At 70.8% G+C, this 115,343-nt stretch carries 89 protein-coding genes and 4 pseudogenes (2 of these 93 cut by a window edge); 57 read left to right on the top strand and 36 right to left on the bottom strand.

Annotated features, from left to right (window positions below; genetic code table 11):
* Window positions 1-836, bottom strand: partial view of a restriction system modified-DNA reader domain-containing protein gene (locus FB453_RS23910; RefSeq protein ID WP_186718487.1) — the 5' portion only. The gene continues 553 nt to the left of window position 1, outside the view; the window shows 836 of its 1,389 coding nt (coding positions 1-836); it begins with the start codon at window positions 834-836; the stop codon falls past the left edge of the window.
* Window positions 837-960: 124 nt separating this feature from the next.
* On the opposite strand from FB453_RS23910, the gene FB453_RS23915 reads away from it, so the two are divergent.
* The 6 genes from FB453_RS23915 (at window position 961) to FB453_RS35030 (ending at window position 12,784) form a co-directional block, all read left to right on the top strand.
* Window positions 961-7,389: a DEAD/DEAH box helicase gene (locus FB453_RS23915; protein ID WP_145793592.1), complete on the top strand. Its 6,429-nt coding sequence runs from the start codon at window positions 961-963 to the stop codon at window positions 7,387-7,389.
* Entirely contained in the window at window positions 7,386-9,566 is a 2,181-nt protein-coding gene (locus tag FB453_RS23920) for a UvrD-helicase domain-containing protein (protein WP_145793596.1), read from the top strand. The genes FB453_RS23915 and FB453_RS23920 overlap by 4 nt, the downstream gene beginning before the upstream one ends.
* Window positions 9,567-9,677: 111 nt before the next feature.
* Window positions 9,678-10,889 carry a serine/threonine-protein kinase gene (locus tag FB453_RS23925; protein WP_486480410.1) on the top strand — a complete coding sequence of 404 codons (1,212 nt, stop codon included), beginning with the start codon at window positions 9,678-9,680 and terminating at the stop codon, window positions 10,887-10,889.
* A gap of 397 nt (window positions 10,890-11,286) precedes the next feature.
* Window positions 11,287-11,595 (top strand): DivIVA domain-containing protein, encoded by a 309-nt coding sequence (locus FB453_RS23930; RefSeq protein WP_145793603.1) that lies wholly within the window; start codon window positions 11,287-11,289, stop codon window positions 11,593-11,595.
* The gene (locus FB453_RS23935) at window positions 11,592-11,843 is read left to right on the top strand and encodes a hypothetical protein (RefSeq protein ID WP_145793606.1); all 252 of its coding nucleotides are present in this window, start codon (window positions 11,592-11,594) and stop codon (window positions 11,841-11,843) included. Before FB453_RS23930 ends, FB453_RS23935 begins: the two co-directional genes overlap by 4 nt.
* 95 nt (window positions 11,844-11,938) lie before the next feature.
* A complete protein-coding gene (locus tag FB453_RS35030; protein WP_486480411.1) occupies window positions 11,939-12,784 on the top strand; it encodes a hypothetical protein in 846 nt (281 codons plus the stop codon).
* Window positions 12,785-12,865: 81 nt separating this feature from the next.
* Here FB453_RS35030 and FB453_RS23945 read toward each other — a convergent pair whose 3' ends face one another.
* Window positions 12,866-13,354, bottom strand: a complete 489-nt coding sequence (locus tag FB453_RS23945; RefSeq protein ID WP_145793609.1) for a hypothetical protein — start codon at window positions 13,352-13,354, stop codon at window positions 12,866-12,868.
* Window positions 13,355-13,473: 119 nt separating this feature from the next.
* On the opposite strand from FB453_RS23945, the gene proA reads away from it, so the two are divergent.
* Complete coding sequence (gene proA / locus FB453_RS23950; RefSeq protein WP_145793611.1) at window positions 13,474-19,464, top strand: anti-phage protein ProA; 5,991 nt, start codon at window positions 13,474-13,476, stop codon at window positions 19,462-19,464.
* An 8-nt stretch (window positions 19,465-19,472) separates the two neighbouring features.
* Here the strand turns inward: proA and FB453_RS23955 are convergent, their stop codons facing one another.
* From FB453_RS23955 to FB453_RS23965, 3 genes are read right to left on the bottom strand one after another with little or no spacing between them, the layout of a single operon-like run.
* The gene (locus tag FB453_RS23955; RefSeq protein WP_145793614.1) at window positions 19,473-20,243 is read right to left on the bottom strand and encodes a hypothetical protein; all 771 of its coding nucleotides are present in this window, start codon (window positions 20,241-20,243) and stop codon (window positions 19,473-19,475) included.
* A gap of 36 nt (window positions 20,244-20,279) precedes the next feature.
* Window positions 20,280-21,608 (bottom strand): HEXXH motif domain-containing protein, encoded by a 1,329-nt coding sequence (locus tag FB453_RS23960; RefSeq protein WP_186718489.1) that lies wholly within the window; start codon window positions 21,606-21,608, stop codon window positions 20,280-20,282.
* Complete coding sequence (locus FB453_RS23965) at window positions 21,605-22,723, bottom strand: FxsB family cyclophane-forming radical SAM/SPASM peptide maturase (protein ID WP_486480412.1); 1,119 nt, start codon at window positions 22,721-22,723, stop codon at window positions 21,605-21,607. The genes FB453_RS23960 and FB453_RS23965 overlap by 4 nt, the downstream gene beginning before the upstream one ends.
* 359 nt (window positions 22,724-23,082) lie before the next feature.
* Between FB453_RS23965 and fxsA the strand changes: the two genes are divergently transcribed.
* From fxsA to FB453_RS23985, 4 genes are all read left to right on the top strand, one after another.
* Window positions 23,083-23,262: an FxSxx-COOH cyclophane-containing RiPP peptide gene (gene fxsA / locus FB453_RS23970; protein ID WP_145793623.1), complete on the top strand. Its 180-nt coding sequence runs from the start codon at window positions 23,083-23,085 to the stop codon at window positions 23,260-23,262.
* Between the two features lie 60 nt (window positions 23,263-23,322).
* Entirely contained in the window at window positions 23,323-27,150 is a 3,828-nt protein-coding gene (fxsT, locus tag FB453_RS23975) for an FxSxx-COOH system tetratricopeptide repeat protein (RefSeq protein ID WP_145793626.1), read from the top strand.
* A 12-nt stretch (window positions 27,151-27,162) separates the two neighbouring features.
* On the top strand, window positions 27,163-28,164 hold the full coding sequence (locus FB453_RS23980; RefSeq protein ID WP_145793629.1) for a hypothetical protein: 1,002 nt from the start codon (window positions 27,163-27,165) through the stop codon (window positions 28,162-28,164).
* Between the two features lie 94 nt (window positions 28,165-28,258).
* Window positions 28,259-29,437: a hypothetical protein gene (locus tag FB453_RS23985; RefSeq protein ID WP_145793631.1), complete on the top strand. Its 1,179-nt coding sequence runs from the start codon at window positions 28,259-28,261 to the stop codon at window positions 29,435-29,437.
* 15 nt (window positions 29,438-29,452) lie between these two features.
* Here the strand turns inward: FB453_RS23985 and FB453_RS23990 are convergent, their stop codons facing one another.
* On the bottom strand, window positions 29,453-31,609 hold the full coding sequence (locus tag FB453_RS23990; RefSeq protein ID WP_145793634.1) for an AAA family ATPase: 2,157 nt from the start codon (window positions 31,607-31,609) through the stop codon (window positions 29,453-29,455).
* Between the two features lie 344 nt (window positions 31,610-31,953).
* On the opposite strand from FB453_RS23990, the gene FB453_RS23995 reads away from it, so the two are divergent.
* Both FB453_RS23995 and FB453_RS24000 read left to right on the top strand, forming a co-directional pair.
* Window positions 31,954-33,783 (top strand): NAD-binding protein, encoded by a 1,830-nt coding sequence (locus FB453_RS23995; RefSeq protein ID WP_145793637.1) that lies wholly within the window; start codon window positions 31,954-31,956, stop codon window positions 33,781-33,783.
* A 45-nt stretch (window positions 33,784-33,828) separates the two neighbouring features.
* Window positions 33,829-34,341, top strand: a complete 513-nt coding sequence (locus FB453_RS24000; protein ID WP_145793640.1) for a hypothetical protein — start codon at window positions 33,829-33,831, stop codon at window positions 34,339-34,341.
* A gap of 57 nt (window positions 34,342-34,398) precedes the next feature.
* On the opposite strand, the gene FB453_RS35035 is transcribed toward FB453_RS24000, so the two are convergent.
* Window positions 34,399-34,596, bottom strand: a complete 198-nt coding sequence (locus FB453_RS35035) for a DUF397 domain-containing protein (RefSeq protein ID WP_486480420.1) — start codon at window positions 34,594-34,596, stop codon at window positions 34,399-34,401.
* Between FB453_RS35035 and FB453_RS35040 the strand changes: the two are divergent.
* Window positions 34,527-34,721 (top strand): annotated as a pseudogene (locus tag FB453_RS35040) (hypothetical protein); the annotation flags it as partial. The gene FB453_RS35035 and the pseudogene FB453_RS35040 overlap by 70 nt on opposite strands.
* 66 nt (window positions 34,722-34,787) lie before the next feature.
* On the opposite strand, the gene FB453_RS34350 reads toward FB453_RS35040, so the two are convergent.
* Window positions 34,788-35,018 (bottom strand): DUF4926 domain-containing protein, encoded by a 231-nt coding sequence (locus tag FB453_RS34350; protein WP_186718491.1) that lies wholly within the window; start codon window positions 35,016-35,018, stop codon window positions 34,788-34,790.
* Window positions 34,949-35,227 carry a hypothetical protein gene (locus FB453_RS34355; protein ID WP_186718503.1) on the bottom strand — a complete coding sequence of 93 codons (279 nt, stop codon included), beginning with the start codon at window positions 35,225-35,227 and terminating at the stop codon, window positions 34,949-34,951. The genes FB453_RS34350 and FB453_RS34355 overlap by 70 nt, the downstream gene beginning before the upstream one ends.
* Between FB453_RS34355 and FB453_RS24015 the strand changes: the two genes are divergently transcribed.
* On the top strand, window positions 35,211-37,145 hold the full coding sequence (locus FB453_RS24015; protein ID WP_145793648.1) for a Na+/H+ antiporter NhaA: 1,935 nt from the start codon (window positions 35,211-35,213) through the stop codon (window positions 37,143-37,145). The two genes, FB453_RS34355 and FB453_RS24015, sit on opposite strands and share 17 nt — an antisense overlap.
* A 638-nt stretch (window positions 37,146-37,783) precedes the next feature.
* Window positions 37,784-41,818 carry a discoidin domain-containing protein gene (locus FB453_RS24020; protein WP_145793651.1) on the top strand — a complete coding sequence of 1,345 codons (4,035 nt, stop codon included), beginning with the start codon at window positions 37,784-37,786 and terminating at the stop codon, window positions 41,816-41,818.
* 61 nt (window positions 41,819-41,879) lie between these two features.
* Here the strand turns inward: FB453_RS24020 and FB453_RS24025 are convergent, their stop codons facing one another.
* Entirely contained in the window at window positions 41,880-42,575 is a 696-nt protein-coding gene (locus FB453_RS24025; RefSeq protein WP_145793654.1) for an NAD(P)H-binding protein, read from the bottom strand.
* A gap of 65 nt (window positions 42,576-42,640) precedes the next feature.
* Here FB453_RS24025 and FB453_RS24030 point away from each other — a divergent pair, with 65 nt between their 5' ends.
* The 8 genes from FB453_RS24030 to FB453_RS24065 all read left to right on the top strand — a co-directional run bounded on the left by FB453_RS24030 (window position 42,641) and on the right by FB453_RS24065 (window position 52,024).
* Entirely contained in the window at window positions 42,641-43,222 is a 582-nt protein-coding gene (locus FB453_RS24030; RefSeq protein WP_145793657.1) for a TetR family transcriptional regulator, read from the top strand.
* A 151-nt stretch (window positions 43,223-43,373) separates the two neighbouring features.
* Window positions 43,374-44,585: an MFS transporter gene (locus tag FB453_RS24035; RefSeq protein WP_145793661.1), complete on the top strand. Its 1,212-nt coding sequence runs from the start codon at window positions 43,374-43,376 to the stop codon at window positions 44,583-44,585.
* 117 nt (window positions 44,586-44,702) lie between these two features.
* A complete protein-coding gene (locus tag FB453_RS24040; protein WP_145793664.1) occupies window positions 44,703-46,379 on the top strand; it encodes an ABC transporter substrate-binding protein in 1,677 nt (558 codons plus the stop codon).
* Between the two features lie 6 nt (window positions 46,380-46,385).
* Entirely contained in the window at window positions 46,386-47,342 is a 957-nt protein-coding gene (locus tag FB453_RS24045) for an ABC transporter permease (RefSeq protein WP_145793667.1), read from the top strand.
* Complete coding sequence (locus tag FB453_RS24050) at window positions 47,339-48,226, top strand: ABC transporter permease (protein WP_145793670.1); 888 nt, start codon at window positions 47,339-47,341, stop codon at window positions 48,224-48,226. The genes FB453_RS24045 and FB453_RS24050 overlap by 4 nt, the downstream gene beginning before the upstream one ends.
* A complete protein-coding gene (locus FB453_RS24055) occupies window positions 48,223-49,239 on the top strand; it encodes an ABC transporter ATP-binding protein (RefSeq protein ID WP_145793674.1) in 1,017 nt (338 codons plus the stop codon). Before FB453_RS24050 ends, FB453_RS24055 begins: the two co-directional genes overlap by 4 nt.
* On the top strand, window positions 49,236-50,237 hold the full coding sequence (locus FB453_RS24060; RefSeq protein ID WP_145793678.1) for an oligopeptide/dipeptide ABC transporter ATP-binding protein: 1,002 nt from the start codon (window positions 49,236-49,238) through the stop codon (window positions 50,235-50,237). Before FB453_RS24055 ends, FB453_RS24060 begins: the two co-directional genes overlap by 4 nt.
* Window positions 50,234-52,024 (top strand): gamma-glutamyltransferase family protein, encoded by a 1,791-nt coding sequence (locus FB453_RS24065; RefSeq protein ID WP_145793682.1) that lies wholly within the window; start codon window positions 50,234-50,236, stop codon window positions 52,022-52,024. Before FB453_RS24060 ends, FB453_RS24065 begins: the two co-directional genes overlap by 4 nt.
* Before the next feature lie 23 nt (window positions 52,025-52,047).
* On the opposite strand, the gene FB453_RS24070 is transcribed toward FB453_RS24065, so the two are convergent.
* Complete coding sequence (locus FB453_RS24070) at window positions 52,048-52,728, bottom strand: GntR family transcriptional regulator (protein ID WP_167457549.1); 681 nt, start codon at window positions 52,726-52,728, stop codon at window positions 52,048-52,050.
* 70 nt (window positions 52,729-52,798) lie between these two features.
* On the opposite strand from FB453_RS24070, the gene FB453_RS24075 reads away from it, so the two are divergent.
* Window positions 52,799-53,515: a YoaK family protein gene (locus FB453_RS24075; protein ID WP_167362371.1), complete on the top strand. Its 717-nt coding sequence runs from the start codon at window positions 52,799-52,801 to the stop codon at window positions 53,513-53,515.
* A gap of 3 nt (window positions 53,516-53,518) precedes the next feature.
* On the opposite strand, the gene FB453_RS24080 is transcribed toward FB453_RS24075, so the two are convergent.
* The 4 genes from FB453_RS24080 to FB453_RS24095 are packed head-to-tail and all read right to left on the bottom strand — an operon-like array spanning window position 53,519 to window position 56,773.
* Complete coding sequence (locus FB453_RS24080) at window positions 53,519-54,145, bottom strand: response regulator transcription factor (RefSeq protein ID WP_145793687.1); 627 nt, start codon at window positions 54,143-54,145, stop codon at window positions 53,519-53,521.
* Window positions 54,142-55,392: a histidine kinase gene (locus FB453_RS24085; RefSeq protein ID WP_145793691.1), complete on the bottom strand. Its 1,251-nt coding sequence runs from the start codon at window positions 55,390-55,392 to the stop codon at window positions 54,142-54,144. Before FB453_RS24085 ends, FB453_RS24080 begins: the two co-directional genes overlap by 4 nt.
* 5 nt (window positions 55,393-55,397) lie before the next feature.
* The gene (locus FB453_RS24090) at window positions 55,398-55,850 is read right to left on the bottom strand and encodes an ABA4-like family protein (protein ID WP_145793694.1); all 453 of its coding nucleotides are present in this window, start codon (window positions 55,848-55,850) and stop codon (window positions 55,398-55,400) included.
* Window positions 55,847-56,773: a hypothetical protein gene (locus FB453_RS24095; protein WP_145793697.1), complete on the bottom strand. Its 927-nt coding sequence runs from the start codon at window positions 56,771-56,773 to the stop codon at window positions 55,847-55,849. Before FB453_RS24095 ends, FB453_RS24090 begins: the two co-directional genes overlap by 4 nt.
* Window positions 56,774-56,939: 166 nt before the next feature.
* On the opposite strand from FB453_RS24095, the gene FB453_RS24100 reads away from it, so the two are divergent.
* A complete protein-coding gene (locus FB453_RS24100) occupies window positions 56,940-57,680 on the top strand; it encodes a VOC family protein (protein ID WP_145793700.1) in 741 nt (246 codons plus the stop codon).
* 129 nt (window positions 57,681-57,809) lie between these two features.
* Here FB453_RS24100 and FB453_RS24105 read toward each other — a convergent pair whose 3' ends face one another.
* Complete coding sequence (locus tag FB453_RS24105; RefSeq protein ID WP_145793703.1) at window positions 57,810-59,060, bottom strand: MFS transporter; 1,251 nt, start codon at window positions 59,058-59,060, stop codon at window positions 57,810-57,812.
* A gap of 82 nt (window positions 59,061-59,142) precedes the next feature.
* Here FB453_RS24105 and FB453_RS24110 point away from each other — a divergent pair, with 82 nt between their 5' ends.
* Window positions 59,143-60,027, top strand: a complete 885-nt coding sequence (locus FB453_RS24110; protein ID WP_145793706.1) for a LysR family transcriptional regulator — start codon at window positions 59,143-59,145, stop codon at window positions 60,025-60,027.
* 94 nt (window positions 60,028-60,121) lie between these two features.
* Here the strand turns inward: FB453_RS24110 and FB453_RS24115 are convergent, their stop codons facing one another.
* Entirely contained in the window at window positions 60,122-60,424 is a 303-nt protein-coding gene (locus tag FB453_RS24115; protein ID WP_145793710.1) for a helix-turn-helix domain-containing protein, read from the bottom strand.
* Between the two features lie 65 nt (window positions 60,425-60,489).
* Here FB453_RS24115 and map point away from each other — a divergent pair, with 65 nt between their 5' ends.
* The 4 genes from map to FB453_RS24135 all read left to right on the top strand — a co-directional run bounded on the left by map (window position 60,490) and on the right by FB453_RS24135 (window position 64,910).
* Window positions 60,490-61,263, top strand: coding sequence for a type I methionyl aminopeptidase (map, locus tag FB453_RS24120; protein ID WP_145793714.1), 774 nt, complete (start codon window positions 60,490-60,492; stop codon window positions 61,261-61,263).
* A gap of 186 nt (window positions 61,264-61,449) precedes the next feature.
* Window positions 61,450-62,319 carry a CDP-alcohol phosphatidyltransferase family protein gene (locus FB453_RS24125; RefSeq protein ID WP_145793719.1) on the top strand — a complete coding sequence of 290 codons (870 nt, stop codon included), beginning with the start codon at window positions 61,450-61,452 and terminating at the stop codon, window positions 62,317-62,319.
* A 560-nt stretch (window positions 62,320-62,879) separates the two neighbouring features.
* Window positions 62,880-64,073, top strand: coding sequence for a sulfatase-like hydrolase/transferase (locus FB453_RS24130; RefSeq protein ID WP_486480421.1), 1,194 nt, complete (start codon window positions 62,880-62,882; stop codon window positions 64,071-64,073).
* A 36-nt stretch (window positions 64,074-64,109) separates the two neighbouring features.
* Window positions 64,110-64,910 carry an FkbM family methyltransferase gene (locus FB453_RS24135; protein WP_145793726.1) on the top strand — a complete coding sequence of 267 codons (801 nt, stop codon included), beginning with the start codon at window positions 64,110-64,112 and terminating at the stop codon, window positions 64,908-64,910.
* Window positions 64,911-65,018: 108 nt separating this feature from the next.
* Here FB453_RS24135 and FB453_RS35045 read toward each other — a convergent pair.
* Window positions 65,019-65,267, bottom strand: a pseudogene (locus tag FB453_RS35045) (NUDIX domain-containing protein); the annotation flags it as partial.
* Between FB453_RS35045 and FB453_RS35050 the strand changes: the two are divergent.
* From FB453_RS35050 to FB453_RS24155, 4 genes are all read left to right on the top strand, one after another.
* Window positions 65,199-65,366: a hypothetical protein gene (locus FB453_RS35050; protein WP_486480423.1), complete on the top strand. Its 168-nt coding sequence runs from the start codon at window positions 65,199-65,201 to the stop codon at window positions 65,364-65,366. The pseudogene FB453_RS35045 and the gene FB453_RS35050 overlap by 69 nt on opposite strands.
* Window positions 65,367-65,394: 28 nt before the next feature.
* On the top strand, window positions 65,395-65,814 hold the full coding sequence (locus FB453_RS24145; RefSeq protein WP_145793729.1) for an ASCH domain-containing protein: 420 nt from the start codon (window positions 65,395-65,397) through the stop codon (window positions 65,812-65,814).
* 69 nt (window positions 65,815-65,883) lie between these two features.
* Window positions 65,884-66,648 carry an ABC transporter ATP-binding protein gene (locus tag FB453_RS24150; protein ID WP_112669154.1) on the top strand — a complete coding sequence of 255 codons (765 nt, stop codon included), beginning with the start codon at window positions 65,884-65,886 and terminating at the stop codon, window positions 66,646-66,648.
* Window positions 66,645-68,507, top strand: coding sequence for a hypothetical protein (locus tag FB453_RS24155; protein WP_145793732.1), 1,863 nt, complete (start codon window positions 66,645-66,647; stop codon window positions 68,505-68,507). The genes FB453_RS24150 and FB453_RS24155 overlap by 4 nt, the downstream gene beginning before the upstream one ends.
* A 106-nt stretch (window positions 68,508-68,613) precedes the next feature.
* Here FB453_RS24155 and FB453_RS24160 read toward each other — a convergent pair whose 3' ends face one another.
* The 3 genes from FB453_RS24160 to FB453_RS24170 all read right to left on the bottom strand — a co-directional run bounded on the left by FB453_RS24160 (window position 68,614) and on the right by FB453_RS24170 (window position 71,208).
* Window positions 68,614-69,606, bottom strand: a complete 993-nt coding sequence (locus FB453_RS24160) for a hypothetical protein (RefSeq protein WP_145793736.1) — start codon at window positions 69,604-69,606, stop codon at window positions 68,614-68,616.
* Window positions 69,607-70,039: 433 nt separating this feature from the next.
* Complete coding sequence (locus FB453_RS24165) at window positions 70,040-70,540, bottom strand: 2-thiouracil desulfurase family protein (RefSeq protein ID WP_145793739.1); 501 nt, start codon at window positions 70,538-70,540, stop codon at window positions 70,040-70,042.
* Window positions 70,534-71,208 carry an HAD family hydrolase gene (locus tag FB453_RS24170; RefSeq protein WP_145793742.1) on the bottom strand — a complete coding sequence of 225 codons (675 nt, stop codon included), beginning with the start codon at window positions 71,206-71,208 and terminating at the stop codon, window positions 70,534-70,536. The genes FB453_RS24165 and FB453_RS24170 overlap by 7 nt, the downstream gene beginning before the upstream one ends.
* Before the next feature lie 413 nt (window positions 71,209-71,621).
* Between FB453_RS24170 and FB453_RS24175 the strand changes: the two genes are divergently transcribed.
* From FB453_RS24175 to nrfD, 4 genes and pseudogenes are all read left to right on the top strand, one after another.
* Window positions 71,622-72,419 (top strand): PrsW family intramembrane metalloprotease, encoded by a 798-nt coding sequence (locus tag FB453_RS24175; RefSeq protein ID WP_145793746.1) that lies wholly within the window; start codon window positions 71,622-71,624, stop codon window positions 72,417-72,419.
* 145 nt (window positions 72,420-72,564) lie between these two features.
* Window positions 72,565-75,813: pseudogene (gene fdh / locus FB453_RS24185) on the top strand (formate dehydrogenase); the annotation flags it as partial.
* A gap of 30 nt (window positions 75,814-75,843) precedes the next feature.
* Window positions 75,844-76,887, top strand: a complete 1,044-nt coding sequence (locus FB453_RS24190) for a 4Fe-4S dicluster domain-containing protein (protein ID WP_145793752.1) — start codon at window positions 75,844-75,846, stop codon at window positions 76,885-76,887.
* On the top strand, window positions 76,884-77,849 hold the full coding sequence (gene nrfD, locus FB453_RS24195; RefSeq protein ID WP_112589411.1) for an NrfD/PsrC family molybdoenzyme membrane anchor subunit: 966 nt from the start codon (window positions 76,884-76,886) through the stop codon (window positions 77,847-77,849). The genes FB453_RS24190 and nrfD overlap by 4 nt, the downstream gene beginning before the upstream one ends.
* Window positions 77,850-77,939: 90 nt before the next feature.
* Here nrfD and FB453_RS24200 read toward each other — a convergent pair whose 3' ends face one another.
* From FB453_RS24200 to FB453_RS24235, 8 genes are all read right to left on the bottom strand, one after another.
* Window positions 77,940-79,499: an OFA family MFS transporter gene (locus tag FB453_RS24200; protein WP_145793914.1), complete on the bottom strand. Its 1,560-nt coding sequence runs from the start codon at window positions 79,497-79,499 to the stop codon at window positions 77,940-77,942.
* A 242-nt stretch (window positions 79,500-79,741) separates the two neighbouring features.
* Window positions 79,742-81,322, bottom strand: a complete 1,581-nt coding sequence (locus FB453_RS24205; protein ID WP_112698108.1) for an MDR family MFS transporter — start codon at window positions 81,320-81,322, stop codon at window positions 79,742-79,744.
* Between the two features lie 73 nt (window positions 81,323-81,395).
* Window positions 81,396-82,016 carry an acyl-CoA-like ligand-binding transcription factor gene (locus tag FB453_RS24210; protein ID WP_145793755.1) on the bottom strand — a complete coding sequence of 207 codons (621 nt, stop codon included), beginning with the start codon at window positions 82,014-82,016 and terminating at the stop codon, window positions 81,396-81,398.
* A gap of 41 nt (window positions 82,017-82,057) precedes the next feature.
* The gene (locus tag FB453_RS24215; protein WP_145793760.1) at window positions 82,058-82,918 is read right to left on the bottom strand and encodes an alpha/beta fold hydrolase; all 861 of its coding nucleotides are present in this window, start codon (window positions 82,916-82,918) and stop codon (window positions 82,058-82,060) included.
* Window positions 82,915-83,787, bottom strand: a complete 873-nt coding sequence (locus tag FB453_RS24220; protein WP_145793763.1) for an SDR family oxidoreductase — start codon at window positions 83,785-83,787, stop codon at window positions 82,915-82,917. Before FB453_RS24220 ends, FB453_RS24215 begins: the two co-directional genes overlap by 4 nt.
* Window positions 83,777-85,270, bottom strand: a complete 1,494-nt coding sequence (locus FB453_RS24225) for a flavin-containing monooxygenase (RefSeq protein WP_145793766.1) — start codon at window positions 85,268-85,270, stop codon at window positions 83,777-83,779. Before FB453_RS24225 ends, FB453_RS24220 begins: the two co-directional genes overlap by 11 nt.
* Window positions 85,271-85,570: a DUF4873 domain-containing protein gene (locus FB453_RS24230; protein ID WP_112589425.1), complete on the bottom strand. Its 300-nt coding sequence runs from the start codon at window positions 85,568-85,570 to the stop codon at window positions 85,271-85,273.
* On the bottom strand, window positions 85,567-86,295 hold the full coding sequence (locus FB453_RS24235; protein ID WP_112589427.1) for a TetR family transcriptional regulator: 729 nt from the start codon (window positions 86,293-86,295) through the stop codon (window positions 85,567-85,569). The genes FB453_RS24230 and FB453_RS24235 overlap by 4 nt, the downstream gene beginning before the upstream one ends.
* Window positions 86,296-86,343: 48 nt before the next feature.
* On the opposite strand from FB453_RS24235, the gene FB453_RS24240 reads away from it, so the two are divergent.
* Window positions 86,344-87,234: an AurF N-oxygenase family protein gene (locus FB453_RS24240; RefSeq protein ID WP_145793770.1), complete on the top strand. Its 891-nt coding sequence runs from the start codon at window positions 86,344-86,346 to the stop codon at window positions 87,232-87,234.
* A 70-nt stretch (window positions 87,235-87,304) separates the two neighbouring features.
* Here the strand turns inward: FB453_RS24240 and FB453_RS24245 are convergent, their stop codons facing one another.
* Window positions 87,305-87,811 (bottom strand): VOC family protein, encoded by a 507-nt coding sequence (locus FB453_RS24245; RefSeq protein ID WP_145793772.1) that lies wholly within the window; start codon window positions 87,809-87,811, stop codon window positions 87,305-87,307.
* A gap of 91 nt (window positions 87,812-87,902) precedes the next feature.
* The gene (locus FB453_RS24250; protein ID WP_112589433.1) at window positions 87,903-88,427 is read right to left on the bottom strand and encodes a winged helix-turn-helix domain-containing protein; all 525 of its coding nucleotides are present in this window, start codon (window positions 88,425-88,427) and stop codon (window positions 87,903-87,905) included.
* A 241-nt stretch (window positions 88,428-88,668) separates the two neighbouring features.
* On the opposite strand from FB453_RS24250, the gene FB453_RS24255 reads away from it, so the two are divergent.
* Window positions 88,669-93,093 carry a S8 family serine peptidase gene (locus FB453_RS24255; protein ID WP_145793774.1) on the top strand — a complete coding sequence of 1,475 codons (4,425 nt, stop codon included), beginning with the start codon at window positions 88,669-88,671 and terminating at the stop codon, window positions 93,091-93,093.
* 73 nt (window positions 93,094-93,166) lie between these two features.
* Here FB453_RS24255 and FB453_RS24260 read toward each other — a convergent pair whose 3' ends face one another.
* A complete protein-coding gene (locus FB453_RS24260; protein ID WP_145793777.1) occupies window positions 93,167-93,673 on the bottom strand; it encodes a winged helix-turn-helix domain-containing protein in 507 nt (168 codons plus the stop codon).
* A gap of 269 nt (window positions 93,674-93,942) precedes the next feature.
* Between FB453_RS24260 and FB453_RS24265 the strand changes: the two genes are divergently transcribed.
* From FB453_RS24265 to FB453_RS24280, 4 genes are read left to right on the top strand one after another with little or no spacing between them, the layout of a single operon-like run.
* Window positions 93,943-94,920 (top strand): phosphatase PAP2 family protein, encoded by a 978-nt coding sequence (locus tag FB453_RS24265; protein ID WP_186718492.1) that lies wholly within the window; start codon window positions 93,943-93,945, stop codon window positions 94,918-94,920.
* 16 nt (window positions 94,921-94,936) lie between these two features.
* Window positions 94,937-95,629, top strand: a complete 693-nt coding sequence (locus FB453_RS24270; RefSeq protein ID WP_145793782.1) for a response regulator transcription factor — start codon at window positions 94,937-94,939, stop codon at window positions 95,627-95,629.
* The gene (locus FB453_RS24275; RefSeq protein ID WP_145793784.1) at window positions 95,626-97,086 is read left to right on the top strand and encodes a sensor histidine kinase; all 1,461 of its coding nucleotides are present in this window, start codon (window positions 95,626-95,628) and stop codon (window positions 97,084-97,086) included. The genes FB453_RS24270 and FB453_RS24275 overlap by 4 nt, the downstream gene beginning before the upstream one ends.
* Window positions 97,083-97,586, top strand: coding sequence for a hypothetical protein (locus tag FB453_RS24280; protein ID WP_486480413.1), 504 nt, complete (start codon window positions 97,083-97,085; stop codon window positions 97,584-97,586). Before FB453_RS24275 ends, FB453_RS24280 begins: the two co-directional genes overlap by 4 nt.
* A gap of 19 nt (window positions 97,587-97,605) precedes the next feature.
* Here the strand turns inward: FB453_RS24280 and FB453_RS24285 are convergent, their stop codons facing one another.
* Genes FB453_RS24285 through FB453_RS24295 form a run of 3 tightly spaced genes read right to left on the bottom strand, consistent with a single transcriptional unit; the run spans window position 97,606 to window position 100,924 of the window.
* Entirely contained in the window at window positions 97,606-98,631 is a 1,026-nt protein-coding gene (locus tag FB453_RS24285; RefSeq protein WP_112698097.1) for a D-alanine--D-alanine ligase family protein, read from the bottom strand.
* On the bottom strand, window positions 98,628-99,770 hold the full coding sequence (alr, locus tag FB453_RS24290; protein ID WP_145793787.1) for an alanine racemase: 1,143 nt from the start codon (window positions 99,768-99,770) through the stop codon (window positions 98,628-98,630). The genes FB453_RS24285 and alr overlap by 4 nt, the downstream gene beginning before the upstream one ends.
* Window positions 99,767-100,924: an acyltransferase family protein gene (locus tag FB453_RS24295; protein WP_145793789.1), complete on the bottom strand. Its 1,158-nt coding sequence runs from the start codon at window positions 100,922-100,924 to the stop codon at window positions 99,767-99,769. Before FB453_RS24295 ends, alr begins: the two co-directional genes overlap by 4 nt.
* 149 nt (window positions 100,925-101,073) lie before the next feature.
* On the opposite strand from FB453_RS24295, the gene FB453_RS24300 reads away from it, so the two are divergent.
* The 3 genes and pseudogenes from FB453_RS24300 (at window position 101,074) to FB453_RS35055 (ending at window position 104,173) form a co-directional block, all read left to right on the top strand.
* The gene (locus tag FB453_RS24300; RefSeq protein WP_145793792.1) at window positions 101,074-101,946 is read left to right on the top strand and encodes an LLM class F420-dependent oxidoreductase; all 873 of its coding nucleotides are present in this window, start codon (window positions 101,074-101,076) and stop codon (window positions 101,944-101,946) included.
* 184 nt (window positions 101,947-102,130) lie between these two features.
* Window positions 102,131-103,699 (top strand): annotated as a pseudogene (locus FB453_RS24305) (serine/threonine-protein kinase); the annotation flags it as partial.
* Between the two features lie 102 nt (window positions 103,700-103,801).
* Entirely contained in the window at window positions 103,802-104,173 is a 372-nt protein-coding gene (locus tag FB453_RS35055; protein ID WP_486480422.1) for an RICIN domain-containing protein, read from the top strand.
* Between the two features lie 63 nt (window positions 104,174-104,236).
* Here the strand turns inward: FB453_RS35055 and FB453_RS24310 are convergent, their stop codons facing one another.
* Window positions 104,237-106,498 carry a catalase gene (locus FB453_RS24310; RefSeq protein WP_145793794.1) on the bottom strand — a complete coding sequence of 754 codons (2,262 nt, stop codon included), beginning with the start codon at window positions 106,496-106,498 and terminating at the stop codon, window positions 104,237-104,239.
* Between the two features lie 184 nt (window positions 106,499-106,682).
* On the opposite strand from FB453_RS24310, the gene FB453_RS24315 reads away from it, so the two are divergent.
* From FB453_RS24315 to FB453_RS24355, 9 genes are all read left to right on the top strand, one after another.
* Window positions 106,683-107,582 carry a poly(ethylene terephthalate) hydrolase family protein gene (locus FB453_RS24315; protein WP_145793796.1) on the top strand — a complete coding sequence of 300 codons (900 nt, stop codon included), beginning with the start codon at window positions 106,683-106,685 and terminating at the stop codon, window positions 107,580-107,582.
* Between the two features lie 137 nt (window positions 107,583-107,719).
* Window positions 107,720-108,505 carry an ABC transporter ATP-binding protein gene (locus FB453_RS24320; RefSeq protein WP_112589455.1) on the top strand — a complete coding sequence of 262 codons (786 nt, stop codon included), beginning with the start codon at window positions 107,720-107,722 and terminating at the stop codon, window positions 108,503-108,505.
* The gene (locus FB453_RS24325) at window positions 108,502-109,224 is read left to right on the top strand and encodes an ABC transporter ATP-binding protein (protein ID WP_030490741.1); all 723 of its coding nucleotides are present in this window, start codon (window positions 108,502-108,504) and stop codon (window positions 109,222-109,224) included. Before FB453_RS24320 ends, FB453_RS24325 begins: the two co-directional genes overlap by 4 nt.
* A 30-nt stretch (window positions 109,225-109,254) precedes the next feature.
* Window positions 109,255-110,133, top strand: coding sequence for a branched-chain amino acid ABC transporter permease (locus FB453_RS24330; protein WP_091399163.1), 879 nt, complete (start codon window positions 109,255-109,257; stop codon window positions 110,131-110,133).
* On the top strand, window positions 110,130-111,242 hold the full coding sequence (locus FB453_RS24335; RefSeq protein ID WP_145793798.1) for a branched-chain amino acid ABC transporter permease: 1,113 nt from the start codon (window positions 110,130-110,132) through the stop codon (window positions 111,240-111,242). Before FB453_RS24330 ends, FB453_RS24335 begins: the two co-directional genes overlap by 4 nt.
* 85 nt (window positions 111,243-111,327) lie before the next feature.
* Window positions 111,328-112,614: an ABC transporter substrate-binding protein gene (locus tag FB453_RS24340; RefSeq protein WP_112589459.1), complete on the top strand. Its 1,287-nt coding sequence runs from the start codon at window positions 111,328-111,330 to the stop codon at window positions 112,612-112,614.
* Between the two features lie 145 nt (window positions 112,615-112,759).
* Window positions 112,760-113,527, top strand: coding sequence for an SDR family oxidoreductase (locus tag FB453_RS24345; protein ID WP_145793800.1), 768 nt, complete (start codon window positions 112,760-112,762; stop codon window positions 113,525-113,527).
* Window positions 113,528-113,621: 94 nt separating this feature from the next.
* Window positions 113,622-114,233 carry a TetR/AcrR family transcriptional regulator gene (locus tag FB453_RS24350; protein WP_112589463.1) on the top strand — a complete coding sequence of 204 codons (612 nt, stop codon included), beginning with the start codon at window positions 113,622-113,624 and terminating at the stop codon, window positions 114,231-114,233.
* 64 nt (window positions 114,234-114,297) lie between these two features.
* Window positions 114,298-115,343, top strand: the 5' end (the start) of a protein-coding gene (locus FB453_RS24355; protein WP_145793803.1) for a LuxR family transcriptional regulator. The gene runs 1,780 nt beyond the window's last position; 1,046 of the gene's 2,826 nt are visible here — the first part of the coding sequence; the start codon lies at window positions 114,298-114,300; its stop codon lies beyond the right edge, outside the window.

The following is a 115,343-nucleotide window of genomic DNA, read 5'->3' on the forward strand; positions in this document are numbered from 1 at the left end:
TTCCACGACACGACGCCATGGATCTTGTAGGGGTTGGCCAGGACCGGAAGTTGAGAAAAGTCGTCCAACTCCATGGCGGTGATGGCCTCGTCGAAGGTTGAGGTCGGCGTCACCCACACCAGGCGGCTTCTGCTTGGCAGGAGATTGCCCAGCGTCAGACCGATGGTGCCACCTGTCTCCTCATCCACCCCGTTCATCGTCTCCTCGGTCGTATCGCCCGGCTCGTCCGAGGTTGGCGGCTGTGCCATGCCGAATCGGCGGATCTGCACTGTCTGGTCAAGGTCAACAGCGTTGAAGTCCGGAACCGTGGTCAAGCCGAAGTTGGCCAGGTCGGTCATGATCTGAGGTGCCGCCTCGCTGTCCCGGCCCTCGACCCCCCACAGCCCGATGAGTTCACGGACCGTCATTGCCGTGGGTGTGCCCGCCTCGGCAGCTTGTCTGGCTGCCTCCAGGGCCGCCATGCGTCGCCCCACTGCTTCCGCTCTGGGCTCATGGCGGACCGTCACCTCGGCGGCGACGCTCTTGATGAGCTGAAGGCGAAGTTCGCCCAGAAACGGGCCGTCTGGCCCGACCCGCCATACCTCCCAGCCTGGCGCCGCGACCAGATCGGCAACGGCGGCGGCCGCTCCTGAGGGGGTGCCGAACTCCCGCCCGTCGGTCAGACGCAGTCGCCCTCGCTCCGTGACCGTCGCCTGGTGCGGATCCGCCCCGATGTATTGGCGGAAGCTCAGGACCCTGCCGGGTTTCAGCAAGCCCGCGTTCATGAGGTCGGAGATGCGGACCCGGCGTCCGTTGAGCAGGACCTCGCGGCGCGTCCGGGTGGGGTTGGGGGGCATGGGTGCGGAGCCTAGGCGGTGATCGACGCCGACTGGTGTCGCGAATCCGACTCGGCGCTGTAGGGGGCTGTCGAGCAGGTCAACCCCGGTAAGGGGTGAAGTAGCATGCGGCGGTGATCCGCTCATGAGGCCTACCCTCGCCGCCGACACCCTGCGTCGAACCCTCACCCAGTACCTGACCACCACCTTCGGGTTGACCGAGGACGGCGTACGTCAGGGCTTGGAGGGTTTTCTCTCCCACCCGGAGCAGGGCATCTTCCGCGGCCCGTACCTGCGGATCCGCACCCCCTTCCGCCCGGCGGAGGGGGACTGGCGGGCGCACCTCGACTGGGCGCCGGCCGACTTCACCCCTTACCTGCACCAGGCGAACGCCTTCGCCCGTTTGTCGACGAAGGGCAGGGCGGCCGAGCCGACCCTGATCACCACCGGCACCGGCTCGGGTAAGACGGAGTCGTTCCTGATCCCGGTTCTCGACCACTGCCGGCGACAGAAGCAGCAGGGGAAGGCCGGCGTCAAGGCGATCCTGCTCTATCCGATGAACGCCCTCGCGACGGACCAGACGCAACGCATCAACGAGCTGCTCACCGACCCGGCGCTCAGCCAGGTCACGGCCGGCCTCTATATCGGCGATGTCGCGGCCGTCGAGTACGCGCATGTCTTCACCAAGCGGTCGGAGATGCGCCGCACCCCACCGGACATCCTGATCACCAACTACAAGATGTTGGACCTGTTGCTCCAGCGCGCCGACGACCTGCCGCTCTGGGAGGGGGCCGAGCCGGCGTACGTGGTGCTGGACGAGTTCCACACCTACGACGGCGCGCAGGGCACGGACGTGGCGATGCTGCTGCGCCGGCTCGCCGCCGCGCTCGACCTCGACGAACCCGAGCGGCCGCTCGGGCCGATCTGTCCCGTGGCCACCTCCGCCACGCTCGGTGAGGGCGGCGGGCGGGACGGTCGTACCGCGATCCGCGAGGTCGCCGAGCAGGTCTTCGGCGTCGCCTTCGACGCCGGGTCGCTGGTGGGGGAGGACCGGTACGAGGCCCGCGAGTTCATCGCCAGCCAGGACTTCAGCCTGCCACTGCCCACCCCGGAGCAGCTCGCGGCCGTCGACGACCGCGACCACGAGGAGATGATGGCCAAGGTCGCCGAGCTGGTCGTCGGCGAGCGCTGCCTCAATGACCCGGCACGCCTCGGTGACCTGCTCCGTCAGCATCCGTTGACGAAGGCGGTGCTCGACTCGCTTCAGACACGACCGTGCACCCTCGACGAGATCATCGACGTGCTGCCTCGGAAGAACGCCACCGGCTGGGGCAGCGTGATGAAGACCCCGCCCGAGATCACGGCGAAGGCTCTCGCCCGGTTCGTCGGCCTGCTCTCCGTGGCGCAGAACCCGGAGGCTCCCGGCCGCCCGCTGCTCAACATCGAAACCCACCTGTGGGTACGCGCCGTCTCCCGACTGCTGCGCGGCACCTCCCACGAGGCCGCCTTCGGCTGGTACGGCGAAGCGCCGCGCGAGCTGGACCCGTACGCCACCGACGCCGACGTGGTCGTCGCCGACAACCGCTACCCACGGTTACCGGCTATCTACTGCCGGCACTGCGGCCGCTCCGGGTGGATGGCGCTGTCGCCGGAGAAGGACCCGCAGGAGCTGGAGACCGACCCGGACAAGATCTACCGCGCCAGCGTCGGTCGGGACAAGCGCCGGGTCCGCGCGCTGATCGCCGCGACCGATGACGAGGTACGCCAGCGCTCCCGTGGCCTGCTGGTCCTGGAGTACGGGCGTCGAGTGCGCCCCTTCGACGAGCAGCGCGATCGCAAGCCCACCGACGACGCGATCGTCGTACTCGGCGACGTGCTCGACATCGACGGAGCCGAGAAGGACCGATGCCCGTCCTGCGAACTGGACCACGGGATCCGCTTCCTCGGTGCCGGCCTGGCCACCCTCGCCTCGGTGGCGATCACGCAGCTCTTCACCGGTGGGGAGCTCGACGAGGCCGAGAAGAAGACGCTTCTCTTCAACGACTCGGTGCAGGACGCCGCCCACCGCGCCGGCTTCGTCGCCAACCGGTCCTACTCGTTCTCGCTGCGCTCGCTCCTCGCCGGCCGTTTGAAAGCCGGGGAGTCGATCGCGCTCGACGACCTCTTCGTCAGGATGATCGAGGAGGCGGCGCAGCCGGAGATCCTCTCCACCGTCGTGCCGCCGGACCTGCACGATCAGCCCGGAGTCGACAGCCTGCTCGCCGGTGAGCACAACGGCAGCCGGGAAACCTGGGAGCTGATCAGCGAGCGGCTTGTCTTCGCCACCGTCATGGAGACCGGGCTGCGCTCCCGGCAGGGCCGCACCCTGGAGTTGACCCGCAGCGTCGCCGTTGAGGTTGCCCTCGACGATCCGGCGCGAGCCGCCGCGATCTGCCGGGACGTCCACCTCACCGGCCCCGGTCACCTGGCCGGAATGGCACCGGACGACGCCCGCTACCTCGCCTTCCTCCGCGGTCTGCTGGAACGGCTACGGACCCGGGGTGCGGTGTTCCACGAGTGGCTGGTGCCGTACCTGAAGCGCGGCGGCACCCGGTGGCAGATCTGGGGCGGCCGGCCCGCCGGGATGCCCGCGTTCCCGAAGGGCCTCTCCGCGCCCGCGTTCCTGCTCGCGACGCCGAAGTCCCGCTCAGAGTTCGACGTGATCACCGCGCGCGGCAACTGGTATCAGGACTGGACGTCGCGCTGTCTTGGCCTCGACTCCGGTGACGCTGCCGGCTTCCTCAGCCAGCTGCTGCCGGCCCTCGCCGCGGAAGGCGTGGTCGCCGTTGGCGACACCGAGGACGGCAACAAGGTGTACGGGCTGATGCCCGGCCACCTGCGGGTGACCCGACTCGACGACGCTTCCGCCGTGACTGCCGGTGTCGGCTGCGACACCTGCCACTGGCAGCAGACCGAGCACCCCGACCGGGTGGCCGACTGGATCGGCCAGCCGTGCCGGCAGTACCGCTGCCGCGGCCAGCTCCAAGCCGCCCACGACGACACCGCGGCCGACGACTACTACCGGCGGCTCTACCTTGACAGCCCGGTGTTCCGGGTGGTCACCGGCGAACACACCGGCATGCTCACCCGCTTCCAGCGGGAGACGGTGGAGAAGCAGTTCCGCGACGGCGAGCGCTACACCGACCCCAACGTGCTCTCCTGTACGCCCACCCTGGAGATGGGCATCGACATCGGTGCCCTCTCCGCCGTGGTGCTCGCGTCGCTCCCGCACGGCCCGGCCAACTACGTCCAGCGGGCGGGCCGCGCCGGCCGCAAGAGCGGCAACGCGCTCGTGCTGACCCTCGTGGGACGAACCGAGCGGGATCGCTACTACCTCACCGATCCCCGCGACATGATCGCCGGCCAGATCGTCCCGCCCGGCTGCTTTCTCTCCGCCGTGGAGATCCTGCGCCGCCAGTACCTCGCCCACCTGATCGACCTGGCCGCCCGCGGCCGTCTGGCCGGAGTGCTGCCGATGCCACGGCGGGCGCACGTGCTGTTCGGCCCGACGGGTTGGCTGACGGGCCTCGCCGAGGCTGGTCGTCGCGACGGTGGCCGGCTGGTGGAGGACTTCCTGACCCTCTTCGGCGACAAGGTTCTGCGGGCCGCCGCCGACCAGCTGCGTGAGTTCGCGGTGGACGGCATCGTCCACCGGGTCAAGGAAGCCGACGAGGTCTGGGAGTTCCGGTTGGCCGACCTGCGCCGACGGATGCAGGAGCTTGCCACCGCCCGGGGCACGTTGGTGCCCAGCGACCCGGACCACGCCCGCGAGATCAAGATGTTGAAGGCCGAGGAGGGCGCGGTCCGCCGCCGCCTGCGAGAGGTCAGCGCGGCTGCCGCCCACGGCACCCTGGTCGAGTTCGGTCTGCTGCCCAACTATGCGCTCATCGACAGCCGGACCGACCTGGAAGCCACCCTGACCTGGGAGGACAAGACCGACGGCGACCGTCGGTTCCACAGCGAACTCCGGGAGTACGCGCGCCCCGCCCGGCAGGCATTGGTCGAGATCGCACCCGGCAACAGCTACTACGTGCGGGGCTACAAACACGAGATCTCCGGGCTGGACGTCGGTCCGGCGGACCGGCCGGCGTACGAGCAGTGGCGGATCTGCGCGCAGTGTGGCTACGTCCGTACCCACCTTGCCAAGGAGGACACCAGCGCCTGCCCGCGATGCGCGGACCCGGGCATCGCCGATCACGGACGACTGTTCCAGGTGCTCCAACCGACCCGGGTGCTGAGCCGCGACAAGCGCGACGACGCCCGCATCCGTGACGACAGCGACGACCGGGACCGTCGGTTCTACGCCACCACCGTCGCCGTCGACGTGGACCCGGCCAAGGTCGATTCGTCCTGGCGGCACGCTCATGACACGTTCGGTGTCGACTACAGCCGGCACGCGATGATCCGGCACTTCAACCTTGGAGCGCAGCGCTACGACCGGGCGGCTGAACTCTTCGCTGGCGAAGAGGTGCGGATCAATCGGTTCCACACCTGCACCGCATGCGGCGGGACCACTGTTGACGGCGTCCCCGCAGTGGGCCAACAACTCGCCGCGGAGGCCTCCGGGTCGACCGTCGTGAAGGGCGCCGAGCACCACCGCCCCTGGTGCCCGTACCGGCGCTCGCCCGCCGCTGCGGACGCCCACGTCGATCTGATCCTCGCCCACGAGCTGGAAACCGAGGCGCTACGCATCCTGATCCCGGCCGCGACGGCCGTGGTGCAGGAGCGCATCGCGTCGTTCGCCGCCGCTATCCGTCTCGGCATCGCCGCGCAGTACGGCGGGGATCCCGCACACCTTCAGGCTGTGTCGGCCACCATGCCGGACGGGCAGAGCGACGGAACGCGGAACTTCGTGGTCGTCTACGACACTCAGCCGCAGGGAACCGGCTATCTGCACCGCCTCGCCAAGCCGGAGGAGTTCCGCTCGGTTCTGGAACTTGCGCGGCAGCGAATCGCCGACTGCATCTGTCGAAACGAAGGCAAAGCCGTGTGTCACCGCTGTCTCCTACGTCACGCGCGTAACGAGCACTTCGCCCTGATGAGCCGCGACGAGGCGTTGGGCATGCTGCACAAGCTCCTCGACACCTGGGACGTCCAGGAGGGCACCCGCACGGACGAGATCTCGCTGATCCACCAGGTGGAGAGCGAGTTGGAGATGCGTTTCCTCACCAAGTTGCTGGCGCTTGGTGAGACACCCAACTCGGGCCTGCGGATCGAACCGCGCACCGATCATGACGGCGCCCGCATCGCCGACCTTCGGTTCGTCCGCGACAACGGCCAGAGCGTGACCCACTGGCAGATGAAACTGCAGAACACCGTTCGAGGCACCCGGCCCGACGTCCACTTCAAGCGCCTCGACGCTCCGTCGCCAGAGGTGGCTGTCTACCTCGACGGCTTCAAATACCACGCGTCGTCGCAGTACAACCGGCTCGCTGACGACGCCGAGAAGCGGGCCCGACTGCGCGCCCACGGCTACCTGGTCTTCGCGGCCACCTGGGACGACGTCAAGACCTGGGGGAGTGCGGAGGGGCAGGGGCGGTGGATGCCGTACGGCGGACTGAGCAAGCAGACCGCCAGGGAGAAGTACCGTGCCCTGCTTCCTGGCGCGGATCCCGCAGAGCTTGAGGCGACGATCTGGGTCAATCCGATCGAACAGCTCATGCGCTTCCTCGCCGATCCTGATCTCGACGGTTGGCAGCGGCGGGCGGAGGCCGCCCTGTGGGGCATGCTCAAGCAGGCCCGGGACAACAGCACCACCGACTCCGTAGGCGTCGCGGAAAGGTTGACCGCCGCTCTGCGTGGAAAATCTCTGCCCCCGTCGACCGCGCGGCACATCATGGTCGCCCGATCTCTCGACAACGCAGGCTGTCCGGTGACGATCGTCCTCGACGCGCGCAGCAAACCGATGCCGACGATGTCAGCTCTCGCCGTCATCGACGATCTGCCTGCCGCAGTCGCAGATGAGGGCCACAAGGACCGCTGGGCCGCGTGGCTGGCGTGGGGCAATGTCATCCAATTCCTTGGCAATGGTGGCGGCGATGCGGGTCAGCTCGCCGTGTCCACACTTGATGCGTTCGAGCCGGCCTCGATGGCGGTCACCGAGGGCACGGGGCTCGTGCTCGCTCAACGCGCGTTGCCGCTTGACGAGGAGACGGCAACGTGGCTTGGCGTCGCGACACAGCCGGCGGCCGCCGAGCCCGAAACGCTCGACACGGAGTCGCCGTGGCGGGAAGTCCTGCGGTACCTGGACCCGGCCGAGAACACCCTGGATCAGCTGGTCCAGCAGCTCGCGCGGCAGGACCTGCCCGCACCGGTCGTCGGCTACGAGCTGGGCGACCAGGGCTGGCAGGCTGAGTTGGCCTGGCCCGACCGGCGAATCGCCATCGTGCTCACCGGTCCGTCCGACGACCCGGAGACGGAAGATCGCGACCGGGCGTACGCGGAAGCCGGCTGGCACGCCCGCACCGCTCGGGAATGGTCGGCTGACGAGTTGGCGGCAGAGATCAAGGCGACAAGCGGGGGAGAACGTCGATGAGCACCGAAGCAACAACCCTGCGGATGCTGGACCGCGCCGACAAGGAGGTCATGAAGCTCACCCGCGCCGACATCGGAGCGGTCTACGAGTTCATGCACAAGTTCCGGCACAACCCGGAGAACCCGGGGCTCAACCTGAAGGCGCTCAACAGCGACTCCCGGCTGATGTCAGCCCGGGTCAACAAGGACTATCGCGCGCTGCTGCTGCACATCGCCGAGCGCGACTACCTGCTCGTCGCGGTCAAGCACCGCGGTGAGGTGTACGACGACCTCACCCGGTACGCGTACCGCATCAACCGGATCACCGGCGGCATCGAGGTCATCGACATGGCGCCCGTTGGTGACAGCATCATCGGTCGGGTGGTGCCGCCGGATGTGGAACCGGAGCCCGCGCAGAAACCGCTCTTCGACACGTACACCGACTCCCAGCTGCTGGATCTCGGCGTATCCGAGCCGCTGCTACCACAGATCCGGGAACTGACAGCCGAGGCCGAGCTGCTGGAACTGCTGGACAGGGCGCCGCAGCTCACCACCGACGTGCTCTTCGCGCTCTTCGACGGCACCCCTTACGACGATGTGCTGCAACAGGTCACGGACCCGGTCCGCGCCGACGAGCCGGTCGACCCCGAGGACTTCGAGGCGGCAGTGGAACGGCCCGCCACGCAGGTGACCTCCGACGACGAGGCGTTGCAGGCGATGCTCGGTGAAGCCTTCGAGCGGTGGCAGATCTTCCTGCACCCCACTCAGCGCAAGCTGGTCGAGCGCCGCTACAACGGCCCGGCACGGGTCGGTGGTGGCCCAGGCACCGGCAAGACGATCGTCGCCCTGCACCGCGTGGCGCACCTCGCCCGGCAGTTGCCAGACGGAGCGGACAAGCCGATCCTGCTCACCACCTTCAACCGGAATCTGGCGGCCGACCTGCGGACCCGGCTCATGGCGTTGGGCGGGCAGGAGCTGGTGTCGCGCGTCGACATTGTCAACATCGACCGTTTGGCCAGCAGGGTGGTGGCCGAAGCCAAGGCAGGTGGCAGCCGCCGGGTGGTGGACGACAATCGAGTCCTTGAGCTGTGGGACGAGTTCCTCATCGAGACCGGCGAGACCGCCTGGGAGGCGGAGTTCCTCGCCGCTGAGTGGACCCAGGTGATCCTCGGTCAGGTGCTCAACTCGCGGACGGACTACTTCAAGGCCCGCCGTCCCAATCGCGGCCGCAGCCTCTCGCGGATCGAGCGGGACCAGATCTGGCAACTGACCGAGCGCTTCACCACCTGGCTGGAGAACCGCGGCGTCTGGACCTGGCGCCAGGTGGCACAACGGGCTGCCCGCCTCGAGATGGACCGTACGGCCCAGAACGGGGTCGCCGGCGAGTCGTCTGGCGGGTTCTACCGGCCGCGCTACCGCCACGTGGTGGTCGACGAGGCCCAAGACCTCAGCGCCGCCCACTGGAAGATGCTGCGGGCCATGGTCGCGCCAGGCCCGGACGACATGTTCCTCACCGGCGACACCCACCAGCGCATCTACGACAACCACGTCACGTTGAGCAGCCTTGGCGTCAACATTCGCGGTCGGTCGTCCAGGCTCACCCTGAGCTACCGTACGACCCGGCAGATCCTCGCCGATGCCCTGCAGATCATGACCGGGGAGGTGTACGACGACCTCGACGGCGGTGAGGAGGATTTGGCCGGCTACCGATCGCTGCTGCGTGGCGGCCGCCCGGTCTTTCGCGGTGCCGGGACGTGGGCGCAGGAGCGGGACCTGATCGTCGAGCAGTTGCACAGTTGGGGCAGTCCGACGGACGGTTCGGTTGCCATCTGCGTACCGACCAAGGACCTGGCGGTGGACGTCATCAGCCGACTGGAGGCTGATGGCGTGGAAGTGGTGGAGATCGGCCCGGACGGCCCGAAGCGCCCTGACGGCGTGCACATCGGCACGATGCACCGGTTCAAGGGCCTCGAGTACCAGCGCATGATCATCGCTGGGGTCAGCGACGGCCTGGTGCCTCGGCAGATGATCAGCAGATACCGGGACTCTGACCCGAAGCGCTACCAGCGTGAACGCCAGCGCGACCGGTCGTTGCTCTTCGTCGCCGCCACCCGTTCCCGCGACGAGCTTGCGGTGTTCTGGCACGGCACGCCCAGTCCGTTCCTGACCGGGCGGCTCGTACAGCGACAGCTAGCCTGATTGCCGCTCCTGCTCAGGCGGGTCGGCGTGCGATGCGGGGGAGGCTAGGTGCAAGCGGGGGATCGTGTCGGTGACCGGTACGAGTTGACGTATCCGGTCGGTCGCGGAGGAATGGGTCAGGTCTGGGCCGGCTTCGACGAGCGACTTGACCGGCCGGTGGCGATCAAGTTTCTCCGGCAGTTGGAGGTGCCGGAGGACGAGCGTGAGACGGCGGGCAAGCGCTTCCGGCGGGAGGCGAGAGCGACAGCCAGACTCGACCACCCCGGTGTGCCGGCCGTGCACGACCTGGGCATACACGGTGAAGATCTCTTCCTCGTCATGCAGCTCGTGCCGGGAATCGTCCTCGCCGACCACATCGCCGAGCAGGAACGACTGCCTGTCAGCGAGGCGGCGTCCATTGCCGCCCAGGTCTGTTCGGTGCTCGTGGCCGCCCACGCCGCCTCCCTCGTGCACCGTGACCTGAAGCCCCAGAACCTCATGATCACCCCGGCGGGGGTGGTCAAGGTGCTCGATTTCGGTGTGGCGGCACTGCTCGGCCCGGCCGAAGCATCCCGACTCACCGTAACCGGGCGCACGCTCGGGACCCCCGCCTACATCGCACCGGAGCAGGCCCAGGGTGGCCCTGTCGGGCCTGCTGCCGATCTGTACGCCTTGGGCTGCATCCTCTTCGAGATGCTTGGCGGGAACCCTCCGTATGAGGCGGCAAACGCCCCGGACATGATGCGCCGTCATATCGATGCACCCATTCCCATCATCACTGAGTACCGATCGGACGTTCCCGATGACCTGGCGCACCTCATCTACTGCCTGCTGGCCAAGGACCCAGCGGAAAGGCCAGCATCGGCTGGCGAGGTTCGTCAGCTACTGATGCCTTTCCTCGACGACGGCGACTCACCGGGGCTATTGGCCGCCCGAACGGACAACGCGCTCTCCAGCACTGCACCGCACACCGCCCCCGTACCGGTTCCGCCGCAAAGATCCCCGCAGAACCTGCTGGAGTTGCGGGCGCAGGCGAGGGAACTCGCCGAGAACGAGCGTTTCGTGCAGGCAGCCGAGATGTTGGAGCGGGCCCTCCGCAAGGTGCCGCAAGGTGGCGAGTGGATCACCAGCGAGATCGTGGCGCTACGAGTGGATCTCGCGAACCTCTTGATGCTCGCAGGTGACTTCCGGCAGGCCCATCACGCGTTCGCGGCGCTGGCCCGGGACCTCGATCAGTCGGACGAGGAGCAGGACCTTGTCGAGGAGTGCCGACACCAGGTGATGGCCTGCCAGCTTGAGATGGGCGAATCCGCCGACGCCACCGGTCCGCTCTCAATCCGCTAACTCACCCGGAGCAGTCTCCGCCCCGTCCTGGCAGCCCTCCGCCAACCGCTACAGCTCACGATCGGTCCAAGCCTTCGGGTATCCGCGCGCTCTATCGTTCCACCCCGCAACACGGCATCAGCCGCTCCTGCAACTCACCTGGATTGCAGCAAAGAAAGTCAGTGCACACCGGTGAAATCGCTGCCCGAGACATTGCGTCTCGGCTGCCGCCCATCGCAGGCTGATCCCAGCACGGCGGCCGTACGGTCCCCCCGACCGGCCGTCGTGCTTCCCCGAACAACCCTCGCTGAGCAGCCGTGATGCCGTACCGCTGAGAGAAGCTGCGCTGTCAGGGCGGGGTGTGTCTGCCGCACCGGATGAGCGAGCCGGCCCGCCCTGTCCACGATCAGGAAGGTGGATGGACATGAAGGCTCGCAACCAGCGACCAACCCCAGTCGGCGGTGGTGCTAACTACCGCTCCGCCGCGTACACCAGTCTGTTGCCGTGGCAGGTGCGTGAGCGCCGCTTCACGCCAGTCGGGTTCGGACGTCGCGGTTTGAACCCCGACGACGTGTACGCCTTCCTCGACCGGGTCGCCGTCGACATGGCCGCCGTCTACGCCGCTCTCGCCGAGAGCCGCCGCGAGACGGCCCGGATCAAGGCCGGGCTGCGTCGCTGGCAGACGGATCAGGCCCGCGCCCGCAACGAGCGGGGCCAGAACCGATGAGCCAGCGATACGTCATCCACCTGCCCGTGGTCGCCAACGACCTGCCCGCCGCGCAACGCCTGGCCCGGGTCATCGACCGGTGGATGCTGGTGCTGCCAATGGTGGATCCGGGGGAGACGACCGTCTCCGAGGAGGACCGGCAGTGCGTCCGCCACCGGGTCTTCTGCGACCTGTGGATGCCTGGTGGCCGGCGTTGCCTACTCCGCGACGGCCACGACGGTGACTGCTCACGACGCCGGCACCGCTGACACAACCAGACGATCCGGCATCTCAACTGCCCGTTGTGCCGAGTGCGGTGATGATCACCAGGCCGTTAACGTGCGCAGCACGGGAGGTGGCGGGGATGGCCGGTCGGCGTTGGGACGCCAGGTTCGAGGAGGAGCACCTTGTTCTTCGGCGTTGGCGGTTGCTGCCGTGGCCGAAGGCCCACGTCAGGCGGATACCGTTAGCCGCGATCCTCGGCATTGGCTCATTCACCGCGACCGACCAGGCGAAGCGACATGCTCAGCTCTCCATTCAGGACACGTCGGCACCAGACCTGACCGAGGTCATTCCGGTCAGTTTCACGCGGGAGCAGTGGACGTTCGCCGGCTGGTTCATGGAGGAACGCCGAGCGGCGAAACGGCGAGCCGCACCGACCAGGCCGCCGCAGGTCCGTCCGAAGGCATCGTCGGGTCAGGTGGCCCTGTCCCGGCCGGCGGCAGACCTGGCGGCCCTGTCGCGGCGGCGGGCGCAGCTGGCGGCTGCCCTACGAGCCCACCTCGCGGCCAGGCAGACATCCACCACGCTGAGCATCCCGTCGACAACCCCAGTGATGCGGGACGGCGACGGCAAGCTGCCGGTGTGGCTGTGGCTTGAGGATGGTGAGATTCACGGATCCCTCATCTCAGCCGGCAACGCCTCACCGCGGCATTTGACCCCAGCCGATGTCGCCCATCTCCTGCTCGCTGACCCGTCCCGGGCGATGCCGGCGATTTGCGCGCTCACCGGCATCGTCGACAGGCAGCTTGCCCTGGCTCACCTGCGGAGCTGGCAGCGGCCGGACCGGGTCGTCGTCAACCTGGGCGCCTCCGACCTCGCCGGTCGGCGAGTGACAGAGGCCCAACAGAAGCCAGGCCGGAGCAACCCGGACGGCACTGTGCGGACTGTGTCAGGTGGCCTTCCAAGTCTGAACAAGCGCCGACGATGAGGACCAGCCACGGAGACCCCGGCCCGCGTCGGACCGACCAACGTCAACCATCGCAGGCGATGGAGGGATCTCCGCCACGCCTCACGCGGTGAGCGAGCCCAGGTTGAAGCCGTCGAGCAGGTTGATGAGCTCGTCGTCGCGGGTCACCTCGTAGCCGCGTCCGCACAGCTCCGCCACCAGTTCGGCCTCGCGGTCGGTTGGAACATTTAGGTACTCACCGTTGTGAACCGTGAGTACGACTTTGGCGTACCGGTCCCGCAGGTCCTGCGGCAGGACGTCGAGCGCGCGCATCGTGACCATCGGGGGCCAGTACCCTTCCACGACCGCGCCCACCTCTGTGATGTCGAAGGGCTTGTCGTCGGCGTACCCGTCCTCCGGCTCGTAGCAGTCGGGGCCGGCGGGGTGCGACAGGTGGGTCATTCGGACCTGGCGAGCCTCGCCCCACGTGCGCGCGGCGGCGAGCGCCCGGATCTCCGCGGCTTCCTCGGTGGCGGTGCCGGCGTCGGCGAAGGCGAGGCAGTCGTGCGCCGTGGCATGGCCGTAGACCAGGTGCTGGTGTTGCGTCATCATGGCGCACATCCTGCCTCAGACGTACGACTTCCAAGATCGTCGTACGGCCGGGGCCCTCTCCACCGGTTGGTTGACCGCTAGGCTGGCCCTCCCTGGTCTCCCCACCTGGAGAAACGCCCATGTCCGACAGCGTCTTCGTGGAGTTCACCGCCGACGACGACCAGCTCGAAGTTGGGCTGATCGTGCAGCCGGCGATCAACGCCGCCCTGGTGCACAACCGGGTGCCGTTGGTGCGTCACCTCACGCTCGTCAACCGAGGTGCGGTGCCGCTGACCGATGTCACGTTGACGCTGGAACTGCGAGGCCCGGACGGCGCCCTGACCGAGCCGTGGACGCGTACCCTCGCTGCGCCGTTGCGGCCCGGGGCCAGCACGAGCTGGGATGACTTCCGCGACTTCACGCCCGACCGGGTGCTGCTGTATCGCACTGACGAGGCGTTCCCGGTCGACTACACCCTCCGGGTGCAGGCGCAGGAGCAGACACTGCGGCTGGTCGCCCCGTCACGAGTGTTGGCGCACAACGAGTGGTTCAACAGCCCTGCCCTGTACGACAGCCTCGCGGCCTTCGTGCAGCCGAACACCCGGGCGGTCGAGGCGGTCCTGCGGGCTGCCGCCCAGCTCCTGCTCGCGCGGACCGGTTCTGGCTCTTTGCAGGGTTATCAGGAGGGTTCGGAGCGGGCGGCGCTGATCGCCGGCGCGGTGTACGAGGCGCTCCGCCAACTGGAGATCACCTACCAGACCCTGCCGGCGTCGTTCGAGAACACCGGCCAGAAGGTACGGACGACGGCGGCGGTGCTCGACGGTCGGCTCGGCAACTGCCTCGACCTGTCCGTCACGTACGCCGCGTGTCTGGAGGCGGCGGGGCTGCACCCGCTCATCTTCATCAGCGCAGGCCACGCCTTCGGTGGCTTCCTGCTGGAGGAGGAACGGCTGGGCTCTGCCGCGGTGACCGAGACCAACCTGCTGATCTCGATGGTGGACTCCGGCCGGGCCGTGCCGGTCGAGCTGACTCGCATCGGGCCGGGCGCGCAGTCGGCGACCTTCACCGAGGCGGTACGCGTCGGGCTCGGCCATTTCCGCGGCGACGGCGAGCGCATGCAGGGCGTCGTCGACGTGCACCTGGCCCATCGCTCCGGCATTCAGCCGCTGCCGTCGCCCGACGAACTGATCGCGCCCGCCGCGGTCGACGCCGAGGCGACGCCGAAGATAACAGCGTCCCTCGACCTTCCGCCCGGCGTCGCCGCCGCGAAGCTGCGCCAGTTCGCCGACGAGGGCGAGGAGGTGCCGCAGCAGTCCGACGGGTCGCCGGCGCGTGTCCAGCAGTGGAAGAAGTCGCTGCTCGACCTGAGCCTGCGCAACCCGCTGCTCAACCTGCCCAAGCGTGGCCGTGGCCTGGACCTGCACGTGCCCGCGGGTGCGCTGGCCCTGCTCGACGACCTCATCCACGATGGCCGTCAGGTGCAGGTCATCCCTCAGGACGACATCAGTCACGTCCACGAGTTGGCCGGGGCACGTCGGGCGCAGGACCTCGACGCCGAGATCCTGACCCGGGAGCTGCGTACCGACCGGCGGGTCTATGGCGCGGTCACCGACGCCCGCTACAAGACCGCGATGCGCGCGTTGCAGCGCGAGGCGCGCACGATGGAGCAGGAGACCGGCAGCAACTACCTCTACCTGACCATCGGCACCCTGGTGCACACGAAGACGACCGGGGGAGAGGCGTACGCGCCGCTGTTCCTCCTACCGGTGCGCATCGAGGGCGGCAGCGGCCGTCGCCCGTACGCGATGGTCATCGACGGCACCGAGGTCGCCAGCCCGAACTACTGCCTGATCGAGTGGTTGCGGGTCAAGCACAGCGTGCGGATCCCGGAGCTGGAGCGACCGGTCCTCGACGAGCACGGCATCGACATCGCCAAGACCCTGGCCGCGATCAACACCGGGCTGCTCGACAACCGGCTCAATTACCGCATCGACGAGACCGCCAGCCTTCGACTGTTGCAGTTCTCCACCTTCCAGATGTGGCGGGACCTCACCGACCACTGGCCCCGGTTCATGGAGAACCCGGTCGTCCGGCACCTGGTCGAGTCCTCCGGGGCCACGTTCGACGATCCCGCCCGCCCGGAGCACGACGTCGAAATCGCTATCGACGAGGCTGACCTGCACCTGCCCATCCCCGCCGACGGGTCGCAGATGCAGGCCATCGTGCGCGCCGAGCGCGGCCACTCCTTCGTCCTGGAGGGCCCACCGGGCACCGGCAAGTCCCAGACCATCACCAACATGATCGCCCGGGCGGTCACCGCCGGCCGATCGGTACTGTTCGTCGCCGAGAAGCAGGCCGCACTGGAGGTCGTGAAGCGCCGCCTCAAGCAGATCGGCCTCGGGCCGTTCGCCCTCGACCTGCACGGGCGCAAGCAGTCCCTCAACGCGATCCGCCAACAGCTGCGCGACGCCCTCGACCAGTACGACCAGGGCGGCGACGGCACCTGGACAGCCGTCGAGACGGCCTACCGGACCCGGCTCGCCCCACTGACCGAGTACCCGGCCCAGGTGCACACCACCAACCCCGTCGGGATGTCACTCTGGTCGGCCTACGAGCAGACCCTGGCGTACGGGGACGGCCCGGTCGCCCCGATCCCGGTGGCGTACCTGCACGCACCCGCCCAGGCACGCGTACAGGTCGAGACGACAGTGCGGGAGTTCCCGGCGGCCGCACGATCGGCCCGACTCCGGACCGCGCACCCGTGGGCGCTCAGCGGCTGCCGCACCCTCGACGGCCTGCACGGCGCCGCAGTCACCGAGATCGCCGGTGAGCTCGAACGCCTCCGTGCCGACCTAGCCGCCCATCCGCACCTGGTCGAGTTGCTGCGGACGCTGCCCGCCCCGGAGACCGTGAGCGAGCTGCAGGCGGGCGCCTGGCTCGCCGTACGCGGACTGCTGCCGGACCGGCAGACCACCCTGCACGCCAGCGACCGGCGGTGGGACGAGGCGGTGGCCCGGCTCCAGGCGGACCTGGCGGCCTTCCGGCAGGGCTTCGCCGGTGAGCTGGCCACGTTCCGGCCGGACGTGTTCGCTCGACCGGAGCTGACCGCATGGCACGGTGAGGCCCAGGAGGCGGCGAAGAGGCTGATCGGTAAGCGCAAGCGTCGGCAGACCATTGTTGATCGGCTGGCGGTGCACCTGGTCGCCGGTGCGACGCTCGACGTCGAGCGGGTGGAGGTTGCCACCGGTCGGCTGGTGGCCGCCCAGGCGCAGGCGGCGGCCCTCTACCAGCATTTTGCGGCGGTGGGCGGGCTGCGGCTGTCGCAGTGGCGGCCCACGGACCCCAACGCGCAGGAGCGGTTGACCGAAGCGATCGAGGCGACCCGGGTCGGCCGGACGCTCCTGGCCCGGCACCCGCAGGCCTGGGAGCTGTTTCACGGCGGCCTCACCGATGTGGGCGCTGTGCTCCTCGACCGGTTCGCCTCGCGGTGGCGGGCCTGGCGCGGGGTGTTGCGCTCCGGTGAGGCCGAGCTGACCCTGTGGGCCGCCGGTTCGCACTGGACCGACGCCTGGCAGCGCGACGGCGCGGCCTGGCTGCACGAGTTGCAGGCCGAGGAGTTGTTCCCACTGCGCCGATGGGCGACCGTGCTGGCCCACGCCGACGTGCTCGCCTCGGCCAACCTCACCGACTATCGGGACCAGCTGCTGCGCGCCGAGGTGCCCGCGCATCTCGCCGAGGAGGTCTACCGGCGGGGAGTCGCGAGGGCCTCCCTGGCCGAGCGGGTACGGGCCGGCGGCCTGCAGTACTTCGACCCGGAACTGCACGACGACGAGATCGGCCAGTTCGAAGCGGCCGCCGGTGAGCTGCGGTCCGCGCTGCCGACGCAGCTGCCGTCGGTGCTGGTCCGTCGCCGCCCCTTCAGCCCGGCCGACCGGCGTGGCCGCTTCGCTGACTTCGCCGCAGAGCTCCGCCGCAAGCGGGGCGGGCGGTCCTTCCGGGAACTGTTCGAGCAGTACCCGGACGCGGTGCTCGCACTGACCCCGTGCGTGCTGGTCAGCCCTGCGTCCGCGGCGAACTTCCTGGCGCCAGGCAGCCAACGTTTCGACCTGGTCATCTTCGACGAGGCCTCGCAGATCCGCGTGGCGGAAGCGATCGGCGCGATGGGTCGGGGCAGCGCCGTGGTGGTGGTCGGCGACTCCCGGCAGATGCCGCCGAGCAGCATCATGCAGGCCAGCCACAGCGTGGACGAGGTCGACGAGGGCAACGGCCCGGTGCCGGAGGATCTGGAGAGCATCCTCAGCGAGGCCGTCGAGTCGGGACTGCCGCAACGGTGGCTGTCCTGGCACTACCGCAGTCACGACGAGTCACTCATCGCCTTCTCCAACCGCTACTACTACGACAACAAGCTCTCCAGCCTCCCGTCGCCCGGTGCCGCCGGCTCGGCGGGCGTCAGCTGGCGGCGCGTCGAAGGCCAGTACGACCGGGGCGGATCCCGCACCAACGAGGTCGAGGCACGGGCGATCCTCGCGGACATCACCCGGCGGCTGCACGACCCGGCGACCGCCACCCAGTCCGTCGGCGTGGTCACCTTCAACATCCAGCAGCGGGACCTCATCCTCAACCTGCTGGAGGAGAGCACCGATCCGATCGTCCGCGAGCACCTCTCCGGCGCGGTCGCGGAGCCGATCTTCGTGAAGAATCTGGAGAACGTGCAGGGCGACGAGCGGGACGTCGTCCTGTTCTCCCTGGCCTTCTCCACCAACCTGGAGACTGGCCAGCTCCCGCTGAACTTCGGTCCGCTCAGCCAGGCCGGCGGCGAGCGGCGGCTCAACGTGGCCATCACCCGCGCCCGCCGTCAGGTCGTCCTCTATTCGTCGTTCGACCCGTCCGACATCGACCTGTCCCGTACGTCAGCGCTGGGCACGCAGCACCTGCGGGCGTACTGCGAGATGGCCGCCGCCGGCGCGGAGCGCCTGGGCGACCTCGCCACCGACCGGACCGAGCGGCGCAGCCGGATCCGCGACGAGGTGGCGGCAGCGCTGCGCGACCGCGGCCACGAGGTCCGTACCTCGCACGGCCTCTCCGACTTCACTGTGGACATCGCCGTACGCAAACCAGGCTCACCGCGGTGGCAGGTGGCGGTCATGCTCGACGGCCCGGACTGGAGCGCCCGCCCGACGGTCGCCGACCGGGACTCGGCGCCCGCGCTCCTGCGCTCGATCATGGGCTGGCCGGAGGTCGTGCGGTTCTGGCTGCCGGCATGGATCCACGACCGGTCGGCGCTACTCGACAGGGTCGACGAAGCGGTTACCCGAGCCGAGGCCCCTACGACCTTCGAACCGGAGCGCGAGCCGCCGGAGCCTGCGGAGCCGCCCGGTGACGTCGAGATGCCCCAGCAACGCGCCGCGATGGACATCGAGGCGTCTCCGACCGTCGCGTTGCCACAGTCGCGTCTCGCCGCGGACGACGAACCCCTGGCGGGCCCGTCGCCGGCACCCGTCACCGGCCTCGCTGCACCCGCACCGCCACCGGTGACCGTCACGGCGGCGACAGCGTCCGGCACCATCACGACGAGCCCATTCGTTCCGTACGTCCCGACGCCGCTCGGCGACCAGGCCGACCTCGACCTGCTCGCCGCCGACCAGCACGTACGTGATCTGATGCGGACCGCGCTCAGCGAGATCATCGAGGCTGAGGGGCCCGTCGAACAGCACCGCCTCGCACGCCTGGCCCTGGCCCGGTTCGGCTTCCTCCGGACCCGGGAAGACCGCCGCACCGCCGTGCTCGCCCTCGTCGACTCCCGCCGGCTGTACGCGCACCCGACCGTGGGCCGGTACGCCTGGCCCGAGGGCGCTGACCCGCAGACGTACCGCGCCTTTCGGGTCACCCAGGCCAGCAATGACCGGGCGTTCGAGGAGGTGCCACCCGAGGAGGTGGCCAACGCGTTCGTGCACGTGCTGCGGGGCGTGCGGAGCGTGGACGAGGAACGGTTGTTGCGCGCCGGCCTGGAACGGCTCGGCTACCGCCGCCGTACCGAAAAGATCGACAAGCTACTCCGGTACGGGTTGCACGTCGCCGTGACCAGCGGCCGCCTCCGGTACGACCAGGAGGGTCGTCTCACCCTGGCCTGACAGGACGGTCAACTGGCCCCGCCGGAGCGCTGGATGAGGTGCTGCACCCACCTGTCGAACCTGCTGCTGGCCCCGCCGGCCAGACCGGCCAGGTCCTGCTCGGTGACCACGCCACGCTCGGTCAGCGACACGATGAGGCTGCGCAGCCGCCGGTGGTCGTCCGCCTCGGAGGGTTCGACGGGACTGTTGCCGCCAACCTGCCGTTGCAGGTCCTGAAGGATGTCCATCATCTGCGGCAGGGTCTCGATGATCTGCGACAGGCCGGTCTCGTGTGGGCTCGACGAGCCGCGCAGGTCCTGCAGGGTGAGGGCGACCGACATCGGGGTGACGATGTCGGCGTCGTCGGTCATCGAGTCGATGGCCCGGCCCAGCTGCTCCTTGGCGGTGTGCACGCTGCGCAGATTTCTGTGGTCGACCAGGATCGTGCGCATCCCCTGCACGTCGAAGGGGAGCTGCTGGTCCTTCGCCATCAGCTGCACGAACGGTTTACGCAGTGCGTGCCGCACGGCCAGCTCGTAGAAGACGTTCGCGTTCTGGTCAGTGAGGTCCGCGATGACCAGGTCGTTCTGGATGATCCGGTCGAGCACCTGTGAGGTGATCAGGCCAGCGCGTTCGATCTCGTCACCCCGGATCGCCTGGAATCCGCGGGCCTCGACCACCGGACGGATGAGGTAGTCGAGGATCTGGTCGCTGCGCTCGCGGATCTCGGAGCCCTCCGGGCCGATCGGTGCGATGACGAAGCATTCGCGTCGGGTGGGCTGCCCGTTAGCGTCCCCCATGCCGCCCAGCGTAGAGGAGATCGGCAAGCCTCGCTGTCACCCCCGTCGCGCCTCGGCACGCTCCCAGTGGGCGTGGTGCGCGGCGAGTAGCCGTCCGGCGTCGTCCACCGCGTGGGGAGTCACCCGTTCCGAGGCCCACCGGTCGAGGACCGGTGCCATGCCGTCGACCAGGCGTCGGCCGACCGGGGTCAGGCGTGGCTGCGCGGCCAGCACCCGCACGATCTGCCTGGCGGCCCGGGTCCACCGGACGAACTCGACCTCGGCGTGGTGCCGCGCGGTCCGGTCCCGCTCGACGAACCGTTGCCGTCGCCAGAAGCCGGCCACGCCGAGGTGGGCGTAGGCGCCGTGCAGGAGACCCTCCAGTGGGCGGGGGTCGGGTCGCCACGGCGCGTAGAACGACTCGTCCGGACCAGGCTCCACCAGGGGGAACAGGTCGGTCAGCGCGGCCAGCTTGAGGTGTTGGATCTCGTGGGCGAGGGTGACCGCGGCGGAGCGGGAATCCGGTGGCAGGGACATCGCCACCGCGCCGAACCCGTGGTGGAACGTGCCGCTGCGGACCCCGGACCGCGGCGCTTCGAGCGGCACCAACGCGCGCAGCGCCACCGACACCTCCTCGGCGACCGCCCGGTGCTCGTCGACGAGCAGGCGCCACGCCCCGTGTAGTCGGTGCTGCCACCGGCCCGGGTCACGCACCGAACCGGCGATCGGGTGGGCGCCGGCCTCGGCCGCCATCGGTACGTGCCGCCAGGTGGCGGTGTCCAGCAGCAGCCGCAGCGCCAGCCCGCCGTGGGTGGCGCGCAACTTGGGGGCGGGCCGCCAGCGGTGGTGGGGCGGGTGGTCGTACCCGATCTCGGTCCGCTCCCCGGCGCAGCGCACCTCGGCCCGTCCGCCGGCGCAGCGCACGCGGGCGCGGGTCGCCGCGGGGTTGACCCGGAGGGTGCCGAGGCCGGGCAGGTCCAGCCAACCCGGTGTGGCCGGGTCGAGCGGCACGTCCAGGTCGGCGTCCGCGCGGGCCCGCACCACCGCGGCGGCGGCGACCGCCGCGAGCAGACCGGGGTACGCGGCCGCGCGGTCACCCCGGCGCAGCAGTGCCGCGGTGCCGAAGGCCCAGGCGGCCACCGGGGGGTGGCCCCACGCCGCCCGGCGTTGGCCCTGCTCCAGGCCGCTCACCACGCGGTACGCCGCCTCGACCGCCGCCCGGTCCGGATGGTCCACCCGATGGGTGAGGACGACCAGCGCCCGCACCAACAGCAGGTTCTTGCTGTGCTGGGCGGCGCGCAGCAGTTCGAGGGCGGCTGGACCGCCTCCGCCCGTGGCGAGCCCGTCGATGACGCTCCCGGGTAGCCGGTGCACGGCTGTCGTCACCGGTGCACCTCCCGCACTGCTGTCACGTCCCGCCGCAGGGTGCGGCGGATGTGAGCGATGAGCCGGTACAGGTCCGCGCAGTAGACCGACGGGTTGTCGAAGCCGCTGCCGGCGCGCCACCGGTGCGTGTAGAGGCCGCCGCCGCAGACCTGGCGCAGGTCACAGGCGCGGCACTGGGCGCTGAGCCCGGCCACCCCGGCCTGCTGGGCCCGGACGCCGGGCCGGTCGAGGGCGGCGTCGAAGGTGTCCCGGTCGACGTGCAGGCCGATGCTGCCGGCGCCGGCGTGGGCGGCGCCGAGGGTGTCGTCCATCTCAATCGCCCCGTCGGTCTCCACCACCGCCACCGCGACCGGGCTGACCCCCACCCCGGCCAGCCGGGAGGAGCCGCCCAGCAGCAGCTGGATGATCTCGTCGAAGAGGCGGATCCGGGTCCGGCGACCGTCGTCGGCGTACCACTCGTCGAAGACGGCAATCAGCCAGTCGGCGTACGGGGCCTGCCGTGGGTCGGCGGGGCGACCCGCGGGCGGCGACGACCAGGTGCCGTGCGGCAGCAGGAAGTCCACCACCGGCGGACGGTGGGCCAGCAGACTGCGGTAGGTCGCGACCGGATCGTTGCGGAGGTCCACGGTGCACAGCAGACCGTTGAACAACCGCCGGTACGACCCGGTCAACTGGTGTAGTGCGGCCGCGACCCGGTCGTGGCTGCCCCGACCGTCCGGCCCGCGCCGGTGCCGGTCGTGCGCCGCGCGGTCCCCGTCGAGGCTGACACTGACCCCCACGTCGAGCCGGTCGAACAGGCGCAGGAAGGAGTTGTCCAGGCGGACGCCGTTGGTCTGCACGGCAATCCGCGCGGGCACCGGGGCGGCACCGCGCCGCAACAGCTCGACGGCCCGCTCGACACCGGCCACCCCGGCCAGCAGCGGCTCCCCGCCGTGCAGCACGACGCTCACCCCACCCAGGCGGTGCTGGCGGGCGTGCTCGCCGATCCGTTCGCCCGTGCGTGCCAGAGTGGCCGCCGACATCGTCCGGGGCCGGGACCGCCAGCGTTGGTCGGCCATCGTGTAGACGTAGCAGTAGTCGCAGGCCAGGTCGCAGCGGCTATGAAGCTTTACCACGAATTGTCGGAAGGGGACCGAACGCCCCGGCGGTGCGGAGCGGACCACCGTGCCGGGTGACGGCCGGTGGCCGCCAACGGGTCCGGGCATCAGACGCTCCGCCGTCCTGTCGGTCGCCGGTCGGGCCACCTACCAGCGTGGAGCATACATCGACAGGTGGCGTTCCGGGTGCCGCACCTGACCGGCCGGTGCCGGGCCGGACCCGTCCTACCTGGTCCGGCCGCCATCCGGGTGTCCGCCGGGGAGGCGGCGCACGGTTATCATGAGCACACTCAGCGGATTTGGCCGCCGGTCGATGTCCGGCCCGGCGGCGGGGGCAACCGGGCGCGGCACGACACTCAGACAGGCGGTGGTCGGGGATGGACACCGAAGAGGACGACCTCCGTTCCGAGCTGATTGACCTGACCGACGTGGACGTCGCCGAGCTGGACGCGATTCCAGGTGGTGTGCTCGTCGCCGCACTGGCACGACTCGACCGCCGTGCCGCCGCCGGTGACCAGTACGCAGGCTTCGAAAGCGCCCTCGATGGCGACGACTGACCCCACGGGTGCCGTGGCGGCACAGGCAACCCACTCCACCACCCGGGCCGGGGGAGACCGATGAACATCAGCAGGGATGAGACACCGGGTGTCGTCACGATCGTCTCGTTCGTGTCACCCGCCGACGACACCGGCCGCAGCAGCGCGGTGGCCAACGTCGCCTGGATCCTCGCCGGCAACGGCAAGAAGGTGCTCGCCGTCGACTGGTGCCCGAAGACCCCCCGGGTCTGCGATTTCCTGCGCCCGGTGCAGGTGGACGCCGTCGCGGCGGCCCGGGAGCTGGGCGAGGACCTTGCCGCTGCGCTCACCCCCGCGTCGGACGCGCCGCCGGCGTCGCCCTCGACGGTGATCGCGCCGGCCGCGCCCGAGCAGGGCGTCCTCTACCGGTACGCGGTGTCCGGCACGACCGCGACGTTCAGCATGGTCGGTCTCGACGCCACCACCAAAGGGCTGCCCACCGGGGATGCCGCCCGCATCCGGCAGCTGCTCCAGCAGACCGACTACGACTACGTCCTCATCGACGCCCCGGTGGACCTGAGCGCACCCGGAATCACGCAATGCGCGGTGCTCAGCGACGTCGCGGTGGTCTGCATGCCACCTCGTCGGCTGTCCGTGCAATACGCCGCCGGGCTCGCCAAGGAGTTGCAGCAACGGGCCGCCGGCGGGATCCGGGTGCTCGCCGCGCCGACCCTGCACGAGGTTCCCGACCTCGGGCACGGCGGGTCCCGTGACTATGTCCGGCAGGCCTTTGGCTGGTTGCTGGAGAAGCCGCCGGGCGACGCCCCCGGCCCCGCCGCGGCCGGGATCGTAGAGGTGCCGGCGCACAACTACGACACCTTCGACGACGTGCTGTCCGTGCTCGCCGACGAGCCGGACGACGCGAACAGCCCGCTGACCGCGTACGAGCGGATCACGGAGTGGATCACCGGGGGCGACGTCACCCAGGCGGCGCCCGTCGCGGAGCGGATCCGCCGGCGTTACCGGCATGCCGTGCTGCTGGACCCGGCGGAGAATCTCGGTGACATCGCCGTGGCCTACGACCCGGTCGACCGGCCCTGGGCGGACTGGATCGGCGGGCAACTGCGCCGTGCGGGCGTCCGGGCCCACCTGCGGGCGGTGCGCCCGGGCGCACCGCCCGACTTCGCGCCGCACAGCACTGTGCTGGCGGTTCTCTCACCCGAGCTCGCCGGGACGGACCTGGCCAGGCTTCGCCCGGACGACGCCGACCGGTCGACGGAGGTGCTCGGCGTGCTGGTGGCCGGGGAGGCATGGCAGGAGCCGTTCGACCCCGAACGGGTCGTCGACCTGCGTGCGGCCGACGCCGTCCGGGCGCAGTCGCTGTTGCTGAGCCAACTCGGTCTGATCGCCCCCGCGCAACCGTCCGGCGACCTGCGCAACGTGCCGCGCTTCCCGGCGGACCCGGACCGCCGGGTGCGGTTCAACGTGCCTCCCCGTAACCCGTCGTTCGTCGGCCGCGACGACTATCTTGAGCGATTGCGCGACCACCTCACCAGCCAGGACGGCCCGGTGACCCTCACCGGCGGGGCGGGAGTCGGCAAGAGCGAGCTGGCTCGGGAGTTCGCCCACCGGTTCGCCTACGACTACGACGTGGTCTGGTGGATTCCCGCCCAGGACCAGGAAACCGTGCAGACCGGGCTCGGTGCGCTCGCCGACGAGATCAAGGCGGTGGACAGCACCGGGGCAGCAGAGGCCGCGTTGAAGGCGCTCTCCGCGGCCGACGGCGCCTTCCAACGCTGGCTGCTGATCTATGACAACGCCGACGACGGGGGCGTACTGACCGGCTATCGGCCGCGTGACGGCGTCGGCCACGTCCTGATCACCTCGCGGGACGACGGCTCCTCCGGTTTGCCGTCCCCGTTGGAGGTCGCCGCCCTGACCGGCGACGAGAGCGTCGCGATGCTGCGCCGGGTGCTCGGTATCAGTACCGAGGACGCCCGATCGATCGCGGTGGCGCTGGAGCACCTGCCGCTGGCCCTGCGTCTGGCGACCTCCTGGATGCGGCAACGTGCCCTGGGGCTGGAGCGCGCCGGGGTGCCCAGCCTGGAGGCGGTGGGTCAGGGTGTGCGGGAGTTGCTGGTCGCGCTGGACGGGCAGTCCGGCGAGGATCCCGGCGAACACATTCGGGGATCGCACACCTCCAGCGTCGCCCGCGTCCTGCGGGTGACGCTGGAGGCGCTTCGTGCCACCCCCTTCGGGGAACTGGCCATCCGGTTGGCCGAGCTGAGCGCCTTCCTCTCCCCGGAGGGCATCGGGCTGCCGCTGCTGCGGTCCACGCCGATGCTGACCCAGCTCGCCGCGGCGTCCGGCAGCGCCGCGGACGAGCTGCTGCTCGACGCCGGTGAGGTGGACCTCGTTCTCACCGTCGGTGCCCGCTTCGCGCTCTACGACGTCGACTGGGGGCACGGGTCGGCGTTGCGGATGCACCGCGCCATCCAGGTGCTGCTTCGGGAGGCCATCCCCGAGCCGCAGCGGTGCGAGCGGCACCGGCAGGTCCTCCAGGGCCTCGCCGGCTACGCCCCGACCGATCCGGAGGCCGACGGTCGCCGCTACGCCGACGTCTTCGACGAACTGCAACAGCACCTCGTCCCGGCCGGCGCATTGGAGTCCGACGACCGGCGGGTACGTCACTGGGTCGTCAAGCAGGTGCGCCACCTGTACCTGTCCAACGACAGTGATGCCTGGCGATCCGCGCTACTGCTGGCCTCGGCGGCGTGCGAGCGATGGGACGGCGGCGGCGAGCTCGACCAGCTGACCATGCGACTGTTCGTTCAGACCGCAAATCTGCAGCGGGCGCTGGGTAACTACCAGGAGGCGCTGCGTCTGGACGAACGGGTGCTCAGCGAACAGCGTCGCCGCTACGGGCTGCGCCACATCCACACCCTTGTCGCCGGTCGTGGTCGAGGCGGTGATTTGCGCGGCCTGGGCCGATTCGAGGACGCCCTGGTCGAGGACCAGGCCACCTTCAAGGGGTTCCGCGAGCTCGTCGGCGACGACCACCCGAGCACCCGGATGGCGGTGAACAACCTCGGCATCTCGTTCCTGCTCACCGGTGACGCCCCGGAGGCCCTGCGGTTGGCTCGCCAGGAACGGGACCGCCGGATGCTGCTGTTCGGCCCGGAAGACCCGCGGACATGGCGGGCATCGTGCCAGGTCGGCACGTGCGAGCGGGAGGTCGGCGAGTATGAACTGTCACTGGCCACCCTGAGGGAGGCCCTGGCCCGCATCCACGAGCTGCCCAGCGGCAGCCTTCTCGACGAGTTGCGGGTCCACCGCAGCCTCGCCGTCACCGAACGACGCCTCGGTCTGACCATACCGGCCAAGAAGCGCAGCGCCGAGACGTACAGCGGCTATGTCAAGAACCTCGGCGAGGACCACCCCGTCACCCGAGGCAGCCTGCTCAGCCTGGCGGCCGACTACTACCGGGCCGGCGACGCCGGGATCGCCGTGAAGAGCGCCATGCGCTGCCTGCGGGGCTACGAGCGGAAACTGGCGGCGGGGCACCCCTTCACCGCCGTCTGCTCGGTCAATCTGGGTCTGTTCCAGCGCGGTCTGGGGGAATCCGACCAGGCCATCTCGTATGGCGAGCGCGGTCTGCGTTCGCTGCGCGCCAAGCTCGGCGACGCGCACCCGTGGACGCTGGCGGCGGCCACCGCCCAGGCCGGCCACCTGGCCGCCAGCGGCGACCTGGACGGCGCGCTCTCGACGCAGGAGGAGGCGTACGCGACAGCCCTGAGCTACCTCGGCCGTGGCCATCCGGTAACCCGGGACGCCGCCGCGAACCGCACGGCGATCCGCGCGATGCGCGACGGCACCCCCGGTGCTGCTGCCGCCCTGACCGACACCGACATCGATGTGCCGCAGAGCTGAGGGAGTGACCTGGTGACCGATCCGGAACTGCACAACGTCCTGATCGAGGAGACGGCCGAGCAGGACGTCCCGGGTTTCCGCAAGAAGCGTGACCTCTGCCGACAGTTGCTGCTCGGTGGTTTCGGCGTCTACCACGTGGCCCACTACACCACCGGGGTGCTCGACTTCGCGCTGGACCTGCTCGCCCATCCGTCCACCCCGGTACCAGACGACGAGACGACCCCGGCTCAGCGCCGTGAGGTATACCGGCGCGTCGGTGCCCAACTGGTCTACCGGGTCAGCGAGCTGAACCGCCGGCTGGGCGAGTTGCACAGCGGGGCGCTGATCCGCATGGTTGTGCAGACCCGCACGGGTCTCGTCTTCTGCAACTCGGTGGTGGGCAACGAGCACATGGTCGGCTTCGCCGCCGTGCCCGGAACGGACATCGAGCCGGTGGCCGACCTGGGTCGGGTCAGCGTCGTCGACCAGGCCGCCGCGCAGGTCGCCACGGACCTGCGCCGGCTGCTGCGGCAGCGGTCGCAGAACCCGGGCGGCTGGGACGGTGGCGTGGGCGACGAGCCGCGATCGGCCACCGCGTCCAGGGAGGGCTTCCAGCCTCACCTGAGCGGGTCGTCCACGCCCGACGGGGCGACGATGGCGGTGCTGCGCCCGGACCGCCTGCACTACCTGAGCCACCACCGGGCGGGTGAGCAGGCGTGGGCCCTCGACATCCTCGGCCACCCCGACCTGGACACGTTCTTCAACCGGGGTGTCACAGTGGCGGATCGGCGCGACCGCTACCAGCGCCTCGCCGGTGACCTGTCGTTGCTGGCCCTCCAGGTGGGTCGGGACCTGCGCCGGGCCGTCGCCGGGGACGTCACCCGGCTGGTGCTCGACGTGGAGATGGGCGCCATCTACCACTACCGGCTCTCCGCCGACGACTACCTGGTCGGCGTCACGCTAAACCAGGACCTGGTCGCCATCGACGACCAGGAGATGGCTGCCGTGGCCCGACGGCTCACGTCATCGGCCTAAACTCTGCCGGCGGGTCACGTGGTTGGCGATTGAGGTGATCGCCTAGCGCCGATATCCTCACTTCGAATCAACGGGGGTTCGACGTGTCGGTTGGGTGGCCGTGACCGTACTGGGGAGATCGGCGGCCGTGGTCGCCGCTGCCCTGGCCGGGCTGGTCGTGGCGTGGGCCGGCGACGTGGACGGGCTCGAACGCGCCCCTGCCTACCTCCTGCTCGCCGCGCTCCTGCTGGCGGTGGGCCTGATCGGCAGCACCCGGGACATCAGCCTCGCCGAGGTCCGCGCCCACCTCGGCACCGTGCTGCTGGCCGTCACGGTCGGTGTGGTCGCCAAGGCCGCGCTCATCGCCGCGGTGATGGTGCTGATCTTCCGCGATCCCGCGTTCCTGGTCCTCGGCGTCGCCGTCGCCCAGATCGATCCGCTCGCGGTGGCCGCGATGAGCCGCCCCGACCGCACCTCCGCCCGGGCGCGCTCCATCCTGTCCATCTGGGCGTCGTTCGACGACCCGATCACCGTGCTGCTCACCATCTACGTCTCCGCGTTCGCGCTCGACCTCAGCGGAGGTGACGGCGGCGCGCTCGCCGGCGCGATCAGCGACCGGCCCCTGGACCTGCTGCTCGACGTGCTCGCCAACCTGGCCTTCGCCGCTGGCGCCTGGCTGCTGTGGCGGCTGCTCCGCGCCGCTGGCCTTCGCGACGACGCCCCCCGCCCTCGGGTCCGTACGGCGCTCAACTGGCTGGCCGTGGCGCTGCTGATCGCGCTGGTCCTCTTCGGCGCCTGGCAGTTCCTCATGCTCGGCCTGGCGCTGGCCGGGCTCTTCTTCCGCCCCCGACTCGGTCCTGTCGTCGGCCGGTCCACCCAGGCTGCGTATTTGGTCGCCACGTTCCTGCTCGGGCTGTTGCTCGTGCACGGCGTCGACATCGTCCCGGGCGTGGTGCTCGGTCTGGCGGCCGTGACGGCGCAACTGATGGTGTCGCTGCCGATCACCCGTGGCCTGCCCACGGCCGACCGGCGTTACCTCGCGTGGGGGCAGCAGAACGGCATCACCGCGGTGATCCTCGCCCTCGTCCTCGAACGGGACTTCCCCGGAACAGTGGGGATCGTGGCGACGGCCATCGTGGTCATCAACATCATCCACGCCCTGGCCACGGCGGTGCTGGACCGGCGCCTCCCCGGCGACCCGGGCACCGCCCCACCCCGGCCGGACGCCGACCCGAGCGGGCCGCCCCGAATGCGCGACGGCCCACCGGCGCGCGCCCTGGAACCGGAACGCTGAACCGGACCGACGCGCTCAGCCGGCCAGCAGCAACTGACGGACCCGACCGCCCAGACCGTCGAAAACCGAGCGGGCCTGTGACCAGGTACGCGATCGTTCGACCGGGTCGCCCCCGTCCTCCGCGCCCGTGCCGGAGGCGGCCAACCCACTGAGCGTGTCCAGCTGGAACAGCGGCAGATACTCGGCGATCCCGTCGTACGTCTCGCAGAGCAGGTCCAACCGCTCCGGGTCCGTCGGTTGGGGATTCGCGCGGTGGCCGTCGTACCACTGCTCGACCCCCTCCCGGAACGCCTCGATGAGGCGGCGGAGGACCACAGACGTGCCGACCGCACGTTGTACGTCCCGGGAACGCAGCAGCGACCGTAGCGCCTGCCCGCCGTCGGCGCCGCCGACGGTCGCGACCCGGTGCGGGGTGAACGCGTCGCGTAACCGGCGCTCGAACCCGGCGAGCTGATCCAGTGCCGCGATGGCCTCGACGAACACCCGTGCCACCCGCCCCGGCAGCGGCGACGTCGCCCCCGGATGCCGATCCGGGACGACGCTCAGCCGCCCCGCCGGACCGGTGAGATCCTGACGCAGCTCTCCCCGCATCTCGTCGAGCTGGTACGACAGGTGTTCGATGGAACGTTGGGTGTTGCTCTGCTGGCGGTGGATCCGTTCGACGCGTTGGCGCACCGAGGTGAGCGCGTCCGCCCCGATCGCCTGCTCCAGCCGTCGCATCAGGGCCTTGACGCTGCCCGACAGGTCCTCGGCGAACGACTGCGGGTCGTGCACGATCGGCTCGACGCTGAACGTGCCGGCGAGTTCCGCGGCGAACTCCGCGGGCAGGTGACCGACGACCACGAGGATCACCTCGCTGTCCGGGACCGCCGCTCGGATCGCGACGACCCGCCGGTTGAGGTCGTCGACCTCCTCGGCTTTGAGCACCGACTCGGTGAGTAGCACGCAGCAGCCGGCGTTGCGTTCCTCCACGGGTATCCAGAAGTCCACCGGCAGGTCGCGCATCGACCCGACCAGGTGATCCCGCTGGTACGGCCAGCCGTCCTGGGTGAGCACCCGCCGAACGTCGGCGGCGACGTCCTGCCGGTTGGCCAGGTCGAACTGGACCCGGACCACCTCGCGGACCATGACGTGGGTGACGGGTGTGCCGGCCTGGGCCGCGCGCTGGAAGAGGTGGTAGCAGAGCCGGATCACCCGTCGGGGCACCCCGTCGGCGAGGTTTGCCAGGTATTCGGTGGTCTCCACGGTGAACGGCGCGAGTCGGGCCGTACCGGACGCGCGCAGCTGGGTTTGCCGGATGAACGTGCGGACGTCCTCGCCGGTCAGCGCCGACATCCGCACGATCGGCCCGATCCGCTGCCGCACGTCGGTGCTGAGGAGGTGCAGCATGTCGGGTAGCCCGGCGATCACCAGGAAGGCCCCGGCGGAGGTGAACACCCCGAGCAGCCGTTGCAGGCGGGCCATCGTCTCCGGGTCGGGTCGGCCGCCCGCGGTGAGGATCTTGTCCAGTTCGTCGAGGACCAGCACGAAACGGTCATGCCGTCGACTGTGCAGCAGAGCCAGCACTCCCATCGCCTCGACGACGGTGGCCTCGACATCCGCGCTGGGGGTCACACCGGCGGCGACCAGCGCGGGGCCCGGCGGGTGACCCGACAGCCAGTCCCAGGCGGCCGCCTCGGTGCTCGGGTCGAGCAACATCGCCAGAGCAGTGCCGAAGGCCGGGTTGGTGGTGACCTCCGCGAGGCTCGCACGCAGCCGTGCGACGAGACCGTCCGTGGGGCGGGTGGTGACCGTGGGGTCGGGAAGGTGCCCGCTGAGCAGCTCGCGCACCGTGTCGCGGGACAGCCGGGACAGGAACCGCCGATGCAGTGACAGGAAGGTGTCGCCCGGCGCGTCCAGGTAGATCGCCTGCCCCGCCGCTCCGGTGACGCTCCGGGCGTGGGCCAGTAGCTCGACCGCGAGGTGGGTCTTGCCCGTGCCGTAGTCACCGATGAGGGCGACGACGGCACCGACACCGGTGCGCAGGTAGTCGTCGAGCTGGTCGGTCGCGTCGCGGACGGCGGCGGTGACCACAGTGCTCGCGCCGGTGCCCTCCTCGGTCACCCGGGCCACGGCCGTCGGCGAGAAAGGATTGACCGGGCCTACTGCCGGTGGACCTCCGGTTGCGTCCATCTCCGTGATCCTCCGGTAGGTCTGGCCTGGGCGCCAGGTGTCGAGGGACCGGAGGCCGACCCGCTCGTGCGCCCCCTCCGGCCCGTCTTGCAAGCGTAGCCCGCGGAGGCCACCTGAGGGGACCGGTACGCAGCTACGGGCTGTGGCGCTCACCTGCAAGAAGGGCCGATCAGCCGGGGTGCCGATGGTCCGGTCGGATCGACTGCGTCAAATACGATGCGGAGTGGCCTGGTCCGGCCAGATCACCGGTCGGTCCGAAGGTCGCGCGCGTGGACGGTGGGCATCGGGCCGTCCGTCCGGCGACACTGGCGCGACGACGGTCCCGCAGACGAGGGAGTTGGTCGATGACGGGTCCGGTTCCCGGCGCGTACCGCCCGGCCGGGAGGGCACTGCGGATGGTCTTCGCGGTGATCGGCCTGGTCGCGCTGGTGCTTGGCTACGTCGGCTTCGACCGGCTGCTGCGGGCCGAGCCGGGCGCAGGCTACGACGTGTACGACGTGATCTACTACGACATCCAGCTCTTCGTGCTGGGCGCGGAGCCCTTGCAGGATCCCGGCCCGTACCCGTGGCAGTTGCAGGTCGCCCGGTTTGCGGCGCCGCTGTTCACCCTGCTCGCGGTGGTGGAGGCCAGCCGACTGTTGCTGGCCGCCGAGATCCGGCGGCTGCGTGCGCGCCGAGCGCGGGGGCACTCGGTGGTCTGCGGCGACTCCCAGTTCGCCCAGATGCTCGCCGACCGGCTCTTCAGCGAGGGTGAGCGCGTGGTCGTCGTCCGCGCCGAGCCGTTCGGGCCACTGGAGTACCGACGGCGCCGCTACCTGGGGGTCATCGGGGACCCGACGAGCCCCGAGGTGCTGCGCGGCGCCGGCCTGCCGCACGCCCGCACCGTGTACGCCTGTACCGACGACGACGACCGCAACCACGCCATCGCCAACGCCGCGAGCCGGCTGATCCAGGACCGGCGGCAGCCAGCCCGGGTCTACGTGCAGGTCCACGACCCGGAGATGTGCCTGTCGTTGCAGGCCCGCCGGCTGGGTGCCGCCGGTTCGAGCCGGCTGCGACTGGACTACTTCCACGTCGACGACGTCGCCGCCCGGGCCCTGCACCGGCACCACCCCCTAGCCTCCACGACTCGACGACCAGTGCGGCTCCTCATCGCCGGTCGGGGCAGCTTCCGTCGCGCCGCGCTGGTAGCCAGCGCGCGGCACTGGCAACTGCGCCAGACCGAGGCGCCGCCCGGTCGGCCCTTGCCGCCGCTGCACGTCGACCTGGTCGCCCCGGACGCCGCCGCCGAACTCGACCTGGCGAGCGCCCGGCACCCCTTGCTCCCCGGCGTGTGCCAGGTGCGGGCGTACGACCTGGACCTCGACGGTCTGGTCGAGTCGGGAATGCTGCGCCACGGCTACGACCGGCTCTACATCTGCGCGGAGGACGAGCGCACCGGGCTCCAGTTGGCGTTGGACACGCCCGCCCTCTGGCAACGGGCCGAGAGCACCGTGTTCGTACCCGTGTACCGGCAGGCGGCTCTCGCCGCCGCGTTCCATGGCGACCGGCGGCACGACCTGCTCGACGAGGTGCACGGGCGGCTTCAGCTCTACCCGGTGCTGACCCGGGCCTGCGACGCCCAACTGATCGCCGAGGACCTCACCGAACGGCTGGCCCGCCAGATCCACGACAAGTATGTCCAGTTGCAGCTGCGCGCCGGTGTGCGCCTGGGTACGTCCCCGGCCATGGTGGACTGGTCCCGGCTTCCCGAGTCGCTGCGCCGGGCCAACCGCGCTCACGTGCAGGACATCGCGGCGAAGCTGTTGAGCCTCGGCTGCGTGGTGGCGCCCCGACATGGCCCCACGGCCGGTACGGCGGACCCGGGCGCCAGTCGGGCCATCGACGACCGGATCGACGAACTGGCCCGGTCGGAACACGAGCGGTGGTGCCGGGAACGACGAGGGGAGGGTTGGCTGTACGGCGCGGCGCGCGACGACGCCCGCCGCCGGCACCCCACGTTGCGCCCGTGGGACGAGCTGACGCCGGACGTGCAGGAGATGAACCGGAACGAGATCCGGGCGCTGCCGGAGGTGTTGTCCGACGCCGGCTTTGAGATGATCCGGCTGGCCGTCGATCCCGTCGATCCCCGTCGAAACGCCGTCGCCGCCCCGGCAGGCTGGCGGCCCTGGTGACACTCCGCGAGCGCCAGGTGATGCATCGGGCGAGAGGATCGGCGGATGACGCTGGACCATCGACCGGTCCGGGTGGGAGCCACCGGGCACATCAACCTGACCCCCGCCACCGAACGGCTCGTGTACGACGCCCTGCGTACCGAGCTGCGCCGGATCAGCGGGGAGCCGGTGCGGGGCGTGACCTGCCTGGCCCCCGGCGCCGACCAGGCATTCGCGCGGGCGGTGCTGGCCACCGACGGCGCGTATGAGGTGGTGCTGCCGGCGCCCGACTATCGGGAGCGGGTAATCCACCCGGCCAACCGCGCGGCCTTTGACGACCTGCTCGGCCAGGCGGTCGAGGTCGTCCACACCGGGTTCGAGCAGTCCGGCACGGCGGCGTACGTGGCCGCCAACCGAGAGCTGCTACGCCGGGTACACCGGTTGGTGGCCGTCTGGGACGGGGAACCCGGCTGTCACGCGGCGGCGACCGACCGGACCGTGAGCTGGGCGCGGCAGCATGACATCCCCACCAGCATCGTGTGGCCGCCCGGTGCCCGGCGGACCGCCACCGCGGGCTGAGCGCTGCGATTCTCGGTTTCGGGGAGCCCGCCGTCCGTGCCGTCGGCAAAGCCGAACCTAGCTGGCGCGCCCGTCGCGTTCGGTAGCCGCGATGAAGCCGGTCCACGCCTGGGCGGTGAAGGTGAGAACCGGTCCCGTGGAAGCCTTAGAGTCGCGGACGGCGACGACCTCGGCGAGGTTCGCGGCGACGCCTGGCCCGGGCCATCGGCCGGTGGATGCTGGTACTGCCGATGACCGATCCGGGGGAGACCACAGTCTCCGAAGAGGACTATCAGGTCCTCCGGCACCGGGTCCTCTGCGACCTGCGAACGTCAGCCGGCCGGCGCTGCCTGCTCGGCGACGGCCACGACGGCCCCTGCTCCCGCCGCCTACGCCGCTAAAGGGTGCCTCCAGACCGGAAGACATGATCGAGTTGGATCTGCGGCGGCGCTTCGCACACCGACGAACTACCTATCCGGGTGAACTACCTGGTCGGCCCGGAGCGTGACCATGGCGATGGTGCGGCCCTCGGCGTCGGCGAACTCGACCTCGTACGCAGTCGGGTTGCCGTTGAAGATGTGAACCAGTATCCAGGCTGTGCGGACGATGACCGTGCCATCGGGCCCGGTCAGAGGTAGGTCATCGTCGCCGACAGAGTCTTGGCTCGTTCCGCCCGCTCGGCGAGCGACGTTTCCCACCGGTACCAGGTGCTCTTCCCGATGATCATCCTGTTCGCACCCGGCCGATCTCCGCCGCGCTGCTGGCCCTGGCCGTCGTCGCGCTCGTCGTCGCCGTCCTGCCGACGATCCGCCAGCGCCGCGCCGTCGTGTTCGCGGAGGAGGAGTAGCAATCCGGACCACGTGACGGTCAGGTCGACGAAGATTGTTCCCGTGACGAGCGACAACACGCCCCGGGGCTGGACCAGCCGGACCGTCTGGGACAGGCGGTTCAACGCCCCGCTGCGCTCGTTCCTGCGTACCGAGACCGGCGGCGCGCGGGTGGTGCTGATCGCCGCGGTGGTGGCTCTCGGCTGGGCGAACCTCAGCGCATCCTCGTACGAGTCGGTCTGGAACACCTCCTTGTCGATCCGGCTCGGCGACTGGCAGGTGGCGCATGACGTGCGTACCTGGATCAACAGCGGCCTGATGACGTTCTTCTTCCTGGTCGCGGGGCTGGAGTTGCGCCGCGAGTTCGACATCGGCGAGTTGCGGGAGCGGCGTCGCCTGGCGTTGCCGATTTTGGCCGGGGTCGGCGGCATGCTCGTGCCGATCGCGATCTACCTCGCCATCAACGCCGGGCACACCACCGCGGCGGGCTGGGGCGCGGTGATGGCCACCGACACGGCGCTCGCGCTCGGAGCGCTGGCCGTCTTCGGGCCACGCTTCTCGGAACGGCTGCGGGGTTTCCTGCTGACCGTCGCCGTCGTCGACGATGTGGTGGCGATCGCGGTGCTGGCCATCGCGTACCCGCACCACCCCTCGCCGACGGCGCTGATCGTCGCGGCGGCGATCTTCGGCGTCGTACTGCTAGTGCGGGGCTGCGGGGTGCGGTTCGGCCCGGTCTACGCGCTGCTCGGGGTGGCGGCCTGGCTCGCCGTCTCGATGTCCGGTGTCGACCCGGTCGCGGTGGGTCTGGTGATGGGGTTGCTGACCTACGCCTACGCTCCCGGCCGCAGCGATCTGCAGCGGGCCAGCGACCAGTTCCGCCTCTTCCGGGAACAGCCCACCCCGCAGCTCGCCCGGATGGCCCGGGCCGGACTCACCTCGGCGCTGTCGCCCAACGAACGGTTGCAGACGCTCTACCACCCGTTGGCGAGCTACGTGGTGGTGCCACTGTTCGCGCTGGCCAACGTCGGCATCGTGATCGACGGCGACCTGCTGGCCCGGGCCGTGACCTCTCCGGTCACGCTGGGGGTCGTGGTCGCGTACGTCGTCGGCAAGCCCGCCGGGATCGTGGTCGCCGCTTGGCTGGTGACCAGGCTGAGCGGTAACCGGTTCCGGCCGCCCGTCGGTTGGGTTGCCGTCGCGGGGGTCGGCACGATCTCCGGCATCGGCTTCACCGTCGCGCTCCTGATCGCCACCCATGCCCTGAGCGGCCCGGCCCTTGACGAGGCGAAGTTCGGCATCCTCGTGGCGACGCTCGGCGCGTCCCTCGTCACCTGGCTGGTGTTCCGCTCCGTCAGACGGCTCTCGCCGGCGCGGCGGACCCGCGCGCTGCTGGGCGTCGCCGAGGGGATCGTCGACCTGATGCTGCCGGTCGACGCGGAGCGCGACCACCTGCGGGGGTCGCTTGAGGCGCCGGTGACGGTGGTGGAGTACGGCGACTTCGAGTGCCCCTACTGCGGGCAGGCCGAGCCGGTGGTCCGGGAGCTGCTGGCGGACTTCGCCAACATCCGGTACGTCTGGCGGCACCTGCCGCTCACCGACGTCCACCCCCATGCCCAACTCGCCGCCGAGGCCGCCGAGGCGGCGGGGGAGCAGGGAGCGTTCTGGGAGATGCACGACCTGCTGCTCGCCCATCAGGACGCCCTCAACCCCACTGACCTGCTCGGTTACGCCGAACAGCTCGGCCTGGACCTGGACGGGTTCCGGGAGCACATGGTGAAGCGAATGGGCGTGGACCGGATCGCCGAGGACGTCGACTCCGCCGACCTCAGCGGCGTCACCGGCACCCCTACCTTCTTCATCAACGGCCGGCGGCACCACGGCGCGTACGACATCGCTGCGCTCTCGGCGGCGGTGAAGTCGGCGTTCGCGAGCGCGAAGCTCCGCCCCGAGTACCACCATCGGGACCCCGGCCGCCGCGAGACCGGGCCGGCGAGCTGACCGCGCGGTCCGTGCGGTCGTCACCGGGCCAGGTGGTCCGCGGGCGCCGCGGTCACCTCCCGGCCGTCGGCGGTGCCGTCACGATCACGGGTACGGGTGGACGCCTCGCTGGCCTTCCGGCAGTCGCTGCGTCAACGGGGTCTGCCGCCGTTGATCTCCGATCTGCCTCCGCGTCAGGGTGGGGAGGTGTTGGTCGCCGCCTTTGGAGCTGAATCGTTTGCGACATCACCGATCAGGCGGCGCTTCGGGCTGCAAATCTTGGGCTGGGGGCTGGGGGCTGGGGGCTGAAGGGCGAGGGCTGAGGGCTGAGGGCTGAGGGCCGGAGGCGGAAGCGGCAGGCAACCGGTCTGATTCGTTTGCGGCATCAGCTCCAAAGGCATTCCGTCAACCCCGTAGCCCGGGCCCGGTAGCCCGCACGCCCCCGTCCCGAAGCCCTGCACCCTCGCAGCTGCGCGCGCGTAACCCTCGCGGCACCGACTGCGCCACGGCGTCGATGTCCGAAGTGGAACAGCTGCGGAACGTGTTCGGGGAATCACGATGGACTCGGACCCTTGACTCTCAGGAAACATCGGGCCACCATCTGACAACGTTGTCACAGACCCCCGCCATCTGACAACGTTGTCATGTCTGGAGGCAAGATGTCCGAGCCATCGCCGATTTCCCGGCGTACCTTCCTCTCCGCTGGCGCGACGCTGCTGGCGTCGGTCGGGGTGACCGCGGCCCTCCCGGACGCCCTCGCGTCCGCCGCAGCGCCGGCGCCGACCGCCACCCCCACCCCCACCGACCTGGCCCGGTACCGCCCGGTGACCGTCTCCTCGACCGACTACGCGCCGACGCCGGCGACCTTCGCCGTGGACGGCCTGCCGCAGGTCGGCGTCCGGGGGAGTGGATGGCGCGCCGCCAAGGGCGACCCACAGTGGATTTCGGTGGACCTCCAGGCGCTGTGCCGGATCGAGGCCGTCTCCCTGGTCTTCGAGGCCACGCTCACCGACGGGCCGTTCGACGGCAACTACACCGACACCGACGGTGACGAGATCCTCTCCAGCGCCGCGACGGCGTACCGGATCGAGGTCTCCACCGACGGCCGTGCCTGGCGGTCGGTGTACGAGACCAGCGAGGGCCAGGGCGGCGCGCAGACCATCAAGCTGCCCGAACCGGTCACCGCCCGGTGGATCCGGATGACCGCCACGAAGCGCTCGAACAGCAACCCGGTAGGCCTCAACGGCTTCCAGGTCTACGGCGTACCGCTGGCCGGCCGGCCGAAGGCCGAGGGCTGGACCAGTTGGGAGGGCGGCAACACCGGCCCGGCCCCCGAGCTGAGGGTCGCCGCCGACGGCACGGTGCCGCTGGAGTCGGGCTGGTCGTTGACGATGGACGACTTCGCCGGCACCGCCGACGGCGCCGAGCTCTCCCGCGCCGGCGTCGACGTCCGGTCCTGGCTGCCGGCGACGGTGCCCGGCACCGTGCTGGGCACCCTGGTCGAGCAGGGTCACCTGCCCGACCCGGTGGCCGGTTTCAACAACATGCGCATCCCGGAGGCTTTGTCCCGGCACACCTGGTGGTACCGGCGTGCGCTGCGGCTGCCGCGCGACCTGGACACCTCGGCCGGCCGACGGATCTGGCTGGAGTTCGACGGGATCAACCACGAGGCGACCGCCTGGGTCAACGGCGTGCAAGTCGGCAGCGTCAAGCACCCGTTCGCGCGGGCTGCCTTCGACATCACCGACGCGTTGGCCGGTCACCGTGGCGAGCACGTCCTCGCCGTCCGGGTCACCCCGATGCCGCACCCGGGCACTCCCGGCGACAAGGGCCCCGACGGCCGTACCTTCCTCCAGTCGGCCCACCACTACCTTGACGCACCGACCTACCTGGCGGTGTCCGGGTGGGACTGGATGCCGGCCGTCCGTGACCGGGTCACCGGCCTCTGGGACCACGTCCGCCTGCGCAGCACCGGCGCCGTGGTCATCGGCGACCCACACGTGCAGACCACGCTGCCCGACCTGCCCGGCACCGACACCGCCGAGGTCACCATCCGGGTGCCGGTCCGCAACGCGGCGACCAGCGCCACCACTGTCACCGTCCGCGCAGAGTTCGACAAGGTACGCGTCGAGTCCACAGTGACCGTCCCCGCCGGCGGGAGCACCACAGTCACCTTCACGCCGGAGCGCTTCCGCGCGCTGCGGCTACGCAACCCGCAGCTCTGGTGGCCCAACGGCTACGGCGACCCCCACCTGTACGACCTCACGCTCACCGCCACCGTGAAGCGCTCGGTCAGCGACCGGCGTGCGCTCCGTTTCGGTGTCCGCGAGTTCGCCTACGACTGGCACCAGCCGATCGTCATCTCGCCGCCCGGCAAGCCCGCGCTGGAGTTCGTCGACGGCGCGGCGACCCAGACGGTCGCGTTCGACCGGCAGCACGCCCGGCACGTGCGCATCCAGGCCGGCCAGCGCGCCACCGGGTGGGGCATCTCGATGTTCTCGCTGTCGGTGGCCGACGGCACCGGCCCGGATCTCGCACTGCGCCGCGACGCCACCGCGTCGTCCTCGGAGAACGACGGCAACGGTCCCGGCAAGGCCGTCGACGGCGACACGGCGACCCGGTGGGCCTCGCAGGCCGAGGACAACCAGTGGATCCAGGTCGATCTCGGCGCGGCGGTCGACTTCGACCGGGTCACCATCGTGTGGGAGCAGGCGTACGCGCTGGACTACCGTGTCCAGGTCTCCGCCGACGGGGACGCCTGGAACGACGTGACGTCGGTCAGCAACGACACCCCGTTGGGCAGCCGCGCCACCCAGGTCGAGACGTTCGCCAGCCAGACCGCGCAGCACCTGCGCATCCAGACCGGCGCGCGGGTGACCTCGTGGGGCGTGTCCATGTGGGCGCTCTCGGTGCAGCGGCAGGCCGAGCCGGACCTCGACCTGGCTCTGGGACGGACCGCTACCGCGTCGTCGTCCGACAGCGACTCCAACGGCCCGGACCGGGCTGTCGACGGCAACCCCCGCACCCGCTGGTCATCGAAGTTCGAGGACAACCAGTGGATCCAGGTCGACCTCGGCGCTCCGGTCAGCTTCGACCAGGTCACCATCGTCTGGGAGCAGGCGTACGCCCGCGACTTCGTCATCCAGGTGTCGGACGACGGGCAGCGGTGGACCGACGTGAAGTCGGTCAGCAACGCCGTCACCCAACTCAAGATCAGCGTGAACGGTGTGCCGGTGTTCGCCCGGGGCGGCAACTGGGGCTGGGACGAGCTGCTGCGTCGGGTGCTGCCCGACCGGCTGGCCGACACCGTCGAGATGCACCGCGACATGAACTTCACGATGATCCGCAACTGGCTCGGCAGCAGCAACCGCGAGGAGCTGTACCAGGCCTGCGACGAGCAGGGCATCCTGGTGTGGAACGACTTCTGGCAGGCGGGCGCGTTCCTGCCCAACCCGCCCGGCTACGTCGACATCGCCGCCGACACGATCCGGCGGTTCCGCCACCACCCGAGCATCGTCGTGTGGTGTGGCGCGAACGAGGGTGACCCGCCGCCGATCGTGGACGCCGGGCTCAAGCAGGCAGCGGCCACCGAGCACCCGGAGATCCTCTACATCCCCAATTCGGCCGGCGGCATCGTCAGCGGCCACGGCCCGTACCACTGGGTGGAGCCGGCGACGTACAACAACAGGAACACCTACGACACTGGCGCGTTCGGTTTCCACACCGAGATTGGCATGCCGGTGGTGTCGGTGGTGGAGAGCATGCGCAACCTCGTCGGTGACGCGCCGGAGTGGCCGATCGGTGAGGTGTGGAACTACCACGACTGGTCGACCATCGGTAACCAGCGTGTCGGCACGTACCAGGCGGCGATCGACGCGCGGCTCGGTGAGTCCGACTCGCTCGACGAGTTCGCCACCCGGGCGCAGTTCGTCAACTACGAGAGCCACCGCGCCATGTTCGAGGCGTGGAACGCCAACCTGTGGCAGGACGCCACCGGTCTGCTGCTGTGGATGTCGCACCCGGCGTGGCACAGCACGGTCTGGCAGACCTACGACTACGACCTCGACGTGAACGGCGCCTACTACGGCGCGCGCAAGGGGTGCGAGCCGGTGCACGTCCAGGCCGACCCGGGCACCTGGCAGGTCCGGGTGGTCAACCACACCGCCGCGCCGCTCAGCGGGGTCACGGTGAGCGCCCGACGATACGACCTGAGCGGCCGGTCGTTGGGCTCGCCCCAGCGTCAGCGGGTGGACGTGGCCCGCTCGGCCACCACGGCGGTCTTCCCGCTCGCCGCGCCGGACGGGGGCGGGCTGCACCTGGTGCGACTGGAGCTGCGGGACAGCCGTGACCGGCTGCTCGCGGAGAACACCTACTGGCGCTACGACAAGGCCGAGCAGTTGCGGGCGCTCAACGACGTGCCGAGCACCCGACTGTCGACGTCGTCGAGCACGGTGCGCGTCGTGGACGGGCGCAACACCGTCACCACGACGGTCCGCAACCAGGGTCGTACGGTCGCCGCGTTGGTGCGGCTCGCCGTACGCGACCAGCGCGGTGAGCGGGTTCTGCCGGCCCGCTACGACGACAACTACTTCTGGCTCCTGCCGGGGGAGAGCCGCGAGGTGGGGATCTCCTGGCCTGCTCGGTCGGGCCTCGCCCGCCAGGTCACGGTGACCGCACAGGCGTACAACTCCTAGGAGTACGCGGTGGGAGGCGGCGCGCCGTGCGCGCCGCTTCCCACGCGTCCCGGCCAGCGGATCACTTCTTCTTCATGATTGCCTCGCGCCAGATCAGTCCGGCGATGCTCGGCCTCACCTCGGTGGTGATCACCGCCATCGCCCGCCGGACGTACCGGTCGTCGGTCAGCTGCGCCACCATGCTCGCCGCCAGGTCCGCGCGTGCCGTGAACAGTCCGTCCGCGACGTCCTCGGCCATCTGATAGCGGGTGACGCTCGGGTGGTCGAACAGCCCGGACGGTCGGGTGATGGTCCAGTCCAGGTCGCTGTCGCTGACGAGGGCCTCCATCCGCCGCATGTCCTCGTGCGCGGTGCGGCCCGCCCTGCGGTTGAACAGCGGGTCCAGCACGTTGTTGAAGAAGAACTCGCCGGTCGGGCGCCAGGTGGGATCCAGGACGCTGGAGCTGACGGTGATCAGGCGCTTGACCCCGTGGCGGTGCATGGCGGCCAGGATGTTCGCGTTGCCCCGGGAGTAGACGGTGATCGGCTTCGGGGTGAGCGGGACGCCCAGGCTGGACAGGACGGCGTCGCCGCCGGCCACGGCCCGGTCGACGGCGTCGGGGTCCGCGACGTCCGCGTTGACCACTGTGAGGCCGGGGCGGGGTTGCACGGCGTGTGGGCGGCGGGTGACCGCGACGACCTCGTGGCCGGCGGCCAGGGCCTGGCCGGTGATCTGACGGCCGGTGGGGCCGGTGGCGCCGAAGACGACAGTGCGCATGTGTTCGCTCCTCGCTGGGGGTTGACGGCGTTGACCGTGCCAGCGGGGGAGAGCATTATTCAACCGTGTTGAATAAAACCCGGGGCCGGCCACGCGGCAACCCCGACACCAAGGCCCGCATCACCGCTGCGGCCCGCGAGCTGTTTCTGAAGCACGGTTATCCGGGCACGACGGTCCGGGCCATCGCCGCCGCCGCTGGCGTCGACTCGGCGTTGATCAGTTACCACTTCGGCTCCAAACAGGGACTCTTCAGTCAGTCCCTGAACCTCCTGTGCGTCGATCCCACGGCGCTCGACCAGGCTCTGCGGGGTGACCGGGACCATCTGGCCGACCGCCTGCTCGACTCCGTCACCGGCCTGTGGGACGCCACCGGGCCGGTGCAGAGCCGGATGGCGGTGCAGGATGACGACACGATGCGCGCCCTGCGGGACTACCTGGACGGTGAGCTACGCCTCCGCATCGCTGAATTCCTCGGCGGGCCCGACGCCACGCGACGTGCCACCGCCGCAGTCGGCGTGCTGGGTGGGCTGATCTTCACGCGCTACCTGAACCCGATCCGCTCGATCGGCACGCTGTCCCCGGTCGCCGTCCGGCGGGTCTTCGGCCCGGCGCTGCGCGCCGCCCTGTACGGCCGCGTCCCGGCCTGAGCGCACAGCCACCCGATGCGGTCGTTCCGGGCCGTTACCGCTTCTCCGCCAAGGTCAAGACCCATGCTGTACGCGGGGACAGGGGCCGCGACGGGGAGGGTGCGGGAGTCGGCGGCGCGCAGGCAGAGGTCCGATCCCGGGGGGACTGATCATGTCCGACGCCAGCCGCGCCGGGGGCGCGACGACTCGGTCCACGTCCGGCGCGGTGCGGGTCGCGTTCGCGTTCTGGATCACGCTCGTTGGCACCACAGTGCCGACCCCGCTCTACCCGCTCTACGAGTTGGAGTTCGGCTTCTCGTCGTTGACAGTGACAGTGGTCTACGCGCTGTACGCGCTGGGAGTCGTCGTCGGGCTGCTGGTCTTCGGTCGGCTCTCCGACCAGATCGGCCGACGCCCGGTCATCCTCATCGCGCTGCTGCTCTCGGTCGCCGCCGACGCCGTGTTTCTGGCCGCCGTGGACCTGGCGATGATCATCGTGGGTCGGATCCTCGCCGGGCTGTCCGCCGCACTGATCATCGGCACGGCGACCGCGGCGTTGGCGGAGCTGATCGACCCTCGTCACCCGAAGCGTGCCGCCACCGTATCGATCTTCGCGAACCTGGGCGGCCTGGCCACCGGCACCCTGCTGTCCGGGATCGTGTCGGACGTGGCACCCGAACCGCTCCGCCTGCCCTGGGTGATCGTGTTGATCCTGGCGCTTATCGCGATCATCGCGCTGCGCGGGGTGCCGGAGACGGTCCGGGAACGTTCGCCGGTGACCCTGCGGGTGCAGCGGTTGCACGTGCCGGCGACCATCCGGGGCGCCTTCGTCCGCTCGGCGATCACCGCTGGCGCGGGCTTCGCCGCTCTCGGTGTGCTCACGTCGGTGAGCGGGCTGTTCCTCGGCATGGTCCTGCACGAGACCTCACACACCCTGGCCGCGCTGGTGGTCTTCGTGGCGTTCGCCGGCGCGGCGTTCGGTCAGCTGCTGACCCGCGTGCTGTCCTCGCGCGCCGCGCTGGCCAGCGCCTGCGCCGGCCTGGTCGTGGGGGCGGGCCTGCTCGCATTCAGCATGTGGATGGCGTTGCTGGCGACGCTGCTCATCAGCGCGGCGATCATCGGTGTCGCGTCCGGGGTGGCGGTCGGCGACGGCATCGCGACGATCACGATGAAGACCGAACCGAAGCACCGGGCCGAGGCGGTGTCGACGTTCTTCGCCATCCTGTTCGCGATGCTCGGTGTGCCCGCGGTCGGGGTCGGTCTGCTGATCCAGACGATCGGTCTGCGCCCGGCCGGCGAGGTCTTCAGCGCGGTGGTGGCGGTGCTCGCGCTGGTCGTCCTGCTCAGCCTGGTTCGGGGCGGCCGGCCGCGGACCGCGAGCTGATCGCCGGTCGGGCCTGTTCAGGGCGCCCGAGGTGCCTGACGAGCCATTTACGGAGGTCTTGCGGCGGTCATCGTATACAACATACGCTCCCGGAATCGCCCACTTGAGGAGCTCTCCATGACGAACCTCTCCGTCCGCGAAACGAGCCTGCCCCGCCGCCGGGTGCTCCGGGTCGCGGTGGCGGCGGCCGCCGTCGTCTGCACTGTCGTCGCCTGCTCACCGGTGTCGAACAACGAAGGCGGCGACCCGTCCGGCGGCGACCAGTCGGCAGGCCAGGATTCCTTCGGTACGCCCGCCGACCCCGCCGCCGTGAAGCAGGGCGGCAAGCTGGTCATCGCCCTCTCCGCCGAGCCCGACGCGCTGGACCCGACGCTGTCGAGAAGCCTCTACTCCCGCTACGTCTTCCAGGCCATGTGCCAGAAGCTCTACGACGTCAACGAACAGGCGCAGGTCGTACCGCAGCTCGCGACGGCGCTGCCCACCACGAGCGACGACGGCCGGACGGTGACCATTCCGCTGCGGCCCGGCGTGCGCTTCGCGGACGGCACGGCGTTCGACTCGGCCGCGGTGAAGGCCACAGTGCAACGCCACCTCACCAACGCCAGATCAGCGCGCAAGAGCGAACTCGGCCCCATCGACAGCGTCGACACCCCGGACGCGCAGACAGTCGTCCTGCGGCTGAAGCAGCCGTTCGCACCGCTGCTCGGGGCCCTCGCCGACCGGGCCGGCATGATCATGAGTGCGCAGGCGCTGCGGACCCTGGGCGACGACTTCGCCTCGGCGCCGGTCTGCGTCGGCCCCTTCAAGTTCGCGAAGCGGGTGCCGCAGAACTCCATCGAGGTGGTGCGGGACCCGAACTACTACGACGCGAGCAAGGTGCACCTGGACGCCATCTCGTGGCGGATCCTCACCGACGCCAGCATCCGCGCCGCCAACCTGCGCTCCGGCGACGCGCAGGTCGCCGACTCGGTCTCCACCCAGGACGTCGCCTCGCTCCGGCAGGACGCGGCGGTCTCCGTCCTCCAGTCGCAGTCCCTCGGCTACCAGGGTCTGACCATCAACGTCGGCAACGTCGACGGCGTCGGCACCGCCCCCAAGCCCATCAACCGCCCCCTCGCCCAGAACGCCAAGGTGCGGCAGGCCTTCGAGCACGCCATCGACCGCAAGGCCCTGGTCGACGCGGTCTTCAACGGTCTGCACGCCGCCGCCTGCTCCCCGATCTCGCCCGCGAGCACGTTCTCGTCCCCCGAGGCGCAGACCTGCCCGGCGCACGACCCCGCCAAGGCCAAGCAGTTGCTGGCCGAGGCCGGCGTGCAGACGCCGTACACGGTGACGATGCTCGCCTCGAACACCCCCGACACGCTGCGTCTCGCGCAGGCGTTGCAGTCCATGGTCAAGGACGGCGGCTTCGACCTGAAGATCAACCCGGTGGAGTACTCGTCGCTCCTCGACGAGCAGGACCGCGGCAACTTCGAGCTGCTGCAACTGGGGTGGAGCGGCCGGATCGACCCGGACGCCAACATCACGAACTTCGTCGGCACCGGCGCCAGCCAGAATGTCGCCGGCTACAGCAACCCGCAGCTCGACACAGTGCTGACCCAGGCCCGACAGGCCGGCGACGTCGAGGAGCGCAGGAAGCTGTACGGGCAGGCGGTCACACTGCTCCAGCAGGACGACGCCCTGATCTACCTCTACCGGCAGCGCAACCTGACCGCCGTCAGCAAGCAGATCCAGGGCCTTCAGGTCTACCCGGACGGCGTGATCCGGGCGGCCTTCGCCGGCTTCGGCAAGTAGGCCGCCGTGGCCCGATATCTGCTCACCCGCGCCTGGCAGTCGGCGCTGACCCTGCTGTTGTCGACGATCGTGGTCTTCGTCGGCGTACGGGCGCTCCCCGGCGACCCGGCCCTCGCCCTGGCCGGGGAGGACCGGTCGCCGGAGGCCCTGGAGGCCATCCGCCGGCACTACGGGCTGGACCAGCCGCTGCCCGTGCAGTTCGCCCAGTACGTGGAGCGCATGGCACAGGGCGACTTCGGGGTGTCGATCCGCACCGGTAGGCCGGTCTCGTCGATGCTCACGACCGCTCTGCCGGTGACCGTCGAGCTGTCCGTCCTGGCGATCCTCATCGCAGCGGCGCTCGGCGTCGGCGCCGGGGTGCTCGCGGCGGTCCGTCGTGGACGTCCGGCGGAGTGGCTCGCCAACGGCCTGGCCCTGATCGGGCTGTCGGTGCCGCACTTCTGGCTGGGGCTGCTGGCGATCCTCTACCTGTCCGTGGCGACCGGGCTCTTCCCCGCCTCCGGCTTCGTGCCGATCCTGGAGGACCCCGTGGACAACCTGCACCACATCGTCCTGCCGGCCGTGATCCTCGGCACCGGCCTGGCCGCCATCATCATGCGGCAGACCCGGTCGGCGATGTTGGACTCGCTCTCCTCCGACTACGTCCGCACCGCGAAGGCGAAGGGGCTGCGCCCGCGCGCCGTCATCACCCGGCACGCCCTGCGGAACAGCCTCATCGTCGTGGTGACCGTCGTGGGCCTCCAACTCGGCGGGCTGATCTCGGGCGCTGTCGTCACCGAACAGATCTTCGGGCTGCCGGGCTTCGGCAAGATGACCATCGACGCGGTGTTCCAACGGGACTACCCGGTGATCCAGGCCGTCGTCCTGCTCACCGCAGCCGCCTACATCGTGATCAACTTCTTCGTGGACCTGCTCTACTCGGTCATCGATCCGCGCATCCGGGTGACGGGAGATCCGGCATGACCGTCCTCACCGTACCGATGGCGGAGACCGGCACCGCCAGCATCACCAGGCGTACCCGGGTGCTGCGGCGGCTGCGGCGCAACCCGCTCGCCGTGGTGAGCTTCGTCGTGCTCGCGCTGGCGGGTGTCATCGCGCTGCTCTCGCCCTGGCTCGCGCCCTACTCGGTCGACCAGACCGACTTCGCTCGTACGTTCGCAGCTCCCGGCACCGCCGGTCACCTGCTGGGCACCGACGACCTCGGCCGGGACGTCCTCTCCCGCATCATGCTCGGCGCGAGAGCGTCGTTGCAGGTGGGGCTCCTGGCGGTGGCCACATCACTGGTCATCGGGGTGCCGCTCGGGCTCGCCGCCGGCTACTTCCGGGCCTGGGACGCGGTGATCTCGCGCTTCACCGACCTGCTGCTGGCGTTTCCGTTTCTGATCATGGCGGTGGGTTTGGCGGCCATCCGGGGCGCCAGCCTCGGCAACGCCGCGGTGGCCATCGGCATCGCCCAGATCCCCGGGGTGATCCGGGTCGTCCGCTCGGACACGCTGCGCCTCAAGTCGCTGGACTTCGTCGCGGCGGCCGTCGTGGACGGCGCGAGCGACCTGTGGGTGCTGGCCCGGCACATCCTGCCGAACGCGACCTCGGTGATCCTGGTGCAGGCCACTGTCGCCATCCCGGCCGCGATCCTCGGCGAGGCGGTGCTGTCCTTCCTCGGCCTCGGCATCCAGCCACCCGCGCCCAGTCTCGGCACCATGCTGGCCACCGCCCAGCAGTTCGCCGCTCGCGCACCGTGGGCGGCCGTCTTTCCCGGCGTGGTGATCATGGGTCTGGCGCTGGCGTTCAACGTCTTCGGTGACGCCCTGCGCGACGCCCTCGACCCGAAGGGAGACCGGCGATGACCACCGCCTCCGCGCCCGTGCTGGAGATCCGCGACCTGTCGGTGTCGTTCCCGACCGAGACCGGCACCGTCTCGGCGGTCGACGGGGTCAGCCTGGACCTCGCGGCCGGGGAGATCGTCGGAATGGTGGGCGAGTCGGGGTGCGGTAAGAGCGTCACCGCGATGAGCATCGCCGGACTGCTACCGGGCAGCGCCCGGGTCACCGGGTCGGTGCGCCTGGACGGCACCCAGCTGGTCGGGGCCCGCGAGTCGGCCCTGCGTCGGGTCCGTGGCCGGGAGATCGCCTACATCTTCCAGGAGCCGATGACGTCGTTGAACCCGGTGCTCACCGTCGGGCGGCAGATCGGGGAGGTGCTCCAGGTCCACGAACGGATGTCCCGACGGGCGGCGCGGGGGCGTGCCGTCGAGCTGTTGACGCTCGTCGGGATCCCGTCCGCCGCCCAGCGGGTCGACAACTATCCGCACCAACTCTCCGGCGGCATGCGCCAGCGCGTGATGATCGCGATGGCGGTCGCCTGCGGCCCGAAGGTGCTGGTGGCCGACGAGCCGACCACCGCGCTGGACGTCACCGTCCAGGCCGGCATCCTCCAGGTGCTGCGGGACCTGCGCGACCGGCTCGGCACGAGCGTCCTCATCATCACCCACGACCTCGGCGTGATCGCCGACATCGCGGACCGCGTCGTCGTCATGTACGCGGGCCGGGTGGTGGAACGGGCGCCGGTGGACGACCTGTTCGCCCACCCACGGCACCGGTACACGGCCGGGCTCCTGTCGGCGTCACCGCAGCCGGGCCGGCACGCCGGGACCGACCGGTTGACCGAGATCCCCGGGCTGGTGCCCGTGCTGGCCAGCCAACCCGACGCCTGCACCTTCGCGGATCGCTGCCCGGCCGCCGATGAGCGGTGCCGGGCGGCCGCCCCGCCGTTGGAGGATGTCGGTGGCACCGACCATGTCGCGGCCTGTTGGCACCCCTGCACGACGGCACCGACGGCAGCTCAGGAGGCGAACCGATGACGCCGCAGCCGAACGCCCTGGAGATCGCGGACCTGGTGATGCACTTCGGCCCGGTGCGTGCCGTGGACGGGGTGTCCCTGACCATCCCGCGGGGCCGGGTCACGGCCCTGGTGGGGGAGAGCGGTTCCGGGAAGTCGACAGTGGGCCGATGCGTGGTGCGGCTCGTCGAACCGACGGCGGGAACGGTCCGGATCGCGGGCACGGACGTCACCCACCTGTCCCGACGGAGACTGCGTCCCCATCGCGGCGCGGTGTCGATCGTCTTCCAGGACCCGGCCGCGTCACTGGACCCGCGCCTGCTGGTGGGCGAGATCGTGGCCGAGCCGTTGCGGCTGGCCGGCAAGCGGATCTCCCGGCGCGAGCGGGACGCCCGCGTCGCCCCCCAACTCGAACGGGTGGGCCTGCGCGCCGAGGTGGCCCGTCGCTACCCCCACGAGCTTTCCGGCGGGCAACGCCAACGGGTCAGCATCGCGCGGGCCCTGATCTCCGAGCCCATGCTGCTCATCGCTGACGAACCCACCAGCGCGCTCGACGTGTCAGTGCAGGCGTCGGTGCTCAACCTCCTCGCCGACCTGCAACGCGACATCGGGTTCGCCTGCCTCTTCATCACCCACGATCTCTCCGCTGTCGAGTATCTGGCCGACGACATCGCGGTCATGTACCTGGGTCAACTCGTCGAGACCGGCAGCCGCGAGCGGATCTTCGCCCGGCCCGCCCACCCGTACACGCAGGCGCTGCTCTCCGCCGCGCCGGTGGCCGACCCGGTGCGTCAGCGCCACCGCCAGCCGGTGCTGCTCGGCGACGATCTGCCGTCCGCGCTCGACCCGCCGTCGGGCTGCCGGTTCCGGACCCGGTGCCCGCTCGCCTTCGACCGGTGCGCGACGGAGGTGCCGGCGCAGACTGCCATCGGCGACGGCATGGCCGCGTGCCACCTGGTCCGGCCGGACGGCACCGGTCCCGACGTTCGTACCGCAGATCCCAGTGAGGTGTTGTCATGACGTTCACCACCCGACCCACGTTGCAGGGCACCTTCGGCATGGTGTCCTCCACCCACTGGCTCGCCAGCCAGTCGGCGATGGGCATCCTGGAACGCGGGGGCAACGCCTTCGACGCCGCGGTCACCGCCGGTTTCGTCCTGCACGTCGTCGAGCCGCACCTGAACGGGCCGGGCGGCGAGGTGCCGGCCATCGTGGCCACCGCGCGGGACCCCCGACCGAAGGTGCTGTGCGGGCAGGGGCCGGCGCCGGCAGGCGCCACCATCGGGCACTTCCGGTCTCTCGGGATGGACCTCATCCCGGGTGCCGGGCCGCTCGCGGCGGCCGTACCCGGCGCGGTGGACGCCTGGCTCCTGCTGCTGCGCGAGCACGGCACGCTCACACTCGCCGAGGTGCTGGAGCCGGCGATCGGCTATGCCGGCGCCGGGCACCCGCTGGTGGGCCGGGTCGGTGACACAGTGGCGGCCGTCCGGTCGTTGTTCGAGGAACACTGGCCCACCTCCGCCGCGCTCTGGCTGCGCGGCGGCCGGCCACCGGCCGCGGGGGAGTTGGTCACCAACCCGGCGTACGCGGACACCCTGCGCCGGCTCGTCGAGGCGGGACAGGCGGCCGGCGCCGACCGGGAGGCCCAGATCGAGGCGGCGCGTCGGGCCTGGAGCACGGGTTTCGTCGCCGAGGCGATCGACGCGTTCAGCCGGCGGCCGTTCCAGGACTCCAGTGGCCGTCCGCACGCCGGGCTGGTCACCGGCGACGACCTGGCCGCGTACTCGGCGAGCTGGGAGCCGCCAGCCACCCTCGACTGGCACGGCTACTCGGTGGCGAAGACCGGTTTCTGGGGTCAGGGCCCGGTGCTGTTGGAGTCCCTGGCCACACTGGACGCGCTCGACGACCCGGGCGCGTACGACCCGGCGACCGCGGCGGGTGTGCACGCCCAGGTCGAGGCGCTCAAGCTCGCCTTCGCCGACCGGGAGGCCTGGTACGGCGACGGAGCCGACGTGCCCGCCAAGGCGCTGCTCTCGCCGCAGTACGCGCGGGAGCGGGCCGCCCTGATCGGCGATCGCGCGTCGGCGGAGTTGCGGCCGGGCCGTCCCGACGGGGCGCAGCCGCACCTGCCCGCCCACGTCCGACCCGGTGCCGCGCGGCATGCCGACCCGACAGACCCGACGACAGGGGAGCCGACCGTGCAGGCGGACGGGGTGACCCGTGGCGACACCTGCCACGTGGACGTGGTCGACCGCTGGGGCAACATGATCTCCGCGACGCCCAGCGGCGGCTGGTTGCAGAGCTCCCCGACGATTCCCGAGCTGGGCTTTCCGCTGGGCAGCAGGTTGCAGATGTTCTGGCTGGAGGAGGGGCTCGCCTCGTCGCTGGCGCCGGGCCGCCGCCCGCGTACGACGTTGAGCCCGACGATGGTGCACCGCGACGGCGAGCCGGTGCTGGCCTGCGGCACCCCCGGTGGCGACCAGCAGGACCAGTGGCAGTTGCCGTTCCTGCTGCGGCACCTCGTCGGTGGGCAGAGCCTTCAGGAGGCCATCGACGCGCCGGCGTGGCACACGGTCAGCCTGCCGGGGTCGTTCTATCCCCGCGACATGGAGCCCGGTGTCCTGGTGGTGGAGGACCGGTTCGACGAGGGTGTGCTGGCGGCCCTGCGGGCGTACGGGCACGAGGTGCGGGTCACCGACGGGTGGAGCCTCGGTCGGCTCTGCGCGGTGACCCGTGACCCGGCGACGGGAGTGCTGGCGGCCGGCGCGAACCCCCGGGGGATGCAGGGCTACGCGTGCGGCCGGTAGCGGGCGCCATGGCCGCGCGCCCGTCAGCGGGCGCCGTAGCCGCCTTCGGCGTTCTCGTACGCCGCGGCGGATGCCGCGTCGAGGTGGTCGAGCGCGGCCCGCTCGGCGCGGTCACCGTCGCCCGACTCGATGGCGTCGACGAGTTGGATGTGCTCGGCCCACGAGTGTGGCGCGCGTTCGGCCGCACCGAGCCGGAAGACCCACTGGACATGGAGGTAGAGCGACTTGGCGATCGACGACAGCCAGGGGTTTCCGCTGATCTGGAGGATGCGCAGGTGCAGCGTGCTGTTCAGTTCGGCGACCCGGGCCAGGTCGTGGCGCTGCGTCGCCTCGCGGCCCTGGTCGAGCAGGGCGCGCAGGGACGCCACGTCGGCCGCTGTGGCCCGCTCGGCGGCCAGCCGGGCGGCCAGCGTCTCCAGGCGCTGGCGCACGGCGAACATGTCGGTGATGGTCCCGCTGCTCGGTGAGGCGACGACCGCTCCCCGGCGGGGGAGGATCACGACGAACCCCTCCGCCTCGGCGACGCGCAGTGCCTCCCGCACGGGGTTGCGGGATACGCCGAAGTCCTCGGCGAGCCGGTCCTCGGTCAGCCGTTCCCCGGGCAGGTAGTCGCCGTCGATGATGGCGGTCCGCAGCGCGGCGAGGACCTGATCGCGTAGCGGCAGGTGTTGCGCGCCGAGCTTGTCCCGTAGGTCTTCAGCCACCTGGTCGCCTCTCCGTGAACGTGTCCGGACAAAGTGTATACGAAGAACAATTACTGGAAGGTGGCCGACAGTGTCGAGCACAGCGCCCCGCGTCACCCACCCCCACGTCGCCCCGCGCCGAGACGAGCGCCTGCTGCGACGACGGCAGGCGCTCGTCGTCGTCCTCACCTTCCTCACCGGCAGCGCCGACGCTCTCGGTTTCCTCGCCCTCGGCGGCGCCTTCGCCAGCGTGATGACCGGCAACATGGTCCTGCTCGGGCTCTCGGCCGGCCGGGGCGAGGCCGACCTGGCTCTGACGTCGGGCTGCGCCATCGTCAGCTTCATCGTCGGTGTCCTCGCGGGCGCCCGCGTCGTCGGCTCGGCACAGCCCGACGATCCGGTCTGGCCGCGGCGGGTCACCTGGGCGCTGGTCCTGGAGCTGTCGGTGTTCGTGGTGTTCGCCGTCGTCTGGGAGGTCACCCTGCACACCCCCGACGCGGGTGTCCACCTGGCGCTGCTGATGTTGTCCGCTGTCGCGCTGGGCGTGCAGAGCAGTGCGATCCAACGCTTCGGCGTGTCCGGCCTGTCCTCCACGTACCTGACCGGCACCCTCACCAGCCTGATCGCCGGGGTCGCCGCCCGCAGCCCGTGGGCCAGCCTGCGCCCCAAGGCTCAGGTGCTGCTGGCCCTCATGGTCGGCGCGGCGGTCGGCGCCCTGGTCGCCCTGCACCTGCCGGTCGTCGCCCCGGCCCTGCTGATCGTGCCGCTGGTGCTCGTCATTGCCGTGTCCGCGCGGATGCGGGCCTGAGCGTCAGACGCCGCGAGCGAACAGGGCCAGACGTACCCGGTTGGGGCTGTCGGTCTTGGTCATCAGGCTGGTGATGTGGGTCTTGACCGTGGTGACACCGATGTGGAGCTGGTCGGCGATCTCGGTGTTGGACAGGCCCTCGGCGACCAGGTTGAGCACGTCCCGTTCCCGGGCGGTCAGGCCCGGCAGGGCCGGTGGCGACCCGGGGCGGGCGTGCACCGCGCGTTGCACGAGGCGGCGCAGGACCTCCGGGCTGAACGGGCTGTCGCCGACGGCGGCCCGGCGGATGCCGTCCAGCAGCTCGGTCGGGGGCGCGTCCTTGAGCAGGAACCCACACGCCCCTGCGGTCAGCGCTGGGTAGAGGTGGTCGTCGTCGCCGAACGTGGTCAGCACCAGGACGCGGGTGGCGGGGCGTTCGGCGAGGATCCGGCTGGTCGCGGTGATCCCGTCGACACCGGGCATCCGCAGGTCCATGACGACGACGTCGGGGAGGAGCCGCCCGGCCAGCGGGATCGCCTCACGGCCGTTGTCGGCCTCTCCGACGACCTCGATGTCGGGTTGGGCGTCGCAGAGCATGCGCAGCCCGGCCCGGATGAGGTGCTGGTCGTCGACCAGCAGCACCCGGATCACGCCGGCTCCGGCGCGGGCGACCCGGCCGGGGCCTCCCGCTCGCGGGGCACCGACCCGACCGGTGCGTCGGCGGACGCGGCGGCCACGGCCGGAAGGACGGTACGTACCCGCCACCCGGCGTCGGTCGGGCCCGCCTCCAGCCGGCCGCCGAGGACCTCGACACGCTCGCGCATTCCGGTGATGCCGTGCCCGCCACCGGCCGGCACGCCCGCCGGCACCCCGCCGCGCCCGTTGTCGGTGACCTCCCAGTGCACGGAGCCGTCCCGGACAGCGACCACGAGGTGCGCGAGCGCGGACGTCCCCGCGTGTTTGGCCACGTTGGTCAGCGCCTCCTGGGTCAGTCGCAGCACCGCCATGCCGCGCACCGCGTCGAGTGAACCGATCGCCGGGTCGAGATCGGCCTCCACCGTGACACCCGCCTGCCGGGCCCGGTCGATGGACGCGCCGATCGCCGCCGGCAGCGCGGACGGTTCGATCGCGGTCAGCGCCGCGTCGCCGCGTACCCCGTCGGGGTTGCGCAGCACCGCGACCAGCCGGCGCAGCTCCGCGAGGGCCGCAGTGCCGGTGCCGTGCACGTCGTCGAAGACCTCGCCCACCCGGGGGTCCAGGTCGGTGAGCACGTGCCGGGCCACGCCGACCCGCAGGACCATCGACGCCACGTGGTGCGCGACGACGTCGTGCAGCTCGCGGGCGATGGCGCTGCGTTCGTCGGCGCGCGCCGCACGACTCTCCGAGGCGTGCTGGCGTTGCTCGGCCACCGCCCGCTCCACGGCCTGCCGACTCAGCTCCCGGTTGGTGCGGATGACGAGGCCGAGCAGCACCGGCACACCGACCTCCAGGGCCAGTCCGACGACGCCGGAGACGACCCTGCCGGCCGGGTCGCCCACCGAGTCGGTCAGGTCGACCACGACCAGCAGCGCGGTGGACAGCCAGATGGTCCGGGGGCGACGCGCCCGCATGGTGATCTCGAGCAGGGCCCAACTCGCGCCGACCTGGTTGATGGTGAAGTCGTCGACCAGGCTGATCGCGACCGTCAGCAGGGCGGCCTGCGCCACCAGGTTGACCACCGGCCGACGGTGCGCCGCCAGCGCCACTGTGAACGCGAGGACCGCGAGGATCCACTGTGTCGTCGTGGGCGTGCTGGTGGAGTGCGGAACGAAGAGCAGGTAGCACAACCCGCTGAGATCGAGCAGCACCATCCGCACGAGCGTGTCCCGCATGTCGAACAGTCGCCCCGGCCAGCTCACGATGGTCAGCCTAGGTGCTGCGCGCCGGTGGCGACGGCCGCCGGCCGCCGCCACCGGGTCCGGACCGCGAGGTAGGCGGCCAGGCCGAGCGGTCCGAGCAGGATGGTCAGCAGCAGCACCGGAGCCATCACCAGCGCCGGCACCCCCCGATCGCGGCTGTCCAACCACGCCCACCGTCCGACGAACAGATCGAACGCGATCATGTGCGCCCAACCCGCCGCGGCCCCGTCGGAGGTGCCGAGCAGGTCGCGCACCCCGGCCAGGGTCGGCGACGCCACGGCCGGCAGCACGTCGCCGAACGCCGGGAGCACCAGCAGCGCGTAGATCACCACGACCGGCAGCACGATCAGCGGTGAGGCGATGATCCGGGCGGTCCACGACCAGCGCGGCAGCAGGATCATCAGCGCCCAGAACGGCGCGGCCACCGCGAACGTCAGGGAGAACAGTGTCCCGGTCATGCGGCCAGCGCCAGTTCCGGGCGACGGCGGCGGGCCAGCACCAGGCCGGTCGCGGTCGCCGTCGCGACCACCAGGGCCGCGACCGCGGCGAGCGTGACGGCGTCCGGCCGCAGCAGCGGCTGTTCGCGCAGGGCCTGCCAGGTCAACAGCACGGTGAGTACGCCGTACGCGACGCCCGCGACGACCAGCAGGCGGGCGCGGGTGCGCTCGTCCAACCGCGTCGCGAACCGGCTCAGCAGGATCGCCAGGATCGGCAACGCCTGGAGGGCGTGCAGCCCCACGAAGTGCCCGATCCGCAGGTCACCGCCGGTGGTGCTCCAGCCGACCAGTGGCAATCCCGGCCCACCGTCGGGCACGCCGACGCTGTGCGCCCCACCGATGCCCTCGATCCCCGGGTCCTGCATCGGCAGCGCCATCGGCACCGCCGCGAGCATGCCCAGCAGGGACAGACCGAGCCCCCACCCGACGGCGGTCGCGGCGACCCGATCGGGGATCCGCTGGATCAGGACCACGATCCCGATGACGAGGTGCGCGAAGAACAGCACCATGATCGCCGCGCCCATCGTCGCGAACAGCGCGGTGTTCAGGGGGGTGGTGTCGTTGAAGTGACTGGTCTGCCCGCGAATCACCTGACCGACGATCACCGCGTTCTCGACGACCGCCACCGCGACGATGACGACGACCGCCCTCTCGACGGCCCGGCTGCGTCGCGGCAGCAGGGAGAGCATCCAGGCGAGCGTGGCGCCGTAGAGCACGAACGACACCGCGAACTTGAACGGCTTCAGCCAGATCGGCGCCCCGGTGAGGACGCGCGGGTCGACGAGGATGCCGACCACCGCGACGACGGCCAGCACCGCCATCACGGATACCAGGACCATCAGCGGGCGGTTCCAACGCGCCGCCCGGCGCACAACAGTAGTCATGCCTGTAGATGTTCGCGGCCGCGCAAGCCGATCGCGTCCGACCCTGAGCCCCGGTTGCGGCCGCTGGTCGGAGCCCGCCTCCTCCCTGGGTAGGAGACGAAACCTGTCGAAGCCGCTCGGTGGAGCTGGCACAATGGCCGGCCTGCCGACGGGACGGGGATCGACAATGACGACCAATGCGGACCGTGTCCAACCGAACGAGACCACAGTGCCGCTGCTGCACTGCGCGGCCCCGGAGGAGACCCTGGCGTTCTGGCGGGCCCTCGGGTTCGAGGTGGCCTTTGAGCAACTCAGGCCATACGTCTACCTGGCGTTGACCTGGAGTGGGTTCCAGCTGCACTACGGCCCGGCACCGAAGGATCTCGACCCGGCGAAGGAGTATTCCGGCGGCTGCCTGGTGATGGTGGACGCGGTGGCGTCATACCACGCGGTGTTCGCCGAGGCAATGCGCCGCAGCTACGGGAAGGTGCTGGTCAAGGGCCTACCCCGGATGACCCGCTACCGCGCCGGGGCGTCGCGGTTCAGCATCGTCGACCCGTCGGGCAACACCATCGTCTTCATCCAGCGGGACGAGCCGAAGGACGTGGAGTACGGCGGGTCGAAGGAGCTCGACGGGCTGGCCCGGGTGCTCGACAACGCGCGGATCCTGCGCGAGTTCAAGATGGACGACCGGGCGGCCTATCGGGCGCTCGACTCGGGGATGCGCCGCCGCGCCGAGGACGCGCCGGTGGTCGAGCAGGCGATGGCGCTGGCCGGGCTGATCGAGCTGGCCACCGCGTTGGACAAGGCTGACCGGGTGCCCGAGTGGGGCGCCCGACTCCAGGCGCTGTCGCTGACCCCGGAGCAGCGGACGCAGTACGTCGCCGACCCCACCCTCCTCGAACCGTGGTGGCCCGACCCGCGCTGACCCGGCCCCCGCGTCTGGCCCGCCAAGATCCGCACAACTTCCGGGATGTAGGTGCCTCCGCGGCCGGTGAGGCAGCACTTTCCCTGTTCCTGTGCGGATCTTGGCCGAGCGGGTTTTAGGCCGTACGGCTCATCGGGCTTGGGCCGCGGCGCTGTGGCGGAACAGCGCCGCCACGCCGGCGAGCATGACCAGTAGCAACCCGGTGAACCAGTTCATCGCCGTGCCGGCGGTGACGGCCTGGGTGGCGACGCCGATGCCGACGGACGGCAGGATCATCCCCAGGTAGCCGATGAGGAACAGCCCGGCCAGGGCCTCGCCGCGCTGGGCGGGTGCGGCCATCGCCGCGACGGCGCCGACGGCGGCCTTGAAGAGCACGCCGGCGCCGATGCCGGCGACCACCCCGCCGACCAGGAACACCGAGAGGCTGGCGGTGTGCATCCCCACCAGCAGGACGGGCACGCCGACGGCCTGGGCGAGCAGCCCCAGGCGCACCTTCGCCGGGGCGGTCAGCCGGCTGGTGAGGGTCTGCGCCACGGCCGCACCGCCGAACACGGCGAACACGATAGTGCCGGCCAGGGCCCGCGACGGAAGGTGCAGGGCACCCGCGACGAAACCGGGGGCGACCGAGGTGAACAGGCCGAACACGGCGAACGAGGCGAACCCGGCGGCCGCCGCGGCCAGGTAGCCGGCCCGGTCCCCGTGGTCGGCGCTGATCCGCTGCGGCCGGTAGGTGGGCTTGACCAGCCGCTCCTCGACGGTCTCCGGGGACAGGGCGACCGCCACGATGCTCACCGCCAGCAGGACGGCGAACACCAGGTACGGCGTACGCAGCGGTGCGTCGACGTACTGGGCGAGGACGCCCGCGACCAACGCGCCGACGCCCAGCCCGCCGATGTTGGCGGCGGTGGAGACCATCTCGAAGCGCTGACGGGACGAGCCGGGCCGGTGCGCCGCGTGCAACTCCTGGAGGTACGCGGTGGCGGTCGCGGTGATCAGGCCGATGCCCAGCCCGCTCACCAGCCGGGCGACCAGCAGCACCGGCAGGGACGGGTCACCCAGGAACAGGGCGGCGGCCACCAGCTCCAACGCCAACGCCGGAATGAGGATCTTCTTGCGGCCGACCCAGTCCGAGACGTGACCGGCGAGCAGCAGGCTGATCACCACGCCCACCGCGTAGACCGCGAACACGATAGTGCCCATGAACGTGGAGAAGCCGTCCCGCGCCATGTAGAGCGGGTAGAGCGGGGCAGGCACGGTGCAGAACGCCATCGCGGTCAGGAACGCCAGGGCGATCGCCCAGAAGCCACGGCCGTGCCGGCGCGACGAGCCGTCGCCGCGGTCGGACGTGGTGGGTCGGGGTGTCAGGGTCGACAAGGACATGACCCCACTGTTGCCCCACCCAAGCATCAGGTCCAACGAAAGTTGATGTTCGCGACGATCGCGATCGGTGATACTTGGCGGTGTGGAGCTCCGCCAACTTGAGTACTTCGTCGCCGTGGCCGAGGAACAGAACTTCACCCGCGCCGCCACCCGCCTGCACGTCGTCCAGTCCGCCGTCTCCGCCGCGGTCAAGACCCTCGAACGCGAACTGGGCGCGTCACTGCTGGACCGCAACTCCAAGCGCGTACGCCTCACCGACGCCGGTGCCGCGCTGCTGCCGCGCGCCCGGATCGCCCTCGACGCGGCCCGCGACGCCCGCGACGCGGTCGCCGAGGTGCACGGCGGCCTGCGCGGCACCCTGCGCATCGGCACGATGACCTCGATCAGACTCCTGCACCTGCCGGCCCTGCTCGGCGAGTTCCACCGCCGGCACCCCGGAGTGCTGCTGCACACCAGCGTCGCCCCGCACGGCTCCCAGGGGCTCATCGACGCCCTCGCGGAACGCCGGCTCGACCTCGCGTTCGTCTCGCTGCCCGGCACGCCTCCGGCGGAGATCCACCTCACCGAGCTGGCCAGCTCGGTCCTCGACCTCGTCGTCCCGGACGACCACCCGCTGGCGACCCGCGAGGCGGTCACCCTCGCCGACATCGCCGGGTTGGACTTCATCGACTCCCCGGTCGGCTACGGCAACCGGGCCGTGACCGACCGGGCGTTCGCGGCCGCCGGCCTGTCCCGGCGAGTCACGATCGAGATCCCCGACATCGCCACCGGCGCCGAACACGTGCGGCACGGGCTCGGCATCGCGCTGCTGCCCCGCTTCGCCGTCGCCGACGACCACGGGGTGCGCCTGCTGAGCGTCGCCGGCGTCGACCTGAACTGGACGGCGTCCCTCGCCACCCCGGTGGACCGCCCGGTCGGGGCCGCCGCCCGTGCGCTGATCAGCCTGACCGCCGAGTTCCTGCCCTGACGGGCCGCGGGTCCGCTTCGCCCCGACAAGGCGTCCACAGCGAAAGCGAATCGGGCCCACCCGCGGCGGCGTCAACCAGCTCGACCGCAGTGCGCTAGGAGGCCAACCGTTCGCGCGCGGTGCGCGTTGGTCGGGGGAGTTCGGCGCTGTCGTCCGACGTGTTGATCTCCGACCAGACGGCGTCGAGGGAGAGGCCGAGGACGTCGGCGATTGCCGCGATGGTCGGGAAGGCGGGGGTGGCTATCCGGCCGGACTCGATCTTTCGAAGGGTTTCTGGCGAGACGCCCGCGTCCAGCGCGGTGAGGAGCATCGAACGCTCTCCACGGGCTCGACGCAGAAGCGCGCCGAGGCGCTGTCCGCGTTCGAGCTCTGCGGGAGTGAGCGGCAACCTGACCATGCTCCGATTCTAGTACCGGGATAATATGGCCGGGATACTTATTGGTCGTCCGAGGAAGGCGCTGCATGATCGAGATCCTGAGCCCCACCGACGTGCTGCGAGCGAAGGACACCGGTGCCTTGGTCGCCGGCATCCTGCAGACGCTGAAGAGCCGCTGTGTGGTCGGCACCAACCTCCTGGACATCGACCGGTGGGCACAGGCCATGATCACCGAGGCCGGGGCGCAGTCCTGCTACGTCGACTATGAGCCGTCCTTCGGGCGCGGGCCGTTCGGGCACTACATCTGCACGTCGGTGAATGACGCGGTGCTGCACGGGTTGCCGTACGACTACCCGCTCGCCGAGGGCGATCTGCTCTCGCTCGACCTCGCCGTCTCCCAGCGTGGAGTCGTCGCGGACTCGGCCATCAGCTTCATAGTGGGCGACGTGCGGCCCCCGGAGAGCGTCGCGCTGATCGAGGCGACCGAGCGCGCCTTGCAGGCGGGGATCGCCGCCGCCGGCCCCGGCGTCCCCATCGGTGACATCTCCCACGCGATCGGCTCGGTCCTCAAGGCGGCGGGATACTCGGTCAACACGGAGTTCGGCGGCCACGGCGTCGGATCGACGATGCACCAGGACCCGCACGTCTCCAACACGGGGCGCCCCGGTCGCGGCTACCGGCTACGCCCGGGGCTGCTGCTGGCGCTGGAGCCGTGGGTGATGGCGGACACCGCCACGCTCGTCACCGATTCCGATGGCTGGACCCTCCGCAGCGCGACGGGCTGCCGGACGGCGCACAGCGAGCACACCATCGCCATCACCGACGACGGTGCGGACGTGCTCACCCTGCCGACGCCCTGACCCGTACGGGACGATCGACACCCTCACCGGTCAGCCGACGACGGGCCACCCACGATGGACGATTAACCGGCGGCCGAAGGGGCACGTCCCTCCGTGGCACCCTGCCGGGTCGCGTTCAGAATGAACCGATCGGTCATATTTTCCGTGATGACGGTCAGGGTCACCCACCAGAGTCACGGAGGCACGATGTCAACGGTTCGAACTGGTCCGGTCATCGGACTGCTCGTGCAGATCGTCCTGCTGGCGGTGCTGGCGGAGACAGTCGGTCTGGGCGCGGCGGGCTGGGTGGCGGGGCTGGCGTACGGGGTGGCCCTGTGCGCCCTGCTCAGCCGGGGAATGTCCCGCTCGGGCGCGGCTGCGCTCAGCCCGGCCGACCGGGTGACCCTGAGCCGGGCGATCCTCGTCGGCGGCGTGACGGCCCTGGCCGCCGACTCGTTCGGCCGGTCGGCGCCGATCACGGTGATGGTCGTCCTCACCAGCGTGGCGTTGGCCCTCGACGCCGTGGACGGGTACACGGCCCGCCGCACCGGGACCACCAGCGAGCTCGGCGCGCGCTTCGACATGGAGATCGACTCCTTCCTGGTCCTGGTGCTCTGCCTGCACGTGGCCCCCGCGGTGGGTGGCTGGGTGCTCGTGATCGGCGCGATGCGTTACCTCTTCGGCGCCGCGACCTGGGTGTTGGAGTGGATGCGGGGATCCGCGCCGCCGCGTTACTGGAGCAAGGTCGTCGCCGCGATCCAGGGCGTGGTGTTGACGGTGGCGATGGCCGACGTGCTGCCCCCGCCGCTGACGACAGTGGTGCTGGTGGCGTCGGTGGCGCTGCTGGTCGAGTCGTTCGGACGTGACGTCGCCTGGCTCTGGACGACCCGGCGCCTCCGCCACGCCGTCATCCACGGCGTCCCGAGTGCGATGGTTCAGCCGGTCAGCTCGCAGAGCCACGGCGCCCCAGGCGCCGGAGCGGGGCTGGCCGAGCTGATCCCGAGCACTACCGATGGGCTGCCGTGGTCGGACCGTCCCACTGTCGCCGTGGCCCGACGCGGGATCGCCCGCGTCTGAGCCGCCCGGATGCCGCTCCCAGCAAAGATCATGGAAGGATGCCCGGGTTGTCGCTCTTGACGCGCGTACGTCAGTTGCCGAGCCAGGGACGGAGGGCGATGAGGGGCGAAGCCTCGGGCGGGACCGCTGACGGCACCGACGTCGAGGATCGGCCGAAACGCTCCATCGCCGCCCGGCTGACGACCGTGCTGGCCGCGCTGCTCGTGCTGCTCGTCCTCACCGTGCCGTACGACTTCGGCCGGCTCAGCCCGGCGGCGTTCGCGCGGATCCCCCTGGAGGCGCTGCTGGTCGTGGCCCTCCTGCTCGCCCTGCCGTCTCGTGGCAGCCGACTGGTCGCGACGCTGGCCGGCGTGGCCCTCGGCCTGCTCGGCCTGCTGAAGCTGCTTGACCTGGGGTTCACCGCCTCGCTGAGCCGGGCGTTCGACCCGGTGCTCGACTGGGCGCTCCTCGACGAGGGGTTCGCCTTCCTCAGCGAGTCGTACGGTCGACCCGCCGCCATCGGCGTCGCCATCACCCTGGCGGTGGTGTTCGTGGGCCTGCCCACACTGGTCACGCTGTCGATGCGGCGACTGCGGCGACTGGTGGTCCGGCACCGCACCGGGACCACCCGGATCGTGGCCGCGCTGGTGGTCGTCTGGGTGGCCTGCGCCGCGTTCAACGTGCGGGTGGTCGAGGGCGTGCCGGTCGCCGACACATCCGCGACCACCCTGGCCAACGGTCACGGCTTCCAGGTGCGCCTGCGCCTCGACGACCGCGAGACGTTCGGCGCGTTGATCGAGGCCGACAGGTTCGGCGACACCCCGGGTGACCAGCTACTCACCGCGCTGCGCGGCAAGAACGTGGTCGTCGCCTTCGTGGAGAGCTACGGCCGGGACGCCGTCGAGGACCCGGAGTTCGCGCCGCAGGTCGGCGCGGTCCTCGACCGCGGCACCAGCGAGCTGGGCGCGGCGGGTTTTGCCGCGCAGAGCGGCTTCCTCACCTCGCCGACCTTCGGTGGCGGCAGTTGGCTCGCGCACGACACGCTGCTCTCCGGCCTCTGGATCGACAACGACCAGCGGCACCGCACCCTGCTGGCCAGTGACCGGATGACCCTCAACGGCGCCTTCCGACGGGCGAACTGGCAAACCGTCGGCGTGATGCCAGCCGTCACCAGGGCATGGCCGGAGGGTTCCTTCTTCGGCTACGACCGGTTCTACGACGCCAAGGCGCTCGCGTACCGTGGCCCGAAGTTCAGCTTCGGCACCCCGCCCGACCAGTACACCCTGGCCAGCTGGCAACGCCTGGAGCAGGCGAAGCGCGACGGCAACGTGATGACCGAGCTGGCGCTGGTGTCGAGTCACGCGCCCTGGACGCCCGTCCCGCCGCTGCTCGACTGGGCCGACGTCGGCGACGGCGCGGTCTACCGTGGGGCTGGCGCGGGCAGGTCGGACGACAAGCGCCGCAACACCGCCCAGATCCGGGCGGACTACCGAAAGTCCATCGAGTACACCCTCGGCTCGCTCATCTCCTACGTGCGGACCTACGGAGACGACGACCTCGTGTTCATCGTCCTCGGTGACCACCAACCCGCCGCGGTCGTCACCGGCGAGAACGCCAGCCACGACGTGCCGATCTCGATCATCACCCGTGATCGGGCCGTATTGGACCGGATCTCCGGGTGGGGCTGGCAGGACGGGCTGAAGCCCGGGCCGCAGGCGCCGGTCTGGCGGATGGACGCCTTCCGGGACCGGTTCCTGACCGCCTTCGGACCGTAACCCGGCCACCTCTCTCACGGACTGGACACCAGACAGATGACGGCTACCACCGACACCAGGATCGCCGCGCTCCGGAACGACCCGGCCCTGTCCCTGCTGCACCGGTCGCTGGACGTCTACTACGGCGATCCCGAACGGGACGCGAGGATGGACGTCTTCTACTCCCGCTTCGTCGGGAGTGGGGACCTCGTCTTCGACATCGGCTCCCACGTGGGCGACCACATCGCCAGCTTCCGTCGCCTCGGTGCCCGGGTCGTCGCTGTGGAACCGCAGCCGCTGTGTCTGCGCGCACTGCGGGCGATCTATGCCGACGACGACCAGGTGACACTGGTCGACGCAGCGTGCGGCGCGCTCCCTGGGCGCACCCGGTTGCACGTCAACTCCGCCAACCCCACCGTCTCGACCGCCTCACCGGACTTCGTCCGCGCCGCGAAGGGCGCGGGCGGGTGGGAGGGCGAGGTGTGGGACACCGACATCGAGGTCCCGGTGGTCACCGTCGACGCGCTGATCGAGACGTACGGCGTGCCGACCTTCACCAAGATTGACGTTGAGGGTTTCGAGGACGAGGTGCTGGCCGGCCTGAGCCGCCTACTGCCGGCGTTGTCGTTCGAGTTCACCACCATCGCGCGTGCGGTCGCCGACCGGTGCCTCGATCGCCTGACCGCGCTGGGCTTCGACGGCTTCGACGTCGCGGTGGGCGACGACAAGTCGATGACGTTCCGACGCTGGACGTCCGCGACCGACCTGGCGACGCACCTGCACGAACTGCCGCACGCCGCGAACTCCGGCGACGTGTACTGCGTGGCTCGCGACAGGCAGACCATCACCACGCCGTAGCCGTACCCGACAGATCATGCGCAGGATCAGCGCGGTGGAGACCGCCAGCTCACGATCGAGCACCTCGTCCCGGGGGATGAACACCATCGCTTGCCCCTCGCCGACCCTCACGTCCTCCTGACGAGCCGTGGTGGTGCCACGGAACACGTGGACAGTCACGGTGTGCGGAAAGCCCGCTTCGTACGGGCGCGGTCCGCTCCACAGCGGATGCAGCTCACCCGCCGTCAGACCAGTTTCCTCCAGCAGTTCGCGGCGGGCCGCCGCCTCCGGTGACTCGCCGGGCTCGACATGGCCGCCCGGCAGGCTCCACTGGCCCGGCGAGACGACCGCATCCTCGTCGCGGTGCTGCAGAAGCACCGCACCCGACGGATCGACAAGCAGCACGAGGGCGACGCCATAGGTGGCCATGACGAGACCGTGCCACGTCGCCGCGAACATGTCGACGACGGTCCCTGACGCGCACCGGATCGCGTATCCTCCGCGGATGGACCTCGACGATCTTCCGCTTGCCGAGTTCGCGTTTCCGGGGCCACTGCGGGACAAACTCGTGGGCGCGATCCTGTCCGGGGCGAAGACCTCGACGACCGGCCTGCTGGCCGGGTACGAGTGCGCGAACGAGCCGCTGCCCGAGGTGGGTCAACTGTCCGCCGTGGTCGACTCCGCCGGCCGCCGGGTCGCGGCCATCGAGCTGACCGACGTACGGGTGGTCCGGCTCGCCGAGGTCGACCTGCCACACGCCCTGGCCGAGGGGGAGGGCGACGAGTCGGTGGCGCAGTGGCGTGCGGGGCACGAGGCGTTCTGGCGCAGTGCCGAGGTGCGCGCCGAGCTGGACGACCCGGACTTCACCGTGGACGACGACACCCTGGTGGTGACCGAACGCTTCCGACTGGTGCACGTCGTCTAGCAGCTCTGCCCACTGTGGACTTGTGAGCGGCGGGCCACGGGGCAGCGCAAGGTCACCTATGCTCGGCGCGTGATCCCCCCGGCACTAGAGATCCGTGGCCTGGTCAAGACCTTCGCGGCGCATCGCGCGGTGGACGGCATCGATCTGACCGTCCACCCCGGCACCTTCCACGGCATCGTCGGGCCCAACGGCGCCGGCAAGTCCACCACCATCGGGATGGCCGTCGGGCTGGTCACCCCGGACTCCGGGCAGATCCGGATCCTCGGCCACGACGCGCTGCGCGAGCGCGGCCTCACCCGCGCGCTGACCGGCGTGCTGCCCGACGGCCTCGACTTCCCGGAACGCCTCACCGGTGCCGAACTGCTGCGCTACAGCGCCGGCCTGCGCGGGCTACCCCGGGCCACAGCCACCGACCGTGCCGCCGAACTGATCGACGTGCTCGGCCTGGCCAAGGGTGCCGGCACCCCGCTGGCCGACTGCTCCACCGGCACCCGCAAGAAGCTCGGCCTCGCCCAGGCGCTGCTGCACGCGCCCCGGCTGCTCGTGCTCGACGAACCCTTCGAGGCGGTCGACCCGGTCTCCGCGGCCACCATCCGCCAGGTGCTGCGCCGGTTCGTGGCCGGCGGCGGCACCTGCGTGCTGTCCACCCACTCGATGCTGCTCGTCGAGCAGATGTGCGACGAGGTCACCGTGATCCATCAGGGTCGGGTGGTCGCCGCCGGGTCGGTCGCCGAGGTCGCCGCCGGCAGCAGCCTGGAGGACCGGTTCGTCGAGTTGGTCGGCGCCGAAGCCTCCGGTAGCGCCGGTCTGGACTGGCTGACCGGGGCACGATGAGCACGCAACTGACCGCCCCCGGCCAGCTGGGCGGCACTCTCGGCGCTATCACGGTGCCGGCCCGGATGCGCGCGATGATGCTGCGTCGCTCGCTGCGCGAGCACCCCGGACCGACGGTGGCCGGCCTGGTCGGTCTGCTCGCCGCCGCCTGGTTGATCCGGTACGCGCTTCGCGGCGACCAGCACACCCTTGGCCTGCTGGCCGGGGCGTGGGTTCTCGGCTGGATCGTGTTGCCGCTGCTGCTCGGCGGCGGGCGCGGCCGGGTCCGCCCGGCCCACCTGCGGTTGGAGCCGATCGGCGGCGTCTCGGCCGCGATCGGCCTGCTCGCCGCGTCGGCGATCGGTATCGGCCCGGCCGTGTCGCTGGTGGCACTCGCCGCGCTGCCGGTGCACGCCGCCCGGTACGGCACCATCGCGGTCCTCGTCACCGCCGGCGGCGCGGTGCTGCTCTGGTTGCTCGGACTGATCGGCTCGGCCATCGCGCTGGAGGTCGTCGGCCACGCCGGCGGTCCGGCCGGGGCGCTGCTCACCGGCGTATTCACCGGCACGGCGATGGGTGTCGCCGGGTCGCTCTGGGCGGTCTTCCCGTGGGTGTCGGTACTGCTCGTGGCAGCGCCGGAAGAGGTGGTCCGGGCCATGGCGTACGTGCCGAGCGCCTGGCCGGTCTCCGCCGTGACCGGGCCAACCGGGCAAGGGGTGCGCCTGATGGCGACCCTGGTGGGCATCGTGGCGCTCTGCGCCGCCGCGTACATCATGCTCGTCCGAAGGGTGATCGCCGCCGGCGCGCCGTTCCGGCCGCGCCGGACCACGGCGGCGTCACCGGCCACGGCTGAGCGCGAGTTGCTGGGGTGGGTGCCGGCGGCAACGCGGGCGGTCGTCGGCCGTGAGCTGCGGGCCTGGATGCGGCATCCGTTGCGGTTGCAGTATCTGGCGTTCGCGGTGGTGTACGGAGCGTTGCTCGCCGGGCTGCCGCTGCTGTCCGACGTGGACCTGCTGCTGCCGTGGGCGGGACCGCTGGCAGTGCTCGGCGCGGCGGCGATGTCCGCTGGGCTGGTCGGGCTGGACGGCACCGCATTGTGGCTGCCGCTCACCACGCCCGGCGGCGAACGGGCCGAGGTCCGGGGTCGGGCCTTGGCGTGGTTGGTGCTGGTCACCCCGATCGGCGTGCTGCTCACCGTCGCGGGCATCCTCCTCGCGCCCGACATCGACCCCCTGGCCGCGCTCTCCACCCTGCCGGCCCTGCTCGGCGCGGGCGCGTCGGTGCCGGTGTGGGTGTCGCTGCTACGCGTACGCCCGGTAGCCGATCCACGGCATCCGACCGCGGCCGACAACCCGACCGACATCGTCAGCGTGCTGGTCGCCACAGCGGCTGGACTGCTCGCTGCGGCGCCGGTGCTCGCCCTGATGATCTGGGGTCCGCCGGAGGCGGCACCGCTGTTGCCGCTGGTCGGGCTGCTCGGAGGCGCCGCAGTCTGGTGGGGTGGCGTGTGGCTGGCCGACGAGCGGTTCGCCCGGCGCGGCACGGCGGTGCTCGCCGCGGCCGGTCAGCGGAGCCGGCCCCCGGAGACGGTGCTCCCGCTGAGCTGGGACGCGCAGTGGTACCGGGAGAACACGTCGACAGCGTGGGCGCTGGGGTTGCTGACGGTCGGGTGGATCCCGGTGATCCCGCAGGGGTTGATGCCGTTGGCGTTCGGAATCGACAGCGGGTGGATCGTGGCGGGTCACCTGAGCGGGAGCGCGCACACGGCGGTGGGGTTGGCGATGGTCGGTCTGGGCGTCGCGATGCTGCTCACCGGCCTGGTGCTGTGGGATCGCCGACCGCAACCGGGCGGCAGTGCCCAACCCGCTCCCCCCGGGTGACCGTCCTCTGTACGCGGAATCGCCACGTCGATCGGTGGCAGCTCAGCAGGGCACCGCTCGGCGTGTCGAACAGCTCAGCTGCCAACGATCAAGGGAGCAGCACCACCTACAGCAGTGCGAGCTGGCCCTCGACCTCATCCGTGTGCGGCTCGCGTAGCTGCCAGAGCCGGACCACCCCGAGGCGGGCGTCGTGCGTCATCCACCGTCCGTGTCCACCGGCGGACCGAATCGAGTTCTGCGGCATGTCGATGCCGTAATCCATCACGGTCTGCGGGCGCAGCGTGCGGGTGGAGAGCAGGAGATGCTGCTCGGCGTCGCTCTCGTCGGTCGCGACGCCGACCATCACCCAGTCGTCGGATACGACCGCCGCGGTCTCGTACATCCGGTAGTCGTCGGAGTCGCCGAACCCCGGGATGTCGTCGAAGTGGCGCTTCACCCGGGCACTGTCGTCGGCAACATCGTGTATCGCGATCCAGCCGCTGCCGTGCGGCATGGAGAGATAGAAACTCCCGCTGGCGTTCATGTCGGCCAGGCAGCCGTTCATGGTCTGCCCGGCGACCAGCCGCCGCTCGTCCGTCGTCCAGCGGTAACTGAGGCAGGTCTCCGGTCCCACCGCGATGTGCAGCCCGATGTGCTGTCGATTGGCGTCCAGGATGAATGTGGCAGAGCCTTCAACGGTCTGAAGGGGGCGCCGGTCCACCTCGGCTCCTCCTCCGGAGGTGTCCAGCACGACGAGTTGGTCGCCGGCACCGTCGGGCAGAAACAGCCAGAGAAGGTCGTCCCCGGCCAGGTGACAACTCGGCCGGGGCCAACCTGTCCACAAGACCCTGCCGTGCTCGACCGCCCACCGGACGCGGCCGTCGGCGCTGCGGACCTGCACCTGTCGTGGTCCCACGAGCGCGAACCGCGACCGGTCCGGAGCCACGCCGACCGCCAGGATCCGGTCCTCGTCGGCGGGCTCCCACACCAGCGCGACGGTCAGGTCCGAGTGCAACACGCGCAGCGAACTATGGCTCCACGCCAACAACCCCGTGCCGGTCAGCCACTCGACGAAGGTCGGCGGCGTCATCACTGTCTCGGCGATCAGCAACGGGCGCACAGCCGCGAGCCTACGCACGACGAGAAGCCGCGACGGCACTCGCTGTCTTGTGTCGGCCGGCCTGCAGGATTTGCCGCCCATGCCACACCTCGCGACGGGAGACTCCCTCCCGAGGTGTCCGGGACAGAACACTGATCAGTCGGCGATGCCTACGTTCGCGGGGCCACGGCTACATCGACACCGACCACGCCAACGGCGGGCCGCCTTGAGGGGTGCGACTACAGCATTTCGACGGGAACCAGATTGACGCCGTCGGCGGCGCCGGGACCTGGACGGGCCTCGGGTGGCCGGTGCGACGTGGGACCGGGAGGTCGCTGCGGTGAACCGCTTCTACCGCTGGGCGGTGCGCCGTGGTCACGTGGTGAGCAATCCGGTGCCACAGGTGTCGCGCCGGCCGGCTGGCTTTGGCACTGGGCGGGCTGGTGCTCGGACGTTAGATGAGCTGGCGTTCCTGCTCCGCCAGAACAGCCGCTGCCCTGCCCAGGTCGTAGTGAGGAAACACAGGGATGCCCCGGCGGCGCAACGCCTCGGCCGCGACGCCACGCCCAGCGACGGTGACGCCGGTGAAGGTTCCGTCGTGAACGTAGGTGCTACCGCAGGCAGGGCTGCCGTCGACCAGGATGGCGAGCCCGACGCCAGCCTGCAGTGCCTTGTCGACCGCCCGCTGCGCCGCCGCCTGGAACAGTTCGGTGACGTCACGGCCCGATGCTTCGTGTACTTGGGCGCGGCCGTCGAGGACGTCGGCCGCGCTGCCGCCGACGATCTCGGCTGGCGGGCGGGGCACCGGGAATCCGACGGCCAGTTCTGGACACAGCGACACGAGGCGCCCTTCAGAAGCCCACCGCTGCCAGATCGGAGAGGCGACCGGTACGCCGGTCTCGTTGAACCGGATCGGTGCGCCGCCCAGGCAGCCGCTGACCAGGATCTTCAACATGGCAACACCTGGGGCAGCAATGCCGTCAGCGTCGCCGCGGTGTAGGTTGCCGTGACCCCCGACGGCGGCGGGCCGTCTCCAGCACGATCGAGGAATGCCGTGTCGATACCCAGAGCGGCGGCTCCGGCGACATCGGACGATGCGGAGTTACCGATGTGGATCACGTCGCCGGGGCCCAGGCCGAGGCGGGCCAGCGCGAGCTGGAACGGTTCGGGGCGGGGCTTGTATGCGCGGGCTTCTTCGCTCGTCACCGCAGCGGCGACGGTGACGCCGTGCCACCGCAGCACCGCCGTCAGGTCGTCCTGGTCGACGTCGGAGACCAGGCACACCGGCACCTTCACAGCATCGAGGAACGGCCGGCTGTCGTCGTACAACGGTGGATGACGCCAGAAGTGCAGCTGCTTCCGGCAGATCGGCTCAAGCTCCACGGATGCCCCGAAGTTCGCCACAGCCTCGGCGAGGCTGCCGAGCGTCAGGTCTGCGAGCGTACGAAAACCGGCCCCATACGCCATTTCGGCGCTGGCCTCCAGCCGTCGGGACCACTCCGCCGCGATAGCAGACGGATCGACTGCGATCAAATCTGCTACCTGCACGCAGACGTCATTGACCAAGATCTCATCATCGTGTACGAGCGTGCCGTACACGTCCAGCAAGATCGCCTGATACACGGTGAGACGCTACCCGACTGGATCTGACCCCGGTCGGTCGCCAGGCACCCCTCGTGCCGAAGCCGCCATCACAGACCGGCACAGCCGGCAGCGTGTTGCGTACGCTCTTCTGCCGCTGACAACACGCGTTCAGCTTCGGGCGACTCGTCACCTTGCGGGAACGGCAGTTCCGTCGACCGACACGACAAGCTCTCGGAACCGACGGCGACGCTGATACTTGCAACATAGAGATCGGCAAGATCTCGGTGGGCGGGCCGACGACGTACGACGCGAGCGCGGTGGGCGTCGCCTTGTTCCTCGGGAGACGGCGAGACCTCACTTGAACCGAGTGCGAAGGTCCGGCCGCCTCTTCTCGAACACCCAGACAAAGCCACGACTAGTGTTCGTAACCTTGGTCCGCCAGACTGCGCGGTATGGGTGATCGTTGGCGCCGGTGGGCGTGGGTCGGGGTGCTCGTCATCGGGCTGATCCTTTATCTGGCGGTGCTGCGGACCCTGGTCAGCACCAAAAATCCGAACTTCGTACCGGCGTTGATCCTGCTCGGGGCGACGTTGGTGCCGTTGACGTTCCTGACGTTCGCGCAGGCCCGCACCGGGCGGTGGCAGGTGCCGGCGTCGGTGTTGGTGACGTCGGCGTTCTTCGGCGGTGTGATCGGCACGGTGGTCGCCGGCACCCTGGAGTACGACACCCTGCGCGGCCTCGGCACCCTGCCGATGCTGTTCGTCGCGTTGATCGAGGAGTCGGCGAAGCTGATCGTCCCGGTGGTGCTGCTGTTCACGGTGGTGGCCCAGCGTCGGCGCCGAGTGCCCTCCGACGGGCTGATCATCGGCATCGCCGCCGGGATGGGGTTCGCCGCGCTGGAGACGATGGGCTACGCCTTCAGCGCGCTGCTGAGTTCGCAGGGCAACATCGGCGCGGTGGAGCAGACGCTCTTCATTCGGGGTCTGACGGCGCCCGCCGGTCACACCGCCTGGACCGGGCTGACCGCCGGCGCGCTCTGGGCGTTGCTGGCGAGCCCGAGCGTCGCTCGGCTCTTCGGGTTCATCGGCACGTTCCTGGGTGTCGTCGTCCTGCACACCCTCTGGGACACGTTCTCCGGTTCGCTGGTCTTCGTCGTGTTGGCGATCATCAGCATCGGCTGGCTGTTCTGGGAGCTGCGCCGCTACCGGACATTCAGCGACCAGCACATGGGCCAGCTGCAACCGCACTGACCAGCGCCGTACTCCATGCCTCTCCCGACCCGCACCAAGGGGCTGGGAAAGGCATGACTGTTTGTGATCCCGCTGCGACCGGGCCGGCACCTCATCTAACGTCAGAGTGTTCATATTTGGCGGGATTGGTCGGGAAGGTGCGGCGATGGGGGTGCGCAGCTGGTTCGAGGGCTGGCCGGTCTATCGCCAGCTCACCGGCACCGACCCGCTGGGCCGGGGTGCCGCGGCGAAGTCCGACGGGTCCCGCGCGCTCACCGCCCGCACCGACACCGCCGATTCGATGGCCCGGTCCGTGTGCCCGTACTGCGCTGTTGGTTGTGGTCAGCGGGTGTTCGTTAAGGACGGGCAGGTCAGTCAGATCGAGGGCGATCCGGACAGCCCCATCTCGCGGGGTCGGCTCTGCCCGAAGGGCGCGGCCAGCAAGAGCCTGGTCACCAGTCCGCTGCGGCAGACCACGGTCCGCTACCGCCGGCCGTACGGCACCGAGTGGGAGGACCTCGACCTCGACACGGCGCTGAACATGATCGCCGATCGGGTCCTGGCCGCCCGGGACGAAACCTGGGAGGACGTTGACGCCGAGGGTCGACCGCTCAACCGGACGCTGGGTATCTCCAGCCTGGGTGGGGCGACGCTGGACAACGAGGAGAACTACCTCATCAAGAAGTTGTTCACCGCGATGGGGGCGCTCCAGATCGAGAACCAGGCCCGTATTTGACACTCCTCCACCGTCCCCGGTCTGGGGACCAGCTTCGGTCGTGGCGGCGCCACCCAGTACCAGCAGGACCTGTCGAACTCCGACGTCATCGTCATCCAGGGTTCGAACATGGCCGAGGCACACCCGGTGGGTTTCCAGTGGGTGATGGAGGCCAAGCGTCGGGGCGCGAAGGTCTTCCACGTCGACCCGCGGTTCACCCGTACCAGCGCGCTGGCTGACTCGTACCTGCCGATCCGGGCGGGCACCGACATCGCGCTGCTCGGCGGGGTGGTGCGCTACATCCTCGACAACGAGCTGGACTTCCGGGAGTACGTCGTCGCCTACACCAACGCCGCGACCATCGTGACCGAGGAGTACGCCGACACCGAGGACATGCACGGCCTCTTCTCCGGCTTCAACGACGACAACGCCACCTACGACCAGGCCAGTTGGCGGTACGAGGGTCACTCACAGAACCGGACGACCCGCGACAGCGAGACGCAGCGGGAGACGGCGGCCGGGCTGGAGAACGAGTCGCACGGCGCGCCTGTCGGCGGCGAGACCGAACGTGACGAGACGTTGCAGCACCCGCGCTGCGTCTACCAGATCCTCAAGCGGCACTTCGCCCGCTACACCCCGGAGATGGTGGAACGGGTCTGCGGCATCCCGCAGGAGAAGTTCTTCGAACTGGCCCGGGCGTGGACGGAGAACTCCGGCCGGGACCGGACCGGCATGCTCGTCTACTCGGTGGGCTGGACGCAGCACAGCGTCGGCGTGCAGTACATCCGCACCGGCGCGATCATCCAGCTCCTGCTGGGCAACGTGGGCCGCCCGGGCGGTGGGGTGATGGCCCTGCGCGGACACGCCAGCATCCAGGGGTCCACCGACATCCCGACGCTGTTCAACCTGCTTCCGGGCTACCTGCCGATGCCGCATCACGCCAATCACCCGACCCTGGACGAGTGGGTGAACAGCATCGCGCACCCCGGCCAGAAGGGCTTCTGGGGCAACGCCCGCACCTACGGCGTCAACCTGCTCAAGGCGTACTGGGGCGACGCCGCCACCGCCGACAACGACTACTGCTACGGGTACATGCCGCGGATGACCGGCGACCACGGCACCTACCAGCAGGTGCTCGACATGATCGACGGCAAGATCAAGGGCTACTTCCTGCTCGGGCAGAACCCGGCGGTCGGCTCCGCGCACGGCCGGGCGCAGCGTCTCGGCATGGCCAACCTCGACTGGCTCGTGGTCCGCGACCTGTTCATGATCGAGAGCGCCACGTTCTGGCAGAACGCGCCGGAGATCGAGACCGGCGAGATCGTGCCCGAGCGGTGCCGCACCGAGGTGTTCTTCCTACCGGCCGCCTCCCACGTGGAGAAGGAGGGCACCTTCACCCAGACCCAACGGCTGTTGCAGTGGCGGGAGAAGGCCGTCGAGCCACCAGGCGACGCCCGCTCCGAACTCTGGTTCTTCTACCATCTCGGTCGCGTCATCCGGGAACGGCTGGCGACGTCGACGAAGCCGCGCGACCGTGCGCTGCTGGACCTGGCCTGGGACTACCCCACGCACGGCCCGAACGTCGAGCCGAGCGCAGAGGCGGTGCTGCGCGAGATCAACGGGTACGACGTGGCGACCGGCCGGCCGCTGGCGTCGTTCACCGAGATGAAGGACGACGGCTCCACCGTCGGCGGTTGCTGGATCTACACCGGGGTGTACGCCGACGGCGTCAACCAGGCGGCCCGCCGCAAACCCGGCTCGGAGCAGTCCCTGGTGGCACCCGAGTGGGGTTGGGCGTGGCCGGCGAACCGGCGCATCCTCTACAACCGTGCCTCCGCCGACCCGGACGGCAACCCGTGGAGTGAGCGCAAACGCTACGTCTGGTGGGACGCGGACAAGAGCGAGTGGACCGGCTACGACGTACCGGACTTCGAGAAGACCAAACCACCGTCGTACCGGCCGGCGCACGACGCTTCCGGTGTGGCGGGCATCGCCGGCGACGACCCGTTCATCCTTCAGGGAGACGGCAAAGGCTGGCTGTACGCGCCGACCGGGGTGCTCGACGGACCGATGCCCACCCACTACGAGCCGGTCGAGTCGCCGGTGCGCAACCCGCTCTACCGCCAGCAGGCCAACCCGACCCGCAAGGTCTACACCCACCCGATCAACACGCTCAACCCGAGCCCGCCGCAGGAGCACAGCCAGGTGTTCCCGTACGTGTTCACTGTCAGCCGGCTCACCGAGCACCACACCGCCGGCGGGATGAGCCGGACGGTGTCACCGCTGGCCGAGCTGCAACCCGAGATGTTCGTCGAGGTGTCGCCGGAGTTGGCGGCCCTGCGAGGGTTGAGTCACCTGGGCTGGGCGCACCTGGTCACCAGCCGGGCGGCGGTCGAGGCGAAGGTGCTGGTGACCGACCGCGTGACGCCGCTGCGGGTGGATGGCCGGATCATCCACCAGCTCTGGCTGCCGTACCACTTCGGCTACGAGGGCCTGGTGACCGGCGACTCGGCCAACGACCTGTTCGGCATCACCCTCGACCCCAACGTCCTGATTCAGGAGAGCAAGGTCGGCACGTGCGACGTCCGGCCCGGACGACGCCCCAGAGGACAGGACCTGGTGGACCTCGTCATCGACTACCGGCGGCGGTCGGGAAACCTCGTCCACCGATACCCGCCGATGGTCACGACCGACGTCGCCGACAGCAGCAGCGACCAGGAGGCCTGACCGATGCACCACGCCAACGCCCTGTACGGGCCGCTGGACCCCGCACCGGACGCCGGCTACGAGAACCCGCCGCCGCGGATGGGGTTCTTCACCGACACCAGCGTCTGCATCGGCTGCAAAGCGTGCGAGGTGGCCTGCAAGGAGTGGAACGGCGTCCCCGAGAGTGGACTCGACCTGCTGGGCATGTCGTACGACAACACGGGCGCGTTGACCGCGAACTCGTGGCGGCACGTCGCGTTCGTGGAGCAGCCCCGTTCGGTGGGCTGGGCGACTCCGGCGTTCGAGGGGGACCCGGACGGGCCGGCGATCAGCCCGGTGACGGCTGCGGTCGGCGCGCGTACCAGCACCGACACCGGAACGGACCCCGGCCTGCCCACCGGCTCGCCCGCCGCAGCGGCCCGCATGTCGGGCGGGCCGGAGTTTCTGGGGATGCCGGGTGCGCAGCCGCCGGGGAGGGGCTCGGGCTCGGAGGGGCGGACGGATTTTCGCTGGTTGATGATGTCGGACGTGTGCAAGCACTGCACCCACGCGGCCTGCCTGGATGTCTGCCCGACAGGTTCCCTGTTCCGGACGGAGTTCGGCACCGTGGTGGTGCAGGAGGACATCTGCAACGGCTGCGGTTACTGCATTTCCGCCTGCCCGTACGGCGTCATCGATCAACGCAAGGATGACGGTCGGGCGTGGAAGTGCACGCTGTGCTACGACCGGCTCGGGGTCGGCATGACGCCGGCGTGTGCGCAGGCGTGCCCGACGGAGTCGATCCAGTACGGGGAACTGGACGAGTTGCGGGAGCGGGCCGCCGCGCGGGTGGCGAAGCTGCATGAGCGGGGCGTGCCGGAGGCGCGGTTGTACGGGCACGACCCGAACGACGGTGTCGGCGGTGATGGAGCGTTCTTCCTGCTGCTCGACGAGCCGGAGGTGTACGGGCTGCCACCGGACCCGATTGTGACCACCCGTGACCTGCCGGCCATGTGGAAGCGTGCCGGCCTGGCGGCGATGACGATGGCGGTCGCCACGGCGGTCGCGTTCCTGGGCAGGCGGCGATGACCCGCGGCGGCGAGCAACTCACGGTGCCGCCGGCCGACTTCGCCTCCTACTACGGCCGACCGGTACTGAAGCCGCCGGTGTGGAAGTACGACATCGCCGGCTACCTGTTCACCGGAGGCCTCGCCGCCGGAAGTGCGCTGATCGGCGCGGGCGCCCAACTGACCGGACGACCCGCGCTGCGCACTGTGGGCCGTTGGACTGCCCTCGGTGGCGTCGCCGCCAGCACGTACCTGCTGGTCCATGACCTCGGCCGGCCGGCCCGGTTCCATCACATGCTCCGGGTGGCCAAGGTGACCTCGCCGATGTCGGTCGGCACCTGGATCCTCGCCGCGTTCGGCCCGATGGCCGGCGTGGCCGCGGTCGCCGAGCTCGCGCCGCTGCTCCCGCAGCACGGTGTGCTCGGCCTCGCCCGTCGGATCGCGCCGCCCATCGGCAACGTCGCCGGCCTGGCCGCGGCGGCCACCGCGCCGGCGCTGGCGACGTACACCGGGGTGCTGCTCGCCGACACGGCAGTGCCGTCCTGGCACGACGCCTACCCGTCGCTGCCGTTCGTCTTCGCCGGCAGCGCGCTCGCCGCCGCGTCCGGGGTCGGCTTGATCGCGGCGCCGGCCGCGGAGACCGCCCCACTGCGACGACTCGCCCTGGCCGCCGCGGCCATCGAGTTTGGCGGAGGGCACCAGCTGGAGCGGCAGGGCCTCACCAGCGAGCCCTACACGCACGGACGCAGCGGCCGGCTGGTCAAGGCGGGACGCGCCCTGCTCGCCGTGGGCGCAGCCACCGCGCTGCTCAGTCGACGCAGCCGGGTCCTGGCGGCGATCTCCGGCGCCGCCCTCGTGGCATCGTCGGTCGCCACCCGGTTCGGCGTCTTCGAAGCGGGAAGGGTGTCGGCCCGCGATCCGAAGTACACGGTCGTGCCACAACGGGAGCGGCTCAACGAGAACCGGTCGGTGACCCGGCTCTGAGCGGATCGGCGGAACGGAAGGAAGGCGCCCCTTTCGAGGGGCGCCTTCCGTTGCGATGCAAGAGGTCTGGCGGCGATGGGCCGCCGCGCGTCAGCCGGTGAACAGCTTCGCGGCGGTGATGGCGGTCTGGACGATGCCGTACCCGAGTAGCACCGCGACCAGCAGCCACGACAACCAGAGCCGCCCGGTCTGGCTACCGACGCGCGGCGGCGCGGGCGGCTGGCTGTCCCGCCCGAGAGCGACCGGCTCGGTGACGGTGGCCTTCGCCACGGGCGAGGTCGGTCCTCGGTTCGGTTCGTGGAACCGATCGGGCACGGAACGGACCAGCAGGTTCGCGATGAACCCGATGGCGAGGATGCCGACCATGGTGAACAGCGCGGGCCGGTACGCCGACGCGGTGAGGGTGCCGGGCTTGCCCTGGGTGTCGAGGATCCCGTTGACGATCAGCGGGCCGGCGACACCCGCGGCCGACCAGGCGGTGAGGATCCGGCCGTGGATGGCCCCGACCTGGAAGGTGCCGAACAGGTCACGCAGGTAGGCGGGCATTGTGGCGAAGCCACCGCCGTAGAAGGAGATGATCGCGGCGGCGATCAGCACGAAGACCGCGGTCGCGGAGTGGCCGGCCACGGCGAGCAGCAGGTACAGCACCATGCCGACGCCGAGGTAGACCATGTAGATGGGCTTGCGGCCGATGAGGTCCGACGTCGTCGACCAGACGAACCGGCCAGCCATGTTGAACAGCGACAGCACCCCCACGAAACCGGCCGCCGCCGTCACCGAGACCGTGGTGGCGGTCCCGTTGTCCCGGAAGAAGTCCTGGATCATGGGGCTTGCCTGCTCCAGGATGCCGATGCCCGCTGTGACGTTGCAGAACAGCACGATCCACAGCAACCAGAACGACCGGGTACGCACGGCGTTCGACGCGGACACGCTCGCCGTAGTCACCAGAGGCCGGGCGGCGACGCTCGCAGGATCGAACCCGGCGGGCCGCCAGTCGGGCGCCGGAACCCGGACGTTGAACGGGCCGAACATCATGATCACGAAATAGCCGATGCCGAACGTGACGAAGAGCGCCACGAGGGCGCTGCCCGACGCCACGGCGGCCGGGTTGCTGGGGTTGTAACCGGAGTCGTAGAGGGAGAGCAGTTGGCGCGCGAGGGGGCCGGCGACCAGAGCGCCGCCGCCGAACCCCATGATGGCCAGCCCGGTGGCGAGGCCGGGACGGTCCGGAAACCACTTGATCAGTGTGGAGACGGGCGAGATGTAGCCGATGCCGAGCCCGATGCCGCCGATGACGCCGTAACCGAGGTAGAGGAGCCAGAGTTGTTGGGTCGCGATGCCGAGCGCGCCGACCAGGAACCCGACGGCCCAGAAGCACGCCGAGGCGAACATCGCCCGGCGCGGTCCGTTCCGCTCCACCCAACGGCCACCGACCGCCGCCGACGAGCCCAGCATGACGATGGCGATACTGAAGATCGCCCCGATCGCCGTCTGGCTGACGTCGAAGTGCGCGATGAGGGAGTTCTTGTAGACACTCGTCGCGTAGACCTGGCCGATGCACACGTGCACGGCCAGTGCCGCGGTCGGGATGAGCCAGCGGCTGTATCCCGGGGGAGCGACAGTGTGCCGGGGATCGAAGACCGACAGCATGGGCATCGTCCACACCTCCTGCGGCCGAACAGGCCGCGACGTTGCCGAGCTGTCCGACCCGGCAGTTGGCCGAGCGGCGCCGCCGCAGTGGCGGCCGGCGCACGTCTGGCGTCAGCCGTTGACCGGCTCGATCTCACGTTACGTGGCAGTGGGTTCACGTCATGTCATTACCGAGAAACGCGGAACCGGGCGCAGAGCGGGGGCGGGCCAACCGGCCCGCCCCCGCTCTGCTGGCGTACGGCTCAGTGAATCGCGACCTTTGCCGCCGCCTCCTCCTGGGCGCGTCGTTCGTCCCCGCTGAGGGTGTGCAGCGGCTTCTCCTTGATGAACAGCACGACGATCAGCGCGAGCAGCGCGATCGGGGCGCCGACCAGGAAGAGGTCCGCGGTGGCGATGCCGTACACGTCCTGCACGATGCGCAGCACCGGCTCGGGCAGGGTGGACAGGTCGGGCACCTCGGCGGAGCCACCGCCGGCGGTCGCCGCCGGGCCGAGCCGGTCGGTCGTCAGCGAGGTCACCCGACTTGCCAGGACCGCGCCGAGGGCGCTGACTCCGATCGCGCCGCCCATGCTGCGGAAGAACGTCAGCACGGAGGTGGTGGCACCGAGCTCGTGGGCCGGCACGTCGTTCTGCGCGGCGAGCACGAGATTCTGCATGAGCATGCCGACGCCGACGCCCAGCACGGCCATGTAGATCGACAGCACGACGACGCTGGTGTTGGCGTCGATGGTGCCCAGCAGCAGCATCCCGACGGTCATCACTGCGGCACCGGCCACCAGGTACGCCTTCCACCGGCCGTACTTCGTGATGAGCTGGCCGGCCACCGTCGACGAGACGAGCAGACCGAAGATCATCGGAAGGCTCATCAGACCCGCGACGGTGGGCGACTTGCCCAGCGAGATCTGGAAGTACTGGGACAGGAAGACGGTGCCGCCGAACATCGCGACACCGACCAGCACGCTGGCGATGGTGGCCAGGGAGACAGTGCGGTTGCGGAAGATGCTCAGCGGGACGATCGGCTCCGCCGCCCGCGACTCGACGACCACGGCCAGCGCCAGCAGGACCAGCCCGCCGATGACCATCAGGGCCGTCCAGCCGGAGGCCCAGTCGAACTTGTTGCCGGCCAGGGACGACCAGATCAGCAGGGTGGAGACGCCCGAGGTGATGAGCAGGGCGCCCAGCCAGTCGATCTTCGCCTTGCGGCGGACGACCGGCAGGTGCAGGGTGCGCTGGAGCAGGGCGATGGAGATGATGCTGAACGGGACGCCGATCAGGAAGCACCACCGCCAGCCCAGCCACGACGTGTCGACGAGCAGGCCGCCGATCAGCGGACCGGCGATGGTGCCCACACCGAAGACCGCGCCGAAGATGCCGGCGTAGCGGCCCAGCTCACGTGGCGGGATCATCGCCGCCATGACGATCGTGGCCAGCGCCGTCATGCCGCCGGCGCCGATGCCCTGGACGACCCGGCTGAGCAGCAGAACCTCGACGTTCGGCGTGAAGCCCGCGATGAGTGAACCCACCACGAACAGTCCCAGCGACAACTGGATCAGCAGCTTCTTGCTGTACAGGTCGGCCATCTTGCCCCACAGCGGCACCGTCGCCGTCATGGCGAGCAGTTCGCTGGTGACGATCCACGTGTAGACGGTCTGGCTGCCGTTCAGATCCGCGATGATCCGCGGCAGCGCGTTCGCTACCACAGTGGAGGCGAGGATGGACACGAACATGCCGACCATCAGGCCGGAAAGGGCCTGCAGAACCTCCCGACGCGACATGCGCGTGCCGACGTCGGCGGTGTCGGCGGGCGGGACGGTGGTGGTCATTGACGCTCCCTTGTCGGGTTTGTGGCGGAGTGACTGACCCCGGAGCTGATGCGGCGGGGCAGGGGCTGGCGGGTCAGGAGAGGGCCGGCGGATCCGGTAGGCCGGCGGCGATCGCGGCGAACGCCTCGTCGACGAAGTCGTGCAGGGGCCGGTCGTCGTCACCGGCGGCCCAGCGCAGCATCGCGGTGCGGAAGGCGGCACCGGCGACAGCGACGACCAGCGGCGGATGGCCGTGGTCGAGGCCGACGCCGAGGCGGGTGGCGACGACCGCGACCATGGCCTGCTCGGTCGCGCTGTTGCCGGCCACCAGCCGGGGCAGCAGCGCGGGGTTCTGGGTGATGACCGTCAGTCGCAGCCGCCACAACTCCCCGTCGGCCTGGATCGAGTCGACCGACTCGTCGAGGGCGACCCGCACGGCCTGCAACGCCGACACCTGCGCGGGGGCGGCTGCCAGACGCGCCACGACCGGGTTGCCGTCGAGTGCCGGATCGTCGGTGAGGGCCTCGTCCTTGCAGGTGAAGTAGTTGAAGAAGGTCCGTGAGGACACGTCCGCGGCCTCGCTGATCTCCTCCACCGTGACGTGCTCCAGGCCGCGCTCCGCGACCAGCCGTAGCGCGGCGGCGGTCAGCGCGGCCCGCGTCTGCGCCTTCTTGCGGTCGCGACGCCCGGGCGCAGCGTGGTCGGTGTCGGTCACGCGGGCGAGATTAGGAGCGAACTTGCACAGTCTGCAAGTTTTTAGAGTGTGAAGTGATCTTCCTGACTCGTGACCTGGGCGGAGACCGACGGATCCGGTCGTTCGGTGCGGGGCACGGCGCCGGTGGTCTCCAGGATGAGCGCGGCCACCAGGTCCGGGTCGTCGCTCATCGGCACGTGCCCGCAACGGGGCAACGTCACCACCCGCGCCGCCGGCAGGCCCGCCCGGGCGCGCTCGGCCTGGTGGACGCCGAAGATCCGGTCGCAGTCCCCCCAGCCGATGGTCACCGGCACCGTCGCGTCGGACAACCGCGGGCAGTCGAAGCGATAGTCGCGGGCGGCTCGGGCCACGGCGTTGAAGCCGGCCCCGCGTCGCAGCGCGAGCGCGTCGCCCAGCGCGCGCTCGAGATCCAGCAGCGTGGGGCGGGCCATCAGCGGCGCGAAGCACAACGCCCGCAGGTACGCCGAGCGCAGTGCGACCCGCATGATCGGGGCGGGCAGGTACGAGTTGGCCCGCAGCATCCGGAGGATGGCCAGCGCCCGGCGGCGCTCCGCCGCTGTGAAGAAGCCGGCGGGGGAGAAGGCGGTGGCCGAGGCGACCGCCCCGGTGGCGGCAAGCTCCAGGGCGATCGCCCCACCGAGGCTGTAGCCGGCGACGTGCGGACGCTCCAGCCCCCACTCGGTCAGCGCCGGCAGGACCCCGGCCACGGTGGCGGCCATGTCGGCGGGCATGCCGGTGCCGGGCACCGGAGAGTTCCCGAAGCCCGGCAGGTCGAGCGCGATCACCTCGTGGTGGGCGGTCAGCCGGTCGAACACCGGCTCCCACGCCTGATGGCGGTGACCGATACCGTGGATGAGCACGAGCGGCTCTCCGCTGCCAGCACGTCGGAAATGAATGCTCATGACCGCTCTCCCACCGACGTCCTGCCGAAGGAACGCCCGAGCTGGCGTACCTCGTCCTCCATCTGGCCGACCATGGTCTGGCCGCCGAACCGGGTGATCAACGCGTCCGAGAGGCCGCTCAGCACCACCGGCCGCAGCGCCTGCACCAGGGCGAGCGACCGTGGCACGTACACCTTGCGCTTGCGGCGCGAGATGCCGTGGAGCAGGGCCTCGACGCACTGCTCGACGGGTACGACTGTGGACAGCGGCCACGGCAACCGGCCCAGCGCGGTGCGGAACGACGCCAGGTCGTCACGGATATCGCGGACCAGGTCGGTGTCGATCCAGATGGGATGCGCCGTGCCGACGGTGACGCCGCGTGGGCGGGTCTCCAGGCGCAGCACGTTGGCGAACTGCTCCACACCCGCCTTGGACGCGCAGTAGGCGGCCATCCCGGGCATCGCCGTGAAAGCGGCAGCCGACGAGACGATCAGGACGTGGCCACGGGCCGCGGTGACGTGAGGTAGCGCCGCGCTGACCGTGCGGATTGCGCCGCAGAGGTTCACCTCAACGGTACGGACCAGCGCGTCGACAGGTCCCACGGCGACGGTGCCGAGGTTCGCGATGCCCGCGTTGGCCACGACCACGTCGAGGCCACCGAAGCGGTCCACAGTGGAGGCGACCGCCGCGTCCAACGCCGCCTGATCGGTGACGTCACACTCGTACCAGTGCGCGTCGAGGTCGGCGCTGAGCTGTTCGAGCAGCTCGCCTTCCAGACCGACGAGGGCGACCCGGGCCCCGCGGGCGACGGCCTCGCGGGCCAGCTGCGCCCCGATGCCGCGCGCCGCGCCGGTGATGAGCAGGATCTTGCCGGCCAGGTCATACCGCATCGGCGTGCTCCCGCTCCGGTTCGTTGGGGGTGCTACCGGTCGAGACGATCTGGTAGTCGGCCGGGCGGAACCGGCGCAGCCGCATCCGGAAGCTGGTGGCGAAGCCCGGCCAGATGGTGGTGTTGCGGCCGGTGGTGTCGAGGTACCAGCTCGAACAGCCGGTCTGCCAGACGGTGCCGGCCATCTTCTGGTCGACCCGCTCGGTCCAGCGTCGTTGCGCCTGGGCGGTGGGCTCGATGGCCTGAATGCCAGTGGCCCGCATGTGACGCAGGGCCGCGAGCACCAGATGCAGCTGTGCCTCGATCATCAGCACCACCGAGGTGTGCCCGAGCCCGGTGTTCGGGCCGAGCAGGAAGAACAGGTTGGGGAAACCGGCGATGGTCGTGCCCCGGTACGCGCGCATGCTGGGGGTCCACGCGTCGCCCAGGCTGCGCCCGCCCCGACCGTGGATGCGCCGGACGACGGGGGAGTCGGTGACGTGGAAGCCGGTCCCGAGGATGATCGTGTCCGCCCGGTGGCGGACGTCGTCGTCGGTGACGAGACCGTCCGGCACGATCCGGGCGATGCCGGCGGTGACCACGTCGACGTTCGGGCGGGTGAGCGACGGCCAGTAGTCGTTGGAGATCAGCACCCGCTTGCAGCCCATCGCGTACCGGGGGGTGAGCTTGTCCCGCAGGTTCGGGTCGGGAACCTGACGCCGCAGCGTACGCACTGACAGGCGCGAGGCGAGGCGGTTGACCGCCGGGTGCAGGAAGCCCAGGCCCATGCTCTCGCGTACCAGGTAGAGCCCTGCCCGGGCGGCCCGCTGCGCGCCGGGCACGGTGCGGAACGCGGCCTGCTCGACCCCGCTGATCCGGCGCGTCAGCCTCGGCATGATCCAGGCGGGAGTGCGCTGGAAGAGCGTCAGCTTCTCGACCGTCGGCTGGATCTGTGGCACGAACTGGACGGCCGAGGCGCCGGTGCCGATCACCGCGACGCGCCGGCCGGTCAGGTCGTGGTCGTGTCGCCAACGGGCGGAGTGGAACACCGTGCCGGCGAACTCGTCGATCCCGGGCAGGTCGGGGATGGCCGGGTCGCTCAGCGGGCCGGCGGCACAGATCAGGACCCGGGCGCTGTGGTCGCCGCCCGAGGTGCGCAACAGCCAGCGTTGGCGCTGCTCGTCCCACCTCGCCTCCCGCACCTCGTGGCGCAACCGCAACCTGGGGCGTATCCCGAAGCGGTCGACGCAGCCACGCAGGTAGTCCCAGATCTCCGGCTGGCCGGAGAACGTGTTCGACCAGCCGGGGTTGGGGGCGAAGGAGAACGAGTAGAGGTGCGACGGGACATCGCACGCGCAGCCCGGATAGCTGTTGTCACGCCAGGTGCCGCCGACGTCCGCACCCCTGTCGAAGACGAGATAGTCGGTGAAGCCGGCCCGCTGTAGGCGGATGGCGGCGCCCAGGCCGCCGAAGCCGGCGCCGATGATGGCAACGTCTGTCTCCATTCACTCCTCCGTGAGCTCGGGCGCGCAGGTCGGGTCGGCCACGGGTGGCCAGGGTGGATCGCCCACGCCGGTGATTCGTACGCCGCCCCACGGATCGACCTCGGCCAGTCGGGCCGCCCGGACGCGGTCGGCGATGCGCAACTCGACGTCGCGCCGGCCGGAGCGCAGCAGGTGAGCCACCCGTGGCTCGGGCTCGATCCGCCCGCCCCAGTGGAAGCGGCCGTCGACCGGCTCCCACCGCCCGCTGAGGTGCACCCGAACCGACGTGCCCTCGACACCCGCCGGGCCGTGGTAGCTCACGGCACGATCCGCTCGTGGGCGCGGGTGAGCTCGTGCGGCAGGTCGGCGCTGGCTCGCACCCCTTCGATGCCGCTCCACAGCAGAGTGGTCAGGTAGTCGGTGAGGGCAGCCCTGCTGATCGGCTGGCCGTGCGTGGTCCACCAGTCGCCGACCGCCTGCACGAAACCCACCAGGCCGTACGCCCAGGGCTCGGCGGGACCGGCGTCCAGGCCCAGCGTGCGTAGCCGGTCGCCGATCACCCGGGCGAGCCCGGCGGCCACCTGCCGGCTGGTGCCGGCGATCACCTGGTGGATGCCGGGGTCGCCGGACTGGTGGATCAGGAACCGGTAGAGCCTCGGCTCCGACTCGATCACGCCGAGGTAGGCGTCGATCGTCGCCTCGACCAGGCCACGTTCCTCGCGGACCTGTTCGACGGCGGGCGCGATGGTGTCGACCATCCGGGCCGCCACCACCTCGCTGACCGCGACCCAGAGCTGCGACTTGTCGGCGAAGTAGCGGTACAGGACCGGTTTGCTGACGCCCGCGGCGGCGGCCACCTGTTCCATGTCGACCTCCGGCCCGTGCCGCAGCAGCGCCTGCACCGCGGCACCGACCAACTCCTGCCGTCGTTGCTCACGATGGTCTGCCCAACGGTCTCGGCGGCCGTTGCCCTTCGCCTTCGGACTGCCGTCGGGGGGCGTGGCCGACGGGTCGGACGCATTGACATCGGTGAGCGGCGATTGCATGCTACTACTCGTAACAGTTACTGGTCGTCACGTCAATATGGAGGAGCCATGGAGGCGGCGGAAACCGGGCGCGCGGCGGTCGCCGAGCGACTGCTCACGTCCTCACTGCGGACCAGCTACGACCCCACCGTCGAGATCGACTGGGACGCCCCGCACACCCCCGGCGCCTACTGGCTCCCGCCACAGCGCAGCAGCCTCTACGGCACGCCGCTGTGGGAGCAGCTCAGCGAGGAGCAGCGCGTCGAGCTGACCAGGCACGAGGTGGCCAGCGCGGCCAGCGCCGGGCTGTGGTTCGAGACGATCCTCATGCAGATGCTGATCCGGGAGTACTACCGTGCCGACCCGACCAGCCGGCAGGCCCAGTACGCGTTGACCGAGGTCGCCGACGAGTGCCGGCACTCCATCATGTTCGGCCGGCTGATCGAGGCGATGGGTTGTCCGGTCTACCGCGCGAGCACTGTGGACCACCACCTCGGGCGCTTCCTCAAGGCCACCGCCAGCGGCCCCCGGATGTACGCCGCGATCCTCATCGCGGAGGAGATCCTCGACGCGTTCCAGCGCGAGATCATGGCGGACGAGTCACTACAGCCGCTCATCCGGATGGTCTCCCGCGTCCATGTGGTGGAGGAGGCGCGGCACGTCCGGTTCGCCCGCGAGGAACTGGCCGCCGAGGTCGCGGCCACCGGCCCGGTGGGCATGGCGTACGCCCGACTGTTGGTCGGTCGCGCGGCCTGCACGATCGCCAACCGCCTGGTCCATCCCGACGTGTACGCGGCCGTGGGCATTCCGCCGGCGGTCGGTCGGGCCGCTGCCCGCGCCAACCCGCACTGGCGCGCCACCCTCCGCTGGTCCGCGGCGCGGGTGCACGCCCACCTGGCGGACGTTGGCCTGGTGGCGGGGCCGGGCCGTCTGCTGTGGGCCCGGGCCGGGCTGATCTGACCCGTTGTTCCTGGAGTGAGCGGCGTGGGGCGGGCCGTTCCCGGCCGGACCCCACGCCGCCCGTGTCGGCTCACTCGCTGCGGGCGAAGCCACCCTTCGGCGCGATGATCTCCAGGTTCGTCCCGTCCGGGTCGTTGAAGTACGCGACCTCGGTGCCGACCGCCGCCGGCGGCTCCACCTCGCCGGACGCGAACGTGTACGGCTGTCCGAGGAACTCGAACCCGGCCTCGCTCATCCGGTCGTAGACCGCGCGCACGTCGTCCACGTGGAAGCACAGGTGCATCGAGCCGGGCCGGTTGGCCGCCACCTGGGCGGCGTCACCGACCGGCTCCTGGAACTGGATCAGGTCGATCCCGAGGTTGTCGAGGTTGAACGTGGCGTACCGCAGCTTCGTCGTCGGCAACCCTTGTGACTGCGCGAAACCGGCGCCGTGCATGTTCTCGTCCCGAACGACCGGTTCCGCGCCGAGCAGGGCCTGGTAGAACGCGACCGAGCGGTCGAGGTCACTCACCGCGATCCCGACGTGCGCGGCCTTCTTCAGCCCGATGGACACGGTCGCGGGATTGGGGAATGGCATCCTGACTCTCCTTACCAGCGCTCTTCGTCGCCTTGTCGATGCTGATCTTCCTGGCGTACCCCGGGTGAGATCAGTTCATGCGACCTCGCTGTCAGGCCCGTTCGACCCGCGCCTGCTGGTGATCGGTCAACCGCAGCCCCACACCGCGGACGACATCGATGGTGGCCCCGGTGCCCAGGTCGTGCAGCTTGCGGCGCAGCCGCTTGACCAGCGACTGCACGTCCGCCTTGCGTTCGCGCCCCTCGTCACCCCAGACCGACCGGTGCAGCTCGGCGTAGCTCCAGACCCGGGCCGGCTCGGTGATCAGGCAGGTCAGCAGGTCGTGTTCCAGGCGGGTGAGGTCGATCTCACGTTGTCCGCAGCGGGCGCTGGAGCGGGCGGAGTCGATCACCAGTGCGGCGACCGGCGCCGGTTCGGACGGGGCGGCTGCCTGCTGCGGAGCGGCGATCAGCCGGCGCAGCTCATCGAGGTCGGACACCAGCAGCAGCGGTGCGATGCCGTCGAGAAGCTCCGCGAGCCGGATGCGCTCGGCTGGCGACGGGGTCACCGCGATCAGCAGTGGGAACGGCTCGTCGGCCGGATCGCCCCTGTTCACCGTTGCCTCGTCCTCGGCCACCGCACCACCCGGGATCGATGGGCATCCCTGCCCAGCTCTCGTCACGGTTCTGACAATGATTGGCAAGCGTGCCGCCAGCCAGGGCAACTCTTAGCGACAAGTTGCTCACGGCAAGTTCTTGATCGTCCGTTCTTCTCGATCATAGTGTCCACTCGGGCAACCGGCGTGACCCGCGCGGTGCATGGGGGAGGTCCACCATGGCCCATTTACACCCTGGGTCGTTCTGAGGGAGGCAGCACCGATGTTCAGACGTCCACAATGGCGGCGCGCGGCCAGATCACTGGTGAGCGCCGGCGCGGCGACGATCCTCGCCGCGACATGCTTGGCCACGATCAGCTCGGGCGCGCAGGCCGCGCCGGGCGGTGCGATGGGGGCGGGTGCCCAGACCGGGGACAAGATCCGACCGGAGCTCGCCAAGCAGCTCCAGGCCAAGAGTGAAGGGGACTTCTGGATCCGGTTCAAGGACCGGGCGGACCTGAGCAAGGCCAGCGCCATCAAGGACTGGTCGAAGCGTGGTACGGCGGTGGCGGACGCGCTGCGCAAGACCGCCGCCGCGAGCCAGGGCAAGATCCGGGCCGACCTCGACAGCTCGGGCACCAAATACCAGACCTTCTGGGCCACCAACGCCATCAAGGTGAACAGCGGCTCGCTGGCGATGGCCCAGAAGTTCGCCGGGCACTCGGAGGTCGAGGGCCTCTACGCGCCGGTCGCGTACAAGGTGCCGGAGACGACCAAGGGCACCGACGAGAAGACCGTGAACGCCCTGGAGTGGGGCATCGCCAACATCAACGCCGACGACGTCTGGTCCCAGTACGGCGTCAAGGGCGAGGGCATCACCGTCGCGAACATCGACACCGGGGTGCAGTTCAACCACCCGGCGCTGGTGAACTCCTACCGGGGCAACAACGGCGACGGGACGTTCGACCACAACTACAACTGGTTCAACGCCGCCAACGCCACCGGGGCCTGCGCCACCGCCCCCTGCGACGGCGACGGCCACGGCACGCACACGATGGGCACCATGGCCGGCTCCGACGGCGTGAACCAGATCGGTGTCGCCCCCGGGGTGAAGTGGATCGCGGCGAACGGCTGCTGCCCCAGTGACGCCGCTCTGGTCGAATCCGGTCAGTGGATGCTCGAACCGCTGGACCTCAACGGTCAGAACGCGGACGCGAGCAAGCGCCCCAACATCATCAACAACTCGTGGGGCACCCGGGACCCGTCCAACGAGCCGTTCATGGAGGACGTGACGAACGCCTGGGCCGCGTCCGGGATCTTCGGCGCCTGGTCCAACGGCAACAGCGGACCGGCCTGCCAGACCAGTGGCTCGCCGGGCAGTCTCGTCAGCAACTACTCGACCGGCGCGTACGACAGCAACAACAACGTCGCCGGCTTCTCTGCCCGCGGCGCCGGCCAGAACGGCGAGATCAAGCCCAACATCTCCGCGCCGGGCGTGAACATCCGGTCGAGCATCCCGGGCAGCGCCTACGGCAGCATCAGCGGCACCTCGATGGCCGCACCGCACCTCGCGGGCGCGATCGCGCTGCTGTACTCGGCAGCACCGTCGCTGGTCGGCGACGTCAATGCCACCCGCGCGCTGCTCAACGGCGCGGCGATCGACAAGGCCGATGACCAGTGTGGTGGCACCGCCGCCGACAACAACATCTACGGCGAAGGCCGACTGGACGCCCTCGCGTTGCTCAACGCCGCCCCGACCGGCGACATCGGCACGCTGGCCGGCACTGTCACCGACGCGACCTCCGGCGCCCCGATCGCCGGCGCGACACTGACGCTCACCGGCGCGTCCGAGCGTGAGCTGACCACCGGTGCCGACGGCAAGTTCTCCACCCAACTCCCCGCCGGCGACTACCAGGTCGCCGTCGCGGCGTTCGGGTACGCCAGCACCAGCAAGACGGCGACGGTCACCAAGGGCGCCACCACGACGCTCGACGTCGCCCTCACGGCGGTGCCGAGTGTCAACGTCACCGGAGCGGTCACCGACGGCTCCGGCCACGGCTGGCCGTTGTACGCGAAGGTGACAGTGACGGGTGTGTCCGGTGTCTACGACTACACCACCCCGTCGAACGGCCGCTACAGCATCAAGCTGCCGGCCGGGCAGACGTACACCCTGAAGTACGAGCCGCAGTACCCGGGCTACCAGACCGTCACCAAGGAGGTCGTTGTCGGCTCGGGCAACGCCACCGCCAACGTCGCCGTGCCGGTGGACAGCACCGTCTGCACCACCGCGCCCGGATACACGACCGGCTCCGACGGTGAGTACGAGACCTTCGACGCAACGACCACGCCGGCCGGCTGGACCGTCGTGGACAACGCGGGCAGCGGTCAGGTCTGGAAGTTCACCGACGACGGCGACCGGGGCAACCTGACCGGCGGCAGCGGCAACTTCGCGATGATCGACAGCGACAACTACGGTGCCGGCACCAGCCAGGACACCTCCCTGGTCAGCCCGGTGGTCGACCTGACCAGCGTCACGGCCCCGGTCATCCGGTTCAACCAGGACTTCAACCAGCTCAACGACGACACCGCTGACGTGGACCTCAGCATCGACGGCGGTGCCACCTGGACCAATGTGCTCCGGCAGGAGACCGACGTCCGGGGACCGAAGCTGACCGAGATTCCGATCCCGCAGGCGGCCGGTAAGACGCAGGTGCAGGTTCGGTTCCACTACTACGACGCCTCGTACGAGTGGTGGTGGGAGGTCGACAACGTCCTGATCGGCAGCCAGGTCACCTGCGTGCCGGTCGACGGCGGTCTGGTCGTCGGCAACGTCCGCGACAAGAACGACGACAGCTACGTCAACGGCGCGACCGTCACCAGCAAGGACCGGCCCGCCGAGAAGGCCGTCACCGTGGCGACCCCGGACGACCCGGGGCTGGCCGACGGCTTCTACTGGATCTACTCGTCGCTGACCGGCGAGCACCCGTTCACGGCGACCGCCGGCAACTACGTCAGCCAGACCAAGCCTGTCGACGTCGAGGCCGACTGGGCGACCACCGCGAACTTCCAGCTCGCGGCCGGCCGACTGGCGGTGACGCCGACGCAGCTGAGCGCGACGCTCCAGATGCCCAACGGCAAGACCAGCAAGTCGTTCACGGTGACCAACACCGGCGGCGCGCCGGTCGAGGTCAAGTTCGGTGAGCGGGACAACGGGTTCGAACTCCTGCGGGCGGACGGCTCCAAGGTCACCCGGCAGCAGGTGCTCGGGTCCAGCGGCGCGCCGGAGCAGCGGCTCACCGTAGCGACGTCGTTCGCCGCCAAGGCGTCCGGGAAGGAGGCCAAGGCCGCTGCGACGGCGGCCGGCCCGCAGGCGGCGCCGTGGACCGACATCGCCAACTACCCGTCCACGATCATGGACAACCGGGTGGTGAACCTGGACGGCAAGGTGTATTCGCTCGGTGGCGGCGACGGTGAGGCCTCCACCACCAAGAACTACGCCTACGACCCGGCCGCGCAGACCTGGACGGCGATCGCCGACCTCCCCGGCGCGCGCAACGCAGTGACCGCGGGCGTGGTGAACGGCAAGATCATTGTCACTGGCGGCTGGGCCGACGCCGGGCCGGACTCCGCCACCTGGTCGTACGACCCGGGGGCCAACACCTGGACCGAGCTGGCCGACAACCCGGCACCGCGGGCCGCGGCCGGTCAGGCCGTCGTCGACGGCAAGCTGTACGCGGTCGGTGGCTGCACCACGGCCGCCTGTCTGCCGATGTCGAACAGCGTCGTCCGGTACGACCCCACCGGTGACAAGTGGGAGACGATGGCCAACTACCCGAAGTCGGTGGCCTTCGCCTCCTGCGGCGGGATCGACGGCGTCCTCTACTGCACCGGCGGCAACGACGGATCCGCCGCGCAGAAGTCCAGCTACGCCTTCGACCCGGGGGCCAACACCTGGACCGCCATCGCCGACGCGCCGGCCGACAACTGGGCCAGCTCGTACGCCGTCGCCAGCGGCAAGCTCCTCGTCGTCGGCGGCTCGCAGGGTGGGGCCATCAGCAACGCCGGCTTCGCCTACGACCCGGCCGCCGGTTCCTGGTCCAACCTGCCCAACTCCAACACCGCGCGGTACCGCGGCGGCGCGGCGTGTGGCTTCTACAAGATCGGCGGCTCGTCCGGCAGCTTCAACGCGGCTCCGGACAGCGAGGTGCTCCCGGGCTTCGAGGGATGCTCCGAGTCGGCGGCCGACGTCAGCTGGATGACCATCGACAAGTCGGCTGTCACCCTCGCACCGGGTGCGAAGGTCACCGTCACCGTCGGTCTGACGGCGAACGTGGACCAGCCGGGCACCTACTCCGGCGCGGTCGCGATCTCCGAGAACACCCCGTACTCGGTGGCACCGGTCGCGGTGACCATGACCGCGAACCCCCCGAAGACCTGGGGCAAGCTCATGGGTACGGTCACCGGCACCAGCTGCCAGGGTGCGACCTCGCCGCTCACCGGCGCGGTCGTGCAGGTCGACTCGTGGGCGGCGTCGTACACCTTCGCCACCGACGCCGAGGGCAAGTACGCCTACTGGGTGGACCGCCGCAACAACCCGCTCACGATGATCGTGGCCAAGGACGGCTGGAAGCCGCAGACCCGTCAGACCCGGATCGACACCGCCACTCCGACGGTGGAGAACTTCGGGTTGGCACCCATCAAGTGCTGATGCCTGAGCACTAGCCGAATAAATCCGGCCCGCCTGGTCCCCGACCAGGCGGGCCGGACCGCGCCCTGGATGATCAGACGGGAGCGAGCCGGAAGCCGACGCCGCGTACCGAGTGGATCGTCGCCGTGGCGTTGAGACTGGCGAGCTTGCCGCGCACCCGGCGGACCACCGAGTGCATGTCGGAGCCCCGGCCGAGGTGCCGGTTGCCCCAGACCTCGAGGTGCAGGCGCTCGTAGGTCCAGACCTGCCCGGGCGCGTGCACCAGGCAGAGCAGGACGTCGTGCTCCAGCCGGGTCAGGTCGATCTCCTGGTCGCGCCAGCGCAGCACCCGGCGGTCGGAGTCGACGGCCAGATCCGGTGGCGGTGGCTGTGGGCTCGGCGCCACCTCGGCGAGCGCCACAGTGGTCGGAGGAGCCGGGGCGGCAGGCGCCTCGACCACCCCGAGGAACTCTCGTGCCTGGTCGACGGTCGAGACGATCAGGAAGGCGTCACTGCCACCGAGCAGCCGGGCCAGATGTCGCCGCTCGGCCGGCGAAGATGCGATGCCGATGACCAGGCTGGCCACTGGAATTCCCTGCATTTGCCAACACCTTCCGGTTCCCCAACTCACTCCGGATGGATTTTTCGCACCGCCGACCGAAACATCGATCGGCGTCCTGACCCTAGTGGTGACTGATCTCGGCTGGGTAAAACCTGGTCGCATGTAAGCACGTGAATCCCGCCGCGCCGTCCAGGTCCACCCGGCCCACCGCCGACGATCCGCTTTTCCCCAAGCGGCGGGGGTGGTTGTGACAGAACCAAGACAATCCGAGGACGGGGTACGGACCTGCCGGGGCGAGCATGGTCGCCATGTCCATCGGATCGTTGTACTCCCTCGGGCGGTCGACGCCCGGTCCGGCGCGACCGCTGCCGCACGCCCGCGTCGCGGTGCCGCTGGGGCTCCGACTGCTCGCGGCGGCGCTGTCCGGTCTGGTTGCCCTGACCCTCACCGCCGCCGTCTTCGTGCGGACGTACCCCGGGCAGTGGCTGGACGGGGTGCTCCTGCCGCGCGCCGAGCGGGGCGGCGGGTACGAGCAGCAGACCGTGCTGGTGGGCCCGGCCAAGACCGTGCTGGCCACCTTCGGCAGCCCGAGCCTCATCGCGGCCCTGCTCGGTGTGGTGCTGCTGGTGGGTGTGCTCCGCCGGCGGCTGGTGGCGGGGGTCGTCGGTGTGGGCATTGTCGTCTGCGCGGTGCTGCTGGCCGGCGCGGTGAAATCGGAGCTGCCCCGCCCGGATCTGCAGATCCTGAGCTCCACTACCCACAACAGCTTCCCCAGCGGCCATGTCGCGGCGGCGACCGCCCTGCTGCTGGCGTTCATGCTGGTCCTGCCCGGGTGGGCACGGCGCTGGCTGGCGGCGCCGGGCGCGGTAGGTGTCTCGGTGATCGCCTCCGCCACGATGATCGCGGGCTGGCACCGGTTCAGCGACGTGCTCGGTGGCGTACTGCTGGGGGTGACAGTGTTCTGCCTGGCCGCGGCAGCGTTGGCGGCCCGGTCCGGCGACCGCGACCCGACCGGCGGTTCGGGCGGCGGCAGCCTCTGGCGCCGGCTGGCCGAGGCGGGGGTTGGGCTGGTGGTGCTGGTCTGGGCGCTGCTGGTGGTCGTGCCCGGTCTGGCCGCGTCGGTGCAGCGCGGCTTGTTGATCGCCATCGTGGCCGCTGCCGCGTCGACGATGTTCCTGGTGGGCGCTGTGGTGTTCCTGGTGCGTTCGGCGGATTTCGCGGTTCCGCTCTCCCCGCGGAACCCCGCGCAGCCACTGCCGACGACCGAAACCCGAAAGATCTCATGATGGGATACTTGACGACATGTCCCAGGTGCTGTTGATCGAGGACCACCAGACGGTGCGCGACGGACTGCAGTTGGCGCTCACCCGACAGGGCCACACCGTGCATGCCGTGGGCACCGGTGAGCAGGGGTTGGAGCGGCTGCGCACGACCCCGTCCGATGTCGTGGTCCTCGATCTCATGCTGCCCGGGATGGACGGGTTCGAGGTCTGCCGCCGGATCCGGCAGCTCGGCGACCTGCCGATCATCATGCTCACCGCCCGCAACGACGACATGGACGTGGTCGCGGGCCTGGAGGCCGGCGCCGACGACTACGTGGTCAAGCCCGTGCAGGCCCGGGTGCTGGAGGCCCGCATCCGCGCGGTGCTGCGCCGGACCGGTGGCGACTCGCGGCGCGGCGGCGACCGGGCCGGCCTGGAGCAGCACGGCGCGTTGACCATCGACCGGGCCGCGCTGGTGGTCAGCAAGGACGGAACGCCGGTCAGCCTCGCCCCGACGGAGCTGCGGCTGCTGCTCGAACTCTCGCACACGCCGGGCCAGGTGCTCAGCCGCCAGCAGCTACTGGAGGCGGTGTGGGAGCACGGCTATCTCGGCGACTCGCGACTCGTGGACGCGTGCGTCCAGCGGGTACGCGCCAAGATCGAGGCCGATTCGTCGACACCGGTCTACATCCAGACCGTGCGTGGTTTCGGATACCGGTTCGGGCCGCTGTGACACTGTGGCGTCGGGTCGGCGCGTGGGTCTCGGGTCTACGGGTCCGGCTCGTCCTGGCGTTCGCGCTGCTGGGCGTCACCACGACGGTGGCGGTGGCCAGTGGCAGCTACTTCCAGGCTCGGAACGTCATCCTGCAGCAGGCGCAGGACGCCGCGGTGATGTCGCTGACCGACCAGCTCACCAAGGTCTACCCGATCGCCCAGCTTCCGCCGACCCAGGACGACCTCGAACTGTTGGCCCAGCGCCTCAGCGACCGGGAGAGCTTCGCGGTGGTCGTCTACCGGGACATGCGGGCACAGGGCGGCTCCGAAATCACCGACCCGCTCACCCCGGAGCTGCGGCAGGAGGTCCGTGACGGTCGCATCGCCTGGCAGCGGGTCTCACTCGCCGGACAGCCCGCGCTGCTCATCGGTACCCAGTTGGCACTGGACCGCCCGGACGGCACGTCCCGCCCGTCCGGGGTGGAGGTCTACTCGGTGCGCAATCTCGTGCCCGAGCAGCAGAGCATCGACCAGCTCGCCACCAGGGCGTGGCTGACCGGCGGGTTGTCCCTGGTCCTCGCCGTCCTGCTGGCCCTGCTGTCCGCCCGCGGAGTCCTGCGACCCGTCCGCGACCTCAGCCGGGCTGCGCGCCGCCTCGGTGAGGGCGACCTGAGCACCCGGTTGACGGTCCGCGGCGCCGACGAGCTGGCGGATGTGGCACGGACCTTCAACGACACCGCGGGCACGTTGGAGCGGCAGGTCGGCGAGCTGCGGCGGTTGGAATCCGACGCCCGCCGCTTCGTGGCCGACGTCTCGCACGAACTCCGGACACCGCTGGCCGCGATGACGGCGGTCACCGACGTGCTCGACGAGGAGGCGGAACACCTGCCCGGGGACGCGGGCCGGGCCGCCCGGCTGGTCAGCCAGGAGACGCAGAACCTCACCCAACTGGTCAACGACCTCATCGAGATCAGCAGGTTCGACTCCGGCACCGCGCGGCTCGCCCTGGACGACGTGGACGTGGCCGCGGCGGTGACCGCGACCCTGCGGATCCGCGGCTGGCTGGACCGGGTACGAACGGAGTTGCCACCCGGCGTCGTGGCCCGACTCGACCCCCGCCGACTGGACGTCATCGTCGCCAACCTGGTCGGCAACGCCTTCCGCCACGGTGCCGAGCCGGTGTCGGTGCGACTCGACGCCGACCCGGAGTGGGTCACCATCGAGGTGGCCGACCGAGGGCCCGGACTGAACCCGGAGGTGTTGCCACACGTCTTCGACCGCCTCTACAAGGCCGACACCGCGCGAACCCGCTCCGAGGGCAGCGGCCTCGGTCTCGCCATCTCCTGGGAGAACGCGCGCCTGCACCGCCACGGCGAGCGACGGGGGAGTCTCGTCGCGGGCAACGGCACCCACGGCGGCGCGGTGTTCACCCTCCGACTGCCCCGCGAAACGGCGGACACCGGAGGTGCCCGGTGACCGGCCGACGGACGGACCGCGCGCTGCTCGCCGGCGGACTGCTTCTGACGCTGCTCGCGGCGGGCTGTGGGGTACGCCCCAGCGCGGTCATCACCGGTCGCCCGCCGATCAGCGGCCCCGCCCAGGGCACCTGGGTCTATCTTCTCGCGCAGGGCGAACTGGTGCTGGTCCTCCGCCCGGTCACCACGGACCCGTCGCCCGCCGCCGCGCTCTCGCTGCTCGCGGCCGGTCCGCAGGAGAACGAACGCGCCCAGGGTTTCACCAGCGACGTTCCGGCCGGGCTCGACCCGGTCACGGTGACGGCGCTAGCCGGTCGGTCCGGTGACCTCACGGTGCGGGCGAACATCCCCGCGCAGGCGTTGTCAGCTCACGCAGCCGACCAGATCATCTGCACGACGGTCGCCGCCGCGGCGCAGGTCAGCGCGGCGAACACCGCCACCACCGTCACCATCGTCGGGTCGGACGGCGCCCGAGGGCCTCGGGCGTGCCCACTCAGGTGACCGGGCACGCACACCCGACTCACACCAGGTGGTCGACCGCTCGGGCCGGCCGGGGCAACCCGCTGTGGTGGCCGTGGTCCTGGTCGGCAAGCGCGCCGGCGATCAGGATGTCGATCAGGGCGGCGAAGCCAATGCCGGCCTGCTGCCAGATCTGCGGGAACTGGGACGCGGCGGTGAAGCCGGGGAACGTGTTGACCTCGTTCACGATGGGCTCGGGCGACCCCTCGGTGGGCAGGAAGAAGTCGACCCGCAGCAGCCCACGGCAGTCGAGGGCCTGGAAGGCGCGAATCGCACGGTCCTGAAGCACCTCGGTGGTCGCCGCGTCGAGCGGGGCGGGAATCTGGAAGATCGCCCCGCCGTCGTACTTCGCGTCGTAGTCGAAGAAGCCGGCGCCGGTCACCCGGATCTCCAGCGGCGGGCCGGCCTGCACCCGGCCGTCCGGGTGCTGGAGGACGGCCACGTCGATCTCGCGTCCCCGCGCTCCCTGCTCGACGAGCACCTTCGGGTCGACCTGGCGGGCCTGCTCCAGCGCGGCGGGAACTCCCGCCCAGTCGTCCACCCTGACGACGCCCAGGCTCGACCCGGCCCGGGCCGGCTTGACAAAGACCGGCAGTTCCAGCCGACGCTGGTCCTCGGGCGACAGGGCCTCGCCGGGACGCAGGGTCACCCCCGGGCTGACCCGCAGGCCCTCCGCCGCGAGAAGCCGCTTGGTGACCCCCTTGTCCATGCCGGCGGCGCTGGCGAAGACGCCGTTGCCGACGTACGGCACGCCGAGCCATTCCAGCAGCGACGACACGGTGCCGTCCTCGCCGTACGGGCCGTGCAGGGCCGGGAACACCACGTCCTGGGCGCGCAGGACGCGCAAGGCCGCAGGCAGGGGCGTCGGTCGGCCGCCGACGTGCCACCCGCCGTCGCGGTCGATGAGCACCTCGGTGACCTGGTACCGCTCACGGTCCAGGTGGGCGAGGATGCTCGCCGCCGAGCGGCAGGACACCTCGTGCTCGCCGCTCTGCCCGCCGTACAGCACTGCCAGTCGGGTTGTCATGAGTTCCGTGCCCTTCCGTGGAGGTGCTCGCGGGCCACCCGGGCCCCGATGCCGGTCAAGATCTCGTGTGGGTTGGTGTCGGCCCAGCGGGCCCACTCGACGACCGTCGGAGGGCGCTGGTCACCCTCGGCCGGGCCGAACACCACGACCGGGTCGCCGATCGTCACGGGAAGATCCCCGGCGTCGACCACGCACTGGTCCATGGCGATGCGCCCGACGATCGGGCACCGCCGGCCGGCGAGCCACACCGAGGCACGGCCACCCGCGGCCCGGGGCAGCCCGTCGGCGTAGCCGAGCGGCAGCAGCGCCAGCGTGGTCGGTGTGCCGGTCACGTGCTCGGGCCCGTAGGAGACGCCAGTGCCGGCCGGCACCCGCTTGACGTTGACCACGCTCGTCCGCAGGGTCATCGCGGGGTGCAGCCCGAACTCGCCCGGACCGCTCACGCCGAACGGGTCCACGCCGTAGAGGGCGATCCCGATCCGGCAGAGGTCGAAGCGGGTCCGTGGTGCGGAGAGCGCGGCCGCCGAGTTGGCCAGGTGGACGAGATCGGGGTCCAGGCCAGCCGACCGTGCGGTCCGCAGCGCCTCCTCGAAGATCGCCACCTGACGGGTGAGCGCGGGGGCGCCCGGCAGGTCGGCGTCGGCGAGATGGGACCACACCCCGCGCACCCGGATCCCGCCCTCTCGTTCGTACTTGCGGGCCCAACCGACCAACTCGGGCCAGTCGTCTGCGGCGGCCCCGTTGCGGGACAACCCGGTGTCCGCCTTGAGCTGCACCATTGCCGGTGCGCCGAGCAGACGGGCCGCGTCGGCGACGGCGTGCAGGTGCGTCGTCGTGGACACGCCGATGTCGACGCCACCCTTGATCAACATACCGAAGTCGTCATTCGGGCCGTGCAGCCAGCTCAAGGTGGGCGCTGTCACACCCGCGTCGCGCAGGGTCAGCGCCTCGGCCGAGGAGGTCACTCCCAGCCAGGAGGCGCCGGCGCGCAGCGCGGCCCGGGCCACCTGCACCGCGCCGTGGCCGAACCCGTCGGCCTTCACCACGGCCATCAGTCCGGTGCCGGTCACCGACGCGATAGTTCGCACGTTGCTGGCGATCGCGTCCAGGTCGATCAGGGCTTCGGCGAGGGCGCTCATCCGGTCGCCTCCACCCGGCGCGTGCCGGGCAGCGCGAACAGCCAGCCCGCGCGAACCGCCAGCAGCCCGCGGTGAACGGCCAGGCTCAGACCGATCACCAGCCCGCTCAGCAGAATCGGATAACCGAGCACGATCAAGCCCTGAGCGGACCCACCCAGCCCGGAAATCGGTACCAGCAACAGCCGGTGCAGCAGGGCCAGGACCGGCATGTGAATGACGTAGATCGGCAGGGTGATGCGGCCGAGCCTAGCCAGTGGTCTGCTGAGCGCCGACCACCGCGACAGCCGGGCAGCGGCGGTTATGCCGAAGATCACTGCCACCACGGAGACCGCCGGCCACACCCCGAACCACTGCTGGGCGCCGGTCACGGCCATCGCGGCGAGCGCCAGGACGTAGCCACCCGAGGTCAGCAACAGCCGGCGGCGGCTTGCGGTGGCGGCCCACAGCTGGATCTGCGGCCGCAGGTACAGGCCGGCGAGGAAGAAGACCAGGTTCTGGTAGAGGCCGGCGCGGTTGCCCGGGGTGTCGAGCAGGCCGGCGGCGGCGACGGCGGACAGCGCGGTGGCGGGGACCAGGACCAGAGCCCGGGGCACCCGGCGGGTCAACTTGGCGATCGTGAAGTACAGCGCCAGGGCGTACAGGTACCAGAGGTTGGACGGCGTGATGGTGAGCTGCTCCAGCAGGCCGAGCGCCGAGGTGGCCCGGTCGGTCGGCAGTCCCGGCGCGGCGGCGAGGACCACCGTGTGGATCAGCAGCCAGACGGCGTACAGGTAGAGGAACCCGGCGATCCGGCTGCGGGCGACCACCCGCCACGGGCGCTGGGCGGCGTTCGCCGCGAAGACGCCCGAGATGGTGAAGAACAGCGGCATCCGCAGCGGGAGGAACTGCTCACCCAGGGCTCCCCAGAAGCCCGGCACCGGTACGCCGATGTGCCAGTCGATCTGGAGGTAGTCCTTCACGACGACGTGCCACAGGACGACGAGGATGATGCAGACGCCCTTCGCGGCATCGGCCCACTCCGCCCGGTGCGATCCGGCGGCGGGCGCGGGTGCGGAGGCAGGGGCAGGGCCGCTCCGTTGCCGGTGGCGGAACCGGACGCGCGTCGCGTCGGGCGCCAGCTCGGCGGGCCGGGATTCGGTCAGCTGTCGGATCACTCACCGAAAGCTGCCAGCCGGATATCCGCACGTGATCCACGAATTGTCATGAGTTGGTAATGGACGCCGCCGGACCCGATCCGTGGGCGGTTCCGAGCCGCCCCCGGCGGACGCCGGGCGGCACTAGGCTCGTTGCGGAGGTGCCGAACATGAAGCTCGGGCTGCACTACTGGAACTACTCGACCCCGGCCGACCCCGTCGCGATCGCACCGACCCTGGCGCAGACGGCGACAGTCGCCGAGCAGGCCGGCGTCGCGTCGTTCACGGTGATGGACCACTTCTTCCAGATGGACGCGGTGTTCGCGGCCGAGGAGCCGATGCTGGAGGCGTACACCACGCTCGGCTACGTCGCGGCCATGACCCAGCGGATGACGCTGGGCGTGCTGGTCACCGGCGTGATGTACCGCTACCCGGGGTTGCTCGCCAAGACCGTGACGACCCTCGACGTGCTCTCCGGCGGCCGGGCCCGCCTCGGCATCGGCGCCTCCTGGTACGAGCGGGAGCAGCTCGGGTTGGGCGTGCCGGTCGTCCCGGTGGCCGAGCGGTTCGAGCGGTTGGAGGAGACGCTGCGCATCTGCCTTCAGATGTGGAGTGCCGACGACGGCCCGTTCAACGGGCAGCACTACCAGCTCGCCGAGACCATCAACTCGCCGCAGCCGTTGAGCCGCCCGCACCCGCCGATCATGATCGGTGGCGGGGGTGAGAAGAAGACCCTGTTATTGGTGGCCCGGTACGCCGACGCCTGCAACCTGTTCGGCCGTGGCGGCATCGACGACGTCGCGCGCAAGCTGGATGTGCTGCGCGGGCACTGCGCCGCCGAGGGCCGCGACTACGACAGCATCGAGAAGACGGTGGTCGCCTCGCAGGCGCCGCTGGACGACACCGACGCGTTTCTCGCCGAGGTGGCCGAGTACGCCGCGCTCGGAGTGAGCGAGGTGCAGGTGACACCGGATCGGCACCCGGTCGAGTTCGCGCAGCGGCTCGGCGACGAGGTGCTGCCCCGGTTGGCCGACATCGCCTGATTCCGCCACGAGGGGTGCGGGCGGCCATTGTGAACGACTGGCCAATTCCTGGGGGATCAATGGTGCGCCCGCGCCGGCTTCGGCTCCACGAACGACGTTGCCGGCGGGGATGAGCCGGATCACATACGGTGGTTCGCTTCGACTGCCGGAAATTGTTCGACGACGTGCCAGGTAGCCTCTCCGGGTGTCGCAGATGTTACCGCTTCTTGTTACCGATCGGTATGACGTCGTCGAGCTCATCGGCCAGGGCGGAATGGGTCGAGTGTGGAAAGCCCGCGACCGAATGCTGCAACGGGACGTTGCCATCAAGGAAATCGTTCCACCCCCCGGCCTGACCATTGAGGCGCGACAGGAATTGCGGGTCCGGTCACTTCGGGAGGCTCGGGCAATTGCGCAACTCGACCACGTCAACGTCGTCCGGGTCTTCGATGTGCTGTTGAGCGCCGACGGCGACCCGCAGATCGTGATGGAGTACGTGCCGTCCCGTTCGCTGCACGACACCATCACCACCGACGGTCCCGTCCCGCCGGTGCGGGCGGCCGAGATCGGGCTGGCCGTGCTCGGCGCGCTGCGCGCAGCCCACCGCGCTGGGATCATGCACCGCGACGTCAAACCGGCCAACATCCTCGTCGGCGCGGACGACCGGATCGTGCTCACCGACTTCGGCCTGGCCACCGCCGTCGAGGACGTGAACCTGACCCTCAGCGGTGTGGTGCTCGGCTCGCCCGCGTACGTGTCTCCCGAGCGGGCCATGCGGGGCACGGTGGGTCCGGAGGGGGATTTCTGGTCGCTCGGCGCGACCCTGTACGCCGCCGTGGAGGGCCAGTCGCCGTACGCCCGGCCGTCGAGTCTGATGAGCCTCACCGCGCTGGTCACCGAGCCCCCACCCGCGGCGCGACGGGCGGGACCGCTCGCACCGGTGCTGGCCGGTCTGCTGCGCAAGGACCCGGCCGAGCGGGTGGACGCCGACGCGGCCGAGCAGTTGCTCCGGGCGGCGCTGGACGGCACACCGCGGCCGCCCATCGCGGTGACGTGGCGTCCGGCGCCCGCACCAGCGGCGGTCACGGCCCATCCGGTCGGCGCGCCCGGCGTACCACGGTCGTCGGCCCCGGTGGCGGCGGATCGTGCCGGTCGGGGACCGGCCCGCCGACGGCGGACCTGGGTCCTCGGTGGTCTCGCGGCAGTGGTCGCGCTCGGCCTGGCGGTCGCGGTTCCGCTGGCCACCCGCCGTGCGTCACGGCCGGCCGGGGGAGGAGCCGAGCTGGTGGGCGCCGCCGTGCCGGGTACGCCGTCGACGCCCGGTGCCGCACCGACGACCGCTGCGCTCCAGCCAATCTCGTGGTCGGTCTACCGGGACAGCAGCGGCTTCTCGATGCCGGCGCCGCGCGACTGGCAGATCGTCCGACGCGGGCAGCGGGTCGAACTCCACGAGCCGGGCGGCGAACGGATGCTGGTCGTCAGCCAGACCGACTCGCCGCGCAGCGACCCGTTGGCCGAACTGGGCGGACCGGCCGTCAGCGAGCGGTACCGCGACTACCGCCGGATCGAGCTGATCGCCGTCAACTACCAGCTCAAGGCTGCCGACCTGGAGTGGGTCTACACGAGCGAGGTGGGTACCGCGATGCGCGGGCGCCAGCGCACCTTCACGACGGGTGAGCGCCTGGGCTACAGCATCGCCTGGTTGACACCCGAGTCCGCCTGGGCGGTGGCCGGGGCGGACGCGTTCCGGGAGGTCACCGCGGGCTTCCGGCCGGCGTCGACGGCGGGCGGGGCCACCCCGTCCGCCACGCCGGACCGTCGAGTGTCACCGACTCCGAGCGTGCCCCCGGCGCGGTCGGGCAACCGGCTCGTCGGGGTGGCGAGCAAGCGGTGCCTGGACGTCGCCGCGCCGGACTCACCCGACCCGGTCCGGCTCGGGATCTGGGACTGTCGGGACGACCGCGCCTCCCACCAGCTCTGGTCGATGCGGTCGGACAGGAGCGTGCAGTTGGGTGGGCGTTGCCTGGACGTGCTCGGCGCGTCCAGCGACACCGGGGCGGCGATCCAGCTCACCACCTGCAACACGACCCCGGCGCAACAGTTCACCCTGAACGAGGCCCGGCAACTCGTCAACGCACACAGCGGACTGTGCCTGGGCACTGTCGGCCAGAGCACCGCGAACGGCGCGATGATCGAGCAGCGTAGCTGTAGCGCCGACACGAGCCATCTGGAGTGGACCCGGCGGTAGCCCGGATATCGACGAGGGCCGTCCTCCCGGTGGTGCGGAGGACGGCCCTCGTCGGTGGTTGGATCAGGCGACGGCGGCGGGGAACCGTTCCCAGACCCGGTGCGCGGCCATCAACTGCTGCACCGCTGTCAGCGCCTCGGCGCCCGAGCCCGCCGCCACGACGCCCGGGGTGCCGGCGACGCCGGCCTGCTCCAGCACTGTGACGCCGGCACCCCAGGCACCGATCGCCTTGGCGTGCCGCCAGGACTCCTCGACGAGCAGCAGCACGCGGGGGTCCACGGTGGCCGGGGCCGGTGTGCCCGCCTTGGCGTCGCGGGCGGGCAGGGCATCCGGTGCGGGCGCCGGCGCTCCGGCCAGCAGGACCGCGTCGAACTCGACCGACCGGCCGGTGGCGAAGGTGCGCTGCACCGGCAGGTCGCCCACCATGCCGCCGTGGGGGGCGATCAGCAGCGGCACCATGCCGGCGCTGAACACGGCGCGACGGACCTCGTCGACGCCGTCCAGGTCGCCGTCGGGGTCGACGACGATCCCGACCATCCGGCCGTCGCTCGGCCACTCCCGACCGACCTGCGACAGCGCCGGGCTGGGCGTGACGTCGGGGAGCGGCACGGTCGGCTGGGGTGCGGGCAGGCCCAGGCCGGTGGCGACCTGCTCGCACAGCACCGGGTCGATGTTGGCGAGGCTCTGCAGCTGACGCTCCTTGATCGTCTGGTGGTAGCACTTGCCCAGCTCGAAGGTGTACGCCCGGATGATGTGTTCCTTCTCGACCGGCGACATGCTCAGCCAGAACAGGCGGACCTGGCTGTAGTGGTCGTCGAACGAGGCCGGATTCGCGCGTACCTTCGGCGCCTGCGCGACAGTGACCGGCACGTCGACGAAGGCGTGCTCGGCGTCCCCGGCGGGGAACGGGTTGCCGCCGTCGAGCGAGTTCGGTCGGTACGGCGCGACGCCGGCGTGCACGGCGTGCTGGTGGAAGCCGTCGCGCAGCATGTCGTTCACGGCCGCGTGCGGGCGATTGATCGGGATCTGCGTGAAGTTCGGCCCGCCCAGCCGGGTGAGCTGCGTGTCGACGTACGAGAAGAGCCGGCCCTGCAACAGCGGGTCGTTGGTGACGTCGATGCCCGGGGGCAGGTGACCGAGGTGGAAGGCGACCTGTTCGGTCTCGGCGAAGAAGTTCGTCGGCGTCCGGTTGAGCACCAGCCGCCCGATGGGCTGCACCTCGGCCAGCTCCTCCGGCACGATCTTCGTGGGGTCAAGCAGGTCGATGCCGGCGAAGGTCTCCTCGGGAGTGTCCGGGAAGACCTGGATGCCCAGCTCCCACTCGGGGTACGCGCCGGCCTCGATGGCGTCGTAGAGGTCGCGGCGGTGGAAGTCCGGGTCGATGCCGCCGATCAGCTGCGCCTCCTCCCAGGTCAGCGAGTGCACGCCCAGCTTCGGCTTCCAGTGGAACTTGGCCAGCACCGTCTCCCCGGCCTCGTTGACGAGGCGGAAGGTGTGCACGCCGAAGCCCTCCATCGTCCGGTACGAACGCGGAATGCCCCGGTCGGACATGTTCCAGATGGTGTGGTGCTGCGCCTCGGTGTGCAGCGACACGAAGTCCCAGAAGGTGTCGTGGGCGCTCTGCGCCTGCGGGATCTCCCGGTCGGGGTGCGGCTTGCCGGCGTGGATGATGTCCGGGAACTTGATCGCGTCCTGGATGAAGAAGACCGGGATGTTGTTGCCGACCAGGTCGAAGGTGCCCTCGTCGGTGTAGAACTTCGTGGCGAAGCCACGGGTGTCGCGGACCGTGTCGGCCGAACCCCGCGAACCGAGCACCGTGGAGAACCGGACGAAGACGTCGGTCTCGCGTCCCTTCTTGAGGAAGCCGGCCCTGGTGACCGCCTCGGCGGTGCCGTACGCGGTGAACACACCGTGGGCGCCGGCGCCCCGGGCGTGCACCACGCGCTCCGGAATGCGTTCGTGGTCGAAGTGCGTGATCTTCTCGCGTAGGTGGTGGTCCTGGAGGAGCACCGGGCCGCGCGGGCCGGCCTTGAGCGAGTGGTCGGTGTCGCGCAGCCGCGCCCCGTTCGCGGTCGTGAGGTAGGCCCCCTGCTGGCCGTTCGCGATCGTCGGCGCGCCGGTCTCCGCGCCGGTCGGCGTGCGCGTCTGCGGTGCCCCCTGTTCCGACTTCGGCGGCAGCGGGTCGTGCGGCGTCGTCGGCTCCTCAAGCGGCGGTGGCGCGCTCCCCGGCGCACCGGGGACGTCCGGGGTGAGGGCGTCGGCGATCTTGCCTGAGGCGGTCTTCACGACGTTCTTGACCGCCTCGGCGGGGTTGCTGGAATCCACTGAATGAACCTCTCCATGGCGCTTGTGCGGGCCGGCGCCTGCCCTGCTACCCCAGGTCAGAGGGTCGAAACACGACTGATCCCGGCATCCTGCGCCGGGACTGGTGATTTCGCCGATGCCGGGATCGGCGGAGCAGCCAAAACTGACACACGTCGATATCCCTCGACTTTAGGGAGTGCCCGACGTGTCCTCACCAACCACCACCCGTCCCCGTTCCGTCGCAGCCCGTGCCACCCGGCTCGCGCTGGCCGCCGTCCTGGCCGCCGGCGGCGTCCTGGCCGGATCGTCCGGCGCCGCCCAGGCCGCCGGCCCGTACGAGCGGGGCCCCGCCCCGACCACGGCGATCCTGGAGGCCAGCCGCGGCCCGTTCGCGACGTCCTCGCAGAGCGTGTCCTCGCTGAGCGTCACCGGCTTCGGCGGCGGCGTCATCTACTACCCGACCAGCACCAGCGAGGGCACCTTCGGCGCCATCGCCATCTCGCCCGGTTACACCGCCGCCTGGTCCAGCATCAGCTGGCTCGGACCGCGCATCGCCTCGCACGGTTTCGTGGTGATCGGCATCGAGACCAACAGTCGGCTGGACCAGCCGGCCAGCCGGGGCCGGCAGTTGCTCGCGGCGCTGGACTACCTGACCCAGCGCAGCTCGGTGCGCACCCGGATCGACAGCAGTCGACTCGCGGTGGCCGGTCACTCCATGGGTGGCGGGGGCAGCCTCGAGGCGGCCTCGTCGCGGCCGTCGTTGCAGGCCGCGGTGCCGCTGGCACCGTGGAACACGGACAAGAGCTGGTCTGAGCTGCGGGTGCCCACGCTGATCGTCGGTGGCGAGAGCGACTCCGTCGCGCCGGTCTCGTCGCACTCGGTGCCGTTCTACAACAGCATCCCGGCCTCCGCCGAGAAGGCGTACCTGGAGCTGAACGGGGCGAGCCACTTCTTCCCGCAGACCACGAACACGCCGACCGCCCGGCAGATGGTGGCCTGGTTGAAGCGGTTCGTCGACGACGACACCCGCTACGAGCAGTTCCTCTGCCCCGGCCCGAGCGGCTCGCAGATCCAGGAGTACCGCAACACCTGTCCCAGCGCCTGACGGCGGTCACGGGGCGGTCGCCGCTGGCGGCCGCCCCGTCCACGTGCGTAAAGGGGGCATTGAAGGTCTTGACGCCAAACCCGAGAAACGTACACTGCGAGTGTAAATAAACACCCGCCACGACAGAGGGATGGGTGATGGAGCGCGGCCTCGAACTGCACCACATCGGCGTCCGTTTCGGCGGCCTCACCGCCCTCGACGACGTGTCCCTGCGGGTGCCACCCAACCGGGTGGTGGGCGTCATCGGGCCCAACGGCGCCGGCAAGACCACGCTGTTCAACGTGATCTGCGGCTTCGTCGCACCGGAGACGGGTTCACTCACCCTCGACGGCCGGCCGCTGCGGCCACGGCCGCACCGGCTGACCCGGCTCGGCATCGCCCGGACCCTGCAGGGCACCGGGCTCTTCGCCGGGCTGAGCGTGCTGGAGAACGTGATGACCGGCGCTTCGCACACAGCCCGTGCCGGCTTCGTCCCGGCGCTGCTCGGGCTGCCGGCCAGTGACCGCGACGAGCGCCGGCTCCGCGGGGACGCCCTGGCCATCCTCGACGAGCTGGGCATCGCCGAGCACGCCGAGGCCGCGCCGACCACCCTGCCCTTCGCCGTACGCCAGCGGGTCGCCCTGGCCCGCGCGCTCGCCGCTCGGCCCCGGCTGCTCCTGCTCGACGAGCCGGCCGGTGGCCTCGGGGCGGACGACATCGCCGAGCTGGCGGAGCTGGTCCGGCAACTGCCCCGACGGGACACCGACCCCTGCGCCGTGCTCCTGGTCGAGCACCACATGGACCTGGTGATGGCCGTCTGCGACGAGCTCGTGGTCCTCGACTTCGGCCGGGTCATCGCCGCCGGCACCCCGGACGAGATCCGCGACGACCCCGCTGTCACCGACGCGTACCTCGGTGCCACCGTCGAGGAGGCCTCCCAATGACCGCGACCGACCTGCTCGTCGTGCGGGGGCTGGTCGCCGGCTACGGTGCCGCGCCCGTGTTGCGGGCAATCGACCTCACCGTTCCGGCCGGCACCATCGCCGCGGTCGTCGGCGCCAACGGTGCCGGCAAGACCACTCTCCTGCGCGCGCTCTCCGGCATGATCCGCCCGGCCGCCGGCCAGGTCCTGCTGGCCGGGGAGGACCTTCGCGGTACGCCGGTGGAGCAGCTCGTTCGACGCGGCATGGCGCACGTCCCGGAGGGCCGGGGCGTGATCAGCGAGCTGACCGTCGACGAGAACCTGCGGCTGGGCGGGCTGTGGCGACGCGACCGGGCCGACGCCGGGCGGGCCCTCGACGAGGTCTACCAGCTCTTCGAGCCGCTGGCCCGACGCCGTCGGCACCTCGGTCACCAGCTCTCCGGCGGCGAGCGGCAGATGCTCGCGCTCGGTCGGGCCCTGGTCGGCCGACCCCGTCTGCTGCTGCTGGACGAGCCGTCGCTCGGCCTGGCGCCACGGGTGGTCGCCCGGACCATGGCCCTGCTCCGCCAACTGCGCGACCGCACCGGGCTGACCGTCCTGCTGGTCGAGCAGAACGTGCGCAGCGCGCTGGCCGTCGCCGACCAGGGCGTCGTGATGTCCCTCGGTCGGGTGGTGATCGCCGCCCCGGCGGTGCAGCTACGCGACGACGTCGACCTGCGCCACGCGTACCTCGGTTTCTGACCACCACCTCGTCCCCCGGAGGGAGAACTGTTGGACCGCTTCGTCTTCCTCACCGTCGACGGCCTGTCCCGGGGCGCGGTGTACGCCGCGTTCGCACTGGCCCTGGTGCTCATCTGGCGGGCGGCGCGGGTCGTCAACTTCGCCCAGGGAGCGATGGCCGTCGCTGCCGCGTACGTCGCTTACACCGTCAGCACCGCGACCGGTTCCTACTGGCTGGGCTTCGTGGTCGCGATCGTCGCCGGCCTGCTGCTCGGTGCGCTGGTGGACCGTGTGGTGATGCGGCACGTTGATCACGCCTCACCGCTCAACCCGGTGATCGTCGCGCTCGGGCTGGTGCTGCTGATCCAGGCCGTGCTCGGCATGGTGTACGGCAGCGAGTTCCGCCCCGCCGAGGCCCCGTTCAGCCGGTCCGCCCTCACCGTGGGCGGGGTCGCCGTGCTGTCCCCGTACGACCTGTTCGTCTTCGCCACGATCGGCGTGGTGGTCAGTGGCCTGGCCTGGATGTTCGCCCGTACCCCGGTGGGGTTGCGGATGCGCGCGGCGGCGTTCGCTCCGGAGGTCTCCCGGCTTCTCGGGGTCAACGTCGGTGGCATGCTGACCCTCGGTTGGGCGCTCGCCTCCGGGGTGGGCGCGTTGGCCGCCATGCTGGTCCTGCCGACCGAGCTGGGCCTGCACCCGCACGCGATGGACCTGGTGTTCGTCTCGGCGTTCACGGCGGCGGTGGTCGGCGGGTTGGACAGTCCACCGGGGGCGGTGGTCGGTGGTCTGGTGGTGGGGCTGTTGCTCTCCTACGTGAGCGGCTACGCCGGCAGTGACCTGACCCCGCTCGCGGTGCTGGTACTGCTGCTGGCGGTGCTGCTGGTCCGGCCCGGTGGGCTGTTCGCCCCGGTCGCGGCGAGGCGGGTGTGAGCGCCACGAGGGCGGCAGTGCCGCCGAAAGAGCAGCTCGACGAACCGGGCGGCCGACAGATCGACCGGCGACGCGGCTCCACACTGCTGCGCCACCTCGCGGTGGTGCTGGCCGCCGGGTTGCTGCTGGTGGCGGTCAGCTACTCCGTCGAGCCGTTCCGCAACTTCCAGCTCGCCACGGTGGCCGCCTACCTCTGCGCGACCGCCGGGCTGACCGTCCTCACCGGGCTCAACGGTCAACTGTCGCTCGGGCACGGCGCGCTGATGGCCACCGGGGCGTACACAGTGGCGCTGTGCCAGACCGCGTTCGCCGACCGGGGAATGACCGGCGGCTGGCTGTTGCCGCTGTCGTTGGCTGCGGCGATCGTCAGCACTGTCGCGGTCGGCGCTGTGGTCGGTGTGGCAGCGGCCCGGCTGCGCGGTCCCTATCTGGCCGGGGTCACCCTCGCGGTTGCCGTTGTGGTGCCGGCGCTGGCGGTCACCTTCGACGGCGTGTTCAACGGCGAGCAGGGGCTGTCGGTGCCGGTGGAGCCGCCGCCGCTGTCGCTCGGCCCGTACTTCCCCTACGAGCGGTGGCAGCTCTGGGTCACCGGCGCGGCCACCCTGCTCGCGTTGCTGCTGTTGGCGAACCTGATCCGAAGCCGGTACGGGCGTACCTTCCGGGCGGTCCGCGACGACGAGGTGGCGGCCCGGCTCGCCGGCATCCACGTGGCCCGCACCCAGGTCCTCGCCTTCGTGGTCAGCGCTGCCACCGCCGGGCTCGGCGGCGCGCTGCTGGCGGTGCTCGCGCAGAGCGTCTCACCCGGGGCGTTCTCGCTGACCCTGTCGCTGTTCCTGCTGATGGCCGTCGTGATCGGTGGCCTGGGTCGACTGACCGGCGCGCTGTGGGGGGCCGTCCTGCTGGTAGCCCTGCCCGATCTGACCCACTCGGTGACCGAGATGCTCACGCTCTCGCCCGCTGTGGCGCAGCGGCTGGAGGGCAACCTCCCCCTGGCGATCTTCGGACTCACCCTGATCGTCGTCATGATCGCCGCCCCCGGCGGTGTGCAGGGTCTGCTGTCGCGTCTCGGCCGGGCGCTGCTGGCCAGGCGGCCGACCCGGCCTTCCTGAGTTGTCCTCGGTCCGGCCTCGGCCGGGCGCCCCACCACCACACCGTTCCCACAGACAACCGGACCGAGAAAGGTCGGTGTTTCCCATGCACCGTAAAGCGCATCGCGGCCTCGCGATCGCCAGCACCCTTGCCCTGCTCATCACCGCAGCCGGCTGTAGCGGCGACGACGGCCCCGGCTCCGGCGGGGCGTCGGTGCCGGGCGTCACCGACACCGAGATCGTCGTCGGCACCCACATGCCGCTGACCGGTCCGGCCTCGGCCGGCTACTCGAAGATCGCCCCGGCGACGAAGGCGTACTTCGACTACGTCAACGCCAACGGCGGAGTGCACGGCCGCAAGATCACCTACAAGATCATGGACGACGGCTACAACCCGGCGAACACTCAGCAGGTGGTCCGGCAGCTCGTCCTCCAGGACAAGGTCTTCGCCGTCCTCAACGGTCTGGGCACGCCGACGCACACCGGGGTGCTCGACTTCCTCAAGAGCAACCGGGTGCCCGATCTGTTCGTCGCCTCTGGCAGCCGCAGCTGGGACCAGCCGGACAAGTATCCGGGCACGTTCGGGTTCAACCCGGACTACACGGTCGAGGGCAAGATCCTCGCCAATTACGCGAAGGCGAACCTGGCCGGCCAGAAGGTCTGCTTCCTCGGTCAGGACGACGACTTCGGCCGGGACAGCCTGGCCGGCGTGGAGAAGGTGCTCGGCGCCGGTGCCGTGGCGGTCAAGCAGACGTACGTCACCAGCAACACCAACGTGGCGCCGCAGATCGGCGCGTTCAAGGCGGCCGGTTGCCAGGTCGTCGTGCTCGCCACAGTGCCCGGATTTACCGCGCTCTCCGTCGGCACTGCGGCACGGCTGGGCTTCAAGCCGCAGTGGCTGGTCTCCAACGTCGGCGCCGACCACCCGACCCTGGCCAAGCAGCTCGGCGCCGCCGCGCCGCTGTTGGAGGGCATGGTCGGCACCAACTACCTCCCGATGCAGAACGACACCGCGAACCCGTGGATCCAGCTCTTCACGAAGGTCAACAAGGAGCACAACGGGGACGCGCCGTTCGACGGCAACACCGTCTACGGCATGTCGGTCGGCTACCTCTTCGTGCAGGTGCTGCTCGCCGCCGGCAAGGACCTCACCCGGGAGAAGGTGCTGGACGCCGTGCAGAAGGGCGGCTACCAGGGCCCAGGGCTGGTGCCGCTGCGTTTCTCTGCCACTGACCACTCCGGGTACGGCGGTCAGCGCCTGAGCCGGGTGAGTGGGGGAGTGCAGAGCTACTTCGGGCCGGCGTACGAGACGGATGAGGCGGACGGGGCGGTCAACGAGTACACCGCCACCCCGGCCGCGCCGCCGGCGAACGGGGTGCCGACCGTCTCCTGAGGCCCTGCAGCCCCGACGTCCGACCGGGCGTGGTCCCGCCTGACCACGCCCGGTCGGACGGCTGCGCGCATGCTGCCGGCGCTGCCTGCCGGCCGATCGTCGGAGGCGTTGACCGATACCGATCGACGCTCCTACTATCTGCACCGTGAATGCATATTCGGGCCGACTCGCGGGCCGGGTCGCCATCGTCACCGGCGCCAGTCGCGGGATCGGTCTGGCCATCGCCCAACGCCTCGTCGCCGAAGGCGCGCGCGTGGGCCTGACCGCCCGCCGCCCCGAAGGGCTGACCGAGGCGGTCGCCAACCTGGGCGGCCCGGCACACGCCCTTGCGGTGCCGGGCCGGGCCGACGATCCCGAGCATCAGACCGCCGCGGTGAACCAGGTCAGCGCGGCGTTCGGGCCGGTGGACCTGCTGGTCAACAACACCGGCATCAACCCGGTGCACGGCCCGCTGGTCGAGCTGGACCTGGCCGCGGCCCGCAAGATCCTCGACGTGAACGTGGTCGCCGCGCTCGGTTGGGTGCAGGAGGTCTGCGCCGCCGGCATGAGCGAGCGCGGTGGCTGCGTCGTCAACGTCTCGTCGATCGCCGGGCTCGGTCCATCGCCCGGCATCGCCTGCTACGGGGTCAGCAAGGCCGCGCTCAACCACCTCACCGCCAGCCTCGCCGTGGAGCTGGGGCCGACGGTCCGGGTCAACGCGGTCGCCCCCGGCGTGGTGAAGACCCGCTTCGCCGCCGCCCTCTACGACGGGCGGGAGGCCGAGGTCGCCGCGCGGTACCCGCTCGGGCGCCTCGGTCTGCCGTCGGACGTGGCGGGCGCGGTCGCCTTCCTGGCCTCCGACGACGCCAGTTGGATCACCGGGCAGACCATCGTCTGCGACGGCGGCGTCTCGCTGACCGGCCGGGCCGGATGACGGCGTCGGCGGAGCGTCCGGAGCCGCTGATCAACGGCTGTCTAGACTCGGCGGTGCGTCGGGGGACGCCGTGGCGGTGAGGGGGCGAGGGCGGATGGACGGGGTCGATGTGGCGGGCCGGGTCGACGGGCGCACCGCCCGCGCCGAGCGGACCCGCGCGGCCATCGTCGAGGCGCACCTCGCGCTCATCTCCGAGGGCGACCTCCGCCCGACCGGGGAACGCATCGCCGAGCGGGCCGGCATCTCGCTGCGCACCCTCTGGACCAACTTCAAGGACATGGAGACGCTCTTCGAGGCCAGCGGCGCGGAGGTGCTCCGCCAGCAGGACGCCGCCTACCGGCCGATCTCGACCGGGCTGCCGTTGGCGAAGCGGGTCGACGCATACTGCCGCCAGCGGGCTCGACTGCTCCAGCTCATCGCGCCGTCGGCGCGGGCCGCCCAGATGCGTGAGCCGGTCTCCGAACAGCTGCACCGCAACCGTCTCAAGCACATCGAACGGGTCCGCGACGAGGTCGAGGAGCTCTTCGCCGTCGAGCTGGCCGAGGCCGGGCCGGGGCGGGAGCAGTTGCTCAACGCCCTGGTGGCGGCGAGCACCTGGCAGGCCTGGTCGATGCTGCGCTACGGGCTCGGTCTCGGCGTGGACCAGGCCCGCGCGGTGATGGCCCGGACCGTGGGCGCCCTGCTGGCCGAGGTCGCGCCCGACTGATTCCGGCCCGGCCCGATATCGTCCCCTCTTTCCATTCGGTTTCCGATGGGTAACACTGGCAGGCATGGTTACTGCATCAAGAGTGCAACTAACCGTGCTGCGTGGCCGGGACGACGAGTGCCGGGCTGTCCGGAGCCTGCTCGACGGCATGACCAACGCCGGCGGTGCCCTGCTGTTGCGCGGAGAGCCCGGATCGGGCCGGACGGCGCTTCTCGGCTACGCCCATCGCCACGCCGAGGGTGGCTGCACAGTGCTCGCCGGCAGCGGGCTCGCCGAGGAGGCCGCCCTGCCGTACGCCGGCCTGCAACGCCTGGTCGACCCGGTGCTCGATCGGGCCGCCGCGCTCCCCGGCGAGCAGCGCCAACTGCTACGGCGCGCACTGGGCGGGGAGAGCTGCCCGGCCGACCGGCAGCTGACCCTGTCGATGGCCGTGCTCGGGCTGCTCGCCGCCGCCGCCCGGGACCGACCGCTGCTCGCCACCATGGACGACATGGACCGAGGGGACCCGCAGACCGCGCAGGTGCTGGCGTTCGTGGCCCGCCGAGTGCGGCACCTGCCGCTCGCCGTCCTGCTCACCGCGGACGTCACCGCCAACCTCGACGGGATACCGGCGCACCGGCTGCGTGCGTTGACCGAGCACGAGAGCGGCGCGGTCCTCACCGATCGACTCGATCGGCTGACCGAGCGCGAGGGCGACGACCGGCTTCCCGACCGGCCAGCGGCGTCGGCCCTGACCGCGTTGGCCACGATCGGCGGCGGCAACCCGCAGGCACTGGTGGACCTCGCCGAGGTGCTCACCGCAGGGCAGTGGCGGGGCGAGGAGTCGTTGCCCGCCGCGCCACCGGCGGACGGAGCGTTGGGTCGCGCGTACCGAGCCCGGCTGGACCGGCTGCCCCCGGAGACCCGACGGGTGCTGTTGCTCGCCGCGCTCGACGAGGACGGGGAGCCGGGCACAGTGATCCGGGCCGCGGCGGCCGCCGGCGCCGAGGTGGAGGCGCTCGCCCCGGCGGAGGTCGCCGGCCTGGTCCGCGTCGAGCAACGCGGCGTCACCTTTCCGCAGCCGCTGGTGCGCACGATGATCGCGGCCAGCGCGCCGCTCGCGGAGCGCCG

The sequence above is a fragment of the Micromonospora sp. CNZ322 genome, from assembly GCF_007827755.1.

Bases quoted from the DNA above. Each gene is read 5' to 3' on its own strand.
- FB453_RS23915 (WP_145793592.1), top strand. From the start codon at position 961: ATGAGGCCTACCCTCGCCGCCGACACCCTGCGTCGAACCCTCACCCAG.
- FB453_RS23920 (WP_145793596.1), top strand. From the start codon at position 7,386: ATGAGCACCGAAGCAACAACCCTGCGGATGCTGGACCGCGCCGACAAG.
- FB453_RS23925 (WP_486480410.1), top strand. From the start codon at position 9,678: ATGGGTCAGGTCTGGGCCGGCTTCGACGAGCGACTTGACCGGCCGGTG.
- FB453_RS23930 (WP_145793603.1), top strand. From the start codon at position 11,287: ATGGACATGAAGGCTCGCAACCAGCGACCAACCCCAGTCGGCGGTGGT.
- FB453_RS23935 (WP_145793606.1), top strand. From the start codon at position 11,592: ATGAGCCAGCGATACGTCATCCACCTGCCCGTGGTCGCCAACGACCTG.
- FB453_RS35030 (WP_486480411.1), top strand. From the start codon at position 11,939: ATGGCCGGTCGGCGTTGGGACGCCAGGTTCGAGGAGGAGCACCTTGTT.
- FB453_RS23945 (WP_145793609.1), bottom strand. From the start codon at position 13,354: ATGATGACGCAACACCAGCACCTGGTCTACGGCCATGCCACGGCGCAC.
- proA (WP_145793611.1), top strand. From the start codon at position 13,474: ATGTCCGACAGCGTCTTCGTGGAGTTCACCGCCGACGACGACCAGCTC.
- FB453_RS23955 (WP_145793614.1), bottom strand. From the start codon at position 20,243: ATGGGGGACGCTAACGGGCAGCCCACCCGACGCGAATGCTTCGTCATC.
- fxsA (WP_145793623.1), top strand. From the start codon at position 23,083: ATGGACACCGAAGAGGACGACCTCCGTTCCGAGCTGATTGACCTGACC.
- fxsT (WP_145793626.1), top strand. From the start codon at position 23,323: ATGAACATCAGCAGGGATGAGACACCGGGTGTCGTCACGATCGTCTCG.
- FB453_RS23990 (WP_145793634.1), bottom strand. From the start codon at position 31,609: ATGGACGCAACCGGAGGTCCACCGGCAGTAGGCCCGGTCAATCCTTTC.
- FB453_RS23995 (WP_145793637.1), top strand. From the start codon at position 31,954: ATGACGGGTCCGGTTCCCGGCGCGTACCGCCCGGCCGGGAGGGCACTG.
- FB453_RS24000 (WP_145793640.1), top strand. From the start codon at position 33,829: ATGACGCTGGACCATCGACCGGTCCGGGTGGGAGCCACCGGGCACATC.
- FB453_RS24020 (WP_145793651.1), top strand. From the start codon at position 37,784: ATGTCCGAGCCATCGCCGATTTCCCGGCGTACCTTCCTCTCCGCTGGC.
- FB453_RS24025 (WP_145793654.1), bottom strand. From the start codon at position 42,575: ATGCGCACTGTCGTCTTCGGCGCCACCGGCCCCACCGGCCGTCAGATC.
- FB453_RS24035 (WP_145793661.1), top strand. From the start codon at position 43,374: ATGTCCGACGCCAGCCGCGCCGGGGGCGCGACGACTCGGTCCACGTCC.
- FB453_RS24040 (WP_145793664.1), top strand. From the start codon at position 44,703: ATGACGAACCTCTCCGTCCGCGAAACGAGCCTGCCCCGCCGCCGGGTG.
- FB453_RS24050 (WP_145793670.1), top strand. From the start codon at position 47,339: ATGACCGTCCTCACCGTACCGATGGCGGAGACCGGCACCGCCAGCATC.
- FB453_RS24055 (WP_145793674.1), top strand. From the start codon at position 48,223: ATGACCACCGCCTCCGCGCCCGTGCTGGAGATCCGCGACCTGTCGGTG.
- FB453_RS24060 (WP_145793678.1), top strand. From the start codon at position 49,236: ATGACGCCGCAGCCGAACGCCCTGGAGATCGCGGACCTGGTGATGCAC.
- FB453_RS24065 (WP_145793682.1), top strand. From the start codon at position 50,234: ATGACGTTCACCACCCGACCCACGTTGCAGGGCACCTTCGGCATGGTG.
- FB453_RS24090 (WP_145793694.1), bottom strand. From the start codon at position 55,850: ATGACCGGGACACTGTTCTCCCTGACGTTCGCGGTGGCCGCGCCGTTC.
- FB453_RS24095 (WP_145793697.1), bottom strand. From the start codon at position 56,773: ATGACTACTGTTGTGCGCCGGGCGGCGCGTTGGAACCGCCCGCTGATG.
- FB453_RS24100 (WP_145793700.1), top strand. From the start codon at position 56,940: ATGACGACCAATGCGGACCGTGTCCAACCGAACGAGACCACAGTGCCG.
- FB453_RS24105 (WP_145793703.1), bottom strand. From the start codon at position 59,060: ATGTCCTTGTCGACCCTGACACCCCGACCCACCACGTCCGACCGCGGC.
- FB453_RS24115 (WP_145793710.1), bottom strand. From the start codon at position 60,424: ATGGTCAGGTTGCCGCTCACTCCCGCAGAGCTCGAACGCGGACAGCGC.
- map (WP_145793714.1), top strand. From the start codon at position 60,490: ATGATCGAGATCCTGAGCCCCACCGACGTGCTGCGAGCGAAGGACACC.
- FB453_RS24125 (WP_145793719.1), top strand. From the start codon at position 61,450: ATGTCAACGGTTCGAACTGGTCCGGTCATCGGACTGCTCGTGCAGATC.
- FB453_RS24130 (WP_486480421.1), top strand. From the start codon at position 62,880: ATGCGGCGACTGCGGCGACTGGTGGTCCGGCACCGCACCGGGACCACC.
- FB453_RS24135 (WP_145793726.1), top strand. From the start codon at position 64,110: ATGACGGCTACCACCGACACCAGGATCGCCGCGCTCCGGAACGACCCG.
- FB453_RS35050 (WP_486480423.1), top strand. From the start codon at position 65,199: ATGGCCGCCCGGCAGGCTCCACTGGCCCGGCGAGACGACCGCATCCTC.
- FB453_RS24145 (WP_145793729.1), top strand. From the start codon at position 65,395: ATGGACCTCGACGATCTTCCGCTTGCCGAGTTCGCGTTTCCGGGGCCA.
- FB453_RS24155 (WP_145793732.1), top strand. From the start codon at position 66,645: ATGAGCACGCAACTGACCGCCCCCGGCCAGCTGGGCGGCACTCTCGGC.
- FB453_RS24165 (WP_145793739.1), bottom strand. From the start codon at position 70,540: ATGTTGAAGATCCTGGTCAGCGGCTGCCTGGGCGGCGCACCGATCCGG.
- FB453_RS24175 (WP_145793746.1), top strand. From the start codon at position 71,622: ATGGGTGATCGTTGGCGCCGGTGGGCGTGGGTCGGGGTGCTCGTCATC.
- FB453_RS24190 (WP_145793752.1), top strand. From the start codon at position 75,844: ATGCACCACGCCAACGCCCTGTACGGGCCGCTGGACCCCGCACCGGAC.
- nrfD (WP_112589411.1), top strand. From the start codon at position 76,884: ATGACCCGCGGCGGCGAGCAACTCACGGTGCCGCCGGCCGACTTCGCC.
- FB453_RS24200 (WP_145793914.1), bottom strand. From the start codon at position 79,499: ATGCTGTCGGTCTTCGATCCCCGGCACACTGTCGCTCCCCCGGGATAC.
- FB453_RS24205 (WP_112698108.1), bottom strand. From the start codon at position 81,322: ATGACCACCACCGTCCCGCCCGCCGACACCGCCGACGTCGGCACGCGC.
- FB453_RS24215 (WP_145793760.1), bottom strand. From the start codon at position 82,918: ATGAGCATTCATTTCCGACGTGCTGGCAGCGGAGAGCCGCTCGTGCTC.
- FB453_RS24220 (WP_145793763.1), bottom strand. From the start codon at position 83,787: ATGCGGTATGACCTGGCCGGCAAGATCCTGCTCATCACCGGCGCGGCG.
- FB453_RS24225 (WP_145793766.1), bottom strand. From the start codon at position 85,270: ATGGAGACAGACGTTGCCATCATCGGCGCCGGCTTCGGCGGCCTGGGC.
- FB453_RS24235 (WP_112589427.1), bottom strand. From the start codon at position 86,295: ATGCAATCGCCGCTCACCGATGTCAATGCGTCCGACCCGTCGGCCACG.
- FB453_RS24240 (WP_145793770.1), top strand. From the start codon at position 86,344: ATGGAGGCGGCGGAAACCGGGCGCGCGGCGGTCGCCGAGCGACTGCTC.
- FB453_RS24245 (WP_145793772.1), bottom strand. From the start codon at position 87,811: ATGCCATTCCCCAATCCCGCGACCGTGTCCATCGGGCTGAAGAAGGCC.
- FB453_RS24255 (WP_145793774.1), top strand. From the start codon at position 88,669: ATGTTCAGACGTCCACAATGGCGGCGCGCGGCCAGATCACTGGTGAGC.
- FB453_RS24260 (WP_145793777.1), bottom strand. From the start codon at position 93,673: ATGCAGGGAATTCCAGTGGCCAGCCTGGTCATCGGCATCGCATCTTCG.
- FB453_RS24265 (WP_186718492.1), top strand. From the start codon at position 93,943: ATGTCCATCGGATCGTTGTACTCCCTCGGGCGGTCGACGCCCGGTCCG.
- FB453_RS24270 (WP_145793782.1), top strand. From the start codon at position 94,937: ATGTCCCAGGTGCTGTTGATCGAGGACCACCAGACGGTGCGCGACGGA.
- FB453_RS24285 (WP_112698097.1), bottom strand. From the start codon at position 98,631: ATGACAACCCGACTGGCAGTGCTGTACGGCGGGCAGAGCGGCGAGCAC.
- alr (WP_145793787.1), bottom strand. From the start codon at position 99,770: ATGAGCGCCCTCGCCGAAGCCCTGATCGACCTGGACGCGATCGCCAGC.
- FB453_RS24300 (WP_145793792.1), top strand. From the start codon at position 101,074: ATGAAGCTCGGGCTGCACTACTGGAACTACTCGACCCCGGCCGACCCC.
- FB453_RS24320 (WP_112589455.1), top strand. From the start codon at position 107,720: ATGGAGCGCGGCCTCGAACTGCACCACATCGGCGTCCGTTTCGGCGGC.
- FB453_RS24325 (WP_030490741.1), top strand. From the start codon at position 108,502: ATGACCGCGACCGACCTGCTCGTCGTGCGGGGGCTGGTCGCCGGCTAC.
- FB453_RS24340 (WP_112589459.1), top strand. From the start codon at position 111,328: ATGCACCGTAAAGCGCATCGCGGCCTCGCGATCGCCAGCACCCTTGCC.
- FB453_RS24350 (WP_112589463.1), top strand. From the start codon at position 113,622: ATGGACGGGGTCGATGTGGCGGGCCGGGTCGACGGGCGCACCGCCCGC.